General features: G+C 44.2%; 91 protein-coding genes, 6 tRNA genes, 2 rRNA genes and 4 pseudogenes. 27 read left to right on the top strand and 76 right to left on the bottom strand.

Translation table 11 applies throughout. The annotated features are described in order from the left end of the window. The 7 genes and pseudogenes from ACNPNW_RS09280 to ACNPNW_RS09250 form a co-directional block, all read right to left on the bottom strand. Positions 1–353 (bottom strand): 23S ribosomal RNA (locus ACNPNW_RS09280); the annotation flags it as partial. A gap of 490 nt (positions 354–843) precedes the next feature. Continuing rightward, a tRNA-Ala gene (locus ACNPNW_RS09275) sits at positions 844–919 on the bottom strand. 71 nt (positions 920–990) lie between these two features. After that, a tRNA-Ile gene (locus tag ACNPNW_RS09270) sits at positions 991–1,067 on the bottom strand. A 60-nt stretch (positions 1,068–1,127) separates the two neighbouring features. Next, a 16S ribosomal RNA gene (locus ACNPNW_RS09265) occupies positions 1,128–2,665 on the bottom strand. Between the two features lie 441 nt (positions 2,666–3,106). After that, positions 3,107–4,182, bottom strand: a pseudogene (locus ACNPNW_RS09260) (DUF6670 family protein). A gap of 19 nt (positions 4,183–4,201) precedes the next feature. Further along, positions 4,202–5,023, bottom strand: coding sequence for a CDP-diacylglycerol--serine O-phosphatidyltransferase (gene pssA, locus ACNPNW_RS09255; RefSeq protein ID WP_005108642.1), 822 nt, complete (start codon positions 5,021–5,023; stop codon positions 4,202–4,204). A 38-nt stretch (positions 5,024–5,061) separates the two neighbouring features. Further along, positions 5,062–5,919 carry a 23S rRNA (adenine(2030)-N(6))-methyltransferase RlmJ gene (locus ACNPNW_RS09250; protein WP_004732197.1) on the bottom strand — a complete coding sequence of 286 codons (858 nt, stop codon included), beginning with the start codon at positions 5,917–5,919 and terminating at the stop codon, positions 5,062–5,064. Positions 5,920–6,036: 117 nt separating this feature from the next. Between ACNPNW_RS09250 and ACNPNW_RS09245 the strand changes: the two genes are divergently transcribed. Then, on the top strand, positions 6,037–6,639 hold the full coding sequence (locus ACNPNW_RS09245) for a 2OG-Fe(II) oxygenase (protein WP_005249951.1): 603 nt from the start codon (positions 6,037–6,039) through the stop codon (positions 6,637–6,639). A gap of 70 nt (positions 6,640–6,709) precedes the next feature. Continuing rightward, positions 6,710–7,237 (top strand): hypothetical protein, encoded by a 528-nt coding sequence (locus ACNPNW_RS09240; protein ID WP_004281425.1) that lies wholly within the window; start codon positions 6,710–6,712, stop codon positions 7,235–7,237. 89 nt (positions 7,238–7,326) lie between these two features. Here the strand turns inward: ACNPNW_RS09240 and ACNPNW_RS09235 are convergent, their stop codons facing one another. From ACNPNW_RS09235 to ACNPNW_RS09210, 6 genes are all read right to left on the bottom strand, one after another. Next, complete coding sequence (locus ACNPNW_RS09235) at positions 7,327–7,584, bottom strand: DUF2789 family protein (protein ID WP_420938126.1); 258 nt, start codon at positions 7,582–7,584, stop codon at positions 7,327–7,329. 115 nt (positions 7,585–7,699) lie between these two features. Beyond that, entirely contained in the window at positions 7,700–7,954 is a 255-nt protein-coding gene (locus ACNPNW_RS09230) for a DUF2789 family protein (RefSeq protein WP_420938125.1), read from the bottom strand. A 51-nt stretch (positions 7,955–8,005) separates the two neighbouring features. Next, positions 8,006–8,284, bottom strand: coding sequence for a DUF2789 family protein (locus ACNPNW_RS09225; RefSeq protein WP_420938124.1), 279 nt, complete (start codon positions 8,282–8,284; stop codon positions 8,006–8,008). A gap of 171 nt (positions 8,285–8,455) precedes the next feature. After that, the gene (locus ACNPNW_RS09220; RefSeq protein WP_004645103.1) at positions 8,456–9,442 is read right to left on the bottom strand and encodes a malate dehydrogenase; all 987 of its coding nucleotides are present in this window, start codon (positions 9,440–9,442) and stop codon (positions 8,456–8,458) included. A gap of 167 nt (positions 9,443–9,609) precedes the next feature. Further along, positions 9,610–10,248, bottom strand: a complete 639-nt coding sequence (locus ACNPNW_RS09215) for a ribonuclease T2 family protein (protein ID WP_039902525.1) — start codon at positions 10,246–10,248, stop codon at positions 9,610–9,612. A gap of 32 nt (positions 10,249–10,280) precedes the next feature. Next, entirely contained in the window at positions 10,281–12,215 is a 1,935-nt protein-coding gene (locus ACNPNW_RS09210; protein ID WP_420938128.1) for a lytic transglycosylase domain-containing protein, read from the bottom strand. A gap of 334 nt (positions 12,216–12,549) precedes the next feature. Here ACNPNW_RS09210 and miaB point away from each other — a divergent pair, with 334 nt between their 5' ends. From miaB to ybeY, 3 genes are read left to right on the top strand one after another with little or no spacing between them, the layout of a single operon-like run. Next, a complete protein-coding gene (miaB, locus tag ACNPNW_RS09205) occupies positions 12,550–14,007 on the top strand; it encodes a tRNA (N6-isopentenyl adenosine(37)-C2)-methylthiotransferase MiaB (protein WP_004732212.1) in 1,458 nt (485 codons plus the stop codon). Between the two features lie 37 nt (positions 14,008–14,044). Continuing rightward, positions 14,045–15,121 (top strand): PhoH family protein, encoded by a 1,077-nt coding sequence (locus tag ACNPNW_RS09200; RefSeq protein WP_004732214.1) that lies wholly within the window; start codon positions 14,045–14,047, stop codon positions 15,119–15,121. Between the two features lie 22 nt (positions 15,122–15,143). Next, complete coding sequence (ybeY, locus tag ACNPNW_RS09195; protein ID WP_420938123.1) at positions 15,144–15,626, top strand: rRNA maturation RNase YbeY; 483 nt, start codon at positions 15,144–15,146, stop codon at positions 15,624–15,626. Between the two features lie 183 nt (positions 15,627–15,809). Here the strand turns inward: ybeY and ACNPNW_RS09190 are convergent, their stop codons facing one another. Next, positions 15,810–16,667, bottom strand: a complete 858-nt coding sequence (locus ACNPNW_RS09190; protein ID WP_171066348.1) for an energy transducer TonB — start codon at positions 16,665–16,667, stop codon at positions 15,810–15,812. A gap of 263 nt (positions 16,668–16,930) precedes the next feature. Here ACNPNW_RS09190 and ACNPNW_RS09185 point away from each other — a divergent pair, with 263 nt between their 5' ends. The 3 genes from ACNPNW_RS09185 to ACNPNW_RS09175 all read left to right on the top strand — a co-directional run bounded on the left by ACNPNW_RS09185 (position 16,931) and on the right by ACNPNW_RS09175 (position 19,154). Beyond that, positions 16,931–17,617, top strand: coding sequence for a hypothetical protein (locus tag ACNPNW_RS09185; RefSeq protein WP_004645096.1), 687 nt, complete (start codon positions 16,931–16,933; stop codon positions 17,615–17,617). Between the two features lie 159 nt (positions 17,618–17,776). Then, on the top strand, positions 17,777–18,490 hold the full coding sequence (locus tag ACNPNW_RS09180; protein ID WP_004645094.1) for a DUF3108 domain-containing protein: 714 nt from the start codon (positions 17,777–17,779) through the stop codon (positions 18,488–18,490). A gap of 88 nt (positions 18,491–18,578) precedes the next feature. Continuing rightward, positions 18,579–19,154 (top strand): xanthine phosphoribosyltransferase, encoded by a 576-nt coding sequence (locus ACNPNW_RS09175; RefSeq protein ID WP_005094083.1) that lies wholly within the window; start codon positions 18,579–18,581, stop codon positions 19,152–19,154. Positions 19,155–19,465: 311 nt separating this feature from the next. Here ACNPNW_RS09175 and ACNPNW_RS09170 read toward each other — a convergent pair whose 3' ends face one another. From ACNPNW_RS09170 to ACNPNW_RS09160, 3 genes are all read right to left on the bottom strand, one after another. Then, on the bottom strand, positions 19,466–20,140 hold the full coding sequence (locus ACNPNW_RS09170; protein ID WP_420938122.1) for a hypothetical protein: 675 nt from the start codon (positions 20,138–20,140) through the stop codon (positions 19,466–19,468). An 84-nt stretch (positions 20,141–20,224) separates the two neighbouring features. Beyond that, complete coding sequence (locus tag ACNPNW_RS09165; protein WP_448766914.1) at positions 20,225–21,430, bottom strand: CsgG/HfaB family protein; 1,206 nt, start codon at positions 21,428–21,430, stop codon at positions 20,225–20,227. Next, the gene (locus ACNPNW_RS09160; protein ID WP_004732227.1) at positions 21,424–21,801 is read right to left on the bottom strand and encodes a hypothetical protein; all 378 of its coding nucleotides are present in this window, start codon (positions 21,799–21,801) and stop codon (positions 21,424–21,426) included. Before ACNPNW_RS09160 ends, ACNPNW_RS09165 begins: the two co-directional genes overlap by 7 nt. Before the next feature lie 854 nt (positions 21,802–22,655). Between ACNPNW_RS09160 and ACNPNW_RS09155 the strand changes: the two genes are divergently transcribed. Then, entirely contained in the window at positions 22,656–23,117 is a 462-nt protein-coding gene (locus ACNPNW_RS09155; RefSeq protein WP_448766918.1) for a hypothetical protein, read from the top strand. Between the two features lie 47 nt (positions 23,118–23,164). Here ACNPNW_RS09155 and wrbA read toward each other — a convergent pair whose 3' ends face one another. Beyond that, positions 23,165–23,761, bottom strand: a complete 597-nt coding sequence (gene wrbA / locus ACNPNW_RS09150; RefSeq protein WP_034438516.1) for an NAD(P)H:quinone oxidoreductase — start codon at positions 23,759–23,761, stop codon at positions 23,165–23,167. 113 nt (positions 23,762–23,874) lie between these two features. On the opposite strand from wrbA, the gene ACNPNW_RS09145 reads away from it, so the two are divergent. Next, complete coding sequence (locus ACNPNW_RS09145) at positions 23,875–25,122, top strand: YihY family inner membrane protein (protein WP_448766917.1); 1,248 nt, start codon at positions 23,875–23,877, stop codon at positions 25,120–25,122. Positions 25,123–25,150: 28 nt separating this feature from the next. On the opposite strand, the gene yddG is transcribed toward ACNPNW_RS09145, so the two are convergent. After that, on the bottom strand, positions 25,151–26,038 hold the full coding sequence (gene yddG / locus ACNPNW_RS09140) for an aromatic amino acid DMT transporter YddG (RefSeq protein WP_448766913.1): 888 nt from the start codon (positions 26,036–26,038) through the stop codon (positions 25,151–25,153). After that, entirely contained in the window at positions 26,035–26,973 is a 939-nt protein-coding gene (locus ACNPNW_RS09135) for a DMT family transporter (RefSeq protein ID WP_448766912.1), read from the bottom strand. Before ACNPNW_RS09135 ends, yddG begins: the two co-directional genes overlap by 4 nt. Before the next feature lie 104 nt (positions 26,974–27,077). Here ACNPNW_RS09135 and ACNPNW_RS09130 point away from each other — a divergent pair, with 104 nt between their 5' ends. Then, positions 27,078–27,899 carry an AraC family transcriptional regulator gene (locus ACNPNW_RS09130; protein ID WP_448766911.1) on the top strand — a complete coding sequence of 274 codons (822 nt, stop codon included), beginning with the start codon at positions 27,078–27,080 and terminating at the stop codon, positions 27,897–27,899. Positions 27,900–27,951: 52 nt separating this feature from the next. Here ACNPNW_RS09130 and ACNPNW_RS09125 read toward each other — a convergent pair whose 3' ends face one another. Then, positions 27,952–28,593: a fumarylacetoacetate hydrolase family protein gene (locus tag ACNPNW_RS09125; protein WP_253174555.1), complete on the bottom strand. Its 642-nt coding sequence runs from the start codon at positions 28,591–28,593 to the stop codon at positions 27,952–27,954. Between the two features lie 37 nt (positions 28,594–28,630). Further along, positions 28,631–29,128 (bottom strand): YcxB family protein, encoded by a 498-nt coding sequence (locus ACNPNW_RS09120; RefSeq protein WP_448766910.1) that lies wholly within the window; start codon positions 29,126–29,128, stop codon positions 28,631–28,633. A gap of 158 nt (positions 29,129–29,286) precedes the next feature. On the opposite strand from ACNPNW_RS09120, the gene ACNPNW_RS09115 reads away from it, so the two are divergent. After that, on the top strand, positions 29,287–30,585 hold the full coding sequence (locus tag ACNPNW_RS09115) for an SRPBCC family protein (protein WP_448766909.1): 1,299 nt from the start codon (positions 29,287–29,289) through the stop codon (positions 30,583–30,585). Positions 30,586–30,689: 104 nt separating this feature from the next. Here ACNPNW_RS09115 and ACNPNW_RS09110 read toward each other — a convergent pair. The 5 genes from ACNPNW_RS09110 to ACNPNW_RS09090 all read right to left on the bottom strand — a co-directional run bounded on the left by ACNPNW_RS09110 (position 30,690) and on the right by ACNPNW_RS09090 (position 32,087). Continuing rightward, positions 30,690–30,766, bottom strand: a tRNA-Arg gene (locus ACNPNW_RS09110). 288 nt (positions 30,767–31,054) lie between these two features. Continuing rightward, positions 31,055–31,660 carry a dihydrofolate reductase family protein gene (locus tag ACNPNW_RS09105; RefSeq protein ID WP_448766908.1) on the bottom strand — a complete coding sequence of 202 codons (606 nt, stop codon included), beginning with the start codon at positions 31,658–31,660 and terminating at the stop codon, positions 31,055–31,057. Positions 31,661–31,778: 118 nt separating this feature from the next. Further along, positions 31,779–31,855: transfer RNA gene (locus ACNPNW_RS09100), tRNA-Arg, on the bottom strand. 49 nt (positions 31,856–31,904) lie between these two features. Then, a tRNA-Arg gene (locus ACNPNW_RS09095) sits at positions 31,905–31,981 on the bottom strand. A gap of 16 nt (positions 31,982–31,997) precedes the next feature. Then, positions 31,998–32,087 (bottom strand) — tRNA-Ser (locus tag ACNPNW_RS09090). A 263-nt stretch (positions 32,088–32,350) separates the two neighbouring features. On the opposite strand from ACNPNW_RS09090, the gene rnr reads away from it, so the two are divergent. After that, positions 32,351–34,798 carry a ribonuclease R gene (gene rnr / locus ACNPNW_RS09085; protein ID WP_448766907.1) on the top strand — a complete coding sequence of 816 codons (2,448 nt, stop codon included), beginning with the start codon at positions 32,351–32,353 and terminating at the stop codon, positions 34,796–34,798. Between the two features lie 168 nt (positions 34,799–34,966). Here rnr and ACNPNW_RS09080 read toward each other — a convergent pair whose 3' ends face one another. From ACNPNW_RS09080 to ACNPNW_RS09070, 3 genes are all read right to left on the bottom strand, one after another. Further along, positions 34,967–35,899 (bottom strand): IS5-like element ISAha3 family transposase, encoded by a 933-nt coding sequence (locus tag ACNPNW_RS09080; RefSeq protein WP_448766906.1) that lies wholly within the window; start codon positions 35,897–35,899, stop codon positions 34,967–34,969. A 27-nt stretch (positions 35,900–35,926) separates the two neighbouring features. Then, positions 35,927–36,319: a hypothetical protein gene (locus tag ACNPNW_RS09075; protein WP_448766905.1), complete on the bottom strand. Its 393-nt coding sequence runs from the start codon at positions 36,317–36,319 to the stop codon at positions 35,927–35,929. Positions 36,320–36,420: 101 nt separating this feature from the next. Further along, a protein-coding gene (locus tag ACNPNW_RS09070; protein WP_143115431.1) for an IS5 family transposase occupies positions 36,421–37,243 on the bottom strand; the annotation gives its coding sequence in 2 pieces (ribosomal slippage) (positions 36,421–36,861 and positions 36,863–37,243; 822 coding nt in all). 209 nt (positions 37,244–37,452) lie between these two features. On the opposite strand from ACNPNW_RS09070, the gene ACNPNW_RS09065 reads away from it, so the two are divergent. From ACNPNW_RS09065 to ACNPNW_RS09050, 4 genes are read left to right on the top strand one after another with little or no spacing between them, the layout of a single operon-like run. After that, complete coding sequence (locus ACNPNW_RS09065; protein WP_448766916.1) at positions 37,453–39,507, top strand: M3 family metallopeptidase; 2,055 nt, start codon at positions 37,453–37,455, stop codon at positions 39,505–39,507. Between the two features lie 40 nt (positions 39,508–39,547). Continuing rightward, on the top strand, positions 39,548–39,757 hold the full coding sequence (locus ACNPNW_RS09060) for a YheV family putative zinc ribbon protein (protein ID WP_171054337.1): 210 nt from the start codon (positions 39,548–39,550) through the stop codon (positions 39,755–39,757). A gap of 17 nt (positions 39,758–39,774) precedes the next feature. Beyond that, positions 39,775–40,209, top strand: a complete 435-nt coding sequence (locus tag ACNPNW_RS09055; protein ID WP_005168705.1) for a restriction endonuclease subunit S domain-containing protein — start codon at positions 39,775–39,777, stop codon at positions 40,207–40,209. Positions 40,210–40,264: 55 nt separating this feature from the next. Further along, a complete protein-coding gene (locus ACNPNW_RS09050) occupies positions 40,265–41,146 on the top strand; it encodes a DMT family transporter (protein ID WP_448766904.1) in 882 nt (293 codons plus the stop codon). A 62-nt stretch (positions 41,147–41,208) separates the two neighbouring features. On the opposite strand, the gene ACNPNW_RS09045 is transcribed toward ACNPNW_RS09050, so the two are convergent. The 5 genes from ACNPNW_RS09045 to ACNPNW_RS09025 form a co-directional block, all read right to left on the bottom strand. After that, entirely contained in the window at positions 41,209–43,491 is a 2,283-nt protein-coding gene (locus ACNPNW_RS09045) for a TRAP transporter large permease subunit (RefSeq protein WP_448766903.1), read from the bottom strand. Positions 43,492–43,688: 197 nt separating this feature from the next. After that, entirely contained in the window at positions 43,689–44,261 is a 573-nt protein-coding gene (rrtA, locus tag ACNPNW_RS09040) for a rhombosortase (RefSeq protein ID WP_420937870.1), read from the bottom strand. A gap of 68 nt (positions 44,262–44,329) precedes the next feature. Next, a complete protein-coding gene (locus tag ACNPNW_RS09035; protein ID WP_448766902.1) occupies positions 44,330–45,370 on the bottom strand; it encodes a hypothetical protein in 1,041 nt (346 codons plus the stop codon). 535 nt (positions 45,371–45,905) lie between these two features. After that, complete coding sequence (locus tag ACNPNW_RS09030; RefSeq protein ID WP_005263747.1) at positions 45,906–46,292, bottom strand: hypothetical protein; 387 nt, start codon at positions 46,290–46,292, stop codon at positions 45,906–45,908. After that, positions 46,285–46,542, bottom strand: a complete 258-nt coding sequence (locus tag ACNPNW_RS09025) for an FAD assembly factor SdhE (protein ID WP_005263749.1) — start codon at positions 46,540–46,542, stop codon at positions 46,285–46,287. Before ACNPNW_RS09025 ends, ACNPNW_RS09030 begins: the two co-directional genes overlap by 8 nt. 183 nt (positions 46,543–46,725) lie before the next feature. On the opposite strand from ACNPNW_RS09025, the gene ACNPNW_RS09020 reads away from it, so the two are divergent. Further along, positions 46,726–47,898: an acyl-CoA dehydrogenase family protein gene (locus ACNPNW_RS09020; RefSeq protein ID WP_005263751.1), complete on the top strand. Its 1,173-nt coding sequence runs from the start codon at positions 46,726–46,728 to the stop codon at positions 47,896–47,898. 62 nt (positions 47,899–47,960) lie between these two features. Here the strand turns inward: ACNPNW_RS09020 and ACNPNW_RS09015 are convergent, their stop codons facing one another. The 30 genes and pseudogenes from ACNPNW_RS09015 to ACNPNW_RS08870 all read right to left on the bottom strand — a co-directional run bounded on the left by ACNPNW_RS09015 (position 47,961) and on the right by ACNPNW_RS08870 (position 64,232). Next, complete coding sequence (locus ACNPNW_RS09015; protein WP_448766901.1) at positions 47,961–49,451, bottom strand: flavin-containing monooxygenase; 1,491 nt, start codon at positions 49,449–49,451, stop codon at positions 47,961–47,963. Between the two features lie 220 nt (positions 49,452–49,671). Continuing rightward, positions 49,672–50,037 carry a 50S ribosomal protein L17 gene (gene rplQ, locus ACNPNW_RS09010; RefSeq protein ID WP_004281488.1) on the bottom strand — a complete coding sequence of 122 codons (366 nt, stop codon included), beginning with the start codon at positions 50,035–50,037 and terminating at the stop codon, positions 49,672–49,674. An 18-nt stretch (positions 50,038–50,055) separates the two neighbouring features. Continuing rightward, positions 50,056–51,063, bottom strand: coding sequence for a DNA-directed RNA polymerase subunit alpha (locus ACNPNW_RS09005; protein WP_004281489.1), 1,008 nt, complete (start codon positions 51,061–51,063; stop codon positions 50,056–50,058). 16 nt (positions 51,064–51,079) lie between these two features. Continuing rightward, complete coding sequence (gene rpsD / locus ACNPNW_RS09000) at positions 51,080–51,706, bottom strand: 30S ribosomal protein S4 (protein ID WP_004281490.1); 627 nt, start codon at positions 51,704–51,706, stop codon at positions 51,080–51,082. A 12-nt stretch (positions 51,707–51,718) separates the two neighbouring features. Then, a complete protein-coding gene (gene rpsK, locus ACNPNW_RS08995) occupies positions 51,719–52,105 on the bottom strand; it encodes a 30S ribosomal protein S11 (protein ID WP_004281491.1) in 387 nt (128 codons plus the stop codon). A gap of 19 nt (positions 52,106–52,124) precedes the next feature. Beyond that, complete coding sequence (gene rpsM / locus ACNPNW_RS08990; RefSeq protein ID WP_004281492.1) at positions 52,125–52,481, bottom strand: 30S ribosomal protein S13; 357 nt, start codon at positions 52,479–52,481, stop codon at positions 52,125–52,127. A 105-nt stretch (positions 52,482–52,586) separates the two neighbouring features. Continuing rightward, positions 52,587–52,703: a 50S ribosomal protein L36 gene (gene rpmJ / locus ACNPNW_RS08985; RefSeq protein ID WP_000867907.1), complete on the bottom strand. Its 117-nt coding sequence runs from the start codon at positions 52,701–52,703 to the stop codon at positions 52,587–52,589. 19 nt (positions 52,704–52,722) lie between these two features. Further along, positions 52,723–54,042: a preprotein translocase subunit SecY gene (gene secY / locus ACNPNW_RS08980; protein ID WP_171054339.1), complete on the bottom strand. Its 1,320-nt coding sequence runs from the start codon at positions 54,040–54,042 to the stop codon at positions 52,723–52,725. Between the two features lie 45 nt (positions 54,043–54,087). Further along, the gene (gene rplO, locus ACNPNW_RS08975; protein WP_005248206.1) at positions 54,088–54,528 is read right to left on the bottom strand and encodes a 50S ribosomal protein L15; all 441 of its coding nucleotides are present in this window, start codon (positions 54,526–54,528) and stop codon (positions 54,088–54,090) included. A gap of 3 nt (positions 54,529–54,531) precedes the next feature. Continuing rightward, positions 54,532–54,708, bottom strand: a complete 177-nt coding sequence (rpmD, locus tag ACNPNW_RS08970; protein WP_004281495.1) for a 50S ribosomal protein L30 — start codon at positions 54,706–54,708, stop codon at positions 54,532–54,534. 6 nt (positions 54,709–54,714) lie between these two features. Beyond that, positions 54,715–55,212, bottom strand: coding sequence for a 30S ribosomal protein S5 (rpsE, locus tag ACNPNW_RS08965; RefSeq protein ID WP_004281496.1), 498 nt, complete (start codon positions 55,210–55,212; stop codon positions 54,715–54,717). A gap of 2 nt (positions 55,213–55,214) precedes the next feature. Continuing rightward, on the bottom strand, positions 55,215–55,565 hold the full coding sequence (gene rplR, locus ACNPNW_RS08960) for a 50S ribosomal protein L18 (protein WP_004281497.1): 351 nt from the start codon (positions 55,563–55,565) through the stop codon (positions 55,215–55,217). Between the two features lie 14 nt (positions 55,566–55,579). Then, positions 55,580–56,113 carry a 50S ribosomal protein L6 gene (rplF, locus tag ACNPNW_RS08955; protein ID WP_004281498.1) on the bottom strand — a complete coding sequence of 178 codons (534 nt, stop codon included), beginning with the start codon at positions 56,111–56,113 and terminating at the stop codon, positions 55,580–55,582. 13 nt (positions 56,114–56,126) lie between these two features. Then, complete coding sequence (rpsH, locus tag ACNPNW_RS08950) at positions 56,127–56,522, bottom strand: 30S ribosomal protein S8 (protein ID WP_004281499.1); 396 nt, start codon at positions 56,520–56,522, stop codon at positions 56,127–56,129. 12 nt (positions 56,523–56,534) lie between these two features. After that, positions 56,535–56,840, bottom strand: coding sequence for a 30S ribosomal protein S14 (rpsN, locus tag ACNPNW_RS08945; protein WP_004281500.1), 306 nt, complete (start codon positions 56,838–56,840; stop codon positions 56,535–56,537). 9 nt (positions 56,841–56,849) lie between these two features. Beyond that, a complete protein-coding gene (gene rplE / locus ACNPNW_RS08940) occupies positions 56,850–57,386 on the bottom strand; it encodes a 50S ribosomal protein L5 (protein WP_005094146.1) in 537 nt (178 codons plus the stop codon). 16 nt (positions 57,387–57,402) lie between these two features. Next, positions 57,403–57,720, bottom strand: coding sequence for a 50S ribosomal protein L24 (gene rplX / locus ACNPNW_RS08935; protein ID WP_004281502.1), 318 nt, complete (start codon positions 57,718–57,720; stop codon positions 57,403–57,405). A gap of 9 nt (positions 57,721–57,729) precedes the next feature. Beyond that, positions 57,730–58,098, bottom strand: a complete 369-nt coding sequence (rplN, locus tag ACNPNW_RS08930; RefSeq protein ID WP_004281503.1) for a 50S ribosomal protein L14 — start codon at positions 58,096–58,098, stop codon at positions 57,730–57,732. Between the two features lie 91 nt (positions 58,099–58,189). Next, positions 58,190–58,447: a 30S ribosomal protein S17 gene (gene rpsQ, locus ACNPNW_RS08925; protein WP_004281504.1), complete on the bottom strand. Its 258-nt coding sequence runs from the start codon at positions 58,445–58,447 to the stop codon at positions 58,190–58,192. Further along, positions 58,444–58,641, bottom strand: coding sequence for a 50S ribosomal protein L29 (gene rpmC / locus ACNPNW_RS08920; RefSeq protein WP_004281505.1), 198 nt, complete (start codon positions 58,639–58,641; stop codon positions 58,444–58,446). The genes rpsQ and rpmC overlap by 4 nt, the downstream gene beginning before the upstream one ends. Beyond that, the gene (gene rplP, locus ACNPNW_RS08915; RefSeq protein WP_004281506.1) at positions 58,641–59,054 is read right to left on the bottom strand and encodes a 50S ribosomal protein L16; all 414 of its coding nucleotides are present in this window, start codon (positions 59,052–59,054) and stop codon (positions 58,641–58,643) included. The genes rpmC and rplP overlap by 1 nt, the downstream gene beginning before the upstream one ends. Continuing rightward, a pseudogene (rpsC, locus tag ACNPNW_RS08910) lies at positions 58,994–59,810 on the bottom strand (30S ribosomal protein S3). Before rpsC ends, rplP begins: the two are co-directional and overlap by 61 nt. Before the next feature lies 1 nt (position 59,811). Further along, positions 59,812–60,141, bottom strand: a complete 330-nt coding sequence (rplV, locus tag ACNPNW_RS08905; RefSeq protein WP_001982638.1) for a 50S ribosomal protein L22 — start codon at positions 60,139–60,141, stop codon at positions 59,812–59,814. Positions 60,142–60,152: 11 nt separating this feature from the next. Continuing rightward, on the bottom strand, positions 60,153–60,428 hold the full coding sequence (gene rpsS / locus ACNPNW_RS08900; protein ID WP_004281508.1) for a 30S ribosomal protein S19: 276 nt from the start codon (positions 60,426–60,428) through the stop codon (positions 60,153–60,155). Between the two features lie 19 nt (positions 60,429–60,447). Then, a complete protein-coding gene (rplB, locus tag ACNPNW_RS08895) occupies positions 60,448–61,272 on the bottom strand; it encodes a 50S ribosomal protein L2 (protein ID WP_004281509.1) in 825 nt (274 codons plus the stop codon). A gap of 11 nt (positions 61,273–61,283) precedes the next feature. Beyond that, entirely contained in the window at positions 61,284–61,604 is a 321-nt protein-coding gene (gene rplW, locus ACNPNW_RS08890; RefSeq protein ID WP_004281510.1) for a 50S ribosomal protein L23, read from the bottom strand. After that, positions 61,601–62,203 carry a 50S ribosomal protein L4 gene (rplD, locus tag ACNPNW_RS08885; RefSeq protein ID WP_004281511.1) on the bottom strand — a complete coding sequence of 201 codons (603 nt, stop codon included), beginning with the start codon at positions 62,201–62,203 and terminating at the stop codon, positions 61,601–61,603. Before rplD ends, rplW begins: the two co-directional genes overlap by 4 nt. Before the next feature lie 11 nt (positions 62,204–62,214). Continuing rightward, positions 62,215–62,853, bottom strand: coding sequence for a 50S ribosomal protein L3 (gene rplC / locus ACNPNW_RS08880; RefSeq protein WP_004645054.1), 639 nt, complete (start codon positions 62,851–62,853; stop codon positions 62,215–62,217). Between the two features lie 60 nt (positions 62,854–62,913). Beyond that, positions 62,914–63,225, bottom strand: a complete 312-nt coding sequence (rpsJ, locus tag ACNPNW_RS08875; protein ID WP_000070912.1) for a 30S ribosomal protein S10 — start codon at positions 63,223–63,225, stop codon at positions 62,914–62,916. Between the two features lie 272 nt (positions 63,226–63,497). Continuing rightward, on the bottom strand, positions 63,498–64,232 hold the full coding sequence (locus tag ACNPNW_RS08870) for a type 1 glutamine amidotransferase (protein ID WP_005108602.1): 735 nt from the start codon (positions 64,230–64,232) through the stop codon (positions 63,498–63,500). A 163-nt stretch (positions 64,233–64,395) separates the two neighbouring features. Between ACNPNW_RS08870 and ACNPNW_RS08865 the strand changes: the two genes are divergently transcribed. The 5 genes and pseudogenes from ACNPNW_RS08865 to yihA form a co-directional block, all read left to right on the top strand. Beyond that, positions 64,396–65,598: a PLP-dependent transferase gene (locus ACNPNW_RS08865; protein ID WP_071850875.1), complete on the top strand. Its 1,203-nt coding sequence runs from the start codon at positions 64,396–64,398 to the stop codon at positions 65,596–65,598. 18 nt (positions 65,599–65,616) lie between these two features. After that, positions 65,617–67,167, top strand: a complete 1,551-nt coding sequence (locus tag ACNPNW_RS08860; RefSeq protein ID WP_005249894.1) for a helicase HerA-like domain-containing protein — start codon at positions 65,617–65,619, stop codon at positions 67,165–67,167. Positions 67,168–67,319: 152 nt separating this feature from the next. Beyond that, positions 67,320–68,081, top strand: coding sequence for a globin domain-containing protein (locus tag ACNPNW_RS08855; RefSeq protein WP_071850877.1), 762 nt, complete (start codon positions 67,320–67,322; stop codon positions 68,079–68,081). A 97-nt stretch (positions 68,082–68,178) separates the two neighbouring features. Continuing rightward, on the top strand, positions 68,179–68,619 hold the full coding sequence (locus ACNPNW_RS08850; protein WP_071850878.1) for an RrF2 family transcriptional regulator: 441 nt from the start codon (positions 68,179–68,181) through the stop codon (positions 68,617–68,619). 105 nt (positions 68,620–68,724) lie between these two features. Beyond that, a pseudogene (gene yihA / locus ACNPNW_RS08845) lies at positions 68,725–69,501 on the top strand (ribosome biogenesis GTP-binding protein YihA/YsxC); the annotation flags it as partial. A gap of 276 nt (positions 69,502–69,777) precedes the next feature. Here the strand turns inward: yihA and ACNPNW_RS08840 are convergent. After that, complete coding sequence (locus tag ACNPNW_RS08840) at positions 69,778–71,025, bottom strand: dicarboxylate/amino acid:cation symporter (protein ID WP_071850882.1); 1,248 nt, start codon at positions 71,023–71,025, stop codon at positions 69,778–69,780. A 174-nt stretch (positions 71,026–71,199) separates the two neighbouring features. Further along, positions 71,200–72,072 (bottom strand): acyl-CoA thioesterase, encoded by an 873-nt coding sequence (locus ACNPNW_RS08835; RefSeq protein WP_448766900.1) that lies wholly within the window; start codon positions 72,070–72,072, stop codon positions 71,200–71,202. A gap of 284 nt (positions 72,073–72,356) precedes the next feature. Between ACNPNW_RS08835 and plsB the strand changes: the two genes are divergently transcribed. After that, the gene (gene plsB, locus ACNPNW_RS08830; protein WP_448766899.1) at positions 72,357–74,924 is read left to right on the top strand and encodes a glycerol-3-phosphate 1-O-acyltransferase PlsB; all 2,568 of its coding nucleotides are present in this window, start codon (positions 72,357–72,359) and stop codon (positions 74,922–74,924) included. Positions 74,925–75,114: 190 nt separating this feature from the next. On the opposite strand, the gene ACNPNW_RS08825 is transcribed toward plsB, so the two are convergent. Next, a complete protein-coding gene (locus ACNPNW_RS08825; RefSeq protein WP_448766898.1) occupies positions 75,115–75,918 on the bottom strand; it encodes an NAD(P)H-binding protein in 804 nt (267 codons plus the stop codon). 33 nt (positions 75,919–75,951) lie between these two features. On the opposite strand from ACNPNW_RS08825, the gene recG reads away from it, so the two are divergent. Both recG and ACNPNW_RS08815 read left to right on the top strand, forming a co-directional pair. Then, positions 75,952–77,997, top strand: coding sequence for an ATP-dependent DNA helicase RecG (gene recG, locus ACNPNW_RS08820; RefSeq protein WP_448766897.1), 2,046 nt, complete (start codon positions 75,952–75,954; stop codon positions 77,995–77,997). After that, positions 77,984–78,619 (top strand): ComF family protein, encoded by a 636-nt coding sequence (locus tag ACNPNW_RS08815; RefSeq protein WP_448766896.1) that lies wholly within the window; start codon positions 77,984–77,986, stop codon positions 78,617–78,619. Before recG ends, ACNPNW_RS08815 begins: the two co-directional genes overlap by 14 nt. Positions 78,620–78,623: 4 nt before the next feature. On the opposite strand, the gene ACNPNW_RS08810 is transcribed toward ACNPNW_RS08815, so the two are convergent. Together ACNPNW_RS08810 and ACNPNW_RS08805 are read right to left on the bottom strand one after the other, a co-directional pair. Next, the gene (locus ACNPNW_RS08810) at positions 78,624–79,025 is read right to left on the bottom strand and encodes an NUDIX hydrolase (RefSeq protein WP_448766895.1); all 402 of its coding nucleotides are present in this window, start codon (positions 79,023–79,025) and stop codon (positions 78,624–78,626) included. 30 nt (positions 79,026–79,055) lie between these two features. Next, positions 79,056–79,646: an LOG family protein gene (locus tag ACNPNW_RS08805; protein WP_448766915.1), complete on the bottom strand. Its 591-nt coding sequence runs from the start codon at positions 79,644–79,646 to the stop codon at positions 79,056–79,058. Between the two features lie 152 nt (positions 79,647–79,798). On the opposite strand from ACNPNW_RS08805, the gene ACNPNW_RS08800 reads away from it, so the two are divergent. Then, the gene (locus tag ACNPNW_RS08800; protein ID WP_448766894.1) at positions 79,799–80,812 is read left to right on the top strand and encodes a CorA family divalent cation transporter; all 1,014 of its coding nucleotides are present in this window, start codon (positions 79,799–79,801) and stop codon (positions 80,810–80,812) included. Between the two features lie 106 nt (positions 80,813–80,918). Here the strand turns inward: ACNPNW_RS08800 and ACNPNW_RS08795 are convergent, their stop codons facing one another. The 6 genes and pseudogenes from ACNPNW_RS08795 to ACNPNW_RS08770 form a co-directional block, all read right to left on the bottom strand. After that, positions 80,919–81,209 (bottom strand): STAS domain-containing protein, encoded by a 291-nt coding sequence (locus tag ACNPNW_RS08795; RefSeq protein WP_004281528.1) that lies wholly within the window; start codon positions 81,207–81,209, stop codon positions 80,919–80,921. Between the two features lie 15 nt (positions 81,210–81,224). Next, entirely contained in the window at positions 81,225–81,863 is a 639-nt protein-coding gene (locus ACNPNW_RS08790) for an MlaC/ttg2D family ABC transporter substrate-binding protein (RefSeq protein WP_448766893.1), read from the bottom strand. An 18-nt stretch (positions 81,864–81,881) separates the two neighbouring features. Further along, positions 81,882–82,559 carry an outer membrane lipid asymmetry maintenance protein MlaD gene (gene mlaD / locus ACNPNW_RS08785; protein ID WP_064094540.1) on the bottom strand — a complete coding sequence of 226 codons (678 nt, stop codon included), beginning with the start codon at positions 82,557–82,559 and terminating at the stop codon, positions 81,882–81,884. After that, the gene (gene mlaE / locus ACNPNW_RS08780) at positions 82,559–83,338 is read right to left on the bottom strand and encodes a lipid asymmetry maintenance ABC transporter permease subunit MlaE (RefSeq protein WP_005248230.1); all 780 of its coding nucleotides are present in this window, start codon (positions 83,336–83,338) and stop codon (positions 82,559–82,561) included. The genes mlaD and mlaE overlap by 1 nt, the downstream gene beginning before the upstream one ends. Further along, complete coding sequence (locus ACNPNW_RS08775; protein WP_064094541.1) at positions 83,335–84,156, bottom strand: ABC transporter ATP-binding protein; 822 nt, start codon at positions 84,154–84,156, stop codon at positions 83,335–83,337. Before ACNPNW_RS08775 ends, mlaE begins: the two co-directional genes overlap by 4 nt. Before the next feature lie 404 nt (positions 84,157–84,560). Then, positions 84,561–84,844: pseudogene (locus ACNPNW_RS08770) on the bottom strand (DEAD/DEAH box helicase); the annotation flags it as partial.

The raw sequence follows: 84,844 nt of genomic DNA, 5'->3' as shown, positions 1-84,844 counted from the left end.
CATATAAGCCCTTTCGTGTACAGGACTATCACCGTCTACGGTCGCACTTCCCAGAGCGTTCCACTAGAACTTATATGACTTAATGGGCTCTTCCCCTTTCGCTCGCCGCTACTGAGGGAATCTCAATTGATTTCTTTTCCTAAGGGTACTGAGATGTTTCACTTCCCCTCGTTCGCCTTGCAACACTATGTATTCATGTTGCAATACCTACCTTATGGTAAGTGGGTTTCCCCATTCAGACATCTCCGGATCACAGGATATTTGCCGCCTCCCCGGAGCTTTTCGCAGGCTATCACGTCTTTCATCGCCTCTGACTGCCAAGGCATCCACCACATGCACTTAATTACTTGACTATACAACCCCAAACAGTCGTTTATCCTTACAAGTAGGATAAGCAACAGATTGTGATGATCTCTCATCACGCTCATACAGTTGGCGTTTGTGCACTTAAGCACCGTACAGCTTCAATTAGATTCATATACCAAAACGCTTGATTCAGTTAATTTCGCTAGTAACTCATTTCTTTCATCTTCACATCACAGTAATAAATCACTGCTAGTGTTAATGTCAGTCATGAGTATGAACAAATTATTTCAACTCAAATATATTCTGTTAATGATTTTTCCAGCCTTCGTCAGGTCAGGAAACTGTGATAAATCACAGAGGTTATCAAGTGCGCGTATCATAACGCTTGTACTTGTTAATCTCTAGGATCTAAACACTTGATCGCTTAAGGACTAAACTAACAATCAATACTGTATTGATTACTATGTCTAACGTAGCTTTTGTTAACTTTCAAGTGATAGCATTATAGCTTTGCTTTATGCATTACGATATGAAGTATGGTGGAGACTAGGAGAGTCGAACTCCTGACCTCCTGCGTGCAAAGCAGGCGCTCTACCAACTAAGCTAAGTCCCCAGCTTATCAATAAGTCAATGTATCGTTCCGTTCTGTTTGCTTCAGCACTTTCATGCTTCGTTAGTCAGATTTGGTGGGTCTGACAAGACTTGAACTTGTGACCCCACGCTTATCAAGCGTGTGCTCTAACCAACTGAGCTACAGACCCTCAGATACATCGTATGAAGAACAACTTGTTGTGGATTCTTACCAATCGTCAATCTTTCGTTAAGGAGGTGATCCAGCCGCAGGTTCCCCTACGGCTACCTTGTTACGACTTCACCCCAGTCATCTGCCACACCGTGGTAAGCGTCCCCCCTAAGGTTAGACTACCTACTTCTGGTGCAACAAACTCCCATGGTGTGACGGGCGGTGTGTACAAGGCCCGGGAACGTATTCACCGCGGCATTCTGATCCGCGATTACTAGCGATTCCGACTTCATGGAGTCGAGTTGCAGACTCCAATCCGGACTACGATCGGCTTTTTGAGATTAGCATCCACTCGCGTGGTAGCAACCCTTTGTACCGACCATTGTAGCACGTGTGTAGCCCTGGTCGTAAGGGCCATGATGACTTGACGTCGTCCCCGCCTTCCTCCAGTTTGTCACTGGCAGTATCCTTAAAGTTCCCGGCTTAACCCGCTGGCAAATAAGGAAAAGGGTTGCGCTCGTTGCGGGACTTAACCCAACATCTCACGACACGAGCTGACGACAGCCATGCAGCACCTGTATGTAAGTTCCCGAAGGCACCAATCCATCTCTGGAAAGTTCTTACTATGTCAAGACCAGGTAAGGTTCTTCGCGTTGCATCGAATTAAACCACATGCTCCACCGCTTGTGCGGGCCCCCGTCAATTCATTTGAGTTTTAGTCTTGCGACCGTACTCCCCAGGCGGTCTACTTATCGCGTTAGCTGCGCCACTAAAGCCTCAAAGACCCCAACGGCTAGTAGACATCGTTTACGGCATGGACTACCAGGGTATCTAATCCTGTTTGCTCCCCATGCTTTCGCACCTCAGTGTCAGTATTAGGCCAGATGGCTGCCTTCGCCATCGGTATTCCTCCAGATCTCTACGCATTTCACCGCTACACCTGGAATTCTACCATCCTCTCCCATACTCTAGCCAACCAGTATCGAATGCAATTCCCAAGTTAAGCTCGGGGATTTCACATTTGACTTAATTGGCCACCTACGCGCGCTTTACGCCCAGTAAATCCGATTAACGCTTGCACCCTCTGTATTACCGCGGCTGCTGGCACAGAGTTAGCCGGTGCTTATTCTGCGAGTAACGTCCACTATCCAAGAGTATTAATCTCGGTAGCCTCCTCCTCGCTTAAAGTGCTTTACAACCAAAAGGCCTTCTTCACACACGCGGCATGGCTGGATCAGGGTTCCCCCCATTGTCCAATATTCCCCACTGCTGCCTCCCGTAGGAGTCTGGGCCGTGTCTCAGTCCCAGTGTGGCGGATCATCCTCTCAGACCCGCTACAGATCGTCGCCTTGGTAGGCCTTTACCCCACCAACTAGCTAATCCGACTTAGGCTCATCTATTAGCGCAAGGCCCGAAGGTCCCCTGCTTTCTCCCGTAGGACGTATGCGGTATTAGCATCCCTTTCGAGATGTTGTCCCCCACTAATAGGCAGATTCCTAAGCATTACTCACCCGTCCGCCGCTAGGTAATGTAGCAAGCTACATTTCCCCGCTCGACTTGCATGTGTTAAGCCTGCCGCCAGCGTTCAATCTGAGCCATGATCAAACTCTTCAGTTTAATACTATGTAGCACCTTAAAGGGTGCCAATCTTGGCTCATCAATTTTCTGACAAATATTTCTCAAATAAACTTCGAGTAATTTCTACCATCAATCAATGAAAATAATTTCGATCGATCAACCAGTAAAAATCCACACAAGTTGTTCTTCATAATCTCTTAATGATCTTCTTGCTAATTCGTCACCAGCAAGCTAGGTCGGCTATATTACTCTCTATCTCTAGAAAGTCAACCAGTAATTCAGATTATTTTTAAACTTATCAAATAAAACCCAACTCAATCAAACTTAACTAAGTCACTGTTTTATCAGAAGTTTTAATCTTCATCACCGCCGATGGATGTGCATTCTACAGGATTCCCAACCCAATACAACCCCTATTTTTAAATAATTCGGCAAAAATGCCACGACTGTTTATTTATTCTACAAAAATCGCAATTTTCTTCATTTCTTGAGCAGTAAAGGGACTGAATTGGATAAATGACTTAATCTTTTTCAGTTTTATTCTGTTCCTGAAAGCGTAAAGGCCGGCAATCTATGTATTCACAATAGCCCCCCTCCCCACTTTCGGTTTCTTCATTTATTTTTACTTGATAACTAAAACTTCCTACATAGCCCGCTGCCAGGCCAAATTTAAAATCTCCACGACTTTGACCTTGTACCCAGATACAAGTACCGTCTGCATTTTCATAACACCATTCAAATTCGCGCGGCAAATACATACTTTGTCGATTGGGTGTCGTAACACGCGGATAAACACGATGAACTTTAAAATAAACTTTGCGATCGAACATTTGGGTCCGCATGTTTTTTAAATCACGAAGATATATCCGCGACTGAACAATACGATTAAAACCATCCCGAATTTGTGCCAACAACAGTTGCCGGTTTTCACTGAGATTAATAATTTGATAAGTCAGGAAAGCCAAAGGCAGATAGGGAAAGTTAAAACTCCGGGCGTATTCAAAGCTTCCCAGACTATCGATCGTATACTGCTGCGCTTTATAATTCACTGTTCCCTGACAATGACACAGCAAAGACCAGTGATCTGCCAAGGAAAACCGCATTTGGGTAAAATGAGAAATCAGTTGAGTGGTTTGAATATTTAAATCAAAACTGAGTTCCGAGTCAAAACGCTGCAAACGAAAATTTGGAAAACTTCCACTCAATTGCTCCCGATCCAGAAACTGAAACAGACCCGATTTAAAATGACAGTCCTGCTTGACCGAATAGTGATGCAATTGCCCCACCATATGCGGACTCGAACTGCAAATCACGGTGGTGGTATCCAGGGCTGTGGTTTCAATTGCACTGGGGTTTGCCAGCATGGGGGCATTGGGTTGCCCGATAATACTCAGAAAGTTTAAATAATAGAGCGGTGCCGGAAGTCCGGGGATCATTAATCCTTGATGAATAATTTTATATTTTGAGGTAGGGCCATGATAGGCAGGATAGCGCGAAACAGTAGGAGTCTGATTCAGCTGTTTCGAACGATCTAGAAAATCTTGAAGAAACCGCATTTCAGACTCCTTATCTTTTTTATAATGTACTCGATCTTTTTGCCATAAAGGTGGTCACGAAACCAGACAAGGCATAGAGAATAGAAATGACCAGAATACCGACAGGAATATTATAAGTCATCGCTGCAAAGACGAATACGGCAATTGGTAGGACAAAAAATGGAACCCGTTTACGTTCTACTGTTTTGAATGAATAATATTTGATATTGGAAATCATCAACAAGCCCACCGCAATAATGACCACTGCATTAATGACCTGAAGAGAAGGTTCACGAATATCAAAGATTTCTGGAAAATCCAGACCGACCCAGACTAATGATACAATCATGATGGCAGCCAGAGGACTTGCCACACCGATAAAATAACGTTTATCGACCACACCAATCTGTACATTGAAACGTGCCAGACGGAACGCAGCACATGCGGTATAAACAAAACAAGCCGCCAGACCAATACGGCCCAAATCACTCAAGCCCCAGCTATACATCAAAATAGCGGGAGCCACACCAAAAGCCAGCATGTCAGAAAGAGAATCGAACTGTTCGCCAAACGGACTTTGTGCGCCAATCGCACGTGCTACACGACCATCCAATCCATCCAGTAATGCCGCAATAAAAATCGCATAAATGGCTTGCTGAAAATCCCCATTCATACTGGCAATAATCGAGTAGAAACCTGACAACAACGCTGCCGTTGTAATCAGGTTCGGCCATAGATAGATGCCTCGACGCTTAACTTTTTGCCCTTCCTGGGTATGCTCCTCTTCTTCCACCTCAAAGGTGATGCCATCAAAAGGCACTTCAGTTGAAGAGTCGCGTTCCGGTTTGCTTATATTTGTCATTCTTGTCGATCCTAGCTATGACCTGATCTTTAAAAAAATTACTCGCCCACTAACCAGCGAACTGCAGCGTGACCACCATTTTCACTCATGCGAAGATGCGGGAATAACCACTGTAGTGCTTCATCTGCATCTTCAGAGAATTTCCAAGGCGGGTTAATCACCAGCAAACCACAACCGTTCAAGCCCACTGGAGTATCATCCGGCCATACACAGACTTCACAAACCAGTTGACGGCGGATACCGGTCTTGAACATTTTCTTCTCAAAGCGTTCAATCATGGCACGGTCTTTAATTGGATACCAAACGGCGAATACACCTGTCGGCCATTTCTTATAAGCAGCAACTAGCAGTTCTACCAACTGCGGAAAATCTTTACGCTCCAGCTCATACGGTGGATCGATCATCACCAGACCACGTTTTTCTTTTGGTGGAATGACTGCTAAAAGACCTTCGTATGCATCACGCTCATGCAAACCTGCACGCTTGTCAAAAATATTATGACGAAGTTGCTGGAACACATCACGCTGCATTTCAAAAATGGTCGCTTTATCAATCTCACGCATGCCTTCTAGCGCAAACCACGGTGAACCCGGATAAGCACCCTTACCAAAGTTTTCACGCATATTTTCAACAATTTTCAAATATTGTTGTACGCCTTCAGGTGCATTACGCTTGATCGAATCATCAAGCTTAACCAGACGATGAATACCGTTTAAAAACTCACCTGATTTTTGCGCTTCGGCAGTCGACAAATCATACTTACCTGCACCACCATGTGTATCTACATAGCGATAAGGTTTGTCTTTTGCATTCAGTCGAGTCAACAACTGAAGCAATAAAACGTGCTTCATGACATCGGCAAAGTTGCCTGCGTGGTAAGAGTGACGGTAATTCATGTTTCAATTATTCCTAAGATCAATTGCTATTTTAACATGAAAAACTATTTCGTTCAGAAACGATTATTGCACTAAAATAGCGGACCTTTTTTTATCACACTATCGAGAATTGAAAAAATGGAAGCAGTTATCATCCCAGGGGATTGGAATGTTGATCAAATCTTAGATGATTTAGATCAACATGGCTTTAGTATTGTTGACGATGCTTACTCTAGCGAATATCAACATGCAGTGAGTCAAGAATGCTTAAGCCACTTAAACGAATTTCGTAATGCAGCCATTCAAAATGGTGTCGTTAACAACATCCGTAGTGATCATATTCTTTGGTTACAACCTGAATTTCAAATTTCCCACCGACATATTCAAACCCTTCAACAATTTTCTCAAATTTTAAACCGCGCGTTTTATTTAGGCATCAAAGATGTCGAAGCACATTTCGCTTGCTATCACGCGGGTGAGTTCTATACCCTGCACCGCGACAATCCTCAAGATAAAAATGGCCGGATGATTTCCAGTGTGTATTATTTACATGGACAATGGCAGACGGACTGGGGCGGTGAACTACGCCTGCAGGACAAACATGGCCAGTGGCATATTATCCAGCCAAAACCGAACCGAATGGCGCTGTTCCAGAGCGATTTATTACATGAAGTTTTAATCTCTAAACAGCAACGCCTATCCATTACCGCCTGGCTAAGAAGTGATACCTCACTACTCTAAGACGCAATGCCGCTTTAAATTTTAATTTTTAACCTCATATAGCCATTATTGAGAAATGAGGATTGCGTTGATGCGATTAACGACCAAACAGATTATTCAACGTCTGGGTGAAACTGACCAATTGTATTTAAAAGGCAATACGCCGGAATTAACGCTTGAACGTGCTGATCTTCGTTTACAGCTGGTGACTTTAAGTGAACTGCGTCAGGAACAGCGACATTTCCTGCAAGAAGCCGTAGTGTTGCTGGAACAAGGCCGGGTAGAATTTGAAGAAATGCCGCTGCGCATGTATATCAACCTATCTTTGCATCTGGCCAAGGCTTATATGATGTTTTTTGAATTGACCAAAGAGCACCATTTCGCCCTGATTACTCAGCAAATTTTAAAGCCAATGGCCAGTTATGAACATGGGGACATTTATTTCTTTCTGGCCTATGCCAGTGCCAGTAAAAATGAGCCGGCCCTGACCCGCCACTGGTTAGGTAAGTACACCACCACTGCCGAATTTGAGCTGGAATTATTACAGCAGCATCATGCATTTAATGATTATCGTCAGCACGAATGGTTTAACAAAATATTAAAAAGCAAAATGCATTAAGCCAAAGAACAAAAACGCCTCAAATGAGGCGTTTTTTAATACAAGCTATATCATCTTATTTTAAATATCAGAAAATATAGGAAAAATGATCAAGCAAGTTGACGTCTATAAGCGTCCATGTGCAGTTGCTGATTCAGTTCATCGACCCAAATTGCCCAATCATCATCTTGTACCAAATGGCTGATCAACAATGAACGTTGGGCTTTATTCCAAAACGGCGCATCGTGCAAGGACAGCCCTGCTGGCAGTTGATGGGTACGTATATACAATTCAATAGCCGCAGGACTATTGGCGAGACCGAGCTGAGAAAACAAGAGCTCTAAGGATGGTTGGTTCTTTGCGAGCATCGCGCCCTCCTTATATCAGATAAATTGTAATTATTTATAGATCTAACTTATAAGATAAGACAAAAAAAACCTAGTCATTTGACTAGGTTTGTTGTTTCTTTTTGTACGAATGCATTTAAGTGCTCTGCTTGTCACTTTCCACATGTAAAAGCTGATTTAACTTGTCAATAATGACAATCCACTCATCATCTTGGTGCCAATGTTCACGCAGGAAGGCACTTTGTCCCTCACTCCAGAATTCAGCATCCGGTAATGCCACTTCAGATGGCAATTGATGGGTATGGGTAAATTGAGTAATTGAGGCTTCATCAGAAGGCAAACCCAATTGTTCAAATAATAATTCTAAAGTTAACTGTTGTTCCGTAAGCATAAAGAGCCTCCATCGTAGCGTTAAATTATGAGCGTGTTGAGATTGGAATTCTTAGGTTGATTTATGGCCGGGTATGTCACAGGAACCGGAGCCCTCCGCCTCAATATGTAATTGTTCATTTAATACATCAACAAAAATGGCCCAGTCATCATCTTTCTTCCAGTGACTGATCAGAAAGTCATGCTGTGATTTGCTCCAAAAAGGAGCTTTATGCAGTGGTACATCCATACCAATTTGATGCGTGCTAATAAACTCGTCAATCGCTTCCGGACTCGAATCCAGACCCAATTGTTCAAAGAAAAGTTCGAAGGTGGGGCGTTGCTCTAACATCAGAACCTCCATTGTTTTTTATCTATAATCTTGTCTCTACCTTAGATGGCTCATAGCGAAAACTCAGTTGTCTCTCCTTCACAGCTTGTTATTTTTTGTTGATTAAAGTGAGTGATATAAAAAAAGCACCCCAAATGGAGTGCTTTTTCAACTTAATCTGAAAAGATCAAATTATTTAAGCATGTCAGCAATTGCTGCGCGCTCTTCTTCAAGTTCATTCAACGTGAAGTTGATACGCTCTTGACTGAATTCGTCGATTTCTAGACCTTGAACGATTTTGTATTCACCGTTTTCAGTCGTTACAGGGAAACCGAACATTACGCCTTCAGGAATACCGTAAGAACCGTCAGAAGGAATACCCATAGTTACCCATTCGCCGTTTGTACCAAGAGCCCAATCGCGCATATGGTCGATTGCAGCGTTAGCAGCAGAAGCAGCAGAAGACAAACCACGTGCTTCGATAATCGCAGCACCACGTTTACCAACAGTCGGAAGGAATGTATTTGCATTCCATTCTTGGTCGTTGATCATGTCTTTAACGCTTTCGCCGTTAATTGTTGCAAAACGGTAGTCGGCATACATGGTTGGAGAGTGGTTACCCCAAACTGTAAGATTTTTGATGTCTTTAACCGCTTTACCAGTTTTAGCAGCAATTTGAGATGCAGCACGGTTGTGGTCAAGACGTAACATTGCAGTGAAGTTTTTCGCTGGAAGATCTGGAGCAGATTTCATTGCGATGTAAGCATTCGTGTTTGCAGGGTTACCAACAACTAGAACTTTAACGTCACGGCTCGCAACTTCGTTCAATGCTTGACCTTGACCAATGAAGATTTCACCGTTCACTTTAAGCAGGTCAGCACGTTCCATACCTGGACCACGTGGACGTGAACCAACTAGAAGCGCGTAGTCAGCATCTTTAAATGCAACTTTAGGATCATCAGTACCGATCATGTCTTCTAGTAATGGGAATGCACAATCTTGAAGCTCCATCATTACGCCTTTAAGCGCTTGCTGAGCTTTCTCAAAAGGAACTTCGAGCAATTGCAAAATCACTGGTTGATCTTTACCTAGCATTTCGCCGCTTGCGATACGGAATAATAGGCTGTAACCAATTTGACCTGCAGCGCCAGTAACGGCAACACGAACTGCTTGCTTCATCTAATTATCTCCAATTGAGGATATTCAATGCGATTAAATAGTTAGTATTTAATCTAATAATCGTAAACGCGAAAGATTGTACTCCAATCCTTTGCCAGATGCATATAAAAGAGGACGGATTTCACCTAAAGTCTGATAGGAAATATAAATTAAATCGGCAAAAAAGCTCAGTATGTTCCTTTTATTGTGACAGTTTTTGGGCATGTATTAATAATGTTGGCAGGACAGGATTTGTAATTGCCATTCGGGCGATAACAGACCTTGATCGAGGTAAGTACGCTGGCTGACTGGGTCTGCTGGCAGTTGAATCGCAAGCCATTGCCCGGTAATTGCGGATTAATTTTCAGGAATTTGGCCCGCAATGTATCGACAGAAATCGTAATATTTTCCTGTTCTGTCAGTTCTGCGGGCACTTTCAGACGATCTGCATAATTGATAATCGTGCGGAAATATTGACTAGCATTCATCGGCACGCAGCCACCGATATTACGCCATAAAATTGTCCGGGTATTGTCATCCGGCATGATCCTGGCCACTACCTTGGACTGCAGTGGTGACAGTTTCGCAGAGCTATTGGTCGTGCAATTTTGTGATGTGGTCTGAGGATATAAGCCGGAGATATTCAGCGAATAACCTTCCAGACATTTTCGTTTCTTGGCATATTCCGGATACAGACTACATAGGGCCGGGACCATTTGTACATCCATGACATAGTCTGTCGGCGCAGCAAACGCTGCCGGACTGCTGGCCAAAAATACAAGCGTAACCGATCCAGCCCAGACTCGACGATCCTTCATTATTTTCATGAATAAATCACCATCCCCCAATAATTTTAATTTTATTGTGTATTACGTAATGGTATCAGTTGCATGCGTTTACCCACTGACTGTGCCCCCTGTCCCAACAAGATACCGTAATGCGTGGCATTGGTCATGACATGTTTCACATAATCTCGGGTTTCAAGTAAAGGAATACTTTCAGTATATTGATCTGCGGCCATTCCCTGAAATTCTGGCTGCCAGCGGCGGGCACGGTTTGGTCCGGCATTATAGCCTGCTGTTGCCAGAACTGGACTATTGCTGAGCTGACGCTGAATGGTAGATAAATAGAATGTTCCGTAGCGAATATTGGTATTCATATCGGTGAGTGCTGCCGGATTATAAGCCTCACCCATTTGACGCGCCACCAACTTGGCCGTATCCGGCATAATCTGCATTAGACCACCCGCCCCGACATGTGAACGTGCGACGGTATTGAAACGACTTTCTTGACGCATCAAACCATAGGCCCAGGCCGGATCAATCCCCGCATTGCGACTATGGCTGACCACGTAATTCTGATGTGGCATTGGATAACGATAGTTATAATTATGTTTGTTCGCGGTACGGTCAGCGGCATAAATGGCACGATCATACCAGCCCATATCCATGGCACGTTTTGCCGCGGCCAGCAACAGGTCATCATCCTTCTTTAGATAAGCCTGACGCACTGCCCAGTTCCATTCCCGGTTAATATAGTTCTCCGGGGCGCTGATATTACGTAAGGTGAAAGCACGGCGGAAATGAATATCCTGATTCAAGCGCTGCATAGCCTGATTGGATGGCTGCGCTGGATTTGGTGTACTCGCAGTCACCTGCCCCAGCTTGTCGCGTGCCAGAAGATTGTGATAGTCATCTCCGGTCGCCAGCTTACGATAAATACTTTCTGCTGCCTGTTTGGAAGCACGATCAGTACGTTGTTCGCTGGCACGCGCCAGCCAATATTGCCAACGGTCTTCCTGCTTTTGGTTAACACTCATGCTATCAATGGCACGAATCAGGCTTTCCCAAGCACTAAAACGGATGGCCTGACGTGCATAAATTTCGGCTTCTTCCGGGCTAAATGGCAGGCCATAGCTGGCATCTAGCGCATTCAACACTTCCCGATTGAAGTTGTTTTTCATCACTGTGGTACCACCGATATAACCGACAGCACGATATAAGGCGCGTTGTACAGATGCAGGTGTGCCTTCTGCGGTACGTTTGACAATGGATAAGGCCGAGTCCAGATCAGTATCTGCCAGACGACCCAGTGCATAGATCAGATAGGCATGTTCGGCAGCACTGCTTTTAGGTGCAGACCACAAATAACTGGTGGGATTGGCCTGAATCGAGTTCAATTGTGCCAATGACAAATTCAGGCCAATGCCTTGCGCTGTCGCAATGGCCTGACCTGACTGTCCGGCACGAAGTTGTCCCCAGAGTCGCTGCTGACGGTCTTCTGCTGTCATGAGTGGACTGGAAAGCATCATCCGGCCAAGACCGGTACAAGAATCCGGTTGGTTATTCGTCGTCAGCCAGACCTCTTTAAATTCAGCATAGACCAGTTCATCGCCAGCTTTGGCACGGACTTGTGCCACTGCACAGGCTTCGGCAGGATCAGCATTGGTCACATAAGGCAATACCGGTTGGGCAGTGCCAAAGTCTGCCATTTTTACTTTTTCTTCGACATAGTCCGCTGCCAGCTTTTCAGCCATCGCAGATTGAGGGTAACGCTGGGCAAAGCTGATAATCTGGCTAACAGGCTGCATGGCAAGATTCTGGTTTAAAATCCAGTATTCCGGATAATAGCCCAAGGCATCATTCTGCATAGACAGACGATATTGCTGTAACAGTTCAGTATTACCTGCATTGGCTGCACGCAAGGCATCATTAAATTGCTCTTCTGCTGCCTGTGTACTCGCTGAACAGATACATGCCACACTTAAAGTAATTAATTTATAGTATTTATACATAGTTTTAGTGTGTTTCAACATCCCTTTGCCTTCTATCATCGATTTTGTGCTTTGCCCATGTTGCATATCATAAGAGCTAGTTTGAAGATTATAACCAACTCTATTGTTCAGTTATGTAACCTTATGATTAAGCAATATTAATCTACAGACAATTTTTGCCCATAAATCAATATTTTTCCACAGTTAATTTGGGCTATAAGTTTAAGCGACTTTCCTGCTAAAATATGCGCCTTTCCAAGATTTCAGTCCGTGAATTGAATTTTTATTCACCTGTTTGATGCATCAATCAGGCTGTTCGTTCACTCTTTCAACGTATTACCTTGTAGGAGCCTACATGACGGTTCAAACCTTCATTCCGAATGGTGCCCCAGCTGCCTCAGAAAACACTGTTACCCAGCCAGCGCACACCCCAGTTAGCGATGCTTCAGTCAAAAAACTGTACATCGAAACACAAGGGTGTCAGATGAATGAGTACGACAGTCACCGTATGGCAGACCTGTTAGGCGATTCTCATGGCTATGTGCTGACCACCGATCCTAAAGATGCCGATATTCTACTGATGAATACCTGCTCGATCCGTGAAAAAGCCCAGGAGAAAGTATTCTCTGAGCTGGGTCGCTGGCGCAAGCTTAAAGATAAAAATCCTGATCTGATTATTGGTGTTGGGGGTTGTGTGGCTTCTCAGGAAGGCGACAACATCCAGAAACGTGCCAATTATGTCGATATGATTTTCGGTCCACAAACGCTGCACCGTTTACCACAAATGCTGGACCAGCATTTTGAGCAGATCGAAAAGCCAAAAAAAGAAAAAATCAAACTGGTGGATATTTCCTTCCCGGACATCGAGAAATTCGACTTTCTGCCAGAACCGCGTGTTGAAGGCTATAAAGCCTTTGTCTCGATCATGGAAGGCTGTTCCAAATACTGTTCTTTCTGCGTGGTGCCGTATACGCGTGGTGAAGAAGTTTCTCGTCCACTGGATGATGTGCTCGCTGAAATCGCGGGTCTGGCAGAAAAAGGCGTGCGTGAAATTTCGCTTTTAGGTCAGAACGTAAATGGCTACCGTGGTGAAACTTTTGAAGGCAATATCTGTACTTTTGCCGATCTGTTACGTTTGGTTGCAGATATTCCGGGCATTGGCCGTATTCGTTATACCACCTCGCATCCACTGGAATTTAATGACGACCTGATCCAATGCTATCATGATCTGCCACAAATGGTTTCGCATCTGCATCTGCCGGTACAAAGCGGCTCCAATGATGTGTTACAAGCGATGAAGCGTAACCACACCATCGATGTCTATATCGAAAAAATTAAAAAGTTACGTGCAGTTCGCCCTGACATGCATTTATCTTCAGACTTTATCATTGGCTTCCCGGGTGAAACAGATGAGAACTTTGAAGAGACCTATCAATTCATCAAAGATCTGGATTTTGATCATTCTTATAGTTTTATCTATTCAAAACGCCCGGGTACGCCTGCGGCAGAACTAGAAGATACGATCTCTGAAGATGTGAAAAAAGAACGTCTGGCCAAAGTTCAGCAATGGATTAAGCGTTCAAGCATTGACAAGACGGATGCCATGCTCGGAACCATCCAGCGTGTACTGATCGAAAAAGTTTCTGATAAAGATCCGAACATTCTGGTCGGTACAGCGGACAATACCCGTTATGTCAACTTTATTGGTGACCCTGCCTGGGTAGGTCGCTTTGCCGAGATTGAAATTACCGAAATTAAAACTTTGAATTTAGTTTACGGTGAGCTCTTGAATCTTGAGCCTGACGTGGCGTAATGTAGAGCATATAACGCACACTTCATAAGGAACACTCTTGACTGCAGCGATTCGACGTACAGTAGCTTTTCCTGGAATTTCGATGGACCGTATACAAGCCATGTTAGGTGCCTATAACGGCCATTTGAAGCAAATTGAACAACGTTTAGACGTCAAAATCTCCCATCGTGGAGAAAGTTTTATTATTGATGGTGGAATCGATGCCGTTGAGAGAGCCGAAATGCTCTTGCAACGTCTTCATGAAGAATCTGAACATAGTCAGCAGATTAGTGCAGATACTTTACATCTGATGATTCAGGGCAGCCAGACTGACCGTGAACTTCAGCAAGATCTGGATGATCAGGAACACACGGGGCTGGACAACGTCTGGCTACAAACCCGTAAAGGCCGGATCAACCCGCGTGGTGCTAACCAGAAACGTTATGTACAGCGCATTCTGCAAAGTGATATTTCTTTTGGTATTGGCCCTGCGGGTACAGGTAAAACCTACCTCGCCGTTGCAGCTGCGGTCGATATGCTGGAGCGTAATGAAATTCAGCGGATCTTGCTGGTTCGTCCTGCGGTTGAAGCCGGTGAAAAACTTGGTTTCTTGCCGGGGGACTTAACCCAGAAAATCGATCCTTATTTACGTCCCTTGTATGATGCGCTGTATGAAATGCTTGGATTTGAAAAAGTGGCCAAGCTGATCGAACGTCAGGTGATTGAAGTGGCCCCCCTTGCCTATATGCGTGGCCGTACCCTGAATCATTCTTTCGTGATTCTAGATGAAGCGCAGAACACCACCCCCGAACAGATGAAGATGTTCCTGACCCGTTTAGGTTTTGGCTCACGTGCCGTGATTACGGGCGACGTAACTCAGGTGGATTTACCGCGTGGTCAGCAATCCGGCCTGTCACATGCCTTGCGTGTGATTGATAAAATTCCTGAAATTCATATCACCCGTTTTCATTCGCGTGATGTAGTACGTCATCAACTTGTACAGAAAATTGTTGAAGCCTACGAAGGCTGGGACAGTGAACAGCAGCGTTTAAGTGCTGAAGCACGTGCCGAACGTAAAGCACGTCAGGATGCCTTGATCGCTGAAAATGATGCTGCGGCAGACGCACAGCATTAAGCTTTAAACTTAAGGATTTGTGTTGAAACTTAGTCTTTCCTTACAACAGGACTTTCAGTCACCTGAACTGGTACTGAAACGAGCCTATATTAAAAAAGTTGTAGAAACCACTTTACGTCATATCGGCACTCAAAGTGATTGCGAAATTGGAATTGCCTGTGTTGATAATGACGAAAGTCATAAACTGAATTTGGAATATCGAGGCAAAGACAAACCGACCAATGTCCTGTCTTTCCCAAGTGAACTTCCAGACGAAATGGCGCAGTTTCTGGATGCATTTCCCATTGGTGATCTGGTGATCTGCATTCCCGTGGTACTGACTGAAGCACTTGAACAGCAAAAAGTACCCTTGACGCATTTCACCCATATGCTGGTACATGGCACTTTACACCTAATGGGCTATGACCATGAAACCTCGGATGAAGATGCTGAAGAAATGGAAGGTATTGAAATCGAGATTCTGGCCAAGCTAGGTTTTGAAAATCCCTATCTGGAACAGAACTAAAATTTCTTCATAAAAAAAGCGGGCCAAGGCTCGCTTTTTTTTATTGAAAGTTGCCCTCCCTCTAACTCCCTCCCAGAGGGAGGGAGAACATTCATTAGAATCCTATGATTGTTAAACATTATAGATATAGTTCCCTCTCCTTATTAGGAGTGGGTTAGGGAGAGGTCTTGGTAAATATCAACTTTAACGCACTTCAAACTCCGCTTCTGCCGGGTCAAAACGCCAGGTACGAATCACTCGCAGTTCGGAAATTTCTTTCATTTTACTGTCGAAAGCACCAAATGGTGCTGCCTTACGCACGGAGGATTTAGCTGCTTCATCCAACATGGCATGTCCTGAACTGTCAATCAGTCGAATGGCACGAATCCCCCCATTCTGATTCAGGATCACCATCAAACGCACTTCACCTGCCAGATTCTGCTGCTTGGCTGCTTCCGGATAGTAGCGGTTGCCATAAAATTCCACTTTTTCACGGAACTTTTCCAGATAGGCGGCCGAAACATCCTGCTTGGACTGAATCCCATCTACAGTCTTAATTTTTTGCTGACGACTGAAATTTTGCTGACGCTGTAAATATTGCGCTTCCAGACTGGCGACCATGGCCGCTTTGGCCTGAAACTGGCTCTGTAATTGCTCCTGCATTTTTTTACGCTGATTTTCTTCCGCCTGCTTTTGCCAGCTCAAGGTGGTCATCAGGACTTTTTCTTCAAAACTGAGTTCCTGTTGCTGTTGCAGCATATCCAGACTTTCTTGCAGTTCTTCGCCTGCATGTTGCTCCATTAACGGCGATGGCATATCACTCGACATGCGATGAGCTTCTCTAAACTGGCCGGAACCCTGCTGGTCCGTTTGGGCCAGAAAATCAGCATGCTCAATTTTTTCATCAGTCTGGCGCAAGCTGACCGCGATTTCTTTGGTACTGGTATCCCGATCTTGCGGCATACCAAATTCCAGTGTCAGCACGATCAAATGCAGAATGCCTGCGGCAAGCAACGCACTGCTAAACACTGGATCTTTCCACCAAGTTCTGACCAGAGGCATGAGTATCATCGTTTTTTCACATTCGCCTAAACTCAATAATGAGTTCAGCTCCCCAAAAAAGTATTTGAAAGATTAAAAATAAACGGATTCGTCATTTATCTTTTTAAAATGCCAAATCCATCAAATCTTCAACGTTACATAACTAAAACTATAAAAATGGTGCTATTTATTTTGCTAAACTTCAAGCATGAACGCTTGTATTTTTCATACAATTCGACAAGATACATCCCGAGTCAAAAATAAAGTTGCCAGGACGCTTCAGTATGCAAACGCTAATTTCCAATATCTCCAACCGAATCCGCCAAGTGTATCAGAGGGCGGAAGGATTTATTGAAGATGAGCGTGAATTTCCCCTATCGCAAGTCTTCCTAAATGCAACCTTTCAGCGCTTTGTCACAGACAATGTCGATGCATTGAAAGACTTACACGCAGATTTACATGAAGACTGGCTGCGTCTCTACGCAACACTGGATTATAAAGGCCTGATTGTCACTTTATCGGTTGATTTGAAACTGGTACAGATGGAACTGAATAAAACCACCCAGTTGATCGTGTTCGAGCAAATTAGTGATACCCAGCTGATTGAAGCCAAATATCCGAATATGCTTTATAAACTTGGCGTGCGTTTTGGCCTGTTCTTCTATCAACGTGTCTTGAATAAAGATCCTTTGGGAATGATTTTGGAAAAACTGGGCGTGATTAAAGTCATCGATGACTTGCTCTATCTGGATTTAAATCGCTGGTTAGGTAAAAGCCGATCTGTCATTGATACCTTAAGCAAAGTTCATGTGAATCACGCAGTACTTCGTGAAGCCGAACTGGTGGTGATTGGCAACGTCAATCTGGCCGCCCTGTTTAGAAAACTCTCCCAAGATCAGGAAGAGAACTGGGATGAAGACGAGATGGATGATAACCGGGTCACTCCCATCAAACAGAAAGATCCTTCTTAAATCATGCCGAACGTAGTTTTTGAACAAAAGCTCCATAAAACTACATGAAATATACATTTTTGGCAGAAATATCCCTTCAATTTCCATATTTTGCCCAAATAATAAAGGGTGCAATAAGTGATATGTTTTGCCCGTTGAATCAATATAGGAAAATAACTGATGGCGAAGACTGTATTCAAAACTTTAGTGATGACCACGGGTCTGAGCAGCGCGATACTGTTCACTGGTATTTCTAGCCAGGCTTTTGCCATGACTCCTTTCCAGGCCAGTTATCAATTTAGCTATAATGGCAAGAATATGGGTTCTGCAACACGGACTCTAAGTAAATCTGGCAATAACTGGACGTATGTCTTTGCTGCAAAAGCCGGGGGGATTGCCTCTGCAACCGAAACCAGCCGCTTTACTTTTAATAATGGCAAGATCGGATCAAGCAGTTTCAGTCGCAGCAGTAAAGTACTGGTGCATAACAACACCATGAGTATTAATTTTAATCCTTCCAGCAAAACTATCAGTACCAAGAAAGACGATGAAAAACGTTCTTTTGCCTGGAGAGCAGATGTTCTGGATGAGTTGAATGCAGAATTGCAAATTCGTGAAGACTTAAAAAATTCAGGCCTGAAAACAAATTACTATATCGCTGATGCCAAAGAAATTGAAGGCCGTAAGTTTGTCAAACAAGGTTCAGAGACTATAAGTACCAAATACGGATCTTTTAATACCATTAAAGTGGTGATGAAACATAGCAAACCAGGTCGTGAAACCATTTTCTGGCTGGCACCAAAACTTGACTATCTTCCAGTCAAAGTTTCGCATGTCGACAAGAAAACCTCCTATGGTTTACTGTTAACTGACTATAAAGGTGCAAGCAACTAAGTTTTTGGCGAATTTCACTTGATTTTTTCCGGGTGCTTTTTACAATACGCTTTTGCTTGAAAAAGCACCTGCTCTTGAGGATTCTCCCGTGCATGCACTAGAACAGAAAATCTTGGCTGAAGGCATCGTCCTCTCTGAAGAAGTTTTGAAAGTAGACTCTTTCTTAAACCATCAGATTGATCCAGTCATGATGCAACTGATTGGTCAAGAATTTGCGCGTCTGTTTAAGGATGCTGGTATTACCAAAATTATTACGATTGAAGCATCAGGTATTGCACCTGCCGTAATGGCCGGCCTAGAGCTTGGCGTACCGGTGATCTTTGCACGTAAATACCAGTCTCTGACCCTGAAAGATGATTTATATCGTTCTAAAGTCTTTTCATTTACCAAACAAACTGAAAGCACGATCGCGATTTCAAATAAACACATCAGCTCAACCGACAAGGTTTTAGTGATCGATGATTTCTTGGCTAATGGTCAAGCAGCTTTAGGTCTTGCAGACCTGATTCATCAGGCAAATGCAGAAGTAGTCGGTATTGGCATTGTGATTGAAAAATCATTCCAGCCAGGTCGTGATCTGCTGCTTGAAAAAGGCTACCGTGTGGAATCACTGGCACGTGTGAAGTCTTTAGCAAATGGCACAGTTGAATTTGTTCGCGACTAAGCTCGCCAATGAATTTCAAAAGAGCGCTGATGCGCTCTTTTTTTATTGCGTTTTTCTGATGATATAAATTTAAAATATCCAAAACTCGGCTATAGCTCAGCCTAAATTCTTATTTATTCTTCCAGATTTGATCCTAGATAAATGACTTAATCTTAAGCTCCAGACTACTCAATTTCTGAAATAGAGAGTGTCAAACAATAAGTACTTTTTTATCCGATGAATAAACAACAATTTATGTGGATGTTATTATAAAATAAAGAGGCCTAACTATCTGCCAATAGTTAGACCTGTGTTCACCTCGAAAAAAGAGTTTATTTAACAGTCACAGTGATACTACCGCTATTCACAGCACCGATAGCGGTAGTTGTGATGCTGTTGTTAATAGCAGTTTGAGTTCCTTCTGAAATAGCACTGACAGATGCATCAATAGCACCCGCATTATAGGCAATATTCGCTACACTATAATTGCTTAAAGTTTCATTGATTTCCTCACTATAGTCAGTACTCAGTGTCGAACTTATAACTTCCGAGATATCTGAACTATCCGAAACCTCTGATAGCTCCTCTAGAGTTTCAGAATTATTAGTTGCACTCGTTACTGCACTGTAATCGTAGTTATCCGTTGCATCTGATATGTCTGATACCACCTTATTGTAGCTACCCTGTTCGATGCTGATACTACCGGTATTCGCGGCACCAATCGCAGTAGTTTCAATACTACCTTCAATTGAACTAATGGCCTCTGGTGCTTCTCTAGTAGCTTCTGCAATTGCTTCTAAATCGACACTTGCATCAACATCACCTGTATTCACTGCAAGATTCAAAGCAGAACCATTTTCAACCTGCTGAGAAATAGAATCCAGGGTAGCTTGTAAGCCTGTATCTACGGTGACATCAGTAGGTGTTTCACCATCTTGGGCGTATGCCATACCTGCGCTAGACAGAAAGGCGACGGATAAAGCGATTGTTTTGATCGTGTTTTTCATCGTTGTTCTTCCTACTTTTGTTTTGAAGTACCTCTCGCTAAGTACTCCTTCTTATAATGGGAGCGAGCCCATTCTCAAATACTTTTAATCACGTTGGGTGCTAGACCAGTAATTTTCGACCACATCAGGATTAACCTCCCATAGCGTTGTGGTTTTTTCATCTTCTTGTTCTTTAGCAGCTTCTTCTTGAGTATCTTTTTCTTCATTCTTTTCATTTGAAGAAGGTTGACGCTGCTTCTTGCTGATATATTTAATCAAGTCCTGTTTACTCATTTCAGGCTCTGCTTCAGGGTTTTGAATCACCTCGGACTCTTTCTGTTTAGGCGGTTTTGTATCTTTACTCGGGGAGTTGGTTAACTTATTTTTTTCATTGGATGAGTCTGCCTGGCTTGAGACTGACTCCTGAACAACACTGCTTGAAGCTGTACTATTTTGTTGCTGGTTTTTCTTGTATTTATGCAGCGCAACAGAACTTCGGGTTAAGTTTAATTGACCGAACTCTGGCGGTATCTGCGCACGACAGCTTTCAAATACGGCGGGTGGGACAACCTGACTCAGCAATTCAAAAGTGGCCAGATTCAACATTTGTCGCAAGGCAAAATTAGTTGCCTCGCGTTCTCCTTTTCCAATCTGAATGTTTAAGAGTGTACGACCAGCGAATCTGCCTGCACTTAAGCCATAATCCTGTGCAGCAATTTGCTTCTGCAATGAAACATTGCCCACGACTTTACTGCTGCGGGTATCTGTCAGAGATAAATCCAGACCGACCATAATCCGGGTTTGACTATAATTCGGGCCGACACCGGCGATTTGCATATCAAAACCACCACCCGGAATAAAATCAAGACTGTTAATACTGCCTGTCACATAATAATCAGAAGCCTGGATTTGTCTTGGATCACGAATGCCCCACTTGGCTTCGCTTTCGATAATCCGGGGATCACGCCGGTTCATTAAGCTCACCCCCGCCTGAAACAAGGCAGATTGCACCATATCTCCCGCACCTTGGGTCACCATTTTTCCGCTACCACCATTGGTCACCACATCCTTACCGGTTTGATCCAGAATTGCCCCCACGGAGAAACTCACATCACTACGTAATTGTCCTTTTAGGCAGGATAAAGCCATATCAAAAGGGGTAAAAATATCGGTAATTGGGGGACCTTGCACCAGGCTAACTGGCTTCTTGTTTGAGGGTGCTAAACCTGTGCAGCCTGTTAAAAAAGAACTAAAAAGGACGGTGACACTTACGAAAGATAAATGTCTTCTGGTCGAGGAGAAATTCAGCATTGTGATTCTCCTGGTCTGTTACTTAAATTAAGACAGCGCTGAGGATTTTGGTTGGTATTTGAATTGACTGGTGCTTCATTCAGCAATTCACTCGTAATATCAATATTGTTGTCTGTACCCTCTACATTGATATTGTTGGTCGGGGTATTTACCGTCCCGATGGAAGTAGTTGAGGTGCTATGAACGGTGGTTTTACCTAATCCGGAATAATAGTCTGACTCCTTAAGTTCGATCAGATTGGCTTGAACTAGATTCTCATTGGAACGGGCACTGGATGATTTCCAACGCTGAGTCCACTCATCAGAAGTGGCATAAGCGTTACTTAGAAAACATAAACATAATAAACCCAGATTGATAACTAACATTCTCATAATCTTAATATCCTCTGATTTAAGATATTTATTTAATTTTTCATTTAATAAGATTAAATTTATCTGAAAAATATTAAATCACATAAAATTATAAAATGTAAAACTAATCCCTATTCACATATTTTTTTGTTTCATTTAAAAATATAAAGTATTGTTTTTAATTAATTAATAAATATTTGTTTATTATTTGTGATTTGTAAGAAATCATTATATAAATTTTTTTTGAATATAAGATTTATATAAAAAACTTGATTAAGATAATATATTTTTTATATTAGTAATAATCAAAAATTTATCTAATAAAGATTAGAATTATTATGCTTTTTACATTTTAAAGACCGTAAATTTTTATTTTATTAGAACTTCTATTTAATAAGGATAAATGTCACGATTTATCTAAAATATAATTAATCAATTACAATGAAGGTGACTTATAAAGAAACGCCAATATTCAGGTGTATTTTGTCTGAAAAATTTAAATAGCTCCGATAAGAACTCGTTTGCATATTTTTTCGACTACCCTTCCTTTTTCATCTCAACTCCAGAAATAGTCTTTCTAAGAGCTAAAAGCACAATATTTAGAATGATGAGAGAAGAACATTTCTGATGATCTTGAGATTTGCCATTTCCTCAATGACAGGTTAAGAATTGCGTTAATCAACCAAGAAGGCATATATTTACAGCTGAAATACAATGTTTTAGCGTGAACTCAACTAGAATCAAGTGAGTATGCAATGTTTCTGATTTGCGAATTCAAAACTTATCTAGTGTGTTGTTGTATGTTATGAATAAGTACTGATCAGGGCAAAAATCCTATTCCCAATGAATCTAAAACAAGCACATCTCAATCCTTGATGGAACAATCTATGCAATGTCCTAAATGTGGCTCATCTGATATCGAACAGCGCGATCATGAACAGAATTTAAAGAAAATTGGCGGCATTCTCATGAGTTCAGCGGGTGCAACTGCGGGGACTGTGGGTGGCGCTGCTTCAGGTGCATCGATTGGCGCTGCGATTGGTACGGTAGCCGGACCTTTAGGTGTCATTGTCGGTGGAACCGTAGGTACTTTTGTCGGTGCAATCAGTGTCGGAATTACCGGCGGTGTGGTCGGTAATTTTCTAGGGAAAAAAGCTGGAGTTTCTGTTGACCGCAATCTGTTTCAGGATTATCAATGTCTGAAATGCAAATACAGATTTAGTCAAAAAGATCAAAAAGATCAAAAAGATCAAAAAGATCAAAAAGATCAAAAAGATCAAAAAGATCAAAAAGATCAAAAAGATCAAAAAGATCAAAAAGATCAAAAAGAAGCCTAATAAAGTTCAGGAAATGAAGTCCATCCTTCATTTCCTGTGAGTGTTTTTCAGACTCGATTGAGTTTCAGTACCACTTCACCTAAACGCTTGCCTTGTACTTCACACAGAATTTTTTCATCCTGACTCAGGCCCTGATCATGCCGTGGGCCGCTGACATGACTAGCGCCATAAGGCGTACCACCAGTTTTGGTATTCGAGAGTGCCGGTGTTGAGTTACTAAGCCCCATGATCATCATGCCATGATGGAACAACGGCGGCAGCATGGTCAGCAAAGTACTTTCCTGTCCGCCATGCATGGAACCTGATGCCGTAAACACGCAAGCCGGTTTACCGTGTAGCGCTCCATTCAGCCACAGACTCGTGGTCTGATCCCAAAAATATTTCATTTCAGAGGCCATATTGCCAAAACGGGTCGGTGAACCAAGCGCCAGGCCGGCACATTGCGCCAGATCGTCCAGAGTACAGTAAATATCCCCTTCTGCCGGAATACTCGGTTCAGCGACTTTTACCATGCTGGATATATTTGGAACTGTCCTGATTTTTACTGCCACGCCTGCCGCTTCAATTCCATTGGCAATCAGATGCGCCATTTCTTTGGTTGAGCCATATTTGCTGTAATATAAAACAAGGACATAAGGTTGCATCATGGTTCTTATTCATTACTTAAAAAAATAAAACTATACGATACTTTGCAAGTTTTTTGGTTAAGCTGATGATGAAAATTCATGATGATTAAAAAAATTGAGATTGGATGCAGATGATTGTTAAGTATTTAAAGAAATTACCTTTCTATGAAAAACACTGGTTTCAATTTGTTTTATTTGTACTTCGACGCTTTGAAACAGACCGCTGTCGCGAACAGGCAGGTTCCCTGACCTATACCACCCTGTTCGCCGTAGTGCCGATGCTGACGGTTTTTCTGGTGATTATTTCTTCCATTAAAGCCCTAGAACCTGCGCGGCAGCAATTACAGCAGCTAATTTATAGTAATTTTTTACCCAAAACCACCATTGCCTTTGATAAAGCCCTGAATGCCTTTACCGATAAATCCAGCAATCTCACCATCATTGGTATTCTGTTCTTATTTGTGACCACAGTATTGATGCTCAGCAGTATCGAAACGGTGTTTAACCGCATTTGGCGCGTGACTGAAACACGGGGCGGAATTATGGGCTTTATGCGTTACTGGACCATTATTTCGCTGGGGCCGATTTTACTCGGCAGTGCGTTTGTGATTTCCTCGACCGTGGCATCCATGAGCATTCTCAGCAATAACTTTGCCGGTTATGAGCTGGATGGTGCCTTTGTTCTCTGGGCAATTTCCTTTTCTTTGACTGTACTCGGATTTTTCATTTTGAACTGGACCATTCCGAATCGCAGTGTACCGCTTAAATCTGCCTTTATTGCCGGTCTGTTTAGTGCCGTGGTGTTTGAGCTTCTGAAAAACCTGTTCGGCTATATCATGTCAAACTTTACCAGTTATGAAATTGTCTATGGCGCCTTCGCCGCTGTGCCGATTTTCCTGCTCTGGATTTATCTGTCGTGGATTATTGTCTTATTGGGTGTTGAAATCAGTTATGCCCTGACAGCGTTCGAATCGGGGCAGGACAATAAACGCCATCCCATCGTCATGCTGCTAGATCTGTTAGAACTCTTTTATAAAAAACAGAAAACCGGTGAAAGCATCAGTGAAGCACAAGCGCTTGAAGTGCTGGGCCGAGATGAAATTGGCCACTGGCCGAGCTATGTCGCCATGTTTGAAAAGCAGAATCTAATCAAACGCACCGATGAGAATGAATATGTGCTGGTTCGCGATCTGGATCAGGTCAGCTTCTGGAATTTTTATCTGCAATTGCCTTATCCACTGCCACGCAAAAACCATCTCACCAATGCCCAGACTGATGACATCTGGATGCAAAATTTCTCACCTAGATTACAGGAAACTGATCAATATCTGGAAGAAAAACTCAATTTCCCATTGTCCGAACTGTTCCGACATAAATAAAAAAATCCTCTCGCTTGAGAGGATTTTTTTAACTGATAGCGGTAGATTTCCAGCAGACTATAGCGCCTGCAGTCACCAAACCCGTCCCAATCCAGAAACTGAGTTCGGGCCTGACATCCAGAATCAGCATGGACATGACCGAAGAAAGAATCGGCATAAAGTAAGTGGCTAAGATCAGCACCTTGATATTGCCGAATTGCATACTCTGATTCCAGTTACTATAGGCGATGCCAATCAGACTACCCACCACTGCAATTCCCAGCCATAGCTTGAATGTGGGCATGATAAAAGGTTCGTTTAATCCTAAATGTAAGAACCATAAGCTAATTACAGCGACCAAAAAGGAAATCGGTACGCCATTTTGTCCGCGGCCGTAGGTTCTGGTCAGAACGCAATAGCAAGGCCATAACAAAGCGCCGAGAAAGGCAAAGCCATAAGCCCAAGGATTTTCAGCTAAAACCTGCATAAACTTCGGCAGATTAGTGATTTCTGGATTGACCACCAGCATCAGTCCTATTACGGCGAGCAGAAAGCCTGGAATCACCCAGAGGCGGGCCTGCAACTGTCGGGCAAAAATCGAAAAAACAATCATCAAGGGTGGCCACAGATAATTGATCATGGCAATCAGCATCACCTGTTCACGATTGTCCGACCATGCCACAGCAACCAGAAATAGAATCTCATAAGCCACAAATAAAGCGCCACAACCGAGCAGATAACGCTTGGACATTTGCGTGATTTTTGGAAAGCCGGTGAACGCAAAAATCGCCAGACTGCTAAAACTATAAATTAAAGCAATCCCCTGCACTGCACTTGTAGATTCAGTAATCAGTTTCACTACGGCGACCAGACTGGCCCAGATCAGAATAGAAGACAGACCAATCCAGGTCGCTAAATTTACAGACCAGATTTTCATGCTTGCTCTTGAATGCTTTTATTGATATTCGGTTTTTTCAGCCATCCCTGCAAACTCACTAGAATCACACCCAGCATGACCATACAGGTGCCGATAATAAAATTGATTTCGATGTGTTCATCCAGAATCAGTACGCCGAACAGCATGCCGAATACAGGGGTCAAAAAGGAAAATACCCCTAGACGCGATGCCAGATAATGCTTCAGCATCCAGAACCAGATCAGATAACTGGCAAAGGAAATCAGCATGGTATGAAAAACCAGACTGGAAATAGACAACACCGTCCATTGAATGGCTGCTTGTCCAGTCAGAACAGCCAGAGGCAATAACAGCATTCCACCTATCAATAATTGATAGAACAAAGTCTGGGTTGCAGGTGCTTCAGCCAGCCGGCTCAGACGTACACTGACTGTGGTGGCTGCCCAGAATACGCCGCCAAGCAAAGCCAGAAAATCTCCCCACAAGGCATCAGTTTGTAAAGTTGATTCTGTCTGTGGACGTAACAGAAAGCTGACCACAATCCCACTAAAGGCCAGCAAGATACCACCCCATTGCATACGTGACAAACGCTCTGCCGGCACTTTCCAGTGCAAACCCAAAGCCACAAAAATTGGCGCGGTATAGAGTAAAACAATCGTATGCGAGGCTGAGGTATAACGCAGTGCCTCACCAATCAGATAGAATTCGGTTGCAAACAACACACCGACTAGTAATCCTGCAGGTAAATAGCGTGCATTCCAGAGTTGACGGCGCACGCTCTGCTGAATCAGGGGATAAACCATCAGCGCAGATAAGGCTGAACGCAAGGCAATTTGCATCAGGGCTGAAATATCACTGGCGGCCCATTTCAATACCACCTGTTGTAAACCCCACAACATACACAATACAAACATGATGGCAGATGCTTTAGCATCTAACGCCTGACGCTGGCTCACATACGGTCCTGTTGCTCATTTGGAAAGTACACTATAAAAGTGTCAGAAATAAAAGATATACTTCAAAACAGACAAATGATGGTGTTATTCAGGCAATTTCGGTGATGCATAAAAAAATTCAAGCAGATTCAGCTTCGCTCAAGCAACTTCCGACTCATGATCTGATTCAAGCACCTTTGTGGATCAGCTTCAGGGAGGATCCCGCGCAATCTGTTTATCCGCTGCATGGCCATGCCTGGGGAGAATTTGTCTATGCTTTTCATGGCGTGATGGAAGTGAATATTAATCATATAAATTATGTGACACCTTCACCTCACGGCATCTGGCTTCCACCGAATTTAGAGCATCGTGGTCTGAACCGTACTGCGGTTTCTCATGGCACCCTGTATGTGCATGAATCACTATGCAGCCAACTCCCTACTCAACCGGGTATCTTGCTCAGTGCGCCTCTGGTCACTGCTTTATTTACCCACCTGAAACAACTGCATCATCAAGATCATCCAGCACTCGAGAATTCAGCTGAATATCAGCGTCTGCTACAGGTGCTGCTCGATCAGCTCCAGCAAGCCCAACTGGTCAGCAGTTATCTACCGCATTCAGAACACGCATTGCTGAAACAGATTTTAGATTATTTACATCAGCATCCGGCAGATCAAAGCTCGCTGCAGCAACTGGCAGAACGCGTTAATTTAACCGAGCGGACGCTAGCGCGATATAGCCAGAAAGAACTGGGAATGTCACTGCATGAATGGCGACAACGCCTGAAAGTGATGCAGGCCATGTCTTTATTAAATGCAGCGCATAGTGTCGAGAGCATTGCCTTTGATCTGGGCTATGCCAATGCCTCGGCATTTATCAGCATGTTTAAACGCTGGATGGGAAGCACCCCAGATCAGTTTCGCAAGCGTTATACTGTTAATGAATAAAATGATGCATATGAAAAAGGAGCCCATTGGCTCCTTTAATTTAAAATCTTGGTTATTTCACAAAAGTCATCCAGACATAATCCTGAACCTGCCCCTTCAGCGTCATTTTCAGTTGATCGCCTGAATGCAATGCCGCAACGCCTGCCGGGGTACCGGTCATCACCACATCGCCTTCTTCCAAAGTAAAGACCTGACTGATGTCAGCCAGCAACGTCGCAATATCAAATATCAATAATGCAGTATCGCCTTTTTGACGCAGCTCATCATTGACTTCGAGTGTGTAATGCACATCTTTCCAGTCCGTGACTACATCGGCGACAGGCACCCAGTCCGACAACAAACAAGAACCATCAAAGGCTTTGGCACGTTCCCAAGACTGGCCTTTTTTCTTGAGATCATCCTGTAAATCACGCAAAGTTAAGTCCAGACCTAAAGTCACCGCACCCACAGCTTTAAGTGCTTTCAGAGGATCGCTTTCTTTGCTTAAAGTCCGGTCAATACGCAAGCTGAGTTCACATTCATAATGACAATTGCCCCATTCCGGATTCCACTCAATGCCTGCTTCGAGCGAACTTAAGGCACTCGGTGGCTTGATAAACAATACCGGACGATCAGGGATCGCATTGCCGAGTTCTTTGGCATGATCGGCATAACTGCGACCCACACAAACGATTTTGGATGGACGTGTGCTCATGATCAAAACTTCCCTTTTCCTTTTATAGATATCTGAATTATTTTTTAAATGTATGCTCGAACATACTCTGTTCAGTACTGTCCTTGAATGCACGCTTCGGTACAATGACGACGGTACGGTTTTTCAATTCCAGCATATAAGTCAGTTTACCGGCAGCAAAATTCTGCACTTCGCTATATGGCACCAGCTTGCTACGATCATTGGTAAAAATTTCCGCATAGTCCTGATACAGATCAATGCCCTGTTCGCTTTTACCAAACTGATATTTAACAAACTGGCGTTTAAACATCATCGGCAGGAACCAGTAACGCATGATGCCTTGCAGGATCAGGAAGAATGCACCCAAAGCCACGTAATAACGTCCAACGCCATCAAAGCCCATCGAGAAACCCCAGATGATGATCCCGATACTGACCAAAGGGGTCAGAAAACGTGAAATCTGCTTCTTGCCAAACGTCGCCAAGGCAAAACCATCCTGAGATTCTTCTAAAGTCAGAAAATAACGGGTCGATAAAGTCGGTGCTGACTCAGTCATAGCATCACATCAAAAATAAAATCTTGCCCAATACTATACCAAAATATCCACAGCGCTTATGGCCTGTCGCATCAATTACATAACTTTGCTTTGGAAATATGTGCATTTGGTTTTAAATAAATAGCAATTAAAACAAAAAATACACAACAGGATGTTGAATGAAAGGATTAAAGCAATGCATGCTCATCGGTGTTTGTTTGACAGTTTCTGCTCCAGCACTGGCCAAGATTATTCCCTGGAATGCCGAAATACCAAGCAGTCTGAGTGCTTATCAAGGCAATGTCCAGCAACTGGCAGAATTAACCGGCGAGCGGATTCTGATTTATGCGCATCCAACCAGTAAAACCCAGCTTCCTACCTTAAACAGTAATGCAGCCAGCAAGACACAGTTTTATAGTGCGGCTGTGGTATTGCCTGTGGCTGAAGCTCAAGTTGAAAAATTGCTGCGCCATTATCCGAATTATGTCGGCCTGTTTCCGACCTTAAAGTCGGCCAAAGTGCTGGAGCAGCAGGGTTCGATTCAGCAGGTTAAATATCAGGTTCATATCCCGACCCCAATTCCGGTGTTGAACTTTAAAGAAACTGTAGTGATGCAGCATCATCTGGGTGAAAACAGCATCAGTACTTTAATTATTGATGCGCCAATTCCCTATGGTGCGGGAAAACTAGAATGGTTTGCACTGGGTCCGCATAAAACGCTGGTGACTGTCACCCAATGGGGCGACCTAAATCAGCCTAAAGGCTTTTTATTCAGTAAAATCCTGAATGCGCTGCCTGAAGCCAAACTCGGCATTCCGCCGAGTACCAATGCATTTCTGCTGGAAGCACTACAACAACGCTTTAAAACCGAGCATACAGCAGCACTAGCAACTCCGATTCCGCAACTGAGATTGAACCCTCAACAGCTACAAAAAATTGCCCAGATCAGCCAAAAATCAGGGCAACCGGTCAGTTTCATTTTGCCGAACTATCTGATCAAAGAAGGAAAATTCTCAGAAAATTTAAGATTTAGCAGCACCTATCAATATTTTTCGCATCCGGTCGAAAAATTGCGGCCGTGGTTAGCGGCTGAAGCGACGCAGCAACTTTTCCCCCGGCAAATCAAGAAGGTCGAACTGAATCCGGTCAATACCCAGAATATAGATGCCAACTATAAGGTGTCGGTCGGTTTAGGGGTGATTCAGATTCCATTTAACTTCAAAATGCGTTTTTACCAGCCTGATTCCTTGCAAAACCAGTTCAATGCCAATGGCGGTGACTTAAAGTTTGTGAAAGGTGGCATGCGCTTATTGCCGCAGTCACAGGGTACCTTATTTCAAATTACCAGCAGCATGAAGATTCACGATCAGGCGCCGTTCTTATTAAGAGCCATGCGCAGCATACCCTATTACGATGTTTTACCTGCGGTAGGTGGTAATACCGTTTATGCACTGAAAGTGCAGCAGAAATTAAGATAAGAAGGAAGCAGAGAGTTATTGGTTTTTTATATGAAAAATAGTTAAAAATCACAGACGTAAAAAACCGCATCAACGTGCGGTTTTTTCAGAATTCTTATCAAGATTGGTGCGCTCAGAGAGATTCGAACTCCCGACCCCTTAGTTCGTAGCCAAGTGCTCTATCCAGCTGAGCTATGAGCGCGACGTCTTGATGGGGTGCATTATACGAGCTTTTTCAGTCTTGTTAAGTGTTTTTTAATAAAATCACAACTGAATGTACAGTAATTAAACGATGTATCAAAATTTATAGTTTTCTGCTGAAAACTTCTGCGGATTTAGAGCTAAAAGCACTTAATTAATTCAACCAAGAAGCCGGATTTTCCAAAAAAATTCCTGCACCATGCAATGGGTCAGCCTTAAGTATTCTCAACTAGGTATCCAGCCAGAATAGAATTCAAATATAAAACGACCGTCCCCCCTGTACGCTTTATCACTCGCCTATTGTTCCAGTCTTTACTGCTCCTGCCCTTTGATAATGCGTAAATACAATACCATTTGAACTGGCCAAGTGATCTATCAATTGAAAAGCGGCGGGTATTGCTTCATAACTAAACAGGCGTTTGCCAACACCCAGAATGATTGGAAAAGTCAGCAGACGAAGTTCGTCCACAAGCTCATATTTGAAAAGCGCCTGTACCACTGCAGCACTACCATATACGCGAATATCCCCCTCTCCCGCTGCTTTAAGCTTGATTATCTCATCAATGCTTTTCAGAAAAAGGGTATTTTGCCAGTCGGAATGCTCCAGACTGGTAGAAAAAACATATTTATTGACATCATTAATTCCCGGCCAGTCTTCAGTATGTGTGGGCCAGTAAGATTCAAAAATCTGAAAAGTATGTTTCCCTAAAAGAATATCGGAGGGCTGCATCCATTTTTGCATGATGACATCAAATGCCGGATCTGGTTCCGCGTTAAAATACGGCGCCACCCAGCCACCATATTGAAAACCACCAGATATATCTTCTTTTGGGCCGCCTGGCCCTTGCATCACGCTATCGAGGGTCAAAAATTCCTGGACAATGATTTTTCTCATCACGACTGCCTTTATTTTTATTCACTCGCCTGAGACTTATTTTTAGCACGTGCTGTCTAGTATTTCTGTAAATTTTAGACACAAAAAAACCGCAACATGTGCGGTTAATTGTTCAAGTTGGTGCGCTCAGAGAGATTCGAACTCCCGACCCCTTAGTTCGTAGCCAAGTGCTCTATCCAGCTGAGCTATGAGCGCGTAACTTGTGTGCCTCGGTTGGCGATACGTTTTTTCTGCTTAACCTACTTGGTGCGCTCAGAGAGATTCGAACTCCCGACCCCTTAGTTCGTAGCCAAGTGCTCTATCCAGCTGAGCTATGAGCGCGCGATGTAAGTAAGCGTGGCGGTGAGAGAGGGATTCGAACCCTCGATACAGTTACCCGTATGCGTCCTTAGCAGGGACGTGGTTTCAGCCACTCACCCATCTCACCGTAACGTGCGGCCATAATACAAATTTCGGCATGGCACTGCAAGCGCAGCATCAAAAAAAAGTGCATATTTTTGCTCGTTTAAATACTTTTTAAGCAATTCCTCGATTTTTCGTGCATTTTGATAGTAAAAAAACTGCATAAATTTCCAGTTATCGAAAATTAACAGAAAATTGAAAACTTAAATGGATTATTGCAATCATTTACGTGCAGTCTGCGCACACATGTTTTATGCTAAACCTATCTCCTAAGATAAATTTAAAGACATGATGAAAAACTGGGTCGATCCTGAAGCAAAAGCTGAAGCCGAACGTTATGACAACCCTATCCCTAGCCGCACGCTCATTTTAGAAACCATCGAAAAGAACAATGCCCAGTCCCATGCAGACCTGGTCGAACATTTTGAAATTGCAGATCAAAAAAGTATTGATGCCCTGAGCCATCGTTTAATTGCGATGGTGCGTGACGGGCAACTGATGAAAGATGGCTACAAGTTTCAGATTGCCGTCGAGCAACCTGAATCCGAAGCGACGGTTTATATTAATTCCCGAGGGATGGGAACTGCCAACATTTCCGGCCAGGACGACCTATTATTGGCTGAGCGTGAACTGCGCCTGGTCTTTAATGGTGACCGCGTTAAAGTGCGTCAGACTTCAGTCGACCGTAAAGGTAAGGCTTGGGGCTACATTACGGAAGTTGTGCAGCATCGTATCAAACAGATCATTGGTAAAGTGTCAGAGTATGATGGTGAATACTTTATCCAGCCAGCCAACCCAAATGCACATCAGCCAATCACCCTTGAAAAAGAACTGATTGAACATGCCCAGGTCAATCTGGGTGACTCGATTCGTGTGGCGATTGATACCTATCCGACCCGTGAAGAATTCGCGACCGGACATATTGTGCAGTCCATGGCGGACAAGGCCGATACTGAAATTATCATTCCACAAACCATTTTAGAATATGGTTTGCCGTATGAATTCCCGGAAGAAGTTGTTAAAGAAGCCGAGAGCTTTAAAGAGCCAACGGCCAAAGACCGTGAAGGTCGTGTGGATCTGCGTGATTTAGCCTTGGTCACCATTGATGGTGAAGATGCGCGTGACTTTGATGATGCGGTTTATGCCGAAAAACGTCCTGGCGGTGGTTATCGCGTGGTGGTGGCCATTGCTGATGTCAGTCATTATGTACGTCCAGGCAAACCACTGGATGATGAAGCGCAGGAACGCGGGACATCTGTCTATTTCCCGCACTTCGTTTTACCGATGCTACCTGAAGCATTGTCGAATGGTCTGTGTTCGTTAAATCCAAACGTTGACCGCCTATGTATGGTCTGTGATTTAAAACTGTCACGTGCTGGCCGTGTGACTGGTTTTGAGTTTTATCCGTCTGTCATGCATTCCAAGGCACGTTTGACCTATGATCAGGTCGCACAGTATCTGGAAGGCGACAGCCAGGCCATTACCGAAGACCGTGAAGTTCGCAAGTCGATCAACACCCTGTTCCAGCTTTATCAAGTTCTTAAAAGTTTACGTGCTGAACGCCATGCCATGGAATTTGAAACCGTCGAAACATACATGACCTTCGACGAACTAGGCGGAATTAAAGAAATTTTGCCGCGTAGCCGTAATGATGCACATAAGTTGATTGAAGAATGTATGTTGCTGGCCAACGTCGCAGCCGCAGAATATGCATTGAAAAATGAAATGCCGATGCTGTACCGTGTGCATGAACCACCTGAGTTCTCGCGTATCCAGAAAGTCCGTGACTTCGTCAAGCTGCTGGGTTTGAATTTCCCGGAACAGCCGACTCAGAAAGATTATCAGGCGGTGATTGAAGCGACCAAAGAACGGATTGATGCACCAAGTATTCATGCCGTGTTATTACGCTCCATGATGCAGGCTTACTATGGTGCGAGTAATGCAGGCCATTATGGTCTGGCTTATGAAGCCTATACACATTTCACTTCACCAATTCGCCGTTATCCGGATTTGTTATTGCATCGTGCAATCAAAGCACATTTAAATAACAAGCCATCTCCGCTTTCAGGCGGTGCTTTAGATGAAGCTGGTGACCATTTCTCTGCCACAGAACGTCGTGCAGATGAAGCGTCGCGCTCGGTGACGACCTGGTTGAAATGTCATTATATGCAGCAGCATCTGGGCGAAGAATTTGTCGGCATTATTAGTGCAACGGCAGAATTTGGCCTGTTTGTCACGTTAAAAGATCTGTATGTCGATGGTATGGTGCATGTCAGCCAGCTAGGTGATGACTTCTTTGTCTTTGATCAAAGCAGCCAGAATCTGATCGGCCAGAACCGTGGTCAGGTCTTTGGTCTGGGTGATGAAGTCAAAATCAAGGTTGCCGGTGTCAATCTGGAAGAACGTAAGATCGATTTTGAACTGGTGCAACAACTCAGTCATGCCGGCCGTGCAGTTCGTGCCCGTGCACCGCGTGTGAGCGAGAAAAAACCAGTATCACGTCCAGCCGCGACTGAAGAAGTTTTCGGCAACAATGAACGTGAATCTAAATCCAATTTGAGCGCCGATGGAGAACAGCCCATACGACGCAAAAAAGGAAAAGGAAAACCTAGCTCTTACAGTAAAAAGTCTACTAAACCATCTGCAGGAAAGTCTGAAGCAAAGGTTAAAGATAAAGTAAAGAAAAAGGCCAAGGTCAAAAAGAAAAAGTCGAATGCAAAAGCCAAGACTGAATAATTTTTGACGGTTTAAAAAGAGTGCTACGGCGCTCTTTTTTATTCAATACGAACAGAAGATAATAATTTAGAATAAATTTTATCTACATCTGCTATATGATTCTTGATTTTCTCTTCGGCTTTGTTGCATAAACATTCAAAAGCTGAGTTTTCCCCAATCCATTCAAATTTAAGTGACAACTTGGGTGTGAGGTCTACCTAATTCCGTAAATCTATTCAGAACTGCCACACGCGCATGAATTTCATTGACCTGACTTTGAAAATGTCTTGCCGTCAGCCTATCACCTAATAATTTGATGCAATGCATCTTGGTTTCCACCAAACTACGACGGTGATAACCCGACCATTTTTTCCATAGGGTTCTGCCTAAATGTTTAACCGTTTGAAGTAACTCATTTCGTTCTATTGAACTTATTTTAGAATCTTTCCAGGGCTTGGCATTCTTTCTGGGTGGAATTACTGCATGTGCTTGACGATCTGAAATCACTTTTCTGCAGCACTTCGTGTCGTACGCGCCATCGGTATAGACAGAATCTATTCGCTCATCTTGTGGAATCTGATTAAGTAAATCACCTAGTACTTGTGAATCACTGACATTATTTGTAGTAAGCTGAACGGCACGTATTTGCAGTGTTTCAGCATCTATACCAATATGCAGTTTACGCCATTGCCGACGGTATTCAGGCTGATGTTTTTTACGCTTCCATTCGCCTTCACCTAAAAACTTTAAACCCGTAGAGTCGACAAGTAGGTGTAACCCATCATGACTTTTCTGATAGCTTATCGCAATATCAATATGCTTTTGTCGTCTACAAAGGGTGGAGTAATCTGGTGCTGTCCAATTCAAGCCACAGAGTTTAATCAGGCTTTGAACAAAGCCAGTAACCATACGTAAAGAAAGACGGAATAGAGATTTGATCATTAAACGGCATTGAATCGCTGTATCGGAATAAGTTTGATTTCGTCCTTGCTTGCCTTGTGGTTGTGCATACCATTGCGTCTTAGGATCAAACCAGATTGAAATATTTCCTCGCTTGATTAAAGCTTGGTTATACGAGGACCAATTGGTTGTACGATAGATTTTAGGTGTAGGCTTCTTCATCTGGAAATTATATTACTGAAGAAGCCCTCAAGAATAGCTTTGTGCAACAAAGCCTTTCTCTTCACAAACATTTTGGTCTAATTTTTCATCTATTTGCTCGGTTTTTGTATCAATAATCTTGTTATAAATATCTGTAAATTTTTTAGAAATTAAAATAAATTCTGACTTATCAGAAAGGTTCTCAATAAGAACTAAAATTGCATATACTTGATAGTATGATTCTTTCATTTCATTAAAATCAGATTTTTTCCATTCAGGTTTATGAGATAAATCTAAAGTTTTAGTTGTCCACCCAACTAATTGTTTGTAAGCAAAAATAATTTCATCTCTTTCAACTTTTCTATTTTCTTGTTCTTTCCATTTATCTAATAAAATGTAACCGGCATAACCAATAAATAAGGTAGCTGACCAACTCATCATCGTGGCAAATGCTCCTTTATCTAGATCATTATCATAATAAGATATTGGGACAACAAAATCGAAGATAAACCAATATGACAATAGATCTCTTGCGAAAGTCATTATTGCAAGTTTATCCGGTTTACGAGTGCAGCAATTAAGTTAATGCGTAAGCCGAATCTTTTCCGTCTATTTCGATAGCGTTCACTTAATATTCTAAATGTTTTCAATTGACTATTAATGTGTTCGATCACAACTCGTATTTTTCCAATCATTTTATTGTACTTTTTCTCAACATCAAATAAGGGTAAATTCTTCTTTTTCTTTATTGGCATCAATAATTTAAAGCCATCTTGCTCTAATCCGTAGTACCCTAGATCAGTCATAACATATTCACAATGTTTGAATTTCTTAACCGTTTTTCTTGCCAATTTAATGTCATGCTGACTGCCATTCGATATATCTAGCCCTATGATTTGTTTGCTGTTCGGATGATAGATCACTTGTACTTTTAGCGTATATTTCTTCTTTTTACCACTGTAGAATTTACTCTGATTTTTTTTTCGGACGTTCTATTGAACATTCTGTCGCATCAATAATTACCCAGTTAAAGTGTTCGTCTGCCGTGGTAATGCTTCGTTTTGGCAGAGTAAAACGTCTTGATTTCATCAATGCATCTTCAACCTTTTTAATGGTTCGATTCACATTACTTTCAGCGATATGGTAATTTGCCGCTAATTCCAGTTGAGTGCTGTAGTTCCGTAAGTAATTGAGAGTTAATAACAACTGATCCTCTATATCTAAAGTATGAGGACGACCTGATTTCTTTTTGAGTGATTCTGCTTTTTCTAAAACCTCTACCATTTCAGTAAAAACATGTCGAGGTACGCCAACCAGGCGTTTAAATTCAGAATCTGAAAAACGGTTTAATTTCTGATATCTCATGAAATTTATATTGAGGTGGTTTTTACTTTCGCAAGAGGTCTAATATACCAAGTAAGATAAAAGCGACTGCTGCACTAAATAAAAATGTTACTTCTGTTTTTCTTTGCATAATAATTTTTCTCTATTTTCAAATTATAAAGCAAATATTAGTTTCAAAACTTGATTTACTCAATTAAAAGCCCTACATCTAGATTTAACATTGAAAATTAATTTGGCAGACCGACATGACTTTAGAAAAGGCAACTTTGCCTGTTCCACAATTTGATCAAATTACGCTGGCTGAGCTAAAACAAAAAATTGAAAGCTGTATCGCTGAAGGGCAAAAGTTCCTGAATGACCTCACCGAAACGCCTACTACAGTACAGGAGCAGCTGACTACTCTGGAACATGTCGACACGCTTGAAAACAATATGAGTGAGTCTTGGGGCATCTTGTCACATTTAAATGCCGTGATGAACAATGCCGAAACCCGTGATGTCTACCAAGCACTTTTACCGGGTCTTAGCGAATATTATACGCAACTGGGTCAACATACGGCGCTGTATCAGACCTATCAGCATATTTATGATGCGTCGATTTATAGTGAACTGCCGGCAGCGCAGCAAAGCGCCATTAAACTGGCCTTACGTGACTTTAAATTATCTGGGGTGGCGTTAGAGGGTGAAGCGAAAAAACGTTATGCGGAAATTTCGGCACGTCTGTCCCAATTATCTTCCGACTTCTCCAACCATGTGCTAGATGCGACTCAGGCCTATTTCAGACCGCTGAATGAAGATGAGTTAGCGGGTCTATCTTCAAATAATATTGAGCTGTTAAAACAATATGGTCAGCAACGTGAGCTGGATCAACCGGTGGCTACGCTGGATTTCCCGTCTTATCTGGCGATCATGACCCATTCAGAAAATCGCCCTCTGCGTGAAGAACTCTATAAAGCTTATACCACGCGTGCGTCAGATCAGGCTGAACAGAGCGAGTTTGACAATACTGCACTGATCGAAGAAATTCTCAGTTTGCGTCTGGAAATGGCAAAACTGCTTGGCTTTAATAATTATGCGGAATTGTCCTTAGCCAGCAAAATGGCACCAAGTGTAGAGGCCGTAGACGAATTCTTGCGTGATCTGGCAGAGCATGCCCGCGCGCCAGCAGAGAAAGAAATTGCAGAACTGAAAGCGATTGCTGCTCAAGATGGCATCCGTGATCTGCAACCGTGGGACAGTGGCTATTATTCTGAAAAGCTGAAAATGCAGCAATTTAATTTGTCACAGGAAGTGCTTAAACCTTACTTCCCTGCACCAAAAATCCTGCAAGGCCTGTTCAGTATTGTGAATCGTCTGTATGGCATTCAAGTCATTGAACGTGAAGCGCCTGTCTGGCATCCAGATGCACGTTATTTTGAACTAGAAGATCAGGGTCAGGTGATTGGCGGTTTCTATTTTGATCTGTATGCACGTCAAGGCAAACGTGGCGGTGCATGGATGAGCGGTTTCCGTTCCCGTATGCAGACCAGTGATGGCTTGCAAAAACCGATTTGTTATATGGTCGGTAACTTTACTCCACCCGTCGGCAATCGCCCTGCACTCTTGACCCATGATGAAGTCATCACCTTGTTCCATGAATTTGGTCATGGCCTGCATCATATGCTGACAGAAGTGGACAATATTGCGGTAGCAGGTACCCATGGCGTGGCTTGGGATGCGGTCGAACTGCCAAGCCAGTTTATGGAATTCTGGGCCTGGGATCAGGAAAGTCTGGATCTGCTCAGCGAGCACATTGAAACTCAAGAATCCTTGCCGGCAGAGTTGCTGAAAGCCCTGCTCGATGCACGTTTCTTCCAGTCTGGCATGCAAACCCTGCGTCAGCTTGAATTTGCCCTGTTTGACCTGAGTATTCACCGAGCCAATCCGGCTTTAAATGCAACACAGGTTCAGGCTACTCTGAATGAGATCCGTGAAAAGTATGCGGTCCTACCGACCACCGACTATAACCGTTTCCAGCACAGCTTCAGTCACATTTTTGCCGGTGGTTATGCAGCAGGATATTATTCCTATAAATGGGCCGAAGTTTTGGCCAGTGATGCCTTCGACCGCTTTGAAGATGAAGGTATTTTTAATACCACTACCGGAAAGCAGTTTCGGGAAAATATCCTCGCAGTTGGCGGAAAAGACACAGCACTTGACGCATTTATCAATTTCCGCGGACGCGAGCCAAAAATAGATGCGTTGCTGCGTCATCAAGGTTGGACGAACCCCTCTAAAAACGCTTAAACTAGCTTTTTAAGTTGATCACAAGGTGAGTATGATGACCATTAAACGTCGTTTCATTGCAGGCGCAAAATGTCCAAAATGTCAGGCGTTAGATCGCGTCGTCATGCTGACCTCTGGTGAAGATGAATGGATCGAATGTATTGAATGTGGTTATGAAGAAAATCGTCCCACACATGTTGATCAACCAGAAACACCAGCTGTTCCAGATGAAGTTGGCGTGATTCAGTTTAAACCTCGTTCAGTAAAATAAAAATCAAGGTTCAAGCTATGTCAGTAGAACAAAGAAATAACCCCAAACTTTTAATGGGGATTATGGGGGCTTTAGTTACTGTCGTTGCATTAGTATTGCTATATCAGTGGTTGAATGCCTCTTCCGGTGAAGCGGAACGCATACATCAGGAAGATATCGCGGCTGTTCCGGCAGCAAAACCTGCGGCGAAAACTGAAGAAGATACGGCGGCAGCGAAAGCAGCTGAGGCGATCGAAGCTAAAGCACTGGTATCAGATCAGCTGTTAGATGCACCAGTGCCGGAGAATGCCAGTTTGGCCAAAGAAGAAGTGGCTAAATTAGATGATATCCAAGTTCAGCTCAATGAACAAAAAGCCACACTGGATGCGCAGCATAGCGATGCCGACCAGTTGATCCAACTGAAAGAGGAACAGATCAAGTTACTTGAAGCACAACTTGCTCAAAGCCAGTAAATCTCGACAGCATTTCAGCTAGAATATCGTCAGATCTTCTAGCTCAGTTGTTTCCATGTCTGCCCCAGCCGCTCCGCATCTGCTTAAAGCCATTCTGTTACTGACCTGCTCTGCTTTTCTCTTTTCAGTCATGGGCGTGTGTATCCGTTATGCCTCGGCAACGGTTGATAATGCCACCGTGGTCTTCTTTCGCAATTTTGTCGGGCTGTTTATTTTCCTGCCTTTCATTTTCAATAAAGGCATTGGTTTTTTCAAAACTGAAAAACTATGGATGCACACTTGGCGCGCAGTGGTCGGCCTGACTGCCATGTACGGCTTTTTCTATGCCATTGCTCATTTAAAACTCTCCAATGCCATGGTCTTCACCTACTCTTCCCCGATTTTTATTCCTTTGATTGCCTGGCTATTTCTCAAGGAAAAAATCACCACAAGCATGTTAGCCGCAGCTCTGATTGGTTTCATCGGCGTACTCTGTGTCGCCAAACCAGATTCGGGTCTAATTAACCTGATGTCGGTCATTGGTTTGAGTGCGAGCTTTCTGGCGGCGATGGCCTTTGTCACGGTTCGGGCACTGACTAAAACTGAGTCTCCGGAAAAAATCGTGTTTTATTTCTGCTTTATTGGCACCCTGATTTCAGTGATTCCGATGTTCTGGCTATTGCGACCTTATACCCTGACAGAACTCAGCTATCTGATTACTGCCGGCATCCTGGCCAATTTCAGCCAACTGTTTATGTCAAATGCCTACAAGCTGGCTCCGGCAGGACAGATTGGACCGGTCAACTATGTGGCGATTTTCTTTGCCGGCATGTGGGGCTTTCTGTTCTGGCAGGAAGTTCCGGACCTCTATAGCGTGATTGGGCTGGGGCTGATTTTCTGTGCGATTCTATTGTGTAGCCCGATCCTACAAAAGCGCCTGAATTCATCCAAAATTTGATTAACGAATTTAAATCAAATAAATAAAAAAGCACCCGAAAGTGCTTTTTTATTGCTTTTCTTTTATTGATACCAGCCGAACAGCTTAAACATATAAGGCACATAGGCAATGATCAGCATCGCAGGCAGCAATACTATCATCGGCAAAATCCAGCGTTCATAACGGTAGTAGAAAGACAAGTGTCGTACTTCTGCATCCGCTTCGGCCACTTCGGCATCACCAATCGACTGTCTGGCCAGTAAATGATTCAGCGCAACCGGTGGCGTCACATAACCCAGTTCAAAACCAATCAGGGTAATCATCCAGAAATGTACCGGATGAATACCGTATTGGTAAGCCACTGGAGCCACGGTTGCCGAGATCAGAATCACCGCACCGAATGGATCCATGATCATCCCGACAAAAATCATTAAGCCGACAATCAGTGAAATCACCAGAATGGTACTACTGATATCGGTCGGGAAGGCTTCCATAATTTCCATACGTTCTAGCAAGCCACCCACACTCACCGAAAGTGCCATCAGGATGACCAGAGCACCAATATGTCCCACGGTCTCACTGGTCGAAATATGCATGGACTTCCAGAAACCGACATGACGCAAAATTTCAGTCGCTTTTGAACGCTGCACAGCATGATCAACAACCAGCTCTTTGCCTGGTTGTTCGCTATGTTCAGCTTCACGATATTCTGCATTGGCCGCGGCACCGGCTGTCGCCAGTTCAGGTGTCGATCTTGAGTTTAAAGTTGCGGTCAAGGTTTCATCCCAATGCCCCACTGCCGGCAACGGCGCAGGTTCATGGCGTAACTTATCGAACAGGACAATCATCAGCAGAATGACTGGCATCATCACCGGTGCGGTAAATTCATTCAGGTCAGTCGACAAGGCATATTTATAGAATAACCAGATCAGAATGAAAATCACGATATATGGAATAATCGCCATGAAGGCACGACCGGATTGAGGAGCAGCCACAGTAGGCGCAGCAATGCGGAATTTGTTTTCTGCAAAGAACAGGGAAATTACCAGGAATAAAGTCGAGCTGAGCAGGAAGACATAAATCCCGTAGTGATAGAGTAAGTCGGTGGTCACTTCTTTATTCAGTGATGCCACAACGACAATCAGCAAGCAAGGACGTAAGACTACGCCCATTGAGCCGGACATTGCGGTGGCTGCCAGTGCAAACTGACGGCGTCCACCCGCATTCCAGACTTCCTTATAAATAATCGCACCTGCGGCAATTACAAAAATCCCTGATGCTCCGGTATAGGCAGTCGGTAATGCAGCTGCCAGCAAGATTAGCCAGGTCAGGGTTTCAGGTGCCAAATTCCAGGGACGCAGAATGTTCAGGAACATGTCCACGACACGGGTCTGTTTCAGCAACATACCGGCCCAGATAAACAAGGCCAGATTCAGGAAGATACTAGAAAACTCTACCAATTGACCGAGGTAAATCCCCTGTCCCATTGGATAGTCCATAAAGAAAGTGAAATTTATTCCGGTCGTAATGGCCATATAGGCATATAGCGGTACACTCAGAAAGGCCAGACCAAAACTGCCGCCCTCACGCGTTGGTTTTGGTTGTTTGATCACCTGATACAAGCTGATCAATGTGAGGGTGCTGAACAGAATCATCCACAACCAGTAGATGTATTTCATCTCTCCCATCGGCACGCCCGAGTTCAATACGGACTGATATTGGCTATAGGATGAAAATGCCAGGAAAGCATTAGCAACCAGCATGGCGACCGAATAAACTTTAAAGTCGATACGTGTGCTCGGGCTACGTAAACCAATATGATGAGTTTTTAGGGTGGCACTGATCGCAGCAAAGACCACCATGATAACCAAGAGCAAAGCCCGGTTTTCTGTACCAAACTTGAAGATACCAAAGAAAGAGGTTTCAAACGTCCGATAAGCCCGAATACTTGGATGAGCTTCCACATGTTGAATGGCTTTATCATAGAACAGGTAGGATTCTTCACAGACCTGCTGTGCCTGTAACACCGCAGCACGGACATCCGCTTCCGAACGCACCCCGAAGAAATCGGCATATTCATCGGCTGCATCGGCTTTCATTTGCTGCTGAACACGCTGATCAACATTGATATTGCGTTCACATTGTGGACGCGTCGGTTCAGCCCTTAGAAATGAATATTGCATTGCGGTTGCCGGATCGCCGTAAATACGCTCGCCCATACGCAGCAACTGGCCGTGAATCATTTCCCCGGTGCCAATAATCAAAGTGAGCAAAAGTAAAACCAGCACGACGAAGGTCGAGATCCACTCTGTCCATATATAACGCAACAGACCTAATCCTGATCTGTTTTGATCATCATTTTGCATGTGTATTCCTATTTTTATTTTAGCGGCCTGATGCTTGGTCTAGGACGCCGATCTTCCCTTCTGCCCCGAAAATTCCTTTTCAAAGGTCAGGATCTTTATTCTATGTTTTGACTTTGCATGAAAATTGGCACAATAAAAATGACAATTTATATTTTCTTTTTGTATTTTCTGCCAAGAAAATGATTTATCTCTGCACTTTAATTATCCCGAAAATAATTGCTCACGATATAGATCAGCGCCAGAATAACGCCCCAAATCACACCAAGTAAATGTGCCTCAACCAAAACCGGACTACCGATCAGCTGCGTCGTCCCGACATTGCCAATGGTGTTTTCCCAGACCAGTTTGGCAAAGATCAAAAACAACACCAGCGCCGCAAAACCGCGTTCCCGCTTATACAGCAAATGCACACAGGCCACTGCTACGTAGGCGCCATGCAGTACGCCTGACAAGCCGGCATAGGCTTCAATATTGGGTAAGAAAAAATAAAAACTTAAACTGATCAACGGTGGCAAGATCAGTAAAATGGCACAGAAATGCCAGACGGTGGCGCGTGGAAAAATGAAAGGCAAACAGAGAAAGGCGAGAATATTCAGAAAATAATGAATCCAGCCCACATGCACCCAATGCGCTGTCCAGAGTCGCCAAAATTCACCTAACAGGCTCTCTTGCCAGTAGATGAAATGATCCTGAAAAATTTGCAGACATGCAGAGAGAGAGACAAAAGCCGCTAGAAAAATAATTTTTCGTCGAAAATGTTGATCTAGCATCGGCCTGTTGTCCTCCCCCGACCATCTAGTTTGACTTCATCCCTGAAGATTTATACATAGTATCTGCATTACAGATCCGCACTGAACAGATCATCGAGCTCAGAAGAACTGTCGGATTCATCCCAGAAACGTTGCATGCCATCATCGCCACTACGTATACCGGTATTTTCTGTCCAGTAACGATCTGATATGCCACTGACCATAATCGCAGCCATGCTGTCGATCAGCTTGAATTGCGGATTGACCGGCTTTTCCTCAGTACGTGCCTGAGCAAAGGTTTTTAAGGCATCGCGGACTTTGGCATCATCACCACTGGCCTGAGCCGCTACAGCGTACAAGGCATGAGATAAACGTACACCTTTTTGCTCACCAATTTGTGTAGATTGTTTTAAGGTTTGGTAAGGATCAGGTTTACCATCTCCTGCGCCTGGCAATAAGGTCCATATCACCGCACGAGTAGCATTCGGAGCACCCCAGAATTTCGCGTTATCCAGACACACCATGCCGCGTTCAACCACGGCAGCAATATCTTTCGGTACATGCACTGCACCACCTGAGTTAATATCATTGGTCATGGCCTGCAAGCCACTGAGCATACCCAGCAGATAAACCGTTTGCTCGATGTCACTATTCATGCGCGGGCATTCTTCACCTAGGGCTTTTTGGTATTTCTTTTCATAACGGCTCTGGAACAGTTGATAACCGGTATATTGACGCTGTGCTGCCAGTGCCGCCCAGCGCTTCTGCTCAATTCGGGCATCTTGAGCTTCTGCCACCTGATTGGTTTTTGAAGCACGTAGATAGCGTAACTCGGCTTCCAGCGCTTTCTGCTCGGCACAAATACCGGCAGCCGAATACATCAGCACGGCCACCCGCGTTGGATCTGCACCCATTTCTTTGGTCGCCATAATGGCCGGCGTTAAAGAATTCCCTGAATTACACACCATTTCAGCATCATCCATCGCTAAAATCGGCGGGACAATATGGTTTTCGGTGAAACCCAGTGCAACATTGGCACCGGTTTTAATGACCTGAGAACACCCCGTCAAAACTGTTGTTGTTATTGCAATGGTCGCCATACCTTGGCATATTTTACGGACGCCTGACATTTTCCTGTCCTCTATAATTGTGATTATGTCCATCTTTCTGCTAAAGATATCAGAAGCATTTTGTGAATAAAAGAGTATTTACTCTAATTTAGACGAGACACTTTGCCATTAAATGGCCGCGCTGCAATTGACTGTATTTAGGAGAATCCCAAATTTTGGGCAAAAAAAAGTAGCATTGCGACGGTTCAGCACATGCTACTTATTAACTGTACAAGCAGAAAAATGATAAAACCCTGCTTGATTAAGATTAAAATTTATCCTTCAGCACCGCCCCGAGTCGTCCAATTACCAGGGCTAAAACAATCGCCATACTTAGAAACATCTACACTGGAAATTCCATTGCGGTCTCCCCCAGTTGCTGTAGGTGAGTTAAATGTACAGGCTAAAAATAAAACACAGCGGTTAAATTGTCAGACAATCGCTCTAAGTGATGAATTAAACTTAGTTTTTGTCTAACAATAAAAATGAGGTGATAGACTAAATATTTGTTTTATGTGCATTTTAATTAAATCATTAAAATGCGTTTGTTTTACAACTAAATTAATTTAGTCAATAATTTTAAGGATTTCCATTGTTTGAAGGGCAATTGATCACACCAGATCAATAAAGGTCGCGCCTTGGCATGCTGGAAATACACCACAATATACGCCTGATGATCAATTACGTGACTAATACATACCCGACGGGTCGGTCGTGCTTTGGTAGTCAATGACCATTCACGTCCATCCAGATATTCAAACTGCTCGATCTGGGGAGTCTTGCGGTAAAACAGCTGATAAATCACCAAGCCTATGACAGCGCACATTGCCCAAAGTGCAATCGGTAATAACTGATACAACAGATACATCAGCAGTGCAAAAATAAAAAGCTGAAACGCCAATGCACACAGACTGCGTTTCAGCTTGAAGCAACGATTATCCATGAACGTAAAATTTAAGCTTCTTGATAAAATCTTTCAGTTCAGGACGCGGTGGCTCAGACACTTCCATAAACCAGTCCAGTAAATCCGGGTCTTCCTGCTCAACCAGCTCTGCAAACATCTGTTTTTCGAAAGGCTCAGCACTCAGGTAATGGTTTTTTACGTAGGGATCAAAATATACATCCAGTTCTTTTAAACCACGACGCGCACGATAAATCACTTTGCGCTCTTCTAAGCTGATGTCATCAGTCATCGAATTTCCCCAACTCGTTATAAACCCGAATAGTTTACCTGAAGCGCTGGCTGAATTTCGAGGGATTTCATAGAAATGACCAAAAGCATCAGCAGATTTAAGTCATTTGAACATTCCGCTCATTGCTGCTGATCTTGGCATGACCTAAGTTAAACCAAACAAATCAAAATAAGGAATAACAAGATGCAATCTGCAGCCATTCGCCCACTTGCCCCGATGCTGCCGTGCCAACTCTTTAGTACCGAACATGATGCTTTTCGCGAGACGGTACGTAAATTTTATGAGAAAGAAGTCATTCCACATACCGAGCGTTATGAAAGTCAACAGCATGTAGATCGAGAGCTGTGGAATAAAGCCGGTGAGCTTGGATTGCTCTGCGCTACCATGCCCGAAGAATATGGCGGCTCTGGCGTAGACCGGCTGTATAGCATGATTTTGATTGAGGAACAGGCCTATGCCGGAGATTCAGCGACTGGATTTTCATTGCATTCGGATATTGTTGCCAATTATCTGCTGAATTTTGGTAATAAAGCTCAAAAACAACAATGGTTACCGAAAATGGCGTCTGGAGAGGTCGTCACCGCGATTGCCATGACCGAACCGGGAACTGGCTCTGACCTGCAAGCAGTGCGTACCTCGGCAGTACTCGATGGCGATGACTATGTGATTAATGGTTCCAAAATCTTTATTACCAATGGCTATCTCTGTGACATGGCGATTGTGGTCTGTAAAACCGGCAATAATGACAAAGGTTCAGCCAATCTTTCATTGATTATGGTTGAAGCAGAGCGTGCCGGATTTAGTAAAGGCAAGCCGCTGAATAAAATTGGCATGAAAGGTCAGGATACCTGCGAACTGTTCTTTGACAATGTTCGGGTACCCACAGAAAACCTGCTCGGTCTGGAAGGCATGGGCTTTATGATGCTGATGAAAGAACTGGCTTGGGAACGCCTGATTGTGGCGATTATCTGTCAGGCAGGCGCTGAAGCCGCTTTTGCCCATACAGTGAAATATACCAAGGAACGTCAGGCATTTGGCAAGAGCATCAGCCATTTTCAAAATACCCGTTTTAAACTGGCAGAACTACGTACCGAGATCGATGTGTGCCGCACTTATCTGGATCGCTGTATGCAGCTGCAACTCAATCACGAACTAGGCGTAGATGCCGCTGCTGCGGCCAAATACAAGATTTCAGAAATGTACAGCAAAGTCGTTGATGAATGTCTGCAATTGCATGGCGGCTATGGTTATATGCTGGAATATCCGATTGCCCGTGCCTATATCGACAACCGTGCCAATCGGATTTATGCGGGTACCAATGAAATCATGAAAGAACTCATCGCTCGTTCGCTTTAAACTGAATAAAGAAAAAAAAGAGTCGCTAGGGACTCTTTTTTTCTTTATTCAAAAATCTAAGCTTAAGAAACCAGACGCGGTTTATACTTTAGAGCATTGCTGTTTTTTTTAAATTTTAGCACGGTATCTTCAAACGAAGCCTGCTTGAGTTCCTTGCGATCTGCCAGATAATTATTGCTAACTTTCCAAGGTGCATGTTTACCCTGCTTTGGCATTACGTCCGCAGCACGGGCGATATAACCGGAACTGAGACTTCCCATGACGGTATCCTGAAGTAATTCACTCTGATTTCCCTGAGGAATCACCTGCGCATAACCTTGCTGATCCATATAGTTCAACAGACGGCAAATATATTCTGCTGCAATGTCGACTTTAAGCGTCCAGGAGGCATTAATATAGCCAATAATCAGCGCCATATTCGGTATATCACTGACCATGATGCCTCTATACAGCATATGCTGTGAGGTATCGACAGGCTGACCATCCATCGTCGCCTGAATCCCACCGAGAATCTGGATATTCAGACCGGTGGCAGAGACAATAATATCAGCATCCAGATGTTGACCTGATTTCAGCTGAATTCTCGTTTCGGTAAAGGTTTCTATCTGATCCGTTGCAACCGATGCCTGCCCTTCACGTAAAATTTTAAACAGGTCACCATCCGGGACTACACAGAGACGCTGATCCCAAGGCTCATAATTTGGGGTAAAGTGCTTCATGTCCACTTTACCTTTGAGCTGAAATTTTACCGATTTAAGCAAAAGCGTTTTTAATAATTTGGGCTGTTTTTGTGCCAAGGCATAAATCCCACGCTGCATGCCAATATTACGCGCACGCGTTAGCTTATAGGCGACCTCTTCAGGCAAATATTTACGCATTTTTGAATAAATAAAATCAACCGATGGCACAGAGGCAATATAGGTCGGAGAACGCTGCAACATGGTGACATGCCCTGCGCCACCTTTAACCAGCGCAGGAACTAAAGTAATCGCAGTCGCACCACTGCCAATAATCACCACTTTTTTGCCTTTATAGTTTAAATTTTCCGGCCAATGTTGCGGATGAATAAATTCACCTTTGAATGCCTCCTGATTGGGAAACTCTGGCTGGAAACCTTGGTCATAGTTGTAATAACCGGTACAGCCCAGTACGAAGTTGGCGATCCAGGTTTGCTTCTTGCCTTGTGCGTCCTCCATCTCTACCGACCATTTGCAGGTCGCAGAATCATAATCAGCACTTAAGACACGATGCTGAAAATGGATTTTCGACTGTAGCTTGAATTCCTCTACCACTTCAGTCAGATAATTTTTGATGGATGCGCCATCGGCAAGCACGCTTTCTTTTTTCCAAGGCTTAAAATTAAAGCCAAAAGTCGACATATCCGAATCGGAACGAATTCCCGGATATTTAAACAGATCCCAAGTTCCACCAATACTTTCACGACGTTCGATGATGTCAAAAGAGCGTTGTGGACAATGTTTAGAAAGATGCGCTGCCAGACCAATCCCCGAGATCCCCGCACCCACAATTAAAATATCTACCTGCTTTTCCATGTTGTTTTTTTACCTAAGCGATGCTATCTGTTTTTATTAAATCACAAAACTGACAATACACAATGTCAAGTTTATTAAAAAGACGTTATTTTTTTATCTTTTGAGGCCAGATCCAGTTATACGAGATTAAAAGTCAGACTAAATTAAAATATACAGACAATAAAAAAGGCCGGTTTATTCAACCGACCTTTTCGAACAACTTGCGTTATTCTTCACGAAATTAGTTAACTTCGCGATCTACTAGCTCAACGTAAGCCATCGGTGCAGCATCACCTGCACGGAAGCCCGCTTTAAGAACACGTAGATAACCGCCGTTACGCTCTTTGTAACGAGGGCCAAGAACGGTAAATAATTTACCAACAGTTGCTGCTGAACGAGTACGAGCAAACGCCAAACGACGGTTTGCTACTGTATCGTTTTTAGCTAAAGTGATTAAAGGCTCAGCTACACGACGTAACTCTTTTGCTTTAGGCACAGTTGTTTTGATCAACTCGTGCTCGAACAAAGAGTTAGCCATGTTTTGGAACATCGCTTTACGATGACTGCTTGTACGGCCTAATTTCACACCACTATTACGATGACGCATGGTGATAGTCCTACTTAATTAACGGCTACGATAGGCGAAACGATCGTCCATACGGAGACTAGCCGGTGGCCAGTTCTCTAAACGCATGCCGAGTTGTAAGCCTTTAGAAGCCAGAACATCTTTGATCTCAGTAAGCGATTTTTTACCCAAGTTAGGAGTTTTAAGCAACTCAACTTCGGTACGCTGTACAAGATCACCAATGTAGTAAATGTTTTCTGCTTTCAAACAGTTAGCAGAACGAACAGTTAGCTCTAGATCATCTACTGGGCGAAGCAAGATTGGGTCAACTTCTTCACGAGGCTCTTGAGCAACAGGTGCTTGATCTTTCTGAAGGTCAACGAAGATCGCAATTTGTTGCTGCAAAATAGTTGCAGCTTTGCGGATCGCTTCTTCAGGATCTACAGTACCATTGGTTTCAAGATCAATGATCAGTTTATCAAGGTCAGTACGTTGTTCTACACGCGCGTTTTCCACGGTGTATGAAACACGTTTGATTGGGCTGTAAGAAGCATCTAACTGCAAGCGACCCACTGGGCGAGTTTCGCCTTCTGGGAAGCGTGAATCAGAAGTCTCGTAGCCACGACCTTGAGCCACTTTCAGACGCATTTTCAATGAGCCTGAGGCACTTAAAGTACCGATCAAATGTTCAGGGTTAACCACTTCAACATTATGAGGTAAACGAAGGTCAGCCGCAGTTACGTCGCCTGCACCTTGTTTCTCTAATGTCAAATATGCTTCATTTTGATCGAACAGCTTAATCGACAATCCTTTTAGGTTCAGCAAGAGCTCGACGATGTCCTGCTGCAAGCCTTCCAAAGTACTGTACTCGTGCTCGACCCCTTCAATCTCAACTTCTACCACAGCTGCGCCAGGTAGAGAAGAAAGAAGGATGCGACGTAAAGCATTACCAAGAGTATGACCAAAGCCACGCTCTAATGGTTCTAGAATAACTTTTGCCGAGGTCCCGCTTGCCGCTTCGACCTTGATCGCTTGCGGAGTTAGAAACTCATTTGCAGTACGCGTCATATTGCTTCCTCAAGGATTATTTAGAATACAATTCTACAATCAAGCTTTCGTTGATTTCAGCAGGTAAATCAGAACGATCCGGTGCAGCTTTGAACGTACCTTCTAATTTAGAATGGTCAATTTCCATCCAAGAAGGCATACCACGTTGAGTAGCTAATTCAATTGCGTTTTTGATACGTAATTGTTGCTTAGCGCCTTCGTGAACTGCGATCACATCACCCGCTTTAACTTGGATAGACGCAATGTTAACACGACGGCCATTCAAAGTGATGCTACGGTGAGATACTAACTGACGAGCTTCTGCACGAGTAGAACCGAAACCCATACGATAAACAACGTTATCAAGACGGCTTTCAAGTAGCTTCAACAGGTTTTCACCAGTTGCGCCTTTAACACGAGCAGCTTCTTTATAGTAGTTACTAAATTGACGCTCTAAAACACCGTACATGCGACGTACTTTTTGTTTTTCACGTAATTGTAGTGAGTACTCAGATTGTTTACCACCACGAGCCCCGCCGTGTTGGCCAGGAACTTTCGCATGTTTTTTTGTCTTAACATCAAACGGTTTAACGCCTGATTTAAGTTGCAGGTCTGTCCCTTCGCGACGAGAGAGTTTGCATTTTGGACCAATATAACGAGCCATGAATGTTTCTCCTTACACGCGACGTTTTTTAGGTGGACGGCAACCGTTGTGCGGGATTGGCGTCACATCGGTAATGCTGTTAATTTTATAACCCACTGCACCTAAAGCACGAACCGCAGATTCACGACCAGGACCAGGACCTTTTACAAGGACGTCCAAGTTTTTCAAACCGTAGTCTAAAGCAGCTTTACCAGCAACTTCAGCAGCTACCTGAGCAGCGAACGGAGTTGATTTACGTGATCCACGGAAGCCTTGTCCACCTGAAGTGGCCCAAGCCAGTGCATTACCTTGACGATCGGTAATAGTCACAATGGTGTTATTAAAAGAAGCGTGAATGTGTGCGACACCTTCAGAGACGGTACGAGTGACCTTCTTGCGTGCGCGAGTATCTTTAGCCATCTTTTAGCTTCCAGAAATCTTATTTCTTAATAGGTTTGCGCGGACCTTTACGGGTACGAGCGTTAGTTTTGGTGCGTTGACCGCGGACAGGCAAGCTGCGACGATGACGAAGACCGCGGTAGCAGCCTAAATCCATTAAACGTTTAATGTTCATGGAAATTTCGCGACGTAAATCACCTTCGGTCGGAACCTTAGCAACTTCTGCACGAATCGCATCAAGCTGAGCGTCATCTAATTCACGGATCTTAGTAGTTGGAGCAATACCAGCAGCAGCTAAGATAGCTTTTGAAGTATGGCGACCAATACCAAAGATATACGTTAGAGAGATAACAGCGTGCTTGTTATCCGGAATGTTTACACCGGCAATACGAGCCATTCAATTTTCTCCAAAAAGGCAGTAGATAATCAACCGCCCCACAAAAATCTTGAGGGGCGGATAATAACCTAATTCGCCTACAGAAATCAACAGGTCTTAATCAGATTAACCTTGACGCTGCTTATGACGAGGTTCTGCGCTACAAATTACGCGGATAACCCCATTACGACGGATAACTTTACAGCTACCACAAATTTTCTTAACAGAAGCTTGTACTTTCATGATGAAACCTCAAGTGCGCTTATCCCTTAGGATGAGCAGTCGTTTTTCTCATTAACGTTTGATTATCGTATTGGTGCGAAGTAAGGTGTGATTGCAGCTGAGCCATAAAGTCCATCACTACTACCACAACAATCAGCAAAGAGGTACCACCCAAATAGAATGGAATACCAAATGAACTTTGCAATACCATCGGCATCAAACAAATGACTGCGATGTAAATCGCGCCAATAAACGTCAAACGATTGAGAATATGATCTAAGTAACGAGCAGTTTGCTCACCTGGACGTATACCAGGCACGTAAGCTCCGCTGCGTTTCAAGTTCTCTGACACTTCTTTAGGACTAAATACCAGTGCTGTATAGAAGTAACAGAAAAAGATAATTAACGCACCAAAGAGCACCAAATACAACGGCTGACCAGGCGACAACACCAATGCTACATCTTGCAGGCTACGCTTAATAAATCCAGCATTTGGATCTGCACTACCCACCCACTGACCTAAGCTCGCAGGGAACAAAAGCAATGAGCTGGCAAAAATTGCCGGAATCACACCCGCCATATTAATTTTTAATGGCAAATGTGTTTGCTGTGCAGTAAATACACGACGACCTTGTTGTTTTTGAGCATAGTTTACCGGAATACGACGCTGCGCTTTCTCAATAAACACGATCGCTGCCAAAACACCCAGAGACAACAAACCAAAAATTACCAAGCCAATCAGGCTGGTCTGGCCATTATCTACAGATGAGAAAGATTGCATAATTAGATTAGGCAATCCGGCAACAATACCCGCGAAGATGATCATGGAAATACCATTCCCCACCCCACGCTCGGTAATCTGTTCACCCAACCACATCAAGAACATGGTCCCCGCAACCAGTGAGGTTACTGCAGGAACATAAAAAGCCAAACCAGTATTCAGGGTAATCCCCTGACTGATCAGGCCTGCACACATACCTATCGCCTGTACCAACGCTAAGAATAATGTACCTTGTCGTGTATATTGATTAATTTTACGTTTGCCTTGCTCGCCTTCTTTCTTTAAAGCTTCCAGCGAAGGAACCACAGTTGACATTAACTGCACGATAATCGATGCAGAGATGTATGGCATGATCCCGAGAGCAAGAATAGACATTCGTTCTAATGCCCCACCAGAGAACATGTTAAACAAACCAAGGATGGTACCTTGGTTTGCATTAAACAAGTTTTCTAACGCAGCATTATTGATGCCTGGTACTGGAATATGCGCTCCTAGTCGAAACACCAACAACGCACCAATGAGAAACATCATTCGACGAATAATTTCACGGTATTTCACATGAAATGGTTGGCCTTTCATCATGTTGACATGACCTGAAGAACTAGGAGTCATAGACACTGGGGATTACTCCTCGACTTTGCCGCCAGCAGCTTCAACAGCAGCTTTAGCGCCTTTAGTCAATGCAACACCTTTAACAGTGAATGCACGAGTAATTTCACCAGAAAGTACGATACGAGCACGGATCATGTCTTTACGTACAACGTTCGCAGCTTTTAAAGTTTCAAGAGACACGATGTCGCCTTCAACTTTAGCAAGCTCAGATAAACGTACTTCAGCAGTTTTCAAAGCCAATTGGCTAGTGAAGCCGAATTTAGGCAAACGACGATAAAGTGCTGTTTGACCGCCTTCGAAACCTGGACGAGTACCACCGCTCTTACGTGAGTTTTGACCTTTGACACCACGGCCACCGGTCTTACCAACGCCAGAACCGATACCACGGCCTAAACGAAGGTTGTCACGTTTAGCACCTTCTGCAGGTGCAATTGTATTTAAACGCAGAGTCATGGCTTATTCCTCTACACTAACCATATAGTAGACTTGGTTGATCATACCACGGTTAGAAGGTGTGTCTAACACTTCTACAGTATGACCAATACGACGCAGACCTAAACCTTGCAGGCTAAGCTTGTGATTTTTCAAGCGGTGCGATGCAGATTTAGTCTGGGTAACTTTAATCGTTTTCATGATTGATTACCCTTGAATTTGTTCTACTGAAAGACCACGTTTCGCAGCAACCTTTTCAGGAGTAGTCATATCACGCAAACCATTGAAAGTTGCGTTTACTACGTTAGCAGCGTTAGTAGAACCACGGCATTTAGTCAACACGTTACGTACGCCTACAGCTTCTAGAACTGCACGCATAGCGCCACCAGCAATTACACCTGTACCTTCAGAGGCAGGCTGCATGAATACGCGGCTAGCGCCGTGACGTGCATGAATTGGGTGCTGTAACGTACCATCAACAAGGTCAACAGTAATCATATTGCGACGAGCAGCTTCAAGTGCTTTAGAGATAGCAGCTGGAACTTCACGTGCTTTACCACGACCAAAACCTACGCGACCATTACCATCACCCACAACAGTTAATGCTGTGAAAGAGAAGATACGACCACCCTTAACAACTTTGGCTACACGATCAACGGCAACCAGCTTTTCAACAAGACCTTCGTTTTGTTCAACTTTAGCCATGATTAGAACTCCAAGCCGTTTTCACGAGCAGCATCAGCCAAGGCTTTGATACGACCATGATATTTAAAACCAGAACGGTCAAATGCAACTTTAGTAACACCAGCTGCTTTAGCGCGTTCTGCGATTAAAGCACCTACTTTTTGAGCTGCTTCAACGTTACCAGTTGTACCCGCACGTAGAGTAGCGTCTAAAGTAGAAGCTTGCGCTAATACTTTGCCACCATCTGCAGAGATAACTTGAGCATAGATGTGACGCGGAGTGCGGTTTACACACAAACGAGTCGCACCCAATGCACGGATGTGCAAGCGTGTGCTTTTCGCACGACGCAAACGGGATTGTTTCTTTTCGTTCATAAGAACCTCGCGCCTTATTTCTTCTTAGCTTCTTTACGAAGTACAACTTCGTCAGAATAACGAACACCTTTGCCTTTATACGGCTCTGGTGGACGGTAACCACGGATATCTGCAGCAACCTGACCTAAAGCTGCTTTATCAGCAGATTTAAGTACGATTTCAGTTGCAGTTGGAGTTTCAGCAGTTACACCTGCAGGAAGTGCATAATCGATCGGGTGAGAGAAACCAAGGTTAAGATGAACAACGTCACCTTTAACCGCAGCTTTATAACCAACACCGATAAGCTGTAACTTACGTTCGAAACCTTCGCTAACACCTTTTACAAGGTTGTTTAGCACAGCGCGAGCAGTACCAGCTTGCATCCAAGCGTCTTTCGACTCTTGTACTGGAGCAATAGCTAGAATACCGTCTTCCTGTTTAAGCTCGACCAGCGCATGCAGGTTGAAAGACAATGTACCTTTAGTGCCTTTCACTTCGACCTGCCGGCCGTTCTGAGTAACTGTTACACCGTTAGGTACAGTTACTGGGGCTTTAGCCACACGAGACATGAGGAATCACCTATTAAGAAACAAAAGCAATAACTTCACCACCAACGCCTGCAGCACGTGCAGCGCGATCAGTCATGATGCCTTTGCTTGTAGAAACAATTGCAATACCTAAACCTTGCTTAACGCTAGGAAGTGCATCTTTACCGCGATACTGACGTAGACCTGGACGGCTTACGCGCTTCACAGTTTCGATAACTGGTTTGCCTTCGAAATACTTTAAAGTCAAAGTAAGAGTTGGTTTGCCTTCAGCATCCGCAACTTCTACATTTGAAATATAACCTTCTTGTTGAAGTAAGTTAGCAATTGCTACCTTCAACTTAGAATTAGGCATAGAAACAGTTTGTTTCTTCGCCATTTGTGCGTTACGAACACGTGTTAGCATGTCGGCAACGGTATCTTGCATACTCATCTATAGTGCTCCTTACCAGCTTGCCTTAACAACGCCAGGTACATCACCTTGCATTACTGTTTCACGTAATTTGTTACGGCTTAAACCGAACTTACGGAAGTAACCATGAGGACGACCAGTTAAACCACAACGGTTACGTAGACGTACTGGAGATGCATTACGTGGTAATGCCTGTAATTTCATCATCGCTTCGAAACGTTCTTCGTCTGATGCATTTACGTTGGCAATCGTAGCTTTTAATTCAGCACGTTTTGCAGCGTATTTCGCAACAGTAGCTTCGCGTTTCGCTTCGCGATTAATCATACCTTTCTTAGCCATATCGACCTCTTATTTGAACGGGAAGCCGAATGCACGCATTAGCGCACGGCCTTCGTCATCGGTGCGAGCAGTCGTAGTAATGGTAATATCCATACCACGAATACGATCAATCTTGTCAAAATCGATTTCAGGGAACATGATCTGTTCCTTAAGACCCATTGAGTAGTTACCACGACCGTCAAATGATTTCGCTGAGAAACCACGGAAGTCACGGATACGAGGGATCGCAATCGAGATCAAACGGTCTAAGAATTCGTACATACGTTCGCCGCGTAAAGTAACTTTACAACCGATCGGCCAACCATCACGGATTTTGAAACCAGCGATTGATTTGCGAGCTAACGTAAGTACTGGTTTTTGACCAGCAATAGCTTGCATATCTGAAAGAGCACCATCAAGGAGTTTTTTGTCAGCAGCAGCTGCGCCAACACCCATGTTGATCGTGATTTTAGTGATGCGAGGAATCTCCATCACATTCTTAACGCCTAAAGTCTCTAGTAACTGAGCTTTAAGTTCGTCATTGTAACGTGTTTTAAGTCTGGCCATGGCCTATATCAACCTATTACTTCGCTACCGCCACTGATTCACCATTTGATTTGAATACGCGAGTTTTCACGCCATCAATCACTTGGTAACCAACACGGTCAGCCTTTTGGGTTGTAGCATTAAAAACTGCCACGTTTGAAATATGAAGCGAAGCTTCCTGAGTTACAACGCTACCTTCAGCGCCTGTAGCACGGTTCGGCTTTTGGTGCTTCTTCACCAAGTTAAGGCCTTCAACCTTAACACGGTCATTAGAAACAGACAGAACAGTACCCTGTTTGCCTTTTTCTTTACCTGCGATCACAATTACTTGATCGCCTTTTTTAATCTTAGCCATGATCGCCTCTTATAGAACTTCAGGAGCCAATGAAATAATTTTCATGAACTGTTCAGTACGAAGTTCACGAGTCACTGGTCCGAAAATACGAGTTGCAATCGGCGCTTTGTTGTTGTTCAAAATAACAGCAGCATTATCGTCGAAACGAATCACTGAACCGTCTGCACGACGGATACCGAATTTTGTACGAACCACAACTGCATTCATCACGTCACCTTTTTTAACACGTGCGCGTGGAATTGCTTCTTTTACAGTAACTTTAATAATGTCGCCAACAGAAGCATAACGACGATGCGAGCCACCAAGTACTTTAATACATTGTACGCGGCGTGCACCACTGTTGTCTGCTACGTCGAGCATAGTTTCGGTCTGAATCATTGCCCTACTCCAAAACCGAGCAACACCGGTCGAAATTTCGAAAGGCTCAAAGAGTACTCGAAATTGACCGATGATGCAACAAGAACGTTAATTACTCAGCAGCTGCTTCAACAACTTCAACTAGAGTCCAAGACTTAGTTTTAGAAATTGGGCGGCTTTCTTTAATGGTTACAACATCACCAGCTTTCGCTGTGTTGTTCTCATCATGAGCATGTAATTTTGTTGAACGGCGGATTAATTTGCCATACAACGGGTGTTGAACTTGGCGTTCAATAAGAACAACGATAGATTTATCCATCTTGTCGCTTACAACTTTGCCAGTTAACGTGCGGACTGTTTTATCACTCATTGTCCGTTCCCCTGTTTTTCGGTAAGGAGGGTCTTAATACGAGCAATAGTCTGACGAGTAAGTGCAACTTCATGCGATTTACCCAATTGACCAGTTGCTTTCGCCATACGAAGACGGAATTGGTTAAGCTGTTGCTCATCAAGCAAAGCTGTCAACTCTTCTACCGACTTTTCACGTAGATCTTTAGTTTTCATTACATTACCGTCCGAGTCACGATAGCGGTTTTAAACGGAAGCTTAGCTGCTGCAAGCGTAAACGCTTCGCGAGCCAATTCTTCGTTAACACCATCAATTTCGTACAAGACTTTACCTGGTTTGATTTGGCAAACCCAATATTCCACAGAACCTTTACCTTTACCCATACGCACTTCAAGAGGCTTAGAAGTAATCGGCTTGTCCGGGAATACACGGATAAAGATCTTACCACCACGCTTAATACGACGGCTAATTGTACGACGCGCTGCTTCAATTTGACGCGCAGTCATTTGACCACGTTCAACTGATTTAAGTGCAATAGTACCGAAAGATACTGTGCTACCGCGGTGTGCTAGACCAGTGTTACGGCCTTTCTGCACTTTACGGAATTTAGTACGCTTAGGTTGCAACATGGATTATTCTCCTTTTTCAGCAGAACGATCATTGCGACGACCACGACGCTCTTGACCTTCACCACGACCACGACCGCGTTTAGCTGGACGTTCTTCAGCTGGAGCTGGGTTCATGACTTGTTTCATGCCGCCCAAGATCTCACCACGGAAGATCCAAACTTTAACACCGATCGTACCGTAAGTAGTCTCAGCACGCATAGTCGCATAGTCGATATCTGCACGAAGCGTATGTAGAGGTACACGACCTTCACGATACCATTCAGTACGAGCAATCTCAGCACCACCTAAACGGCCTGAAACTTCTACTTTGATACCTTTAGCACCAGCACGCATTGTGTTTTGTACCGCACGCTTCATAGCACGACGGAACATTACACGTTTTTCTAATTGAGAAGCGATAGCTTCAGCAACTAGACGCGCGTCTAAGTCTGGACGATCAATTTCATTAATACTTACTTGCGCAGGAACACCCATAATAGATGTTAATTCGCGTTGTAGTTTCTCAATATCTTCGCCTTTTTTACCGATTACGATACCTGGACGAGCAGTGCTAATAGTTACTTTAGCAGCGCCTGTAGGGCGTTCGATAAGAATGTTGCTGATCATCGCGTTTTTAAGTTTTTTGATCAAAAACTCACGAACTTGAAGATCTTTAAGCAAGTATTCAGCGTATTGTTTCGGATTCGCATACCAGTTAGCGTTATGACGTTTCACAACACCTAGGCGGATACCGATTGGATGAACCTTCTGACCCATATCAAACCCCTACCTTAACGGTGATGTGACAAGTACGCTTAGTAATACGATCTGCACGGCCTTTAGCACGTGGCATAATACGTTTCAGGCTCATGCCTTCATCAACGTAGATCGTAGAAACTTTAAGGTCGTCTACATCTAAACTGTTATTGTGTTCAGCGTTTGCAATCGCAGATTCCAACGCTTTCTTAACTAGAACTGCAGCTTTTTTGTTGCTGAAGTTAAGGATGTTAAGAGCGTGCGCAACAGATTTGCCGCGGATAAGATCTGCAACCAAACGAGCTTTTTGTGCCGAGATAGCGGCACCGCGTAATTTAGCAGTTACTTCCATCATAGCACCCATTAACGTTTAGATTTCTTGTCAACACCGTGACCGCGATAGGTACGAGTTGGTGCAAATTCACCAAGCTTGTGACCAACCATGTGCTCAGAAACGATCACAGGAACGTGGTTACGGCCATTGTGTACAGAAATTGTTAAACCAACAAAATCCGGGAGGATCATCGAACGACGCGACCAAGTTTTGATCGGCTTACGGTTATTAGCCGCGATAGCCGCTTCAACCTTAGCGAACAAGTGCGCATCGACGAATGGGCCTTTTTTCAGAGAACGAGGCATTGTCAGATTCCTTTACTTGTTACTTAACGCGACGGTCGCGAATAATCATCTTAGTCGTACGCTTATTGGTACGTGTCTTGTACCCTTTAGCTTTTTGACCCCATGGGCTTACAGGTTGAATACCTTTGTTACGCCCTTCACCACCACCATGTGGATGGTCAACTGGGTTCATCGCCATACCACGAACGGTAGGACGAACACCACGCCAGCGTGATGCACCAGCTTTACCTAGTGAACGAAGGTTGCTTTCTGAGTTAGATACTTCACCTAACACAGCACGGCATTCAACGTGAATTTTACGCATCTCGCCTGAACGCAGACGAACGATAGCGTAAGAACCGTCACGACCCAACAGCTGAACTGAAGTACCAGCTGAACGAGCTAACTGCGCGCCTTTACCGATTTTAAGTTCGATGTTGTGAAGAGTAGAACCGATAGGCATGTTGCGAAGCGGCAAGCAGTTACCTGGACGAATTGGAGCATCGTTACCAGACTGTACTTTATCGCCAGCGCGAAGGCCTTTAGGAGCGATGATATAACGACGCTCACCGTCAGCATACAATACAAGTGCAATGTGTGCAGTACGGTTAGGATCGTATTCGATACGCTCTACAGTTGCAGGAATACCATCTTTGTTACGTTTAAAGTCAACTAGACGGTAGTGCTGCTTGTGACCGCCACCAACGTGACGAGTCGTGATGTGACCGTTGTTATTACGGCCGCCAGTACGTTTTTTAGCTTCAACCAACGGAGAGTATGGTGCGCCTTTGTGAAGGTGATCATGAACCACTTTCTCTACAAAGCGACGTCCTGGAGACGTTGGCTTACATTTTTGAATAGGCATAATTCTCGTCCTTATTCCGCTGTGCTTTCAGCGGTATCGCCCAAGTCAGCCATTTCAACATCTTGGCCAGCTTTCAGGGTGACGTATGCTTTTTTAACATCAGAACGACGTCCTAATGTTTTACCAAAGCGTTTAGACTTACCTTTAGTGATAGTCGTGTTAACTTTAACAACTTCCACACCAAAGAGTTGTTCCACTGCTTTTTTGATTTCAAGCTTGTTTGCATTTAATGCAACTTTAAACACTTGAACACCAGCAGTTTCACCTAAAACTTGTGCTTTTTCTGAGAATACAGGTCCTTGCAGGACTTGATAGATACGTTCGTTGTTCATCCGAGTTCTACCTCAATTTTCTTAGCAGCAGCTACAGACATAACAACTTTGTCGAACGCAATCAAGCTAACCGGATCGATTGCAGCAGCATCAACCACATCAACGTGTGGAATGTTGCGCGCAGCAAGATACAGGTTCTCATCAACAGCATCAGTAACGATCAATGCGCGAGTCGCATTCAAGTCGTTAAGTTTTGCAAGCAATTCTTTAGTTTTTGGAGCTGCAACAGCAAACTCTTCAACTAAAACTAGGCGATCTTGACGAACAAGTTCAGCTAGGATGCATTGCATAGCACCGCGGTACATTTTACGGTTTACTTTTTGAGACCAGTCTTGTGGACGAGCAGCAAAAGTTTTACCACCGCCAACCCAGATTGGGCTACGAATAGAACCAGCACGAGCGCGGCCAGTACCTTTTTGACGGAATGGCTTGCGACCACCGCCAGAAACGTCTGCACGTGATTTCTGAGCTTTTGAACCTTGACGGCCACCAGCTAAATAAGCTGTAACCACTTGGTGAACAAGAGCTTCATTAAATTCACGACCGAACGCAACTTCTGATAATTCAACAGCAGAGCCGGAAACAGTATTTAAATTCACGTTATTTCCCCTCAGGCCTTGATCGTAGGACGAACGATTACGTCGCCACCAGTAGCACCAGGAACCGCGCCTTTAACAACTAGAACTGAACGTTCTGTGTCGATAGCAACGATCTCAAGACCCTGTGTAGTTACGCGTTCAGCACCTAAATGGCCAGCCATTTTTTTGCCTTTGAATACGCGACCAGGAGTCTGGTTTTGACCAGTAGAACCTAAAACACGGTGAGAAACTGAGTTACCGTGAGTTGCATCTTGCGTACGGAAGTTCCAACGCTTAACACCACCTTGGAAACCTTTACCTTTAGATTGACCAGTTACGTCAACAACTTGACCAACTTGGAACAATTCAACGGTAAGCGTACCACCAACTTCACGACCTTCAAGATCAGCTTCTGTAGCACGGAATTCTTGAACTAGACGACCAGCTGCAACACCCGCTTTCGCGAAGTGGCCTTTCTGAGCGTTAGTTACGCGAGATTCGCGACGTTCACCAGTAGTGATTTGAATCGCTTGATAACCATCAGTTTCAAGCGTTTTGATTTGAGTGATGCGGTTAGGATCAACCTCAATCACTGTAACAGGCACAGAAACACCAGCATCTGTAAAGATACGTGTCATACCGCACTTGCGACCGACTAAACCAATAGCCATGTGCATAAACCTCTAAAAAAGCGGCCTAATTAACTTAGAGTGTTAATTAACCCGAAAGCCTTAACCCAATGCGATCTGAACATCAACACCAGCTGCAAGATCTAACTTCATCAATGCATCTACAGTTTTGTCTGTAGGTTGAACGATGTCGATCAAACGCTTGTAAGTACGGATTTCGTACTGGTCACGCGCGTCTTTGTTTACGTGTGGTGATGTTAAAACGTTAAAACGTTCAATGCGTGTTGGCATTGGAATTGGACCACACACTTGTGCGCCAGTACGTTTTGCGGTTTCTACGATTTCTTGAGCTGATTGATCAATCAGGCGATGATCAAAAGACTTAAGACGGATACGAATTCTCTGGTTAGACATACCAGTAAACTCCAAGCCAAATATATAAAGAATCACTCTTGACGCATCTCACCCCACTTTATATGGGCAAGTGTCAAGAGCAGTGAAATATCACTAAGGTCATGATCGATGCCACGACTGTAACGATAGTTAACTACTTTATTCGCAGTTAACCCCCTTCCTATTGAAGGGTCGCTTATTATAGCCATTGTTTAATGCATAAGCAAATCTCTTTTATGGTTTTATCCAAGTTTTCAATTTATGACTTAAAACAATAGTTTATTGTTTAAATACTAGGCAGTTTTTGCCAAAACATATTCTATAGCACGATTTAACATCTGATTTCCTTCAATAAATTTTTGCTTCGTGGTTTTTTTTAATTCAAATAAATTTTGCACATATTTTCCTGAAAATTGCGCAAGCTCTTCTTCATTTTCCAAAAACAATGCCAGGGTTTCCGGCGTGATTTCAGGATGAAACTGGAAGCCCAATACATTTCTGCCCAACTGGTACATCTGATTACGACAGGCTTCATTTTCTGCCAGATGGACTGCACCTTTGGGCAATTCAAATGTTTCATTGTGCCATTGCAGAATATTAAACTGCTCCGGCAGGCTAAAACACGTCTCTGGTAGATTCGCCACTCTGTGCACCGTGGTCCACCCCAATTCTTGTTCTGGATTGCGACTAACACCTGCACCCAAAGCATTTGCAATCAACTGCCCACCCAGACACAGGCCAATTGCTGGTTTACCATGCGAAAGATAGCGACGCAACCAGCGTTTTTCTATTTTTAACCAAGGGAAATTCGCTTCATCATTCACACTCATGGTACCACCCATAATGATCAGCAAATCCACTTCTTCCACTGCAGGCAGCGCCTCGATCTCCAAAGGTCGATCGACGGGTAAAGCAAAAAATTCAGTCGCTGTAATGTGCGCCTGATGCTGCTTTAAAAATTCATAACAACTACCAAAACCTTCACCAGCAATATGCTGAAAATAATGCACTTTTAAATGCGATTTCATGCTCCTCAACCTATTTTTTTAGCTATATAGATTTAGGTTTTGCAAAAATGAAGCCAACTTTTTATAAGACTTGTTGTTTTTAAACAATTCACAACGTAACTGGCAGTGAGTCACAGATTCTCTTAAGCTAGAGTAATATTTGATTACATTTGAGCGCATTCACGTGAAACAAGACCCTCAAACTCGCCTGATTCATGCACCACGAAAGGCTCCTCAAGCGATTTCCACCATTCAGCCTCCCCTCTATCGTGCATCGACGATTATCTTTAACAATACCGATGCCCTGTTTAATCGCCATTGGACCGATGACTATGACTATAGTTATGGCACGCATGGCACGCCTACGACCTTTACGCTGGGCGATAACATCGCACAGCTCGAAGGTGGTTTATATCACCTGCTCGCACCGAGTGGTTTATCCGCGATTAATCTCGTGAATTCTTGCTTTTTAAGCCAAGGAGATGAGGTTTGGGTGGCTGACAATATCTATGGTCCAAACATGGAACATTTACGCAATCTGGAAAAGCGTTATGGAATTACGGTTAAGGTCTACAATCCCATAGAGCTTGATACATTTCAGCCTACAGATAAAGCCAAACTGATCTGGCTCGAGGCTGCTGGCTCAGTCACCTTGGAATTTCCGGATCTGGCTGGTTTAGTGAAAAAAGCTCAGGCACACAATATTCTTACTGCGCTGGATAATACCTGGGGCGCAGGTCTGGCTTTTGATGCCTTTGATTTTAGTGAAGAGCATTTAAGTGTAGATATGACGGTACATGCACTGACCAAATATCCAAGCGGCGGGGGTGATATTCTGATGGGCTCGGTGGTTACGCGAGATAAGGCCCTGCATCACAAACTGTTCCGCGCACATGCCATTCAGGGCATTAGTGTTTCTGGTGATGATGTGGCACAGATACAACGCAGTCTGGCTTCGATGCAACTTCGCTATGAACATCAGTCGAAAAGTGCACTGGCATTAATGACATGGCTTCAACAGCAAGCCGAGTTTGTACAGGTGCTGCATCCTGCTGACCCGGACAGCGCAGGCCATCAGTACTGGAAAGAAATTTGCAAGCAAGGTGATAGTGCCGGCCTGGTCAGCGTGATCTTTGACAGCACATACGTAATGCAGGATATCCGGAATTTCTGTGATAGCTTAAAACTGTTTAAGCTTGGCTTTAGTTGGGGTGGCCCTGTCAGTCTGGTCATGCTATATAACTTAAAAGACATGCGTGTGCTGGAACATTCACACTTAAAAGACGGCTTGCTGGTTCGTTTCTGTATTGGACTGGAATATCCGGAAGATTTGATTCAAGATATTCAGCATGCACTAGAACAAATGAAAAAACTTAAAAACGAATAATAAATAACAGGAAAAGCTATGGGTAGACCAATTGTTATTGCTAAAAAAACTGCGGATACCACACAGGATATTGTGCTGCATTCCCAACTTGCCAATCGACATGGCTTGATTGCAGGTGCCACTGGTACCGGAAAGACTGTGACTTTAAAAGTATTGGCGGAGAGCTTTTCTCGAATTGGTGTACCTGTATTCCTCGCCGATGCCAAAGGCGATGTGTCCAGCCTGGCCAAAGCAGGTGAAAGCAGCCCCAAGTTTGATGAACGGATTAAAAGTCTCAATATCGAGTCCATTCCTTTTGCAGCCTCACCAGTGGTGTTTTGGGATTTATTTGGCGAACAGGGTCATCCGATTCGCACTACCATTTCTGAAATTGGCCCGCTGCTGCTGGCGCAAATACTGAATCTGAATGACACCCAGGAAGGCGTTTTATCTGCCGTGTTTCGGATTGCCGATGATCAGGGTTTATTGCTGATCGACTTTAAAGATCTGAAAGCGATGCTGAGTTATGTCTCTGAGCATGCGGCTGACTTTAAAGCTGAATATGGCAATCTTTCACCCGCCAGTCTCGGTGCGATTCAACGTAATTTGTTAGCACTGGCTGACCAAGGCGGTGACCAGTTTTTTGGCGAGCCGGCGCTGGATCTGATGGACTTTTTGCAGACGGATAGTCAAGGACGTGGCAATATCAATTTGTTGGCGGCTGACAAGCTGATGAATACGCCTAAGCTATATGCCACGTTCTTACTCTGGATGCTCTCCGAGCTGTTTGAACAGCTTCCCGAAGTCGGCGATCTGGACAAACCTAAACTGGTGTTTTTCTTTGATGAAGCCCATCTCTTATTTGATAATGCCAGCCCTGCCCTGCAAGAAAAAATTGAGCAGGTGGTGCGTCTAATTCGCTCGAAAGGTGTAGGGATTTATTTTGTCACGCAAAATCCGTTGGACTTACCTGAAAGTGTCTTAGGCCAGCTCGGCAATCGGGTTCAACATGCTTTGCGGGCTTTCACTCCCAAAGATCAAAAAGCAGTGAAAACCGCAGCAGAGACTTTCCGAGCCAATCCTGAATTTAAAGTCGATCAGGTGATTACCGAACTTGCTGTCGGTGAAGCCCTAATTAGCTGCCTGGATGAAAAAGGCATTCCGCAAATAGTAGAGCGTGGCTGGGTCATGCCGCCGCATTCATCCTTTACACCGATCTCGCTTGAAGAACGCAAGGCTCTCATGCAGCAAAGTATTGTCGCCGGTATTTATGAGCAGCCAGTCGATCGGGATAGCGCCCATGAAATGCTGCAAAACAAGGTCGCAGAACGCCAGCAACAGGCTCAGGCCGCCGAACTTGCCAAACAGCAAAGCAAGGAACAGGAAGCTCTTGCCAAGCAGCAAATTAAAGAACAGGAACGTCTGGCACGAGAACAGCAAAAAGAAGCTGAACGCGCAGCCAAGCAACGAGAAAAACTGACTCAGGATATTGTCGGCACCTTTGCCAAAAGTGCTGCCCGCAGCCTGGGCGGGAGTACTGGGCAGAAAATTGTGCGCGGCTTACTGGGTTCGCTGTTTGGCCGCAAATAATCACCCTCCTTTTCCGATCATCATCACACTTTTTATGGGATATTCTTATATCCCATAATTTTTTATGGTTTTATGACTATGCACTATTGTAAAGCCATTTTAAAAGATGTAAATTAAATGCATCTTTTAAAAAACATCTGTAGACGGCTCTCATGACTCCACAACATATCGAACTTGTACAAGCGACTGTTCCTGTTTTACGTGAAAACGGCGTAGCACTTACCACGTATTTCTATAACCGCATGCTGAACAACCATCCAGAGTTAAAAAACACCTTCAACATGGATCATCAAAGTACTGGCCGTCAACCACGTGCCTTGGCTGCCGCAGTACTTGCCTATGCTGAAAACATTACCAATCCGGGCGTTTTGGCCAAAGCCATCGAACGTATTACCACTAAACATGTCAGCCTGGATATTCAGCCGGATCAATATGCGATTGTCGGTGACAACCTGTTGCACTCGATCAGCGAAGTTTTAGATGTACCCATGGACTCAGACCTGATCGCAGCCTGGAAAGAAGCGTATATGCAACTGGCAGATATTTTGATTGGTGTGGAAAAATCTAAATATGCCACTCTAGCTTCTGAAAATGGTGGCTGGGCGGGCTGGCGCGAATTTGAAGTGGCAGCAGTCAATGATACCGATGCAGGTAAAATCTTTACGCTTAAAGCTAAAGATGGTGCTGCGATTGCAAGTGCTGAAGCGGGTGAACATATTTCAGTACGTGTACAGGTGCCTGAACAGCACATTCGTCAACCACAACAGTTTAGCTTTGACCAGGCTCAAAACGAGCAATATCAAATTACTGTGAAAGCGGAAGAAAATCCAACCGCATTCTCGGTTGCACAGACCCTGATCAACCACTACAAAGTTGGTGATGTGGTCGAAGTGTCTGCCCCGCTCAAGCTTTAATTGCAAAAACGGTTTAGACTAGCATCAGATTCTGATTAAAAGCTCCATTCGTGGAGCTTTTAGCATTCAATTCTTTCATTTTCTAGCTGTTGATCTTATGCAACTCAATAAATTCACTGACTATGCGCTTCGGATCCTGATGTATGTCGCACAGCCACGTGATCTCCCTTATACCATTGCAGAGCTTGCCGAGCGCTTGCAGGTTTCACAAAATCATGCCATGAAAATCGTGCACTTTATGGCGAAACAGGATTGGCTGATCACCACACGTGGCAAAGGTGGCGGCATACGTTTAAATCCGGCAAGCCTGAACCTTCAACTGGGACAGATTGTGCGGATCCTGCAACGCGACAGCAATGTAGTGGAATGCAATAGCCCACCCTGCGTGTTACGTCCGATTTGTGGTTTAAAAAGTATTTTAGATGATGCGGTTGAACAGTTTTATAGCAGTCTGGACCAATATGTGCTTAAAGATGTGATTAGGCCACGAAATGCGCGTTTCAGTAGAAATTCTCCGATCGGCCTAGTTAATCTTTAAAGTCTTGCGGGTCAGGTCTTGTGACTTATTCTTGCGGCAAAGTTCGCTTGCCTGTGCGACTTCCTTTATAATGTTTCATTGTAGATCATTTATTGAAGTTGAGTTATGCACCACAGCAGAGGAAAATCCAAAAACAGTAAGACAGCCCATGCGCCTAAGCAAAAGATCAGCTATGAGAAAAAAGTTGATTCTGCCATTACTGAATATTCTGTGCGCGCACTCAACTGGCTACGCAAAGCCGAATTTTTAATGAGTGCACCCAAACTCAGTCTTTGTGTAGAAGATACAGGCTATGAAATTGCTTTTGCCGGCCGCTCGAATGCAGGTAAGTCTAGTGCGATTAATGCCCTGACTAACCAGAAACAGCTGGCACGTGCATCGAAAAAACCTGGCCGCACCCAGATGATCAACTTTTTCAGTCTGGGTAATCCGGATCAGCGTCTGGTCGACTTACCCGGTTATGGTTATGCGGCTGTGCCTGAAAAAATGAAACTGGTCTGGCAAAAAGAACTGGAAAACTACCTGATTCATCGCCAGAGCTTACAAGGCCTGGTATTGTTGATGGATATCCGTCATCCCCTGCAACACTTCGATGTGATGATGCTGGAATGGGCTTATTCCCGCCAGTTGTTCGTGCATGTCTTGTTAACCAAGTCAGATAAACTAAACCGTGGTCCTGCATCCAAAGCCTTGCAGGAAGTCAAAGCGGCATTGAAAAAGATGAAGCTGGATTTCTCGATTCAACTGTTTTCCTCCATGAACAAACAAGGTTTAGAAGAACTGGCCAGTGTCATGGGTGGTCGTTTGAACTTTACCTTAGATCAAGCGTCTGAATATGATCTGGACAGTATTCCTGAAGCATCAGCGCATGATTTGAATGAATCCGATGAACCGCTTGGAGAACTCGAGCTTAGTGAAACTGATTCAGAGCATATTACTGAAGTATCGATGCATGCTTTAAATGAAGCTGAAGAACCACTGAAATTGCTTGAGCAGGATCAATCCGAGCTTAAAGCGGCAGATGAGCTAAATCAGAATAAGCGTTCAGCGGATTAAGATCCATATCACCGCAATGGTCTGGGATTGTTCTTGATTTATTAAAACTTACCTTATAAAAAAAGCAGACCAATGGCCTGCTTTTTTTATTTTTTAAATGTTTTAGCTATCTGTAGCTTGAAGATCGGGTTCACGTGTATGCCGATCTACCACCACACTGATCATCATATCTCCCTGAACATTCACGACTGTGCGTACGGTATCCAGTAAACGGTCGATCGGTAAAAGAATGGCAATCGCCTCGGCAGGCAAACCGACCGATTGCAAGACCATAATCATGGTCACCATACCGGCACTCGGAATTCCCGGTGCACCCAAGGATGCAATCATCGCCGTCGCACAGACCACCAGCTGCTGCCCCAGACTGAGATCCAGCCCCATTAAATTGGCAATAAATAGAGCTGCAGCTGCTTCATACAGCGCCGTACCATCCATATTTAACTGTGTACCGAGTGGAATTACAAAGCCTGCAGTATGTGGACGCACACCTAAATTTTCCTGCGCGCATTTCATCGACAAGGGCATGGTGGCCGAACTGGAACTGGTGGCAAAGGCAGTAATCAAGGCAGCACGTGTGCCTTTAAAGAACGTGACCGGATCCATCTTGCCGAAAATCCACAGCAATAAAGGCAAAACCACGATGCCATGAAAAATCGTCGTACCGGTGACTACCGCAGCGAATTCAGCCAGACGACTGAGAACTGAAACATCTTCAGTGGCAATTAATTTAGCCAATAAGGCAAAAATACCGAGCGGTGCCAGTTTCATCACCCAGCCAATCATCAACATCATGATTTCAAAAAACTGGTGACTCAGCTTGCGCACAGTACGGAATTTATCTCCACCTGCGACTAGTGCTACACCAACAAATAGCGCAAAGACTACCACCGCCAAGACATTGCCATCGGCAAAGGCTTTAAACGGATTGATCAGGGTATTTTGAATAAAGTTGGTAAAGAAAGAAGATGGCGTGAGCGTATCCGGTGTTTGATGTTGTGCCATGGCATCCTGGAACATCAGTACATCGACGCCTTTGCCCACATCAAACAGATGCGCACACGCCAGACCTAAAATGAGCGCCAAGGTGGTGGTGGTCACACAACACATCAGGGTAATTTTCCAGGTACGGCTCAGTTGCCCACCCGCCTGCAGATTGGATACACCGACCACGATTGAGCTAAAAATCAGCGGCACTAACAGCATTTTTAACAAGCCAATAAAAATACTGCTGACAATACCGATGCCATATAAGCTGATATCAAAAAATGAGGTCTGCGGAAATATCGTCAATAGAAATCCAAACAGCACCCCCAATACGGCGGCAATTAGAATTTGCGTATTTAAGCTCATCTTTTCATGCATTTTTAATATTGATCTTAAGCCGCACTATGCCATGCGAATTCTACAGAATCGAGTAATATTTTATAAACGCGGCGTGAGGACATGATATCAAATGGCCATTTTCATCCGGCTTAAAAACAAAAAGCCGAATCAGGGATTCGACTTTTTGAGCAGGAAGAAAAATTACTGTGTTTCGATTTCACGTAAACGGATCAAGCCTTCCTGAGAGGTACTGCAGACCAGCTCACCGTTCTGCCACATCCGGCCAAAATTCAGGCCACGCGAACTGGCGCTTTGGGTGGCATCCATATCGTAAAGCATCCACTCATCCGCACGGAACGGTTTATGGAAGTACATGGCATGGTCAATACTGGCACATTGTAAACTTGGCGAGATATAGCTCAGACCATGTGGACGAAGCGCCGTGGTCATCAAGGTAAAGTCGGAATAGAAAGCAGCAATGGCCTGATGCAAAGAGATCTGATCAACTTCTGCAGCAATACGGTCATGCGTACGGATATAGTGCGCATAAGACGGTGCTTCAGGTTGAGGCTGGAATGGATTTTGCGGATTGACCGGGCGAATTTCCACATGACGATCACGGGTGAAGGACGCACGGACATTTTCCGGAATAAACTCAATCATTTGTTTGATCAGTTCTGCTTCATTTTTCAGGCTTTCTGCTGGCGGATATTCCGGCTCTGAAATCTGGTAATTGAGACCTTCTTCCTGATACGCAAAAGACACCATACACATAAAAATAGTGCGACCATGCTGAATCGCACGTACTTGACGGCTGACAAAGCTCTTGCCGTCACGGATACGATCCACTTCATAAATAATCGGTGCGTTGACATCTCCGCCAAACAGAAAATAGGCATGTAACGAGTGTGCCGGACGGTCTGTGGTATAAGACGCAGCGCGGAGTGCCTGCCCTAAAACCTGCCCACCAAACACGCGCTTGCCCACCAGATTACGGCTGATTCCCCGAAAAATGTTTTCTTCTAACTTTTCCAAGCTGAGCAGCTCGACCAGTTCCTGTGTTAAGGCATTCATAAGCAACCTACGTAATATTGGAGATATCCCAAAATGGAAAAACAGATCTAAATAATTAATCTGGAATATTCTGCCACAAAATCAGACCGAAACTCTAAAGATTGCATGACTGTTCTGTCATACTGATGTCATAAGTGACTAGGAAAAGCATCTGCTTTCACGCTAAAATTAGCGCACTTCTGTTGAAGTTGTTAAAAAAAGATATATGGTTTCGCTTTGGAAACCCGCAAAAATAAATCCCCTCAGAAGTCCTGTGGTTTTGGTCAGTAAAATTAGGAGCAGCTATGTCCAAGAATGGCTTTGGTCAAATGTATCGCAAGCTTTCAAGTAAGCTACTTGATCTTGTGGTTACCCCTCATGTTCTTGGGGAAGTACCAAGTGAAGTGACAGCACCTGAACCTGATCAGACCGCGGCAGAATCGCGAAAGCTGGTCTGTTACGTTTTACAGAACCATTCGCGTAGTAATGCGTTGGTCGTCGATGCAGAAACCCGCCGTTTAAAGTTGCCAGCTGCGCTCGATCCAATGCAACTGGGCAATAGTAAGGAAAAAGCTTCGCTGCTGTTTTTACAGCATCATGATGAAAATAACCTGCTCAGCTCACCACCGCATGCTTTCCCGCCGCGCCTGTTACGCCTGATTGAAATCCTGGAACAGCATCCTGAACTGGATGTCGAACTGGTACCGGTAACAGTACTTTGGGGACGTGAGCCTGAAAAAGAAGATTCTTGGTTTAAGCTGTTGTTTACCGATACCTGGTCTACACCGAGCCGGGTCAAGCAACTGGTCAATATCGGCCTGCATGGTCGCCAGTCTTATTTAGAATTCCATGAACCGCAGTCTTTACGCGCATTGATTAACTTTGCCAAAGAGACGCATCCAAATTCAGCGCCAGCAACTTATATTGTCAGCACTTTAAATGATTACCTGGATGGTCAGCGTGAAGTCATTCTCGGGCCGGATCTGTCCGACCGCCGTAATGTGATGCATGGTCTGATCAAGTCACCAGATGTACAGGCGGCGATTCGCAATGACAGTATTCGCAGTAAAACCTCGATGCTGGAATCCGAACGTCGTGCCATCGGTTATCTGAACGAAATCGTTTCCGACTATTCTCATTCTACCGTACGTTTTGCCGACAAAGCACTGACCCGCTTATGGACCCAGCTTTATGACGGCGTGGAAGTCCATAATTTCAGTACCGTGCGTGAACTGGCCAAGGATTATGAAATTGTCTATACCCCCTGTCACCGCAGTCATATTGACTATCTGTTATTGTCATATGTGATCTATCGCCGTGGTTTGATGGTGCCGTATATCGCAGCGGGCGACAACCTGAATATGCCTTTTGTCGGCCAGATTTTACGCGGTGGTGGCGCTTTCTTTATTCGCCGTACCTTCCGCGGCAACGCGCTCTATACCACGGTCTTTAAAGAATATCTGTATAGCGTCCTGTCACGTAATACCCCGCTGGAATACTTTATTGAAGGTGGCCGTTCACGTACCGGTCGTTTGCTACCGCCAAAAACCGGGATGCTGGCAATGACCGTGCATGGTCATTTACGTGGCAAGTCCAAACCGATTGTGTTTGTACCGACCTATATCGGCTATGAACGCCTAATGGAAGGTGGTACCTATGTCGGTGAGATGAGTGGTAAGCCAAAAGAAGCCGAGTCTATTTTTGGTATTTTGAAAACCCTGCGCAAGATTGAACGCATTTTTGGCAAGGTGCACCTGAACTTCGGTAAACCGGTATTTCTGGATGATATCCTGAAACAGCATGGTGCAGAAAATATCAAGATCGAAAAGAACGATGATCCGGTTCCACAAGCGGTTTCTGACGCGGTGAATAGCTCTGCACAGGCTATTCTGGAAAATATTAACAGTGCAGTCGTGATCAATCCGGTATCGTTATTATCTTTAATCTTGCTGGCCACGCCAAAACATACGCTGGATGAAGAAATCTGTATCAAGCAGTTGGATACCTATCGCACCTTGCTCACCGCCCTGCCTTATGATGAACGCATGCAGGTCACGCCGCTGTCAGGCAAAGAAATAATTGCCTATGCGATGAAGCTGAAACTGATCAAGCGGGTGAAGCATGTACTGGGCGATATTATTGCGATTGTAGATAATCAGGCGGTTCTGCTGACCTATTTCCGTAATAATATTGTGCATACTTTTATATTGCCATCCCTGATTGCAGCCTTGACTGAACATAACGGCACCATCCGCCGTCATGATGTGGTCAATATCAGCAGCACCCTGTATCCGTTCCTCAAAGCTGAGCTATTTTTAAAATGGCATGAAGATGAGATTCAGGATCAGGTCAATGCCCATATTGATAACCTGATTTCTGCCAAACTGATCACGCAAGATGGTGAAAACCTCATTGCACCTGCACCAAATACAGAAGCGCATCATCAGCTTGAAGTTCTAGCTGCACCAGTAACCCAAAGTCTGGAACGTTACTACATGACTTTGGCACTGATTACCCAGCGTGGTTCTGGCAATATTTCGACCCGTCAGGTCGAAGAGCTGAGTTATCTGGTGGGACAGCGCCTGTCTGTGCTATATGAGTTCAACTCACCTGAGTTCTTCGACAAAGCCCTTTTCCAGAGCTTTATTAAAGTCTTAACCCAAAAAGGTTATCTGTGTACCAATGAAGACAATGCGATTGTCTTTGATGAGCAGCTAACCAATGTGGCTCAATATGCAGATTTGGTACTGGATGAAGTGAAGCTACAAATGCTGCACCACATCACCGACTTTACGGATGAAGAACTGAAAGAAGCTTTGGATGCAGTTGCGGCTGAACAAGCCAAGAAACGCGCGAAGCGGAAGAAGAAGTAAGATTATTTAAGCCCCTAAGCTCCTTCTCCCTCCGCGGTGAAAAGCACTGCTTCGCAAGGGAGATGAGGAAAAATGTTCAAAAAATTCTCCACCTCTCCCTAGCCCTCTCCTAAAAGGAGAGGGAATTTAATCCTCCCTCTCCCCTTCGAGAAAAGGAGGAATGTTCCTCTTTTAAAAGAAGGGCTAAAGATTATTTTTCCATCAACTCCAAATAATCCTCATAACAATCTGGATGCTCTAACTCAAATCCCATTTTCTGCATTCGAGTCGCATAAAGTTTCTTACCTGTCACCTGCCCGCTCTCAACTTTAAGCAAAGGAATCCTCATCTGCTGTTGAAACCATTGCAATATTTCATACAATAATTTTGGATCATTGTTGGTCGCAATATAAGAATTTTCAGGATGTTCAACGTGAATCATCTGTGACAAGAAACGTGATAAATCTTCAATATGAATCCGGTTGGACCAGTGCAGATTCGGATAACTCATCATCGAGGCGGCCATTTTTTGTAAGCGTTCTACCGATGTTCCATAAATCCCACTCGGACGAATGATCGTACATTGCTCAGGATAAGCAGTGAAATAAGCCTGCTCCATCTGCTGCAAGATTTTGCCCTGAGCATCAATTGGGTGAATTTCTGTTTCGTCATCTACGATTCCACCGGAATTTTGCCCATACACTCGTGTCGATGAAACCACTACAATCCGTTTCACCGGATGCTGTTTTAAGGCAGCCACAATAGGTTGAACCGAATCCAGATAAGTCTGCTGATAACCTTCAACCGCGCTTTGTTTTGGACTAAGTAATACATAGACCCAGTCAATCGGTGTAACTGCTGTTAAATCCAGTTGATGCACATCCTGAATCAGATGAGTTGCGAATGAATCTGTTTTGGGACTCTGGCTAATTGTGCTAATTTGATGACCTTGCTCAAATAGTTGTTTAGCCACACGTCGGGATGTTTTACCATAACCGGTAAATAAAATATGCATTGAGCACCGAATCACAAATCTGGTTGAGGGGACATGGCTGCAGTCCATCAGTTACAAGGCGTTGGCAATGCCGCCGCTGCATTACTCGAAAAACTAAATATCTTCAATACTGATGATTTGCTTTTTCATCTACCACGTGACTATGAAGACCGTAGCACGATCATTCCCATGAATCAATTGAGCGTGGGACGCAGTTATCTGCTGGAAGGGATCGTTAAAGGTGTAGATTTTCCACCCGGTAAACGCAAATCCATGGCTGTGCTGCTGAATGATGATTTTGGCAAGGTTACTTTACGTTTTTATCATATCTATAAAGGTATTACTGACCGCTGCAAACTGGGTAACCGTTTAAGAATTTTTGGTGAAGTGCGGGTCGGTGCGCGCGGTCTGGAAATGTATCATCCCGAACTGCAAGTCATTACTGAGGACACACCTTTACCTCAAACCCAGCTCACGGCGATTTACCCTGCGACTGAAGGCCTGACCCAACCCAAAATACGGGATTATATTCAGCAGGCCTTGGCTCAATACAGCGACCATCTGCCTGAACTACTGCCAGCAAAATTTAGCAATGGTTATGCACTGAAACAGGCACTGGAATATATCCATCACCCGCCAGTCAATGCCAATATGCTGCAGCTGGCACAAGGCTCACATCCTGCACAGCAGCGTCTGATCTTTGAAGAACTGGTAGCGCATCAGATCAGTCTATTGACACGTCGGGCCTTCATCCAACAGGTCGAAGCGCCTTCATTTGCACCAAGTCAGACCTATGCCAAACGGTTACTGGCCAGCTTGGCTTTTGAAATGACCGGTGCACAAAAACGTGTATCCAGAGAAATTGCACAGGATTTAAGAACCAATAAACCGATGTTGCGTCTGGTGCAAGGCGATGTCGGTGCCGGCAAAACTTTGGTTGCTGCTATAGCGGCCTGCCATGCACTGGAAGAAGGCTGGCAAGCTGCATTGATGGCACCGACCGAGATTCTGGCCGAGCAGCATTATCTGAACTTTAAACGCTGGTTTGAGCCTTTGGGCTTAAATGTAGCCTGGCTTTCCGGCAAGCAGAAAGGTAAAGCTCGCGCAGCAGCAGAACAGCTGATTCGGGACGGAAGTGCCCATCTGGTCATCGGGACCCATGCCCTGTTTCAGGAAAATGTCGAGTTTGCCAAACTGGGTCTGGTGATTATTGATGAACAGCATCGCTTTGGTGTGGATCAGCGCCTTGCTCTCAGAAATAAAGGGCTAGATGGTATGTCACCGCATCAACTGGTGATGACCGCCACTCCGATTCCACGCACTCTGGCCATGTCGGCCTATGGTGATCTGGATACCTCGGTGATTGACGAGCTGCCACCAGGCCGTACCCCGATTCAGACCGTGACCATTCCATTAGACCGACGTGAAGAAGTCTTGCAACGGATTGCCAGCAACTGTGCTGAAGGTAAACAGGCATATTGGGTGTGTACACTGGTAGAACAGTCTGAAACCTTAGATGCCCAAGCTGCGGAAGCCACTTTCGCTGAAATTCGCGAGCGCTTTCCTGCGCTGAATATCGGACTGGTACATGGTAAGATGAAAGCCGATGAAAAACAGGCGGTGATGCAGCAGTTTAAAAATAATGAATTACAGCTGCTGATTGCCACTACCGTAATTGAAGTCGGCGTGGATGTTCCGAATGCCTCCATTATGGTCATTGAAAATGCCGAGCGTCTGGGTCTGTCTCAATTACATCAGCTACGCGGTCGAGTTGGTCGTGGTGCCAAAGCCAGCTTCTGTGCGCTACTGTATAAACATCCGCTGTCGCAAAATGGTCAGGAACGCTTAAGAATCATGCGCGAAACCAATGATGGTTTTATGATTGCCGAGAAAGACCTTGAATTGCGTGGCCCAGGTGAGCTGCTCGGGACCAAACAGACTGGCGACATGAATTTCCGTGTGGCCAAACTGGAACGTGATGATCACCTGCTCAATCAGGCACATTATGTGGCCCAGCAGATGCTCAAGGATTATCCTGATCAGGCCGAAGCATTATTGCAACGCTGGCTACCGGAAGCACCGCGCTATGCCTATGTTTAAATTACTGCAACATGGAAAATCCTGGCTGACCCGCTTGCAGCCCTGTCAGCTCTGTCTGACGGACCATCAGTCCATTCATTCAGTCTGTGAAGATTGCTGGCGACAATTACCCTGGGCACATCAAACCATTCAACGGCAGGAAATGCAGTTCCAGATTGCCTGCGACTATGCCTACCCGATGGATCGTTTGATTCAACTGTTTAAATATGAACAGAAACTGCATTTTCAAAATTTACTGGCAGGTGCGCTGTTAAGTTTAGACCTGCCTAAAGTCAGTGCGATAGTACCGATGCCGATCTCGAATGAGCGTCTGGCCGAGCGCGGTTATAATCAATCTCTGGTGCTGGCCAAACATGTGGCGAAACAACTGAATGTACCCATCTGGCAACCGATTACCCGACTAAAACAACACTCACAGAAAGGTCTAAGCCGACTGGAACGGATTGAAGATATCCAGTCGCAATTCCAGATCAACATCATTTCAAAGCTACGGTATCGTCGGGTGCTGATTATTGATGATGTCGTCACGACTGGCAGCTCGATTCGAGCACTGAGCCAAACACTTGAACAACTGGGCTGTCAAAAAGTTTATGCAGCCTGTCTGGCAGGTGCTCAAATCTGAAAATTTAAGCTTGGGCGAGTAACTGCGACTTCACCCAAGGAATCACAATTTCAGTGGTCAAGGGTGCGAGTCGTAGCTCTTTTTCATCCAGATCGACCCATTTCATTTCGGCAATTTCCGCTTCAATTTTTGGTGCTTGATCCAGACTTACCCAATAGACATAACTCACCAGTTGATGATCTGGTTCATTCGCCGTCTGGGTTTCAAAACGCCCAATGAATTGCTGAATCTCTGCCTTTGTACCAATTTCTTCCTGAATTTCACGCAACATCGTTGCTTCTGGTGCTTCATTTGGCTCCAGTTTGCCACCAACCTGCATAAAGCAGGACGTCCCTTTTTTGCGAACCACCAGCAGTTGCTGCGCTTCATTTAAAATAATGGCCGCAGCCACCGTAATCACGTTCATTTATTTTCTACAAATCATGCTGTGGACAATTTATTTTACAAGATCGGTCTGATCGACCATACCCCATTTCGCTTCAGGCGGCTGATAACTTTCAAACTGGCATAAAATATCATCCAGATTATCACTCACAATTAAAGCATCGCTAAAGCGCGCTTTGGTAAAACCTTTCTCAGTCGTCATATGGATAAATTTGAGTAAATCATCATAGAAACCATCTACATTTAAAAAAGCACAAGGCTTTTTATGAATTCCCAACTGTGCCCAGGTCCATTGTTCAAAAATTTCTTCCAGTGTTCCTGCACCACCCGGAATGGCAATAAATCCCTGTGCCAGTTCCGACATGCGGGTTTTACGTTCATGCATATTATCGACCACAAACAACTCGGTAATATGCGGATGCGCCAGTTCACGATTGACCAGCTGTCTTGGAATTACGCCAATCACCTTGCCACCAGCAGCCAAAGCACTATCAGCTATAATCCCCATTAAACCGGAGCGACCACCGCCATAGACCAGCGTCTGATGCCTTGCTGCCAAGGTCTGGCCAACCTTTTCGGCAATCTGGGCATAGAGAGGATCCGAGCCCAGTGCTGAACCACAAAAAATTGCGATAGAATTCATCATTTCACTCTCCAATTGACGCTATATTGTACGAAATCGCTGCAAGCGCGTTTTTTCCAAAAATAACTGCTTAATATCAGTGTTTTTATTCAATTCCTTGTCTAAAATACACCCATTCCAATTCACATACTGCGCCAGGGAGAAAAGACAGCATGCTTGAAGCCTTTTACGCCACAGAGCGCGGTAGCTTAGAAGATATCACGATTAATGGTGATTTCGACCTGCATCCAGATTTAGTATGGCTTGATCTGATTGCACCTTCACAAGAAGAGCAGCAATGGATTCTAGATGCCTATGCGCAAAACTTACCGACCTTAAAATCGCTGGAAGATATTTCCTCGAGTGCCCGATTTTACCGTGATGATGACGGTATTTTGCATATCAGCACCTATTTTTTAACCAAAAATAAAAACTATCAGGTCGAGAATGAAAACGAAGATGAATCCAGCATGCTGGCGACGGTACAAACCGTAGCATTCATTCTGCATAAGGACCGTCTGTTTACCTTGCGTGGCGAAAAGCTGGTGGCCTTTCGTGCCTTCCGTGCCCGTGCGCGCCGCAATGATTATGATATTGACTATAAAGATCCAACCTGGATTTTGCTGGGTTTGCTCGAGGCCAAACTGGATGAGTTGGCCGATATTCTGGAAGATGTGCATAAGGATCTGGAAAAATACTCAACTGAAGTGCTGAATAACCGGCATCGTGAACAGATCCTTGATCTGGATGACATGATTACCCGTCTGGCCCAACTGGAAGATATGCTCGGGAAAGCTCAGCTCTGTCTGATCGATTTACGCCGTGTTCTGACTTTCCTGTCTCGTCCACGCGCCTTAGGCAGTCATATTTATGATGCGGATATCCGAGAACTTAGTGAAGATGTCCGCTCGCTGGTTGAACATGATGCCTTCCTGTTTCAGAAAGTGCGCTTCCTGCTCGATACCACGTCCGGATTCATTAACACGGAACAGAACGATACGATTCGTCGATTCTCGATCTTGCCAAGTATGCTTGCGCCACCGATGCTGATCGCCAGTATTTATGGCATGAATATCGAAGTTCTGCCTTTTGCACAAGGCACCATGAGCTTCATTATGGTCAGTATCATTTTGATCGGCTTTTTGATTGGGCCATTGATTTACTTTAGATGGAAGAAGTGGATTTAAGCGAGCTTTAAAGCACTGCTTTTAAAGCGAAGTGCAAGAAACGCTCCTCATCTGATTCATGTTTATTTGAAAAGCAATAAAAAAGCACCTTTCGGTGCTTTTTTATTTACTGAATGATTTGTAAATCATCCTGTAAATGACAGGCCTGAATGATATTCATCATTTTAGCAGGGACAGCTTTAAACTGTAGTCCTTGCGCTTGAGGCGTCTGGCGCAACCAGCGCACCAATACTGCCAAAGCCAAAGTACTACCACTTTCAAGCCCAGCTAGATTAACCACAAGCGGAAACTTGCTCTGTGACTGAACCACACGCAGACCATTTAGGTAATAGTCCTGCGCATTGGCATAGTCAATCTTGCCTGAAACCTGCAATTCCTGATCCTTGAATACAATCACGGCTCACCTATCTGATTATTTCTTGTTCTTGTCGATTGCAGCTTCTGCATCCGGTTTGAAGTTAGCAATGGCTTTATCTATATTACCGCCATTACGTTTGACTGTCGCAGCAAACTGGTTACGGAATTGCAAACCTAGATCGATACCCGATACGTTGATGTTGCGGATTTTCCATTGTGAACCTTTGTCCACCAGCTGGAACGCCACTGGAATTTTCTCGCCTTTATTATTAAAGTCGATGGTTACAACAGGATTTTTGCTATTGCTGGCCTTGTACGGACGCACGCTATAGGTCTGATTGCTGAACTTGGAAAATGCAGAACCATAATTTTCAATGAGCGTTTCACGGAAATTCTTTTCAAACTGCGCGCGCTGTGCAGCAGTACTATACTGGTTCGTCGCATAAGTCCCCATCACAATACGCGTGAAAGACTGTGAATCAATGTATGGATCCAGATTTTGACGCACAATGGTTTTGACCAAGGCTGGATTACTCTGTAATTTGCTATGATCAGCCTGTAAACGTTTAACCAAATTATCCGCCACTTGTTTAATAAACTCAGGAGGCGTTTGGCTTGGAGCTGCAAACACTGTACCAGCAACCATGGTGGAAAGAATGCTTGCTGCAAGCGTTTGTTTTACTAAAGTCTTCACTGATATCTCCTCAATCTATTATTCAACGAATGCAGGTTCTGCATCGGTCGATCCTGAAACTGTCGCCTGTTCTGGGGCTGCTTCTTGACTATCCGAAGACTTACCGGCACCGCCAGTAATAAACTTCGTGACTAAATCTTCAATTTCCATGGTGCCTTGGGTATTAGCAATCTGATCACCGCGTTGCAAATAGTTCAGACCTCCACCTGGAATAATTTTCAGGTATTTTTCACCCAGCAATCCATTGGTTGCTACCATAATATAAGCATCTTCATCAATATTAGTGATGGATTTCATGTTAGCTAAGAGTTGTTTTTCCATGTCTTTTTGTTGTGCCGGAGTAGCCGCTGTATAGTCTGAACTATAACGCAACTCTTCCAGCGCATTTTGCTGAACCTGCTTTAGCTGTTCGGCATTAAACGAGGTCAACGAGCCATCCAGCGTCATATGTACGGTCGCCAGACGAGTGACAGGATCCAAGGTAATCTGGTCCACCTGTCCTACTTTTACACCACTTAATGCCACTTTGGCCCGTGGCTTGATCCCATTCACATTTTCAAAAGTTGCCGTCATTTCATAGCTGTCGGAAATATTGTTCCCAACCAGGCCACTGACTCGCATTGCCAGGAAAAATAAGGCAATACCAAACAAAATAACAAAAACACCAACGGCCAGCTCACTAGTACGTGATTTCATTAAACACCTCCGAACATGACCGCAGTCAACACAAAGTCAAAGCCTAAAACGCACAGTGAAGAATATACGACTGTACGGGTTGTAGAAGTTGCAATACCTTCCGAGGTCGGGACACAAGCATAACCTTGGTATACCGCAATCCAGGTACAAATTAATGCAAATACAAAACTTTTAATGATGGTGCCATTCAAGACATCTTTGTAGAATTGCACGCTGCTTTCCATGCCGCTCCAATACGCGCCTTCGTCGGCTCCCAGAAAGTCCACACCGACCATCTTACCGCCCATAATCCCGACTGCAGCAAAGATAACCGAAAGCATGGGCAAGCTGAAAATCCCTGCCCAAAGACGTGGCGAAATTACACGCTTTAATGGATCTACCCCAATCATTTCCATACTGGACAGTTGTTCAGTGGCTTTCATCAGGCCAATTTCTGCGGTCAAGGCTGAACCGGCACGTCCAGCAAACAGCAAAGCCGCAACTACTGGCGCCAGCTCACGCAGCAAAGTCAGTGCAACTGCTGTTCCCAGCATCGACTCACTGCCAAAGGTCGACAAGATGCTAAACATCTGCAAACCAAGAACGGCTCCAATAAACAGGCCAGACACCACAATAATCAGCAGGGACAACACCCCGACCCGGTACATCTGATAAACAAACAGTTTCACTCCAAGCCATGTCGGCATGGAAAATAAAATCTGCAACAGCATCAGGGTCGCGACCCCAATCCCCTGTACACGTTCAATAACGCGTCTACCTAATGCGGCAATTGCATTCATGAACGTACCTCATCACTTAAATAAGCCCGATGACTAAACTGATAATCCACCGGGCCTTCTACCGAACCGGTCAGGAATTGCTGTACAAAAGCAGACGGATGCGCCTTGAGTTCTGCCGGCGTACCTTCGCCCTGAATTTTGCCCTCTGCCACCACATAAATGTAGTCAGCAATGGATAGGGTTTCTGCGACATCATGCGAAACAATAATCGTGGTCAAGTCCAGTGCTTCACGCAAAGAGCGGATTAAACGGGTCAACACCCCCATCACAATCGGATCCTGCCCGGCAAAGGGTTCATCGTACATGATCAGCTCAGGATCCAGCGCGATTGCCCGGGCCAAAGCTACGCGTCGGTTCATACCGCCAGACAGTTCAGACGGCATCATCTGCTCTGCACCACGCAAACCAACTGATTCCAGTTTTAGTGCCACGATTTCTTTAATCAAATGCTCTGGCAGTTTGGTATGGGCACGAATTGGAAACGCGACATTTTCATACACACTCATATCGGTAAACAAAGCACCGCTCTGAAATAACATGCCCATACGTGCACGTGCTGAAAAAAGCTCGGAACGCGACATTGAGGCAATATCTTTGCCGTCCAACAAAACTTGGCCATGTTCCGGTGTCAGCTGTCCACCAATTAACCTTAATAAAGTGGTTTTACCGGTTCCGGATGGCCCCATGATGGCAGTAATCTGCCCACGACGAATATTCAAACTCACGTCGTCATAAATCACGCGCTCACCCCGCTTGAAGCTCAAATTCTTGACTTCAATCAGAGATTGACGAGTATCTCGCGCTGTTTGATTTTTCATAGCTGAGTTTATTCCTGCATTTTTTCAGCATGCATACTATAAAGGAACGACGTTCAAAATGTTAGCAGTTGAAAAAGATGGGTTAAATCATAATAAAATGACAATAATTGAATATTTCGGATTTTTTATAGAAAAAATATGTACTTAAGTTTAAGTCAAATAGCTTGCTTAATTAAAAAGACTGTATAAATAGTAGATAATATTACATAAAATCAAGGTCAATGCGATATATGGCATATACACCTCTATCAATTGAGATCGAACAGTTAAGCTTTTCATATCAATAATTATCATAACCCTGACTAAACATGAATTAGTAGACATTTTACGTTAAAAAGTAAAAAACTCAATGCATAAAAAAACCGGTATTTCTACCGGTTTTTTATCTTCATCTAGCGACTGAATTAGTCGTTAAATTTACGACGTGGACGATCTTCACCACCGAACGAACGTTCACCACGTGGCTTGTCATCAAAGTTGCGACGTACTGGACGATCACCGAAATCACGTTTTGGACGGTCATCACCGAATGAACGTGCTGGACGATCACCGAAACCACCTTCACGACGTGGAGCTGGACGATCACCAAAATCACGTTTTGGACGATCACCATAACCGCCTTCACGAGCTGGTTTGTAATCTACACGGTTACCACGATTGTCATCATTAGAGCGAGGACGGTCACCAA

This window comes from Acinetobacter endophylla, from assembly GCF_053543775.1.
Note: the sequence above shows the minus strand (reverse complement) of the source record. Positions and strands in the feature narration are given on the sequence as shown.

What these genes read in the sequence shown, in the direction of transcription:
- pssA (WP_005108642.1), bottom strand. Translation starts at nt 5,023, where the DNA reads ATGACAAATATAAGCAAACCGGAACGCGACTCTTCAACTGAAGTGCCT.
- ACNPNW_RS09250 (WP_004732197.1), bottom strand. Translation starts at nt 5,919, where the DNA reads ATGAATTACCGTCACTCTTACCACGCAGGCAACTTTGCCGATGTCATG.
- ACNPNW_RS09245 (WP_005249951.1), top strand. Translation starts at nt 6,037, where the DNA reads ATGGAAGCAGTTATCATCCCAGGGGATTGGAATGTTGATCAAATCTTA.
- ACNPNW_RS09240 (WP_004281425.1), top strand. Translation starts at nt 6,710, where the DNA reads ATGCGATTAACGACCAAACAGATTATTCAACGTCTGGGTGAAACTGAC.
- ACNPNW_RS09235 (WP_420938126.1), bottom strand. Translation starts at nt 7,584, where the DNA reads ATGCTCGCAAAGAACCAACCATCCTTAGAGCTCTTGTTTTCTCAGCTC.
- ACNPNW_RS09230 (WP_420938125.1), bottom strand. Translation starts at nt 7,954, where the DNA reads ATGCTTACGGAACAACAGTTAACTTTAGAATTATTATTTGAACAATTG.
- ACNPNW_RS09225 (WP_420938124.1), bottom strand. Translation starts at nt 8,284, where the DNA reads ATGTTAGAGCAACGCCCCACCTTCGAACTTTTCTTTGAACAATTGGGT.
- ACNPNW_RS09220 (WP_004645103.1), bottom strand. Translation starts at nt 9,442, where the DNA reads ATGAAGCAAGCAGTTCGTGTTGCCGTTACTGGCGCTGCAGGTCAAATT.
- ACNPNW_RS09215 (WP_039902525.1), bottom strand. Translation starts at nt 10,248, where the DNA reads ATGAAAATAATGAAGGATCGTCGAGTCTGGGCTGGATCGGTTACGCTT.
- ACNPNW_RS09210 (WP_420938128.1), bottom strand. Translation starts at nt 12,215, where the DNA reads ATGTATAAATACTATAAATTAATTACTTTAAGTGTGGCATGTATCTGT.
- miaB (WP_004732212.1), top strand. Translation starts at nt 12,550, where the DNA reads ATGACGGTTCAAACCTTCATTCCGAATGGTGCCCCAGCTGCCTCAGAA.
- ACNPNW_RS09190 (WP_171066348.1), bottom strand. Translation starts at nt 16,667, where the DNA reads ATGCCTCTGGTCAGAACTTGGTGGAAAGATCCAGTGTTTAGCAGTGCG.
- ACNPNW_RS09185 (WP_004645096.1), top strand. Translation starts at nt 16,931, where the DNA reads ATGCAAACGCTAATTTCCAATATCTCCAACCGAATCCGCCAAGTGTAT.
- ACNPNW_RS09180 (WP_004645094.1), top strand. Translation starts at nt 17,777, where the DNA reads ATGGCGAAGACTGTATTCAAAACTTTAGTGATGACCACGGGTCTGAGC.
- ACNPNW_RS09170 (WP_420938122.1), bottom strand. Translation starts at nt 20,140, where the DNA reads ATGAAAAACACGATCAAAACAATCGCTTTATCCGTCGCCTTTCTGTCT.
- ACNPNW_RS09165 (WP_448766914.1), bottom strand. Translation starts at nt 21,430, where the DNA reads ATGCTGAATTTCTCCTCGACCAGAAGACATTTATCTTTCGTAAGTGTC.
- ACNPNW_RS09160 (WP_004732227.1), bottom strand. Translation starts at nt 21,801, where the DNA reads ATGAGAATGTTAGTTATCAATCTGGGTTTATTATGTTTATGTTTTCTA.
- ACNPNW_RS09155 (WP_448766918.1), top strand. Translation starts at nt 22,656, where the DNA reads ATGGAACAATCTATGCAATGTCCTAAATGTGGCTCATCTGATATCGAA.
- wrbA (WP_034438516.1), bottom strand. Translation starts at nt 23,761, where the DNA reads ATGCAACCTTATGTCCTTGTTTTATATTACAGCAAATATGGCTCAACC.
- ACNPNW_RS09145 (WP_448766917.1), top strand. Translation starts at nt 23,875, where the DNA reads ATGATTGTTAAGTATTTAAAGAAATTACCTTTCTATGAAAAACACTGG.
- yddG (WP_448766913.1), bottom strand. Translation starts at nt 26,038, where the DNA reads ATGAAAATCTGGTCTGTAAATTTAGCGACCTGGATTGGTCTGTCTTCT.
- ACNPNW_RS09130 (WP_448766911.1), top strand. Translation starts at nt 27,078, where the DNA reads ATGCATAAAAAAATTCAAGCAGATTCAGCTTCGCTCAAGCAACTTCCG.
- ACNPNW_RS09125 (WP_253174555.1), bottom strand. Translation starts at nt 28,593, where the DNA reads ATGAGCACACGTCCATCCAAAATCGTTTGTGTGGGTCGCAGTTATGCC.
- ACNPNW_RS09120 (WP_448766910.1), bottom strand. Translation starts at nt 29,128, where the DNA reads ATGACTGAGTCAGCACCGACTTTATCGACCCGTTATTTTCTGACTTTA.
- ACNPNW_RS09115 (WP_448766909.1), top strand. Translation starts at nt 29,287, where the DNA reads ATGAAAGGATTAAAGCAATGCATGCTCATCGGTGTTTGTTTGACAGTT.
- ACNPNW_RS09105 (WP_448766908.1), bottom strand. Translation starts at nt 31,660, where the DNA reads ATGAGAAAAATCATTGTCCAGGAATTTTTGACCCTCGATAGCGTGATG.
- rnr (WP_448766907.1), top strand. Translation starts at nt 32,351, where the DNA reads ATGATGAAAAACTGGGTCGATCCTGAAGCAAAAGCTGAAGCCGAACGT.
- ACNPNW_RS09080 (WP_448766906.1), bottom strand. Translation starts at nt 35,899, where the DNA reads ATGAAGAAGCCTACACCTAAAATCTATCGTACAACCAATTGGTCCTCG.
- ACNPNW_RS09075 (WP_448766905.1), bottom strand. Translation starts at nt 36,319, where the DNA reads ATGATGAGTTGGTCAGCTACCTTATTTATTGGTTATGCCGGTTACATT.
- ACNPNW_RS09055 (WP_005168705.1), top strand. Translation starts at nt 39,775, where the DNA reads ATGTCAGTAGAACAAAGAAATAACCCCAAACTTTTAATGGGGATTATG.
- ACNPNW_RS09050 (WP_448766904.1), top strand. Translation starts at nt 40,265, where the DNA reads ATGTCTGCCCCAGCCGCTCCGCATCTGCTTAAAGCCATTCTGTTACTG.
- ACNPNW_RS09045 (WP_448766903.1), bottom strand. Translation starts at nt 43,491, where the DNA reads ATGCAAAATGATGATCAAAACAGATCAGGATTAGGTCTGTTGCGTTAT.
- rrtA (WP_420937870.1), bottom strand. Translation starts at nt 44,261, where the DNA reads ATGCTAGATCAACATTTTCGACGAAAAATTATTTTTCTAGCGGCTTTT.
- ACNPNW_RS09035 (WP_448766902.1), bottom strand. Translation starts at nt 45,370, where the DNA reads ATGTCAGGCGTCCGTAAAATATGCCAAGGTATGGCGACCATTGCAATA.
- ACNPNW_RS09030 (WP_005263747.1), bottom strand. Translation starts at nt 46,292, where the DNA reads ATGGATAATCGTTGCTTCAAGCTGAAACGCAGTCTGTGTGCATTGGCG.
- ACNPNW_RS09025 (WP_005263749.1), bottom strand. Translation starts at nt 46,542, where the DNA reads ATGACTGATGACATCAGCTTAGAAGAGCGCAAAGTGATTTATCGTGCG.
- ACNPNW_RS09020 (WP_005263751.1), top strand. Translation starts at nt 46,726, where the DNA reads ATGCAATCTGCAGCCATTCGCCCACTTGCCCCGATGCTGCCGTGCCAA.
- ACNPNW_RS09015 (WP_448766901.1), bottom strand. Translation starts at nt 49,451, where the DNA reads ATGGAAAAGCAGGTAGATATTTTAATTGTGGGTGCGGGGATCTCGGGG.
- rplQ (WP_004281488.1), bottom strand. Translation starts at nt 50,037, where the DNA reads ATGCGTCATCGTAATAGTGGTGTGAAATTAGGCCGTACAAGCAGTCAT.
- ACNPNW_RS09005 (WP_004281489.1), bottom strand. Translation starts at nt 51,063, where the DNA reads ATGACGCGTACTGCAAATGAGTTTCTAACTCCGCAAGCGATCAAGGTC.
- rpsD (WP_004281490.1), bottom strand. Translation starts at nt 51,706, where the DNA reads ATGGCTCGTTATATTGGTCCAAAATGCAAACTCTCTCGTCGCGAAGGG.
- rpsK (WP_004281491.1), bottom strand. Translation starts at nt 52,105, where the DNA reads ATGGCTAAAGATACTCGCGCACGCAAGAAGGTCACTCGTACCGTCTCT.
- rpsM (WP_004281492.1), bottom strand. Translation starts at nt 52,481, where the DNA reads ATGGCTCGTATTGCCGGTGTAAACATTCCGGATAACAAGCACGCTGTT.
- rpmJ (WP_000867907.1), bottom strand. Translation starts at nt 52,703, where the DNA reads ATGAAAGTACAAGCTTCTGTTAAGAAAATTTGTGGTAGCTGTAAAGTT.
- secY (WP_171054339.1), bottom strand. Translation starts at nt 54,042, where the DNA reads ATGAAAGGCCAACCATTTCATGTGAAATACCGTGAAATTATTCGTCGA.
- rplO (WP_005248206.1), bottom strand. Translation starts at nt 54,528, where the DNA reads ATGACTCTGCGTTTAAATACAATTGCACCTGCAGAAGGTGCTAAACGT.
- rpmD (WP_004281495.1), bottom strand. Translation starts at nt 54,708, where the DNA reads ATGAAAACGATTAAAGTTACCCAGACTAAATCTGCATCGCACCGCTTG.
- rpsE (WP_004281496.1), bottom strand. Translation starts at nt 55,212, where the DNA reads ATGGCTAAAGTTGAACAAAACGAAGGTCTTGTTGAAAAGCTGGTTGCC.
- rplR (WP_004281497.1), bottom strand. Translation starts at nt 55,565, where the DNA reads ATGAACGAAAAGAAACAATCCCGTTTGCGTCGTGCGAAAAGCACACGC.
- rplF (WP_004281498.1), bottom strand. Translation starts at nt 56,113, where the DNA reads ATGTCTCGTGTGGCTAAAGCCCCAGTAACTGTACCTAACGGTGTAACA.
- rpsH (WP_004281499.1), bottom strand. Translation starts at nt 56,522, where the DNA reads ATGAGTATGCAAGATACCGTTGCCGACATGCTAACACGTGTTCGTAAC.
- rpsN (WP_004281500.1), bottom strand. Translation starts at nt 56,840, where the DNA reads ATGGCTAAGAAAGGTATGATTAATCGCGAAGCGAAACGCGAAGCTACT.
- rplE (WP_005094146.1), bottom strand. Translation starts at nt 57,386, where the DNA reads ATGGCCAGACTTAAAACACGTTACAATGACGAACTTAAAGCTCAGTTA.
- rplX (WP_004281502.1), bottom strand. Translation starts at nt 57,720, where the DNA reads ATGGCTAAGATTAAAAAAGGCGATCAAGTAATTGTGATCGCAGGTAAA.
- rplN (WP_004281503.1), bottom strand. Translation starts at nt 58,098, where the DNA reads ATGATTCAGACCGAAACTATGCTCGACGTAGCAGACAACAGTGGTGCA.
- rpsQ (WP_004281504.1), bottom strand. Translation starts at nt 58,447, where the DNA reads ATGAGTGATAAAACAGTCCGCACGTTAACTGGCAAAGTTGTAAGCGAC.
- rpmC (WP_004281505.1), bottom strand. Translation starts at nt 58,641, where the DNA reads ATGAAAACTAAAGATCTACGTGAAAAGTCGGTAGAAGAGTTGACAGCT.
- rplP (WP_004281506.1), bottom strand. Translation starts at nt 59,054, where the DNA reads ATGTTGCAACCTAAGCGTACTAAATTCCGTAAAGTGCAGAAAGGCCGT.
- rplV (WP_001982638.1), bottom strand. Translation starts at nt 60,141, where the DNA reads ATGGAAGTAACTGCTAAATTACGCGGTGCCGCTATCTCGGCACAAAAA.
- rpsS (WP_004281508.1), bottom strand. Translation starts at nt 60,428, where the DNA reads ATGCCTCGTTCTCTGAAAAAAGGCCCATTCGTCGATGCGCACTTGTTC.
- rplB (WP_004281509.1), bottom strand. Translation starts at nt 61,272, where the DNA reads ATGCCTATTCAAAAATGTAAGCCAACGTCTCCAGGACGTCGCTTTGTA.
- rplW (WP_004281510.1), bottom strand. Translation starts at nt 61,604, where the DNA reads ATGAACAACGAACGTATCTATCAAGTCCTGCAAGGACCTGTATTCTCA.
- rplC (WP_004645054.1), bottom strand. Translation starts at nt 62,853, where the DNA reads ATGGCTATTGGTTTAGTCGGTCGCAAGTGCGGTATGACACGTATCTTT.
- rpsJ (WP_000070912.1), bottom strand. Translation starts at nt 63,225, where the DNA reads ATGTCTAACCAGAGAATTCGTATCCGTCTTAAGTCTTTTGATCATCGC.
- ACNPNW_RS08870 (WP_005108602.1), bottom strand. Translation starts at nt 64,232, where the DNA reads ATGAAATCGCATTTAAAAGTGCATTATTTTCAGCATATTGCTGGTGAA.
- ACNPNW_RS08860 (WP_005249894.1), top strand. Translation starts at nt 65,617, where the DNA reads ATGGGTAGACCAATTGTTATTGCTAAAAAAACTGCGGATACCACACAG.
- ACNPNW_RS08855 (WP_071850877.1), top strand. Translation starts at nt 67,320, where the DNA reads ATGACTCCACAACATATCGAACTTGTACAAGCGACTGTTCCTGTTTTA.
- ACNPNW_RS08850 (WP_071850878.1), top strand. Translation starts at nt 68,179, where the DNA reads ATGCAACTCAATAAATTCACTGACTATGCGCTTCGGATCCTGATGTAT.
- ACNPNW_RS08840 (WP_071850882.1), bottom strand. Translation starts at nt 71,025, where the DNA reads ATGAGCTTAAATACGCAAATTCTAATTGCCGCCGTATTGGGGGTGCTG.
- ACNPNW_RS08835 (WP_448766900.1), bottom strand. Translation starts at nt 72,072, where the DNA reads ATGAATGCCTTAACACAGGAACTGGTCGAGCTGCTCAGCTTGGAAAAG.
- plsB (WP_448766899.1), top strand. Translation starts at nt 72,357, where the DNA reads ATGTCCAAGAATGGCTTTGGTCAAATGTATCGCAAGCTTTCAAGTAAG.
- ACNPNW_RS08825 (WP_448766898.1), bottom strand. Translation starts at nt 75,918, where the DNA reads ATGCATATTTTATTTACCGGTTATGGTAAAACATCCCGACGTGTGGCT.
- recG (WP_448766897.1), top strand. Translation starts at nt 75,952, where the DNA reads ATGGCTGCAGTCCATCAGTTACAAGGCGTTGGCAATGCCGCCGCTGCA.
- ACNPNW_RS08815 (WP_448766896.1), top strand. Translation starts at nt 77,984, where the DNA reads ATGCCTATGTTTAAATTACTGCAACATGGAAAATCCTGGCTGACCCGC.
- ACNPNW_RS08810 (WP_448766895.1), bottom strand. Translation starts at nt 79,025, where the DNA reads ATGAACGTGATTACGGTGGCTGCGGCCATTATTTTAAATGAAGCGCAG.
- ACNPNW_RS08805 (WP_448766915.1), bottom strand. Translation starts at nt 79,646, where the DNA reads ATGAATTCTATCGCAATTTTTTGTGGTTCAGCACTGGGCTCGGATCCT.
- ACNPNW_RS08800 (WP_448766894.1), top strand. Translation starts at nt 79,799, where the DNA reads ATGCTTGAAGCCTTTTACGCCACAGAGCGCGGTAGCTTAGAAGATATC.
- mlaD (WP_064094540.1), bottom strand. Translation starts at nt 82,559, where the DNA reads ATGAAATCACGTACTAGTGAGCTGGCCGTTGGTGTTTTTGTTATTTTG.
- mlaE (WP_005248230.1), bottom strand. Translation starts at nt 83,338, where the DNA reads ATGAATGCAATTGCCGCATTAGGTAGACGCGTTATTGAACGTGTACAG.
- ACNPNW_RS08775 (WP_064094541.1), bottom strand. Translation starts at nt 84,156, where the DNA reads ATGAAAAATCAAACAGCGCGAGATACTCGTCAATCTCTGATTGAAGTC.